Origin of the sequence: Bacillus pumilus, from assembly GCF_038738535.1 — a bacterium.
GTDB lineage: Bacteria > Bacillota > Bacilli > Bacillales > Bacillaceae > Bacillus.
Genome location: NZ_CP046128.1, coordinates 2234407 through 2349749 on the forward strand (window position 1 = coordinate 2234407; position 115343 = coordinate 2349749).

Below are 115343 nucleotides of genomic sequence, written 5' to 3' on the forward strand. Positions count from 1 at the left end.
TCACATCCACCTTTACGGCAGCTTAATTTGTTTATTTTCCTTCGATTCTTTATAAAGGACAATCACATTTCCGATCGTTTGAACAAGTTCAGCTTTTGCACCTTTTACAAGTGCTTTCGCAACTTCCGTTTTGTCCTCATCGCAGTTTTGTAATACGCTGACCTTTAACAGTTCTCTTACTTCAAGCGCCTCGGAAATTTGCTTGATCATATTGTCATTTACCCCGCCTTTTCCTACTTGAAAAATAGGTGATAAATGATGTGCTTTTGCACGTAAAAAACGTTTTTGTTTCCCTTTTAACATGGTGTTCCTCCTAATTTCTCTATTACAATTGACTTCATTTTTCTGGCGTCAGGCGTGATGCCTGTCCACAGTTCAAAGGCTCTTGCTGCTTGTCCAACAAACATGCCGACACCATCTACTGTTTTCAAACCTAACCCGGCTGCTTCTTTGAGCAGCTTTGTTTCTATTGGATTATACACAATATCACAAACGACCGCTGTTTTTTTTGCGTTTGCTAAAGAAATCGGGGTTTCTTCAACATTCGGGTACATACCGATTGAGGTCGTATGGATGATGACATCATATTCCCCAAGTCGTTCTTCTGCTGTCTTTAAAGTAATGGCACTAGATGTGATGTTCCCATCTGCACTTTCAATTAAAGCCTCAGCTTTTTCAATGGTGCGGTTGGTGATATCAAAGCTTTTCGGTGCATAGTCAGCGATTGTCGTATAAATCGCTCTTGCTGCTCCGCCAGCACCAATCATTAGAAATGACAGCTCTGTTAAAGGCTGATCCAAGGCTTCAAGCAATGAATGAAGAAAGCCCTCTCCATCTGTGTTGTACCCGACGAGCTGACCTCCTTCAAGCCGCACCGTATTGACTGCACGCAGGCGTTCAGCTGTCACATCAATTTTATCAAGGTACTGCATAATGTCTACCTTGTGCGGAACAGTGACGTTAAAGCCGCTTATTCCTAAGGCTTTCATACCGCGAATGGCATCTTTAAGGTCTTCGTCTTCTACTTGAAAGCCATGATAATGTCCATCAATCCCAGCATCCTTCAATGCTGCATTATGAATATCCGGAGACATTGAATGACCAACAGGGTTACCGATTAATCCGTATAAAGGTTTCAAGGTCTCTCCCCCTTTGAACATTTAAATTAACGAACGTCTCATAAACACATGAACGCCTTTTGGCGCATAGACTTTGATTTGCTTCCCTGCATCATTTGCCGTTACCCATCCTAAGCCTGAAAAGACGATGTCCATTTTCGGCTGATCAATCGTAAAGGTATGCGGAACGAGCGGAGGGAAATCTTCCATCCCCTCTTTTGATGGCGGTGATAGCAGTTCCCCGGCATGTTTTTCATATAAATCATCTGCGTTCTCTAACTTTGTTCTGTGTATGTTCAGCTCATTTGGCATATAGCAGACAAATGACGTTCTGCCGCCTTTTACATAATCAAATCGAGCAAGGCCGCCAAAATAAAGCGTTTGTGCTTCATTTAATTGGAACGTTCTCGGTTTCAATTCTTTTTTCGGCGTTAAGATCTTCAAGTCATTTTTGCTGACATAGTGCGCCATCTGATGACGGTTGATAATGCCTGGCGTATCAAATAGAGCAGATCCGTCATCAAGCGGGATCTCAATGGCATCAAGTGTTGTACCTGGATATTGGGATGTGGTGATCACGTTCTCTTCGCCAGATACTTCTTTGATGATTCGATTGATAAATGTTGATTTTCCAACATTCGTACAGCCGACGACATAGACATTTCTTCCCTCACGGTAATGATCGATCGCTTCCATCACCTCAGGTACGCCCTGACCTCTGCTTGCACTGATTAAGAAAACATCGATCGGGTTCAATCCGTTTTCTTTCGCTTCCCGTTTCATCCAATGAATCAGACGATCTTTTTTCACGGATTTCGGTAAAATATCTACTTTGTTGCCGACGAGTAAAATCGGATTACCACCGACAATACGACTCAGCCCATTGATCCAGCTTCCGTTAAAGTCAAAAATATCAACGACCTTTACAATCAGAGAATCTGTCTCTCCAATGCTGTGCAATATATTTAAAAAGTCGTCTTCTGTTAAAGAAACATCTTGTATTTCATTGTAGTTCTTTAACCTAAAACAGCGCTGACAAATCACATCTTCTTTCAATAGAGATGCTGCCGGCGCATATCCTAATTGATCTTTATCTTCCGTCTGAATGGCTACACCGCAGCCAATACAAACAACCTTTTCCATTATTACTCTTCCTCCCACTGAATGTGGCCCTTACGCTTTAAGGCTCCTAAAATTCTGCGTTCAATCTGCCTGTTAAACTTGGTGAAAAATCCGTCCGAGGCAGCGACAGGGACGACCAAAATCGTATGGAAGCCATGACGATTCCCGCCTAGTACATCGGTCATGAGCTGATCCCCAATGACCACCACATCTTCTTTTTTCAATTGCATATCAGAGACTGCCTTATTAAAGGCTCTTCCCATAGGCTTTTTCGCTTTATAAATAAACGGGATATGAACTGGTTCAGAAAAAAGCTTGACCCTTTTTTCATTATTGTTCGATACAATCGTCACTTGTATCCCGTGATCCTTCATTTCTTGAAACCATTCAATTAAGCGGGGCGTCGCACTTGGACGGTCCCATTCTACTAGTGTGTTATCTAAATCGGTAATAATTCCTTTTACATTTCGTTCTTTTAATTTTTGCGGTGAAATGTGGAAAATGCTTTTCACAAATTCATCCGGTAAGAAATACTTCTTTAGCACAATTTGCACCCTTTCTTCCCTTGGTTTTTCAGCGATGGTGTCGAATCAAATCACAATTTGTCTGTCTATCGAATACAATGAAAAAGTTTTCGACATATGACGAGGACCTTCAACAGGTGTGGATAATTTTACACACATTATCCACCTATATTTCATCACGCTTTCATTCAATTATAAACACTCTACCCACAAGTTATCCACTTCACCATGTGGATAACAGAACGATTGTTCTTGTTTCCCATTCATGGTAGATTAAAGGTACTTCAGAGACATTCGATCAACCTATGATGATATGTCTTTTCCTTAAGTTTTATGCCAACTTTTTCAGGGGAGGTGTTTTTCCCATCATATGGGTTTCTAGTATGAAAAAGCTGTCAGATGATTTACTTATAGAATCGTATTATAAAGCAAATGAAATGAACTTAAATCGCGACTTCATTGAATTAATTGAGACAGAAATGAAAAGACGTTCGCTCGGGCATATGCTCTCTGTTTCCTCTTAATTCCATTTCGCAGGAACCATGCCTCCCGAGCACTCTCCTTTTTTAAACTCAGGTGACTGATATTATATCACTTGCGCTATAGGCTTACTACTATTTTCCGTAAAAAACACCCCTTCTCATCAAAGAAGAGGTGTCTTATTTGCAAGGCTGTTCATTCCAAAACCATAACCCTCCGCCTACGACCAAAATGACCACAAGGAACACAACAAGAAAAGCGTAACCGATTCCTGCTCCTTGAGCTGGATAAGGTGAACACGCAGGGTAAGGATAAGGGCATCCCCACATATCAGTTACCTCCTTCTAGGAAGATATACTGTTAGACTATGCTGGATGGATGGTCTTGTTTAGGCAGATGGCCATCATTTAAAAATGTTTGATGACATCACGCTCTTTGATTTCGTTATAAATAATTCTTGCCCCTTTTGGCGTCATATGATTGCCAGAAGGGTCGATCAAACCTGATTGAATCAGCGCATTGTCACTATCTTCACCAGCTTCTCGGATGAACGCTTTCCAATTGTCGACAAGCGGTACTTGCTGATCCTTGGCTATTTCTCTCGTAATGTCATTATAGGAATTTTGCCAAGCTCTTGCCCCGCCTCTCTCAGCAAAATAAGATGACTTATACCTAGAGTAGTAATACAAGCCCTTTTTTCCGCCTTCTACAACAGGTACACAGGTCATGAGAATCGGGGTAATGCCTTCTTTTCTACTTTCAGAAATGAAGTAGGATACATTTTCTTTAAATCGTTTTTTCGTCACGCGGGGATGTTTCCCATCTAAAATCGCCGCATCATTCGTACCGAACATGATGAGGACGTAAGTTGGTTTCTGCTTTAAAATATCCTGCTCAAAGCGAAGCTTCGCGTCTTCAGTTGTCTGCCCGCCAATGCCTGCATTCTTCACTTGAATTTGGCCGCGCTCGACGTTTTTCATGAGATTCACCCATTTTTCAGATGTTGGATAATCTCGAAAGTCCCAGTTTGATCCCCTTGTATTGCTGTCGCCAAATGCAATGACACTTTCTTGTTCTGGCTTTGAGCACCCAGCAGCGACACAAAGCAGGATAAAAAGGACAACACATTTCTTCACAACATTCACCTCCAAAAGCCCTCTTCATATAGTAAACGACAAGACTTTTGGTTTCAATGAATGACTGTTTTTGACGAATGCTTCCTATTGCAGTTGAACAGGTACATACGCTTTGTCATGATGCAGCAGTTCGCTCACTTTGACAAATTCATAGCCTCGATCCTTTAATTCAGGAATCACTTGTTTCAGTGCTTCTACCGTCTGCTTCCGATTGCCCCCGCCATCATGCAAAAGAATGATATCGCCGCCTTGAATATGATCAATAATCCGGCTCGCAATTTTGCGTGAGCCTGGTCTTGACCAGTCCTTCGGATCTTGCGTAAAGGACCACATGACCACATCATATCCTTGCTTTGACAAAATGCGGAATGATGTCATCGTCAAGCGGCCGCCAGGGGGGCGAAATAATAAGGGTCCGCCAGGCTGAAGTGAAGCGATATGAGCCGCTGATTCTTTTAATTCCTGCTTGATCTCCTTTGATGATAACAGGTCAAAATACGTATGATTCATCGTGTGATTGCCAAGCTCATTTCCTTCGTCCACAATCCGTTCTGCGATCTTTGGATATGCGTGAATCCGGCTTCCTACGACAAAAAAGCTGGCATTTACTTGATGCTGCTTCAGCACATCCAATATTTGATTCGTGTAAACTGGATGAGGTCCATCATCAAAGGTGATCGCAATCTTTTTCCGTTCCGCTCTCATGTCCCAAAAGGCATGTCCCGTTTTTTCAAGATCGACTCGTTTTAATGTATATGCCTCTACTTCATTAGGAACAAAAGCACATAGCAGCAATATACACATCAAGACATGCAACCCTCTCATTTGACCGCCTCCACAGAACATTCTTACAGATTAAATTGCCCGCTTTTTGATGAATCATTCAGCATTCATAGTCACGGTCCGCATCTCTGACTTCTTTTTTGACATAAAAAAAAGCCGGCCCATCAGGCCCGCTTTTTGTTTCACGTTTGGTTTCTCTCTTCAACTGTCGAACGTTGCTTAGAATTCATACAGACACTCTCCTTCTTGGATTTGATTTTGAGCCCATAATAATTTCTGATAATACTGGTTGGACTTCTGGTATTGTTGAGAGGCTTCTAAGGCTGTCGCAATTTCTAGTGAGATATCCTCTATATAAGAGTATAGGCTAAGTTTTTCCAAATAATCAATGGTTTTTTGCAGTTGTTCTTCATTCATTCCTTGAACATATAAAGCATCCAGATACTCAAACATATGACAAAACAGCTGGTCTTCATGCTTCTTTGCAGCTAATTTTCCATCTTCTAATATGCGGCGTGCTTCCACTTGTTCATTTTGTCTAAAAAGCAGTTTTGCCAGCGTATAGAGCGTATGCGGAAGCGTGGGAAGCTGCTCTTTACAGGCAATATCAGCCGATTCCGTTAAATAGCGTTCTGCTTCCTCTCTATAGCCCAGCTCCCCATAACATTTTCCTAAATTATAAAGCGCTGAACTGTATATCCGCGGGTGATCAATCTGTGATGCGAGCTGTTTTGCTTTTTTTAAATGAGGCAGTGCCCGGTCTTTTCGTTTTAGATCTTGATAGTTTCCTGAGATAACAAAAAGGCACTGAATGATGCGAATAGAGTAGGCATCATGCTGATCGTATATTTCCAGCGCCTTTAAAATATGATGCATCGAGACATGCGTTTGCTTCATTATATAGTAGGCTTCTGCTACTTTAAAATGAAACTCAGCCTGCTCAATATCATCAAATACCATGGACAGCTGTTTTTCTGCCACTCGATAATATTTGACGGCTTCTAAATATTCTTTTTGACTAAACTCATGCATGCCACGAAAAAATGCATGGTAATAATGCAGCATATCAGATAACTCATGATTGGAATTTTCGATTTTATCGACAAGATTAGATACTGAGAAAGGTTGATATTTTGAAGGGTGTATATAGTCAAGCATGATTTGGTGCCGAAAACACATGAGCTGATAATAAATCAGTAAATGCTGGTCCTCTTCCATCCGTTCAATTTCCGCTTCTACTTCTGCTTTCAGGATTTCCGCATCTGGAACACTGAACTGCCGTATCATTCGATACCATTCATTAATTTTCATACCTACATGTGAAGAAAGAACCTTCCCCATGTTCCGAAAAAACCCCTTCCTTTTCGGTCTAATATTACATATTTTAGCACGCTTCTTGACCGCCAAGCACCGCAAAGAAACCGCAAACATATGAGAAGGGCAGCAAAAACAGACGAACAGAAGCCCGTTTTTTTCGAAAAAGATGATTTTTTCATCGTACAGACACAGACAATCCCCCCTTCACATACATTTGAGGATATAGGCAGTGGCCTAAACATGGTGGAGGTGAAAATCGTGGCAGGAGTATTTACAGCGATGGGATTGATGGTCAAAGAATTGGTGTTCTTAGTGTCCTATGTCAAAAACAATGCCTTTCCACAGCCCCTTTCAGGAGATGATGAAAAAAAATACTTAGCCCTTATGGCACAGGGCGATGAACACGCGAGAAATATGCTGATTGAACATAACCTTCGGCTCGTCGCCCATATTGTCAAGAAATTTGAAAATACCGGGGAAGACGCTGAAGACCTCATCTCCATCGGGACGATCGGACTCATTAAAGCCATCGAAAGCTATTCCTCTGGAAAAGGAACAAAGCTGGCAACGTATGCGGCGCGGTGTATTGAAAACGAAATTCTGATGCATTTACGCGCACTCAAAAAAACTAAAAAGGATGTCTCCTTACATGACCCCATCGGTCAGGATAAAGAAGGCAACGAAATTTCTTTAATTGATGTCTTAAAATCAGAAAGTGAAGATGTGATCGATACCATTCAGCTCAACATGGAGCTTGAAAAAGTAAAGGAGTATATCGACATTCTCGACGGCCGAGAAAAAGAAGTCATCGTCGGCCGATTCGGTCTTGATTTAAAGAAAGAAAAAACGCAGCGGGAAATAGCAAAGGAGCTCGGGATTTCGCGGAGCTATGTATCCCGTATTGAGAAGCGGGCGCTGATGAAGATGTTTCATGAATTTTACCGGGCGGAGAAGGAGAAACGGAAGCGGGAGAAGGGGAAATAATATCAAAGAAGCCGGTCTAAATTCCGGCTTCTTTTCATTCCACTAAGCACTCAACATAATAAAACCATATCATTGGTTATGGAGCTTAATTCCATTACACTCCTTATATTCATTTGCCATCGTTTCTATACGTTTATGTGAATTATGGTTAAAATGGTAAGTCAAAACAGGATCGTTCTTTACTTTTTCATCTTATTGATTAAGAATTTTAATCTCTAGTCTAAATATAGTGTTTTTTATAAACAGACAGTAATTACCATGTCGTGGCATGTCTGTTAAAGTAACCACCTGTCTTAAATCCAACTTTTTTATAGGAAAAATTGGATGGCTAGTTCTCCATGTTTTATAATTACTGATACAGAACTCCGGCTTGCTGAAGTTTTTCTATCCTTTCAAAATCCTTTACATAAATGATCTCAATTTTTTGACTGCTTTCTTCATATTCCCCTTAAAAATTAATAATCACTTTCCCTTTTGGTCGTCCATTTGCGACTAGTTCTAGCGCTTCATTTACGTTGTCTATAGTAAATAGTATTGGATGAATTGCTGGAACAATGTTGTTTTCTTCAATGATTTTGGTAATCTCTTTAAGTTGTGCGCCGTCAGAACGAACAAAAATAAAATGATATTCCACGTTTTGTTTCTTAGCTTTGCGGTCATAATTTGCGCCAGCAAGGGAAAATAATATTCGTTTCCACAATGGGGAATTTAGGTATTTCCCGAAACGTTTATTTGGTCCTGTACGGAGAGAGAGCAATCTTCCGCCCGGTTTGATGATACTCAATTCACTGTCAAATTCTTTAGGTCCCAGTGTATCAATCACGTAATCCACATTCGACAACAAGTCAACATAGTTTTCTATTGCATAATCCAAATATTGGTCTGCACCCATTTCCAAAGTGCGTTCGCGCGCTTCTGAGTTGCCACTAACAATGACATTTAGGCCCATTTCCTTTGCTATTGGTACAGCCATTTGACCAAAGCTGCCTGATCCACCTGGAATGAAGACAGATTTACCTGACTGTGCCTCAAGTTCTTCATGTAGACCTTGATACGCTGTGAGTCCAGCCAGTGGTACAGCAGCGGCTTCCACGTAAGACAAATTTTTTGGCATGGGTGCAATTGCGGCAGCATCAATTGCGGCATATTCCGCAAAAGCACCAATTTTTTTAAGGGGAAGACGTGTATAGATGGCATCTCCTACGTGAAATTCTGTCACATTTTTTCCGATTTTTTCGATAACTCCTGTCAATTCATTACCAAGCGTTAATGGGAATTCATAATCTTGAATCAGTTTCACGCTGCCTGTAATAATTAACATTTCGAGTGGATTGACTGCCGCAGCTTTGACCTTTACCAAGACTTCGTTTTCATCGATTTCTGGAATTGGAATGTCATTGACTTTGGCATGGATATTTTTTGAATACTTGGTGATCTGAGCTGCTTTCATGAGTGTTTTCATTTTTTCATTAGCATCCTTCCTTGAGATTATTACAGCTGGTGTTCCCACACTCAATCAGTAGAACAGATGTTAGAGTTCATCAGCCCATAGCGTTCGAATGCAGTACACGTCAGCCAGTGTAGCGCAATTCATGCGTCAAGCATTTTTCAGTTGTATGCCTTTTTTAAGCATTACTGTCCATTTTGCAGGTTCAATTTAAAAACTACTTTTCATTCCCTTTTTTTTGTTACAAAAATAGAGAGTCACTTCCCAGTCCCAAACTGTTTGTGGAACCTTGATATTTGCCATAAGTTATACTTATCTCTTGCGCTTTGCTACGTGTCATTGGTGCCATCGCTAAACGATTATGTTACCATATATATAAAAATTAGATTTAAAGGCTTTCTAGTATTGGAAAGATCGGCTTTCTCAACTTAAATTCATAGTTTTCATCTACAACCCCAACCACTTCATCTTTGTCATAAACCTCCATCATAAAACCTGCCATTTGCTTAGCTGTGTGGTACATAGGGAGATTTGCTTTGTAATCAAACTCTTTTATATCATTTGCATGTTTTGCGAATTCTGTTTCCGTCATTGCTGGTGCTAAAACTTTTGCCTTCATTTTCGCACCTTTCAGTTCAAGTTCTTTTGCAAGCCCTTCGGTGAAGGCACTAACATAATATTTAGAAGCAGAGTAAGCAACACTGCCAACAGCAATTACATATCCAAGTGCTGAGGATACGTTAATTAATTGAGTTCCCTCTACATCAGCATATTCTCTTACAAATAGTGTAGAAAGGATTGTCAAGGATTCTATGTTCACGCGTAACATGGTTTCTACTTTATCTAAATTCTGATCTATGACAGAAGAGGTTTCACCAAGACCAGCATTATTAATCCAAGTCTCAATTTGATACTCCTTTAAACTGTTATACAGTGTATATGCCTGATCTTTGACAGATAGGTCACTTGTCCGAATAATAACATCTAAACTAGGATTTAGATTCTGAATGGTTGATTTAAGTTCTTCTAATTTATCTAATCTTCTAGCTGCAATAATTAAGTTTTTGCCACGAGCAGCAAATGCTAATGCTGTCTCATATCCGATACCTGAGCTTGCTCCTGTAATAACTGTGTACTTCATATTATTCTCTCCTTAAAAATATTTCTCCTTGTTCTTGACCATGTTTCAGTAGATCAAATAAGAAGGTTTCCGTCTTTATAAAAATCTCTGTAACTTTTTTAGTGAACGATTTATTCCAATACGAGATCTTGGCTAGATGGCAGATCATAATCAACTGCCACTCCCACCTGGTCACCCTCAATTAGGTCAATGCCCTGTTCTTTGCTGTGTGGATCTGACCATACGGGTCACCATTTTGCGCGGCATCAGTCGTGGAAGGAATGCCATGAACCGGTTTCGAGCCCCTGGCATTATGAACGTCTTGCCGCGTAAGAAGCCTCGGTACCCTTCCTCAGCCACCTGCCCGGCCTCCATGATAGCACCACTCTGGAACAACTTCGATTCCCCAATACCCGAACGTTCAACAAAGCCGGTTGACGTCAGTCCCGGACATAGTGCCGTCACAGTCACCCCTGTACCGCTCAGTTCGTTCTCCAAAGCCTCAGTGAACGACAGCACGTACGCCTTCGTTGCGTAGTAAACCGACATCATAGGTCCCGGGAAGAAAGCCACCAACGAAGCCACATTCATCACGCCTCCTTGGCCTCGTTTGACCATATCCGGCAAGAACAGTTTCGTCATAACAGTCAGAGCCTTGATATTGACGTCAATCATATTCGTCTCTTGTTCTAACTGCGTCTCCAAGAACGTCCCGTACAAACCGAAGCCGGCATTATTGACAAGATAGTCGACGACGATCCCCTTCTCCTTGAGCTCCGCAAAAATCTCTTTCGGCACACCGGGTGAAGCCACATCCTTTGCGATGACCGTCGCTTGACTGCCATATCTTTTCCTATATTCCTTTGCGAGCTCCAAAAGCTTACCCTCGCTACGCGCCACCAGCACCAAATTATATCCTCCCTTGGCGAAACGATCCGCCAACTCTTTGCCAATTCCACCCGATACCCCGGTGATAAGAACAGTTTTTTTCATTTTACAGCACACCTCCATTTTTAGTTTAATTAAACCTTTAAAACGTTTTACAGCGTTTCTTACTGCGAGTTGTTACTATGGATGTAGGTTATCGATAATTGTAATTTTTGTATAAGAGGATTTATACTTGCCGCATATATCTCAACTGAGACCTCGCCATTATTTATTTTGGGCTTAGGGAAGTCTAAAAAAATTTGGTTTTTCACCGTAGTTTTCAATCGCTAAAACTTTCATGACAATCCTTCACATTTTTACTTAACGCACATGTATCTATTTATAAAGAATCTAAGAAAAAAAGATATGAATATCCCTAGATGGGATATTCATAATTAATTAAATTATTTTAAGAAAGGATAATCTGTATAGCCTTCTTTTCCTCCTGTATAGAGCGTGTTTTTATCAGGTTCGTTTAGAGGAGCACCTGAATGAATCCGTTCTACAAAGTCTGGATTAGCTAGTACCCAAGTGCCTACTGTGACAACATCTGCAATATTATTATCTACATCAGACGAAAGTTGATCTAGAGGACGACCTGGACGGTTAACAAGAAGTGCTTGGTCCCAAAGTTGACGCACATCTTTTAGGAATTGCTCGTTTCCAAAGTGCATTAAATGCAGATAAGCAAGGTTAAGCTTATTTAATTCACTTATTAAATAGCGATACATCTCAAGGCTATTCTCCCCCTCATCAATGCCTTGCAGTGTTCCTTGAGGAGAAAAACGGATGCCTGTTCTTTCTGCTCCTATTTCATCAACAACTGCTTTAGCTACTTCAATTGCGAATCGAGAACGCCCCTCAATCGTACCACCGTATGCATCTTGACGATGATTGGAGTTTTCACTAAGGAATTGTTGGATCAGATAACCATTCGCTCCGTGAATTTCAACTCCGTCTGCACCAGCTTCAATTGCTGAACGTGCTGCTAAACGAAACTCATTGATAACATCTTTTATCTCAAGCTCACTCAGTTCTCTTGGTGTTGGAATTTCTTTCATTCCTTCTGCCGTGAAAATTTCTACACCAGGTGCAATAGCTGACGGTGCAACTGCTTGGCGGTGGTGAGGTGTGTTATCAGGGTGTGATACACGTCCTACATGCATAAGCTGAATAAAAATATGACCGCCTTCACTATGAACTTTAGAAGTTACTTTTTTCCACCCTCTAATATGATTTTCTGTATAAATACCAGGTGTATTCGTGTAACCTTGCCCATCATCTGAAGGTTGGGTTCCTTCGCTTATAATTAAACCGACTGAAGCACGCTGACCATAGTACTCAGCTACTAAATCGCTCGGCGTACCATCTGGTAAAGCTCTATTTCTAGTCATCGGAGCCATACCTATACGATTTTTTAATTCAATGTTTCCAATACGAACTTTTTCAAATAATTTGCTCATATGAATACTCTCCTTTTTAATAAGAATTAGAATCAAGAAATAAATTTACGTGTTCTGCAAATAGTTCTGGATATTGAAACAGATGCCCGTGACCAGAATCAGGATATATAATCAGCTGTGCTTTGGGTAATTTCTCTGCTAAGATATAACTGTTTTTAGTCGGTACCATCACATCATTAACACCATTAGTAACAAGTACAGGGTGTTTGATGTTTTGTAACCATTCATAATCATGATTAGATTTTTGTTTAGCCCATTTTGCAAGAGCTTGTAATTGTGCCTCTTTTACTTGCTCTGAACTGTTTACTTTTTTCTGATTAAAAATTCTTTGTAGTGAAGCCATTCCTGCAGATTTACTTGTTTCAGTTTGTTCGTAGAAAAAGAACATAAAATCATTTATTCCATCTTCTTTCGTTCCGCCGTGACGATTCATTCTTTCAAAAATCTCTGGATTTGGATTAATACCAGCTTCAGGCGAAGTACCTGCCAAAATCATTTTTCTTACTAAATCTCCTTCTTGTAAAGCTAGCTCTTGTGCAACCATGCCACCAATGGAAAAACCAAGAATGTCGACTTGTTCTAATCCAAGTGCTTTTATAAATGTTGCTGTATCTTTTGCCATATCAGCAATTGTAGTAGGCGTTAGTCCATCGGTCTCACCAACCCCTTTATTGTCAAATAAGATTACTGGGCGTTTATTTGCAATAGGTTCAAGCATGTCTGGATCCCAGTTTTCCAACGTTCCTCTAAAGTGAACAAGAAATACTACTGGTATACCATCTTTTGTACCAAATCTCCTATATGCGTAACGAGTTCCTTCTGCTTCAATAAATTCTGATTCTGTTGGTATTTTAAAATTTCTCATTTTTGTGTTCCTCCTTAGAAATTAAAAAACGATTTATAACTATGCATTATGCTGGTTTGTTTCATGCTTATTTTAGAATGAACATTCTAAAAAGGGTAAAAAAAGAAAGCTAGTCCAACACTGAAAGTGCTAGAGAAATGATGCCTTCTAATTCTTTTTTACTGTAATCAGTTTTTATTAGTACTCTTATACCTACCAAATTGTTGTGTAAGAAACGAGATATGTTATCAGAATCGATTTCTTTTGATAGCTCTCCATTAGTTTGACCCTGTTTTATAAGGGAATTAAACATATCTTCAGTACGATTAAACATTTTTGTAACGATGCGCCCAATTTCTTTGTCCAACAAAGATAATTCAATGGCTGCATTTACTGATAGACATCCTTTTGGGTATTGTTTAATGGAATTCAGTACGAAAATAAAAACATCACGTATCGTCTGTTTAATGGATGAAGTGCTGCTGATTATGCTTTCCATCTCATTAACGATGAGCTCTTCATAATGATGAAGGGAAGCTAAAAACAATGAACGCTTGTCGCCAAATGTGTCATATATACTCCTACGGTGTATCCCCATATGATCCACCAAATCTTGCATGGATGTTTTTTCATAGCCCTGTTCCCAAAATAACTCCATTGCTTTTCTTAATACTTCTTTTTCGTCAAACTCTTTACTTCTAGCCATTTTAATTCTCCTTAAAAAAATCCATGAACCAATACTAACAAAAACAAAAGTCATCATCCATTATAGAATGAACATTCTAAAATAAACACATGAATTACAAACCATGATTACATAATACCCTTTTTAGAACGATAAGTAAAGAATTATACTTCTGCGATGAACACCCATATGTCACCAAGTCTTGCATGAATGTTTTTTCATAACCCTGTTCCCAGAAAAGCCCCATTGTTTTCTTAATGCTCTTTTTTATCAAATTTATTTCTAGACATAATCCCACCTTAGAACGTATTACCTCTTAATTCTGAGAAAGGACTAAGAATCATTGATGCATTCATCCCTCCCTCATTCTAAAATAATAAAGAATGATCACTCTCGTTTGAGTAGCAAAACAGTTAGATCTAACGTGTTTCAAGCATAGCAAATTCAAGAACGATCGGTAAAGAATTTAGAATTCATCATATGTTTTATATGGTTAGCTTTCAATTAAACGTTTTAACTTAAGCTCAGTTTCAGTATTCTCAACTGGAGTATAGACGCTGCATCTTAAATCAGTATCTCCATGCACTTGTAACGAAGTAAGATTAAACAACATTTTACCTACCTTAGCATGACGAAACTCAATTAATACTTCAGGAGCAGAGCTTATCTCATTTTCATTCCAAATTTTATGAAACTCAGGATATGCCTGTTCCATTTCTTGTATAAATTGCTCATACCAGTCATCAGCCACATACTGTCCATAATACGTTCTAAATATTGCGATATATCCTCTAACAAAATGCTCCCAATTCACTGCTAAACTTTTAAATTCCTTTCTTGCGAATAGTAAGCGTATTATATTCCTTTCTGCTGGGGTGATTTGTTCAAAATCCAAAAATACATTAGCTGCTGCTTGATTCCACCCAACAATCTGACTTCTTCTATCTGATATAATTGTTGGACAATAACGAAGTTCCTGCAAAATTTTCACTAAAGCCGGACTGATTTCCTTCTCCTTCTCATTTATAAAGGGTTGTTTCACTCCTTCCTCTAACGCTAGAGCATACAAATATCTCCTTTCATCGTTATTTAATTGTAATGCTCGAGAAATAGCATCTAATACCGAAGTAGACACTTTTATATCTCTACCTTGTTCTAACCATGTATACCATGTAAGACTTACACCGGCTAGTTGAGCCACTTCCTCTCTTCTTAGTCCTGGTGTTCTTCTGCGGGTTCCTACAGGTAAACCAACCATTTGAGGAGTAATTTTCGAACGTTGATTCTTTAGAAATTCTGATAAAGCTTGAAGTCTTGTTTCAGGTTTCATTAAAATCTCCTTTTTAAATAGTGCTAATTATACTAGGATAAACAACAACTTGTAATAGGATAACACAAAAGTTAAAGTTAATAAAAAATAAGGAGGGAAATATTATGAAAAGAGTTGTCATTACTGGAATGGGAATTATTTCGCCTCTAGGAAATGATGTAAATAGCTTTTGGAATCAACTAGTTAAAGGTCAATCGGGAATATCTCTAATTGATTCTTTTGATACTATTGATTATAAAACAAAGATAGCTGGAATGGTTCGTGATTTCGATGTAGATGGAATATTTGGGAGGAAAGAAGCCAAACGATTAGATCGATTTAGTCAGTTTGCTTTAGCAGCAGCCGAACAAGCATTAGAAAAATCACAATTACAGTTAGATAAGGTTGATCTTGAACGTTTAGGGGTATACGTTGGTTCAGGGATCGGAGGTATACAATCACTTGTTGATAATGTGAATGTATTAAATAAACGAGGTCCCGCAAGAGTAAGCCCTAGCCTTGTACCAATGATGATTTCAAATGCAGCTGCGGCTCAAATAAGTATTAGATTAGGGGCACAAGGCCCGTCATTATCACCAGTAACGGCCTGTTCAATCGGGAACACCTCTATTGGTGAAGCTTTCAATGCTATCCGAAATGATGAGGCAGATATTATATTTGCCGGTGGAGCAGAAGCTGCAATCACACAGTTATCTTTGGCTAGTTTTGGAAACGCCCATGCACTATCTACAAAAAACCAAGATCCAAGTCGAGCCAGCCGTCCGTTCGATACAGATAGAGATGGCTTTGTTATGAGTGAAGGCGCAGGTATTTTAGTATTAGAATCATTAGAAAACGCTATTCTTAGAGATGCGCCGATATTATGTGAAGTAGTGGGATACGGAGCTAGTTCAGATGCTCATCATATGGTAGCATCACACCCAGAAGGTAAGGGTGCCTACTTAGCAATGAAAAAAGCATTGAGAAGTGCAAATATATCAACAGGTGAAATTGATGTTATTAGTGCTCATGCAACAAGTACACAAATAGGTGATCGTTCAGAAATTCTAGCTATTAAGAAATTGTTTGGTGAACATTCCCGCAAAATTCCAACAACTGCAAACAAATCAATGACTGGTCACATGCTTGGTGCTGCTGGTGGAGTAGAAGCAATTGCTTTAGTGGAAAGTTTGAGACAAGGAATTATTCCTCCAACTATTAATGTAGAGAATTTAGATCCAGATTGCGACTTAGATGTTGTCTCAAAAACGCGAAATCTTCCAATGAAATATGGACTATCAAATTCTTTTGGCTTTGGCGGACATAATTCAGCAATCGTGTTAAAGAATTATGATTGAAGATCCACCTTTATAATTCAGAGGTGAAATAAATACATCTACCAAGGGTTGATCACCCTTGGTTTCAAATTTAGAATATCATGATCCGGATCTAGAATGTTCATCTGCCCGCCGATGATTTCCGCAAAGAAGGTCACGATGAGTGCATGATGCATTTTATCGTGAAAGAATACTTATCGAACCGAATGAAGTTCATTTACTTTGCAAACATACCCTGTCTCTTCTTTCACCTCACGGACCACGGCCTGCTGCAGGTGTTCACCTTTTTCTACAGTACCGCCTGGAAGTTCCCAATAACCCTTTACATTTTTGACCATTAACATATTTTCTTCCTCATCATAAATAATAGCTGATACTACGTCTACTCGTTTCAAAGAAATCTCCCCAATCATTCTCTGTTTACATCAATTGTCGAATAAATAGCACGAACTGTTCATTTCAATACATTCATTATAATGTATCCTTGATATAAGATAATGGATAAGGGGCAAAACAGCATTCGTGGGCAGATTGGAGGCCACAGCATGTGGATCATCATCATTTTACTTATTGTCCTCATTGGATTTACAGGGAATATCGTTTCTTTATTAAGACAAATGAAAGAGTCGAACGAGAAAATCATACAACTGTTAGAACAGCAAAAACCGAAAAAATAAAAACCTCACCCTTTTAGAGAGAGGTTTTTAGAGTAAGCAATTATTCTTATCGTTTCTCATGAAGCAACATATATCTGATTCGACGAATATAATGCAGTGCAATATGAACGAGACATAAAATGAGCCCGATCATCGCAAGAATATAGATGGGCAGCATCAAACCAGGTACATAGTTGACGATAAAACCCAAACAAAACGCTGTCAGCATATATAGACTGATCAACCTCATCAATACCATCCGAAGCCCTCCCTTTCTACATTCACTTTAACATATTTTCCCTTTATTTTCATGATTGGCTTTTAAAAAAAGATGCGAATCCACTAAGATTCGCATGATCATTACGTATTCGATTCACCTTTCTTCGCGCGCGCTTCCTTCCACTGCTCAAGCTCTGAAACTGTTAATAATTGATATCCTTGTTTGGTCAATTCCTTGATAATCGTGACAGCTGCGTTTGCCGAGGTGTCATAGATGTCGTGCATTAAGACAGTTTCTCCGCTAGACGCATGTGTGAGAATGTAGTTGGCGACGTATTGGCTGTTGCGATATTTCCAGTCCTCAGGATCTACGTCCCAAAGCGTGACTTTCATGTTGACAGCTTCGTTGATCTGCCCATTTGTTCCACCATATGGCGGTCTAAAGTGAGTCGGTGTGAATCCGCCTGCTTTTTCAATAATTTGCTGCGTATCTTCTACTTGTTTGATAGCTTGTTTTAACGGCAGTCTTGTGAGTAAAGGATGGCTATAGGAATGATTTCCGATTTCATTCCCACCCTTTCTGATCTCACCCAGCATATCGGGGTAATATTGAACCCTGCTGCCTAATACAAAAAATGTCGCATGTCCTTTGTTTTCTTTTAAGGCTTTTAAAATTTTTGAGGTCGTGGATGGATTTGGTCCATCGTCAAATGTCAGGGCAATGGCTTTTTGATTTGGGTTGAATGTTGCCTGTTTTGGCAGTTTTACGAGCTTTCTTTTTGGGATCGGTTCTTTTTTCTCATTTTTGTTCTTTTCTTTATGAATATATTCAGGCTTTAACATTCCTTTAAGCACTGTTTTTTTAATCGCCAGCACTTGAGGGCCTTTTTTGTCTGGTGCGATTTGCCCTGCTGGAAAGTAAAATTCAATAAAACGATCCTTGATGGCAAAATACTGATAATGCTCTGCCGAAGGAGACGTTCCTTGCTTGAGCAAATGCTCATTTTCAGCAAGAGAGCGATCTTTTTTTAATTCATCAAATGTCATATGAGACAGTTTTTGCAGATCTTCTTTCTTTGATAAAAATAAATCATCTATTGATAAAAAATGCTGTTTCTTGAAATCAAAATTGAACAACTTCGTTTGATGTGCGCCTTTTACTCCGCCTTTCAATTCATATGTATTGAATTTGATCGCAGCGGTTTGTTTGGCATAATGAGTAATCTCGTAATCTATGTTTAATTCGTATCGATGATCTTCATCGACATCGCTTGCTTCACTAAATGATGTTTTGAATTTGTCGAGCGCTGTTTCTGCAAATCTTTTCATCTCTTGATCTAGCTTTTTTTGATGAAACACTGGATAGTTCACAGCATATCTCAAGTATCTCCCGTCATTCACGAGAGTGACAATTTCAACTTCTTTATAGCTCGCATCTGGTTCTACCTTCTTCTTCTCTGTCCCGCTTGCCTGCTGATTATGATAAAACGCAGCGATTCCGATGATGATTGCAAGTCCGCATAGGACGAGACTGATTTTCCATTTCATTGACACAATGATTCCCCTCTCGTGATGGCGTCATGTCTTGATGACGTGTGTTTGTAGGATAGACTTTGCGCCAACCCGATTTAGTTTTCAAAAAACACATTTGTCACATTTTCGTCACAATTAAGAGAGGTTGAAAAAAAGGGCTTGATCTCTCAGCCCTTTGATTATTTTTGCATATATAGTTGAAATAATTTCGTTTCTTCATCAATAGAACTCGCTCGATCAAAAGCCGCTCTAACCGTCTTCGTATTGTTCATGAGCTCATACAGCATTGTCAGGACAAAGATAAATGCCGCATCTCCATCAATGTAATCATCAGGCGCTGTATAGGACAAAGCACCTGCTTCTAAAAAGGCTTCTGCAAGTTTTTTCTCACCTAGTGTGCAGCCGGTTGATATGACGTGAACCCCTTTTAACGAAGCATACCGCTTGATTTCATCCGCTCCAAAAGTTACACCTCTAGGCTCCCCATCTTCGTATACATCTTCCCCTAACTCCGGCATGAGAAACGCTCCTTCTTCCCCATGAAAAGATAAAAGAAAGTAGTCCGTCTCCCTTCTATTTCTCCCAGATAACACATCAATCAGATCATTGGGTCTGCCTATCCAATGCATATCGACTTTTGCACCAAAGTTCTCAAATGCTGCACGCAGGGCAAAAGATTCTAGCTCACTATTTGGTCCTGTTGCTAATGTAATGCGCATGGTCTGTTGTTCCACTTGTATCTCCTCCAAACGATGATAAAAATAAACCCATTTTTTCTTCATCTGCATATGTATCCGTCCATTTTAGTGCACTGATCAATACATTTGCTCGATGTCCTGTCGTTCTCGTGCGAAGGAAAGAGCTTCCGTCATCAAGACTTGCCTACTCCCTTTCCGTGGGCACCAGCCGTTACATACATCACTGCTACATTCGCTCGGTGCTTTAATTTCTGTAAGGTTTCTTGGATGAGCGTGACCGTCCCCACAAGCTGCCCTTGATAAAAGGTGCCAAAGGTCCACATAGATTGTGCCGAAGTAAAACGAGCCGCATATTTGTCTTTTGTATCTATTTGTTCTTCTTCATAGCTCATCGCAAAGCCCTCTGGATGTAATCGCAGTGCTTCTAGTCTTAATGCTGTAAATTCTTCAGCATCACCTGCGTTAACAATTGAATATTCAGACAACCACCTCCAACAGAATGATTGATACTTCCAATTTTATCTTGAAAGGAGGTTTTGATCAAAGGATATTGATCCCTTAGCACCAATCTCTTTTCCTACATGCAATTAGACATGCTTATCCATCTGCGAAAACAAGGTATTTCCGATCATGTTTACTCGTTTTATCCTAGCAAAAACGATTCTTTTCTCACTTATCTTTTCACCTTTTTTATATTAATCTATAACTAATTCATGAAAAAAAAGAAAAAAAAGGATTGCTATGAATGAAAAGATATCATAAGATAGAATAGTAATAAAAAGTCAAAAAAGGGAGGAATTTGATATGACAGAAACAAGAAACGAAATCAAACTACATGTTCTTTTTGGTGCTTTAGCAGTAGGTTTCCTTATGCTAGCTCTTTTTTCCTTCTCGCTACAGATGCTGCCAGTTGCTGATCTAGCAAAAGAATTTGGTATTCCAGGCAGTGTTGCAGCTGTTGTTTTGAACGTTGTTGAAGCGGGCGGAGCTGTTACAACAATCGTCTCCATTTTAACTGCTGTAGGATCAGGTGGTCTTTCTCTTATTGCAGCGGCTGGTAAAGAGACCATTCGTCAGTACCTTAAAGCCCAAATTAAGAAAAAAGGCCGTAAAGCCGTTATTGCTTGGTAATTCATTTTTATGACTCAATAGAAGGAGACTTTGTTCTCCTTCTATTTAAATTTTGATGCAGGTGAGAAGATGTTATATCCATTATTATCACTACTTCTATCAATTAGAATTCAACAACAATATTCAAATCTAGCTCAGTTTATAATACGTAAGGTTCCATTTTTCACATCGTTTTCTTCTAAACAGTACATATTATTTTCTTGTATCCTTGATACTTTATTCGGATGTATGATTGTATTCGTTATTTCTTCGTTTCTTTACTCTCCGATCTATCAAATAGAATGGGAAAGTGCTTTTGTGATATTTTTGTTTCTTTTCTCTATCGTCAAAGGGATTGAATCTTATAGAAGAACTCATATTCTTCCTTTTGAAGAATTGATACAGCTTGCACCTGTTTCCTCAAGACACCTTTTCCAAACGCTTTTGTTTTCAGAACTGATCTGGTTGATGTTGACCAGTTTGAGTACTTATTTAATCTATTTTCTGTTTCAATATTCCATTGCACAAACACATGACTGGATATTCTGGTTAAAGCATCTCAATGTCATGTTGACAGGTTTCTTCCTTTTTATCGTCAGCAATAAGATATTTGGTGCTTACATCTATAATATTGTCGTGAAAAAAATCGGGATCATTCGTGTTCTTTTTTTCGCAAGCATCTCTTTACTTTTTTTCTTATTTGGAAGAGTCCTGATATTGAACATTATTTTCCCTTTTTATCACACCTTCCAACAACTTTTTCAGTCGATTTCATCGCTTGCAGAGGATTCGTTTTGGATTACACTTTCCAACAATTTGGTGGCTTTATATCAAAATGATCTTCAGCATATCCATCATGCTTTATTCTCAAAGGATTCTGTATTTCTACAATTTCAAGCGCTTTTCACTTCACCTGTCACATTTTTCGTGGTGATATTAGCAGCTATACTCGTCATGAAGAGTCCTGTACGCTGGATTCCAACTGGGAAAGATCATGATCAAAACTCAACACATTTTCGAGATTTATTTTATTGGTACTTTCAAGTACTTAATAAAATTCAAGGCTCGCTGTTTCAAAAGAATATGTTGATCCAAAAAGACCTCAAGGTGTTAAAAGAAAAAAGATGGCTGCTGTCTAAAGAGTTTTTTAATTATATGTTTATGTCATATGAAGCCTTCTTTTATATCGGGGTTATGACTAGTTTGATCTCCATTATTGATCATCCGGCTTTGCAGATTCAGCTGCTTTTTACATTAAATGTGATGATTTTAGCAAATCAAACGTATGAGATGAGAATGCTGACCCCTTCTATTTTTTCTTTAAGTGCTGAAAAAAAGAATATTTGGCTTTTTGAGCTTTCTCAAACATCTCTTATTCAGTTTTTCTTATCAAAAATCCAGTTATTTTATTGTTTATTTTCCATACCAGCTCTCTTTCTGCTATTCATTAATCTATCAATCATGGGTGTATATCAGCTTTTTGATATTCAGATGCTCATTCAATTTGTGGCATTAGGGATTGGTTTTTTCATTTTCCCTTTGATTCAGCTTTACTTGTTTCCATTTACAACGAAATTCAATTTTATTCATGAGCATGAAATAGGGACAACCAATGAGGAAATAGAAGTTATCGATAAAGGGCAGGCTTTTGCAAGAAACTTTCTTGTATTACCTTTTATGTACTACATGATCTTGACCTCTTTTCTACCTATTTTGCAGCAATCCTCAGGTCTCATAAACTTTCTGTTTGCTTTATATTTTGTGATCGTTTCATTGATCTGCTGGGTGTTATGCCGCAAGACCATCTATAAAGGGATTGAGTATGTTGAAAAAAATAAGATATTTTCTATCGGAGAATAGACTGATTTTACGACTCGGCTACATTTATGCTGCTATCTTTATTGCAGCAGTGCTGATTGGTAGCCTTCTTCCTTATGATCAGATTCCTTATTTAAAAAAGGATGAAGAGATGTTTTTTCTATCTATTTTCTTAAACAATTTGCAAGTTGGGATGGCGATATTAGGGATCGGAGCTTTTACAGGCGGCATCATGGCTGCTGGCATTCTTTTTTACAACGGATACATTATTGGCAAACTAGTTCAGTATTTGATTGTCAATCAAGAAGTGCAGCAGATATTCACAGGATTACTGCCTCATGCTTTCGTAGAGATTCTTGGTTTCATCCTGTTTTCAATTGTCAGCTCTTTTCCTTTTATTTATCTTTATCGATTTATAAAAGGAGAAACAATTGATTTAAAAAAGCTGACTGTGACTGTGCTTCAATTGATTTTTGCAGCAATTGTTCTCTTATTCGCAGCATCTCTTTTAGAGGAATACGTTAGCCATGTACATCTACCATAGAAGAAAGGGGAATGTGGTTCCATGGAGCTACTTCTACGACCTAAGGAATTTTTCAATCAGAATCAATCGATTAAAACCATTGTAGGCCTTGTCTTACTATCATTATTTGTTTCGACTGTCTTTTTAACATTTTTTATTATTGATTTGTTAGTAGATGAACCGTTATCAGCTGGAAAACAAGTAGCCAGCATTGTTTTTATTTTTTTGCTGACGATCCCGCTGTATTTCATTTTAAATTTTCTCAGTACCGTTCTCACTTCTATTTATATGTATTTTTTTCATAAAGCTTTTATTTTACGCAAAATGTATCTTGTCATTTTGGTTTATAATGCATTTCTTTTATTAGTGAATAGTGCAGCGATCTATTGTGTGATGGTGTTACAATTAGATCACTATTTTATCTTGATACAAGCAATTTCCTTCTTCATCAACTTATATCTTTTGCGCATCCTTTATGATGGCATCATTTACTATGCAGAAGGGTCGAAAAAAGCTGCCCTTGCGACAGTGATCTTGTATATGCTGGTGACCACTGTGTTTGTTATTGGAGGATTCATCAATGGCTAGTCTTCAAGTGTCTCAGCTATCTTTTCGCTATGAAACAACAGAAGAAAGCTCTCTCCTCCTCGATCAAGTTTCGTTTGATCTGAAAGGAAGCGATCGAGCTTGTATCATTGGAAAGAACGGCAGTGGTAAATCGACTCTTTTAAAGATCATCGCTGGTCTGCTTCCTTCAGTATCAGAAACGATTTTACTCAACAAACAGCTTCACCCCGGGACCACTCAATATAAAAGTCTGGTGGCGTACATCCCTGATAAGCCTTTAGTCTATGATGCGCTCACTGGTCTTGAGCACATGGAGCTTGTCCAGTCTTTATGGAAAATGAACAAGTCAGAAAAAGAATTATACAAAGAGACTTTCCTATCGCTTTGTGATGCATTTGATTTAACGCATGCCCTAAAGATGCCAGTCAAACAGTATTCATTGGGCATGAGATATAAACTTTTCTTTAATTGTATGGTGGCAAGATCTCCAGAGCTGATCATTCTTGATGAGCCTTTTACCTCTCTTGATGAGGCCTCACAGATACAATCGATTTCTTTATTAAAAAAAGAATTCTCACATCGATGTGTTTTATTTACCAGCCATCAGCGCTACCTTTATTCAGAATTAGGAAATCGTTTCTTCCAGCTGGATCAAGGACAATTAAACGAAGTGGAACATTAGACATACAAAAGGCATCCCATAAAAGGATGCCTCTCTTCTTTTTCTCGATCACATTACCACTTACAGCGTTTCACTGGACGGCAGCAAGGGTTTTTGATATCCCTGCCGCAATCGTATTCTTCCACAATGTACTCGTTATGAGTAGATTGAGTGACAGGGTAGTAGTTTTCAATTCTTTTGATGTTTTTATTGACGTTTGTGATATGCGTTGGATGAATTTTTCTGATGGTTTGTTCATTCGTTGTCGTGTTGACAATTTGACGTGTGGGGAAAACAACCGTTTCATCTCCTCCTTGGTTTCCTCTGCGAGGACCAAAGAAAAAGTCATCTAATCGATTCCGGCTCATCTCAACACCCCTTCAAGTTGTCTTTCACTTACACTCTATCGTATGTAAGAAGCGCCTTTCGTGACTAGATGCTTGTCTATTTTTAAAAAAATCCACTATTTATCTCGTTTTCTCTTCCTTTACAAAAGGACAATTTTAACATATTATACAAATGATATATTGTGGTAGAAGAAATTGTGGCCCATAACCTTCCCACTTATCAAATACGAGGTGAACGATATGATCAATACGACACAACCAATCGAACGAAACAAGCTAGACATTGCACTTGAACTGACTCAATTGCATTTGAATCAATATGAAACGAGTCATCCTGATCAGTTGAGTGAGGTTTATGCGAAATATTATGCGCTGCTTGAAGTGCTGGATTTATCTTCTTATGATCAATTGATTGATTTATTGCCCGCTGAGCTAAAACAGACGCTTGAGTAAAAAAACCCTCTATCCACATGGGATAGAGGGTTTTCTTTATACACGTGCTGCCATATCGGTTTCGATTTGCTCTAAGCTTCTTCCTTTTGTTTCGACTAAAACAAAGCGGGTGAACAATAGTCCGATTAAGCAGATAACCCCAAATGAGGAGAAAATGACCCCAAAGCTGAACTTATCAGCTAAGATAGGGAAAACGAGTCCAACAGCTAACGATCCCGTCCAGTTAAAGGCAGATGAAATGCCTGCTCCAATGCCCCTGACAGAGAGTGGGAAGATTTCGCCGATGATGATCCACGTGATCGGTGCCCATGAGAAGGCATAGCACAAGATAAAGCAGCAAAGGGAAATCAATGTCACCCAGTTTAAAATCCCTTCACTAACGCCAAGTGCACCTAATGCCGCTGGTGCAAAGAAGGAAAGTGCCATACCTGTGCCTCCTACGGTGAGAATCGTTCGGCGGTCGAACCGGTCGACAAATTGTAAAAAGATAACGGTTGTCACGACAAAAATGACACCGACAATGACTGTAAAGCCTGCTGCGACCTGCGGCGCAAGGCCTACATTCCGAGCAATACTCGTTGCATAATACACAATGGAGTTCGCGCCTTGAATTTGCTGAAGGGTCGCCATCCCAACCCCGATGAAAAGAGCCATTCTGAATTTCTTTTGGAACAATTCACGAATACCAGAGCGTTCTTCTTTCGCGACTTCTAAAATTTCCTGCATTTCTGCTTCGATTTCTTCACGGGAAGAACGCAGTGATCCTAATACCTCCCGTGCTTTATGAGCCATTCCGTGTTTAATTAAATATCTCGGAGATTCAGGGAGCCTCAGCATACCAATATAAAGCACGATAGCAAATAAAGCGGCACTTCCCAGCATCCAGCGCCAGCTGTCTGGAATAGGTTCAAACACAAACGCGACAATATAGCTCAGCAATAGTCCGCTCACAATCATAAGCTGATTGAGCCCAGACAATTTCCCGCGGATTTTAGCAGGAGCGATTTCAGACATGTAAGCCGGCACCAAAGATGAGGCTGTTCCTACTGCTGTCCCTAAAAAGATACGAGCAATGGTTAATGAAATCTCTTCTGGTGCGATGGCTGACCCTATAGCTCCGACAAAAAAGATGATCGATGAGACCAAAATGAGCTTTCTGCGGCCAAACTTATCCCCCATGAGGCCGCTTAAAATCGAACCAATGATTGCTCCGCCCATTAATGAAGAGACGACAATTCCAAGCCATAATGGGCTGAGCTGAAATTCTTCCTGAATATGTCCTTCTGCCCCTGCAATAATTCCAATATCATATCCGAATAAGATGCCTGCAAAGGACCCGAAAAAGAAGATAAATTTGCTTGACACTTTTTTCTCCAAGTGGATGACCCCCTCACTTAATTAACCGCTTTCATTTCTCCCGGTGCTTCTACTGTAAACAGTAGAAGACGTTTCACCCTTCTATAAAACCACATATTCTGCATGAACAAGCTTTGTAAAATGAACAATTTGATCAACCGTTAAATTAAGGGATACGACTGTATGATGACCCCCGCCTTGCTTAATCCATGCTTTGACTCCGTCCTGAAAATTCGGCTTGATTTTCCAGAGCACACGTGCAACCGGTAAATGAGGTGCTGCTTCCTCCGGCTCAAAGGCTTCGACTTCTTGTATGAGCCATTTGAAATGGGTTCCAAAGTCAGCAATGGAAACAACAACACCTTCGCCTGCTTTTCCATCAAACACAAGACGCGCTGGATCTTCCCTGTTTCCGATACCAAGTGGAGATACGACAATCACTGGTTTCGTATGGGCGAGCGCTGGATCTACTTCTAACATATGAGATTGCAGCACCGCTTCCTGTCCAGAGGTCATTTCATACGTGTAGTCCTCCATAAAACCAGTGGATTGATGATGACTCATCACCTTTAATAATCGGTCCAGTGCAGCAGTTTTCCAATCGCCTTCCCCAGCAAAGCCATATCCCTTTGCCATCAGCCGCTGTACCGCAAGTCCTGGCAGCTGTTTCATTCCATGTAAATCTTCAAAGTTTGTCGTAAAGGCATTGTAGCCGCCTTCATCTAAGAAGCGTTTGATGGCAATTTCATAACGCGCTTGCACCTTGACACTTTTTTCCCATTCTTCAACTGAATACGTTCCATAATCCACATCATATTGCGTTAAATACTCCGCAAATAATGCATCTACCTCTGCTTCTTCTACTGCATTGACATATTCAACGAGATCGCCTATTCCAAAGTAATCAACAGTCCACCCTAATTGAATCTGGGCTTCAATTTTATCGCCTTCTGTTACAGCCACGTGGCGCATGTTGTCACCAAACCTAGCTACTTTAATCTGAAAGCTCTCATGATAAGCAGCCGCCACGTCCATCCAATCAGCGATTTGCTGCTGCACATCCGGCTTAGACCAATGACCGGCGACAATTTGATTTTGTTTATTTAAGCGCGCATTGATATAGCCATATTCTCTATCTCCATGTGCAGATTGATGAAGATTCATATAGTCCATGTTGATCGTGTCCCACGGAATCTTCTCATAATACTGTGTGACAAGATGCAAAAGAGGCTTCTGCAAGAGATCGGTTCCGCGTATCCACATTTTTGCCGGTGAAAATGTATGCATCCACGTCATCACGCCGACAACCTCATCGCGATAATTGACTTCTTTCATGAGCTTTGTGATTTGATCCGCGCTGACAGCCAGCTCCTGCAAGATCACTGGGTAAGGAAGTAAACCACTCTCATTTAAGGCATCCGTCATCTTTTGAGCATCTGCTTTTACTTTCTGCAGTGCTTCATCTCCATATAAATGCTGCGATCCAACAATAAACCAGCATTCTTTATGTTGACTTGTTAACATAGAAATCCCTCTTTTCTTTATCTTGAAGGTTTTTGTCCGTAATACGCATGTTCTCCGTGTTTTCTTAAGTAATGTTTATCTAAAATTCGTTGCGGGAGAGGCTCCGCGTATTCGTTTAATTGCTTTGCGAACAGATTCATTTTGGCGACTTCATCTAAAATCACACTGTTTGTGACCGCACTTTTTGCATCTTTTCCCCACGTGAATGGGCCGTGACCTTGAAGCAATACACCCGGCACCGCCATCACATCTAGGTTTCTTTCCTCAAACGTTTCGATGATCAGCCGGCCCGTTTCTACCTCATAACCGCGGTTGACTTCTTCTTCTGTCAGAAATCGAGCACACGGAACAGCGCCGTAAAATGTATCGGCATGTGTTGTGCCCATTGCCTGTAAATCAAGACCTGCCTGCGCCCAAACGGTTGCCCACATGGAATGGCTATGCGATATACCGCCAATTTCCTCAAAGTGTTTGTAAAGAACAGCATGTGTTGCTGTATCTGATGAAGGACTGAATTCCCCTTCCACTACTTCACCGTCAAAGTCGACCACAACCATGTCTTTTGCTGATAATTGGTCATACGCTATACCGCTCGGCTTAATAACAAATAGACCGCTGTCACGATCACACGCACTGACATTGCCCCATGTGAATTTCACAAGTCCGTATTTCGGCAAATCTAAATTTGCTTCAAATACTTCTTCTTTTAAGCGCTCTAGCATACGGTTGTCACTCCTTTCTTTGGCATCAGATGTGCTACTGCCGCTTCTTCAATCGCAAGGCCCTCTTGATAGCGCTTTAAAAATTCGTCAAAGCCTTTGACATCAAGCGGGTCGGGTTCTATGAGCTCTTCTGATGTATGGGCAAACACTTGATGCGTGAGAAATTCAGCCAATGTTTGCTTTTGATGATGGACCATATAGGAAGCAAGGACAGCCATCCCAAACGCACCGCCTTCTCCCGCAGTGGAAACGACTGATACAGGTGTATCAAGCGCTGCGGCCACCATTTTTTGACCAACGAGCGGGGTTTTAAATAACCCCCCATGCCCTAGTAACCGATCAATCACAACCTGTTCATGTTCTTTTAAACGATCCATCCCTATTTTCATTGCACCAAAAGCAGAAAAAAGATGGGTACGCATGAAATTAGCCAGATTAAAGCGGCTTTCAGCTGATCTGACAAAAAGAGGCCTTCCTTCTGGCAATCTTGTAATATTTTCACCAGAATAATAGCCATAGCTTAAGAGTCCGCCGCCATCTCGATCTGCTTCTAACGCCTGCTGCAATAAGGCTTCGTATACCTTTTCTGACGCCACTTGCATACCCAATGCTTCAAATGCCTCTCTGAATATATTCATCCAAGCATTTAAGTCACTTGTACAGTTGTTCGCATGAACCATTGCGACTGGCAGTCCGTCTGGCGTTGTGACCATATCCACTTCTGGATACACACCCTTTAGCTCCTGCTCTAGCACAATCATGGCAAAAACAGATGTCCCAACTGAAATGTTCCCTGTCCGTTTTTCTACACTGTTTGTTGCCACCATTCCCGTTCCGGCGTCACCTTCCGGGGGACAAAATGGAATGCCTGGCTTCAAGTGTTTGCCTTGATCTAAAATGGCTGCTCCTGCTGCCGTTAACACGCCAGCCTCCTCGCCTGCTAAATAAACACGCGGCAGAAGGTGACGCAGCTTCCACGGGTAGCCTTTTTCTACGATCAAGTCTTCAAATTGATGGAGCATTACTTCATTGTAGTCCTTCGTTTGTTCATCAATTGGAAACATGCCTGACGCATCCCCAATGCCAATGGCCTGCTTTCCGGTTAACAGCCAGTGAATGTAACCTGATAGGGTGGTCATATATTCTAAACGGGAAAGATGTTTTTCCTCCTCTAATATCGCTTGATACAAATGGGCAATGCTCCATCTTTCTGGAATATGAAATTGGAAGACATCCGTCAGTTTTTGACTCGCCTCAATGGTTGTTGCATTCCGCCATGTGCGGAACGGAACGAGGACCTCTCCTGTATGGTCACATGCCACATAGCCATGCATCATGGCTGATACTCCAATTGAGCCAATGGTTTGAATGGTCACGCCATACCTTTGCTCGACTTGCTCTTTCATCTCCCGGTACGCCACTTGAAGACCTGTAATGATATCAATTAAGTTGTACGTCCAAATTCCTTCCTGGAGAGAACTTTCCCATTCAAATGTACCTTGAGCAATTGGCTGAAACACTTCATCTATTAAAATGGCTTTAATTCGTGTTGAACCAAATTCAATCCCTAAAGATGTCCGTCCTTCTTTTAAGGCTTTGGTCGTCTCTTCATGATCCATTCTGCGTTCACCTCCATAATTGATAGCGGTTTCAATTTTAATTTTCTAGATTCATTGATTCTCTGTGCACATTCACAATATAATATTTGTACGTACATATGTCAATATTAAATGTAGTTGTACATACACAATGTGACAAAAACCTTCACTTTTCTAAAGCTGAGACGACAGAAAGGGAAAGCGCCTGTTTTTGATTCGACAACCATGTTAAAATATGTCCATACAATTTCTTCTCAATCCGAGTAGATGATCAACTGAGAAAGAAGTGAAACGATGAAAAAGAAGTACCAGATCATTATCGATGATATAAAAAGCAAAATACTCACAGGGGATTACCGGATCGGGGAACGTATTCCAACCGAATCAAGCCTGCAGGAGATGTATCAAGTGAGCAGGCATACGGTTCGAAAGGCCATCTTAGAATTGTCGAGCGAAGGGTTTTTACGAAGTGAAAAAGGTTCAGGCACATTTGTGACCAATCAATATCAAACAAAGCCTGCTGGACATACGCATATGAAAACGATTGGCGTCATGACGACATACATATCCGATTACATTTTCCCTTCCATCATTCGAGGCATTGAAAGCCGATTAAACGAAGAGAACTATTCTTTGTTACTGGCAAGTACGAATAATGATGTGGAACAGGAGAAAAAAGCGCTAGAAATGATGCTGTCCTTTGGTGTGGACGGACTCATTGTCGAGCCGACGAAAAGCAATTTATATAATCCGAACATCTCGTACTACCTATCTTTTAAAGAACAGGATGTACCGCTCATTATGATCAATGCCTATTATGAACAGTTAGAGGTTCCTTTTCTCTGTTTAGATGATGTGAAATCCAGTTATTTAGCCACAAAAGAGCTGATCACCTCTGGACATCAGCAAATCGGCCTGATCTCAAAAACAGATGACTTACAGGGAAAGTACCGAATGAAGGGATATATTCAAGCGCTCGGTGAAGCCAAGCTTAACTTTCTGCCTGAGCACGTCCTCTTTTTCGATACAGAATCGAAGCAGCATTTGGGAGATGATATCAAAACTTTCTTATTAGAGCATCAGAATGAGCTGACTGCCCTTGTTTGCTATAACGACGAGGTTGGATTAGAAGTTGCCAATGTATGCAGTGACATCGGGCTGTCCATTCCAGAGGATCTCTCCATTATTGGACAGGATAATTCGTATATTGCCCAGAAAAATGCCCATGTGAAGCTGACAACATTGACCCACCCTCAGGAGCAAATGGGCCGGGATGCGGCAGACTGGATGATTAAAAAAGTTCAAGGAAAAAAGAATCTCCCTCATCAAACCTTTTACGAACCTGAATTGGTTCCAGGTGAAACGATCAAACATATGAATGCAAGAAAAAAATGAGCCCTTTTTGGAGGAGGCTCATTTTTTATATGATTAGATCTCTTCTTTAGGGGCAGGCACTGCGCATACGCCGTCTGCACATGCTGCTTCAAATGAATTGGCAGCCGCTTTCTCAGCTTGAGCTGCTTCTTCTGTCCAAGCCGTTTCAAGTGCACGAAGGAAGGTATCGGGTGGCTGTGCACCTGCCACTGAATATTTGCCATTCAATAAGAAGAAAGGAACAGCAGAAATACCAAGCTGTCTCGCCTCTTTTTCGTCCTCTCGTACATGATCTGCAAACTCTTCGCCGCCTAGAACTTGCTGCACTTCCTTCAAATCAAGACCTGCTTTTTCTGCAATATCTAAAAGGGTTTGACGATCACCAACATGCTTTCCATCTGTAAAATATGCTTGAAACAGCTCTCCCATGACGAAATCGCCTTTGCCCATTTGACCAGCATATTGCGCCAATCGATGGGCATCAAAGGTGTTTGTCAACACGAGTGGATCAAATTGAAAATCGATTCCCTTCTCTTTGCCGGCCTGCTTCACCTGCTCATTCATCGCCATGGCCTGGCTGCGGCTCATCCCATATTTTTTGACGAGCATATCATGGACATCATAATCGACATCAACGGGTGCATGTGGATCAAGCTCAAAGCTTTTAAACTCGATTTCTACCTGTTCCTTTTGAGGGAATTGTTCAAGCGCTGTTTCTAGTTGTTTTTTTCCTATATAACAAAAAGGACAGGCGATATCTGACCAGATTTGTACTTTCATCTTCATCTTCCTTCCGAGCTTACGCTTTTTCTTTAACGATGTAACAATTATAGTTACATCCAATCGATGATGTCAAGATTCTGCTCTTGATTTAGATAAAAAAAGCCTCTCCTTCTAAGAAAGGAAAGGCTTTGAAAATATCTATTCTAAATTTGCATGGTGACCGTACATTGTATGTGTGTCGAGCTCTTTTATTTCCATTAAACGCAAAATGACCGCATCGTATGTCAGAAGAAGCGATTGCTCAAATAGCGAGCCCATTGGCTGAATGGTATGATGGCTTCCTTCCTTTTGATCCTTCGGCGCACCTGACAGTAAAATGACTTCATCCGATAGATCAGCTAGAGGTGAGTCAACTGAAAGCGTGAATGCTGCCACTTTTCCGCCAATTGCTTTTGCCTTTTTTGCAAGGATTAGCAATGTCTCTGTTCGACCAGAGCCGCTCCCAACAATCAAGAGATCTTCTTCTGTAAAGGAAGGAGTATTGGTCTCACCGATTACATAAGCCTTGACGCCAATATGTGTGAGTCTCATGGCAAATGATTTTCCCATCAAACCAGATCTGCCAGCCCCTGCCACAAAGACCTTTCTTGCAGCTAAAATACTTGAGACAAGCCGCTCCGCTTGTTCGTCTTGAATAGCGGGGGAATGCTCAGAAAGCTCATTCAAAATGGCTTTCACATAGTCACTGGTCTTCATGATTGTGCGATCAGCTGCTTCATTTGTGCAGCCACTTCTGCTTTATTGTCCTGGCTTGCGATACCGCCGCCGACAATGATCAAATCAGGATTTAACTTCACGACTTCAGGTAACGTATCAAGCTTAATTCCGCCTGCAATGGCTGTTTTCGCTTGTTTGACGACTTGTTTAATGGTCATAAGGTCAGCAAATGAGTTTTGACCAACCGCTTGCAGGTCATAGCCTGTGTGCACACAAATATAATCGACTCCAAGCTCATCCAGCTCTTTTGCCCGGCCAGCGATATCTTTGATACCAATCATATCAACTAAAATTTGTTTCCCTCTTGCTTTCGCTTCTTTCACCGCTCCTTGAATGGACATATCTTCTGCCGCTGCAAGAATGGTGACGATATCCGCTCCAGCTTCAGATGCCTGCTGCACTTCATAACCGGCCGCATCCATAATTTTCAGATCAGCGAGTACACGTAAATTCGGAAATGCCTGTTTGACTTCTTTTACAGCACGCAAGCCTTCATTGATCACAACAGGTGTCCCAATTTCAACCACATCAATAAATGCTTCTACTTCTTTGATCAGCTCAATCGCTTCTGGTATATTCACTAAATCTAATGCTAATTGTAATTTCATTCACTTTCACTCCCGTTTTTTCATCTCATCTTCAAGAGCTTCGCGGATGGTGCTTCTTGAACGATGAAATGAGTATAACAACAGGATGGCAGCAATCCAAGTACGCACTTTTTTTTTACATACTATACTTTTTCGCATATGGTCACAAAAAAGATACTGTCTTTCGACCAGTATCTTTTGCACTTTCTATTTATCATCCTTTAAAAAATTGCTGTCGAGATATTGTTTTCCCCAATCATACATCGCCTCTAAAATCGGCATTAAGCTTTCTCCTAGTTCTGTGAGGGAATATTCAACTTTTGGCGGAACGACAGGATAAACCTCCCGATGCACAATGTGATCTTCCTCTAATTCTCTTAGCTGATTGACAAGCATTCTTTGCGTAATCCCAGGCATTAACGACTTTAGCTCACCAAATCGTTTTGTCCCTTCTCTGCCAAGGTGCCATAAAATCAGCATTTTCCACTTACCGCCGATAATATTCAGCGTCAGCTCTTTTTCGCAATTGAACACTTTATTTTCCATACGTGATGACAACGACATACACTCCTTTGGTACAAACCATTTACGCTTTATCATATACTGCGGCAAATTAGATTGTCGAGCATACGGTCTTCGTTATTGATTCTGTTTATTCACAAAAGACATGACAGCCTTTGTCATTTCTTGCGCTTCTTTTGGCGCCCTGTCTGATCCAAACCATTTATTCAAGTTACTGTGGCTCAGCGAATGAACCCGAAAAACAAACCGCGAGCCTTTATCATGATTCAGTTTTTCTGCAAATCGGTACACCTCTGGATTTTCCCAGCCCGTGACCAAATAAACAGGCGGTACATTCGCTTGATTCATATAAGTGACAGGTGATGCCTTTGTCCAGTTCTTCTCCTGTTTGCCAAACACCTTTTTGTACGATGGTATGGCTTGTATAAATTGATTGATGTTTAACGGTCCATCTAAAATCACGATGGAATTGATCGTTTTTGGCGACAATCCAACACGTTTTAAATAAGTTGAATCTGTGGCCACCAATGCCGTTAAATGACCGCCTGCCGAATGTCCCATCATGTTGATTTTTGATGAATCGATTTGATATTCATCCGCATGATCCTTGACCCATTTAATGGCGTTTGCCGTATCATCTGCCATCTGCTCATAGTTGGCATCAGGGTGAAGCCTGTAATTCATCGAAACAAACACATACCCTTGATCCGTAAAATAATCAGCCTTTGAAGCGACTCTATTCTTATCGCCGCCTGTCCAGCCGCCGCCATGGAGATAGATCATGACTGGATGCTTCTTCTTATTGTCTTCATCTTTTCCCTTTGGCATATACATATCGAGTGTTTGCTGTTTGTTTTGTGTGTCTGCATAATGGATGTTCGTCGTCGGCTTAGGCTGGTTTAAACGGAACACAAAGAATGCGCATACCAATAAGCCCGCGATGACAGCCGCAAATAAGAGCCATTTCGTGATTCGTTTCAATGTCATTGCACCTTTCTATGTTGGGATGAAGAAGCATGATTAGCACATATGTAGATAGACTAGCACGATTCATTTGATACGACTTGTATGACTTGAACTGTTTGACAATAAAATGAAAAATAATCTTCTTCATAGTCTTCTACAAAGTAATTCAAATTTTCCCAGCCTCTATCCAAAAGCTGAATGTCCAAAAAAAGATAGGAATCGTTTGTTAACTCCAAATCTTTGATTTGAACAGAAGAGACATTGGTGAATTTCAGATGAATGTCTGCTTGTAGATTCGAGGATTCATATGGGATGTGCAGAACAATACAGTTGATCAAGTCGTAATGTTCATTATACTCTTTAAAGTAGTGAAATTCATTGATTTGCTTTAGATGGTTGATATCGAAATCAGGGATTTGTTTCTGGATTTTTTCATCTAAAAACCATGTCATCGTTTGTCCAAGAGGTTATTGTATAAGTGCAATGATTCGTTTTCTTGTTTCTTCATGGTATTGAATACATAGCGTTGTTCTTCTTCCCAAAAACACATTAAAAACATACACTCCTTTGTAAGTTGCGTTCTTGATTTCCACAAGTGTTATGCTATTCTCATTTTGCTTTATCACGATAACCGTACACTTGTATAAACAGGTTTATTTGTATGTTTGAATAATGCTACTTCATGATCAGTTAGCCATTTAATCTCTCGCATATGATAAGAAACCTCTTCTAAATAGGTATCGGTTTCAGCAATTAATTTTTTTGATAAAATCTTTCCTTTATTATCTTCTATAACAAGATAGAGAGTAAACTGCTTTAGATCCAATTCGATCAGAGGATATGCTTTCTTTTTTTTATCGGGACTTAATTTTGTTTGTTTTCCTTTCATCTCCGCTTTATATTCCTTTTCTTTCATTTTTTGAAATGTCGCTTTGACTAGCTGACTGTCCCAGTTTTTTAATTCACACAGATAGAGCATCGCTTTTTCCAAAGTATCAGCTAAGATCTTTTTCTTATTTGTTGCATTTTCAAATTCACTGTAACTAAAGGGTAATTCTAGCTCGTACGTATTTTTTAAAAATAAGATGTCAGGTTCTTTTTTAGAAGTACTCAGTAATTTGTAATCTTTAAAAGAGCCACATATAAAAATAATAGCCTCACAATCTTTCGTTTGAATTCTTTTCCCTAATTCCCATAAAAACATTTCTGTCACACAAAGGGATTGGCTGGCTAAGTTCCCACGGTCATCATCTGACATTAATTGGATGTATTTCAAGTACACTCCTTATACCTCCTTTCTAGAATCACCATCTCCCCATTAGGGTAAAGGCACGCCACATTCATAAATCGTATTTCATGTTGAGTTTGAGCTATTTTTTTACTTTTCATATCTTGACTAAAACACCTTCCATATTCAACTGATAGACCATAATTTTTATTTATATGAAATTATTCTTTTTAGGGATTTTTCTAATAAATCAATTGGTATATGGTCTTGACTAATATAGTGGAATATTGCTACACCATTTTCCAGTGAAAGAATTGCCCATGCCATTTCTTCAGAAGAAAGGGCACATGTAAGGTTCTCTTTTTTCATCAAATTCTCAAGGGATTGCGATATTTGTTTTACCGATTGTAGGATCATATTTGACCACTGACACCTTACTTCTTCATTTCTCATTGAATACAGAAGAAATTCCATGTTTAGCAGACTCCACGTCCGATTTTCTTCACGACTTTGAATAGACTGTTGATTCATTTTTTCTGAAAAGTGTAAAAGAGAAGGTTGTTCTGCTATTAAAGCATTGATTTTTTCTACATGTAATTGCATTTGTTGTTTCAATAGTGCCAAAAAGATCTCTTCCTTTGAATGAAAATGCGCATAAAAGGCCCCTTTGCTAAATCCCGCATGTTCTGTCAATTTATCAATGGAGACCCCATGAAAACCATACTTGGCGAAATTCTCAACTGCAGAATTTAAGAGTAATTTTCTTGTTTCTTCTTTCCTTTCATTTTGCGTCTTTCTTTGTCTAATCATTCCTTTACCTCCTTTTCTTGACAATCATACCATATAGAATTAATATACCAATTAGTATATAAATTCAAAAGAGTATATAATGTGAAAAGGAGAAAAACAATGCGACAGATGGGGAAAAAAATTCACAAAACGAAAATGGAAATAATCGCTCAAACAGTTAAATCAGGGATTATTAAATCAAATTTGATCCCAATGTGTGCTGGCTTAACCTTGGCATTATACACATATCAAATTGACATCCTTCATAAATCTATTGAGATACTATTGGCTTTTGCAGGTTCAATTTTATTAATTGGTGCTGCTGGAGCTTTAAACAATTTGTATGATAGGGACATAGATTCAGTGATGAATAGAACAAAAAACAGACCTACTGTAACAGGAGAAGTCAATCCTAAAAAAGTTCTATGGCTTAGTATTTTAATGTCTGTTTTAGGACTAGGCTTTTTAGCATTTACAACCTATCTAGCAGCTATTATAGGATTGATTGGTTTATTTTTTTATATTTTTCCTTATACAATATGGAGTAAAAGAAAAACCGTATACAACACAGAAATTGGTAGTATTTCTGGAGCAATGCCTCCTCTCATTGGTTGGGCAGCTATTTCACCAGATATATCACACCCAGCTATTATGGGGTTGTTTTTCATTACAATTATTTGGCAGATGCCGCATTTTTATTCGATAGCTATTAGAAAACAAAATGAATACAAGGCAGCAAACATTCCCATGTTACCGGTTGTAAAAGGAATGAAAAGAACATACTTACAAACGAATCTTTATATCTTAGCAATTACCTTAAGCAGTTTTCTTTTCCATTCTTTAAGCATAGGGCTTGTGCTTGTATCCTTTTTTTTAGGCCTTATATGGATTTGCTTAAGTATTTTGGGTTACAAGCGAATGCATTCCGAGAAGTGGGCATCAATTATGTTTGTCTATTCACTAATTTATATGACAACTCTTTATTCAACGGTCATTATCTATTCTCTTACTCGTCAAATTTTTTGATTAATAAAACATTAGTTTTGTAGATAACCATAATAAGTTCATATAAAAAAGCACCCTAAACGGATGCTTCAATCAAATGATATTTTTTCAAAATGCGATAGGTGATTTCTTTTGCTTCTATTCCGGTGCCTTCGATATTTGTGGCGAAGATGTAGGTTTTGTTTTCATGTTTGATGAAGCCTACGTACCAGCCGATGCCTGAGCCGGAGCCTGTTTTTCCGTATAGGGTGGTGTGTTTCTCTTCTTCTTGAATCATCATTCGTTTGACCGTTCTCATGGCGTTTAGGTCAAATGGGAGAGTCTCTTCATATAGCTGTTTGAGGAAACGAACTTGTTCAACTGGAGAAATACGCAACGTACTGCTTAACCAAAATTGATCGATTCCGCCAGATATGTCTTCGTTCCCATAATGAATGGCTTTCACCCACTGACTCATGCGTTCTTCACCGATGTCACGGGCCATGGCTTGATAGTACCAGACGACTGAATCTCTCATGCCAGATCCTAGTGTATGATCCCTATTCCAGTGGTCAATCTCTCTTTTCACTCCGTCCCAATATTTGATGTCATATTCATCTCTCACTGCGCCTGTTTGGAGTCCGATTAAGGCATTTGCTACCTTAAATGTCGATTGAGGTGCAAAGCGCTCTTTCGCTCTTTTTTTGTTATACACCCAGGGCGACTTTTCTTTTACTTCTTGAATCACAAATGTGCCTTCTCGGTCTTTCAAGAATTCATCTACTGACCATGCTGGTGATGCTCCTTCAGTTGATGAAGGCTGGCTTATACAAAGTGCCATCAGCATCATGCCAGTAAACAGCCATTTTATATACTTTTTCTTCAAAACAATCGCTCCTTTTCCCATGATTCCATTGATTGTAGCATGTTGAGCGATGAGATATAAGGTACGCTTGTCCTCTTTTCTTTCAAACAAAAAAAGCCGGTTCATTCGGCTTTTTGCTGTATATTAGCTTTCTTTTTTCTCTTCAATAGCTTGCTTCGCGATTTTTGAAATCGTCATATCGTCCATTGGCGGGTTATGGAGCCCGGCACGAATATCTCGATAGTAACGCTGCAGTGGACAGTCAAGGCTTAAGCTTTTTGCACCGACTAAACGCATGGCTTTATCAACAACTTGCAGACTGTGATTGACCACTGTATGTTTCACAGCGCCGAATTCATTGATTAACAGCTCTCTTTTCTCCGGCTTTTCATACAATGTGGTCGTTGAGTAGATGACGTGGCGTGCTTGCTTTAATAGTAAGTCAATTTCACCAATAAGTGTTTGGACATTTGGCAGATCACTAATCGTTCCGCTGATACTGTTCGGTGAATAGGTGATGGCATACTGAACAGCATAGTCTCTTGCCGCTTGCGCAATCCCTAAATAGCAGGAAGGAATGTGTGCAATCCAAGGATTTAGCGTACCACCCCGCGGCCCTTTTTGCACCTCAACAAGCATGTCATCTGAGACCTTAACCTGATCTAAGATTAAATCATGGCTTTCTGTTCCTCTCATGCCCACAACATTCCACGTTTCTTCTATTGAAACACCTTCTGTCTCACGATGAATTAAGAAGAAACCCATCGCCTCTTTTTCTTCGATCCATACGCCGACTAAAAAGTATGTAAGCGCTGGTGACATCGTTGTGAAAATTTTACGTCCATTGATGATCCACTCATCATCTGATCTGGTGGCTGTTGTTCCAGGCTTCCCACCTCTTGTTGGACTGCCTGTCTGCGCCTCGCTTACGGCACGGTTGACAAGGGCGCCCTTCTTCACTTCTTCCGCAAAGAATTGCAGCTGCTTTTCACTCCATTGTTTCTTTTCGTAGATTTCGCCTACAACCCCTTGGTGCCAGCCGATTGATAAGGCAGTTGCTCCGTCCATGCTGCCGAGCGTCTCTTGAAACAGAACCATATCCTTCACAGATTGACCTCCGCCTCCGTATTCAGCAGGAAGAGACAACGTCGTATAGCCCATCTCTACTAATGATTCAATATTTTTTTCAGGAAAATAAGCGCCTTCATCATGTTCTTTTGCCGTTTGTTCGATCGTTTCACGAAGAGATTCTAGTTGATTGAGCCATGTTTTTTGAAAATCGGTATCGACAAATAATGCTTTAGACAAAACGTATCCAACTCCTCTGTTTCTCACAATCTATCATATCTGATTTTTCCAATCGGAATAAATAAAACACACTTTACTTATAGGATTTAATGTGTTAAATTTTATCAATATTAAGTACATATGTCAAAGGAACGTGATGCTTTTATGATCTCAGCTACTAATCTACATAAATCTTATGGGCAGACCCATGTGTTAAAAGGCATTGATTTCACCGTAACGGAAGGTGAAGTGGTCGCAATTATTGGACCGAGCGGATCAGGAAAAACAACACTTCTTCGCAGTTTAAACAGCCTCGACATTCCAGATAAAGGAGAGCTGACGGTTGGTGAAGCCACGATTCAATTTGAACGATATCAAAAAAAAGATCTTCTAAAACTCAGGCAGCAATCTTCCATGGTGTTTCAGCATTATCACTTGTTTCAAAATAAACGAGCACTTGAAAATATTACAGAAGGATTGATTGTGTCTCAAAACATGTCTAAGAAAGAAGCAGAAAAGGTCGGAGAGCAATTTTTAACGCGGATTGGACTGCTTCATAAAAAAGATGCATTTCCGAGTGAATTATCTGGCGGTCAGCAGCAGCGAATTGGCATAGCCCGCGCTCTTGCGATGAACCCTTCGGTGCTTTTGTTTGATGAACCTACGTCGGCACTGGACCCAGAGATGGTAGGAGAAATTCTTGAAATGATCAAAGATATTGCGAGCCAAGGAATGACGATGGTCATTGTGACACATGAAATTTCTTTTGCAAAGGACGTGGCGGATACGGTGATCTTTATGGCAGATGGCGAAATTGTTGAAAAAGGCTCACCAGAAGACGTCCTGTTGAAACCACAGCATGAACGAACGAAACAATTTTTATCAAGGATTCATCGCGGAATGTGGCAAGGATCGGAGAAAGACAAATGAAGCAAAAGACAGCATTCATGATGTCCGGTGTCCTTCTGTTTCTCCTTTCTCTGATTGGCTGCAGCAGTGTGAAAACCACGACAGATGACGGCAGACAAATTGTGAAAGTCGCACTGAGTGCAGAGGTCAATCCACCCTTTTTAGCAACAAATGACCGAAACGAACCGATTGGCTATAACATTGATTATTTAAATGAAGTGGAAAAGAGGCTTCCCCACGTACATTTTGATTACATTTTTGGCGAGGAAGAATCCAATTTAATCGGTGTAGGCGCAGGGAAGTTTGAAATGGCGGCTAATTGGTTTTTTAGTAACCCTGAACGTGAAAAGCGGTTCCTTTACCCTAAGGTCCCGTATGGCTATTCGATGACAGGTTTAATTGTTGATGAATCAGACAAGGAGATTCGATCGCTTGATGATATGACATCTAAAAAACTGGCTCCTGTCAGTCCTAGCGGAGGCTTGCGTTCGATATTAAATCAATATAATAAAGAGCATAATCCGGATATTCCACTGACGACCATTGAAAGTCCTTCAAATGAACTCAACTTAAAACGTGTTGAAAGCGGACGGTCCGATGCAGCATTTATGAACATTTCAACCTTTGATACCATTCAAAAGCATTTGAACCTAAAGGTCAAAGTTGGCGGCATTGTGTCAAAGGAGCCTATCTATCTTGTCTTACAGCCAAGCGAGAAGCAGCTTGCAGCAGATTTGGACCGGATCACACAAGAAATGATTGATGATGGAACACTGCCTAAGCTTGCGAAAAAGTGGTTTGGTGTTGATTTCTTTCAAAATATTGATGACATCTCAGAGCAAGGGGATCAAAATGAAGAAAGGAAGGAAGCGTCATGACGTTTACAGCTGGAGATTGGCTGCGCATCTTTTTACAGGTGCTTGAACGCCTGCCACTCACTTTTCTCATTATTACGGTGTCATTGTTTTTTGCTATCATCATCGGGTTGCTATTTGCTTTCATTCGTATCAAGCAAATCCCAGTGCTGAAGCAATTGGCTGTTATCTATTTATCTTTTACACGAAGTACGCCTTTAATTGTTCAGTTGTTTTTGATTTATTTTGGACTGCCTCAGCTTTTACTTGTGGCAGGGATTCAAATCAATCATTGGGATCGTGTGTTATTTGTGATGATGACGTTTTCTTTACATACTGGCGCTTATTTATCTGAAGTCTTTCGCAGTGCGTATTCATCTGTTGGGAAGGACCAGCTGGAGGCCGCCTACATTGTTGGGATGACAGATACACAGGCCTTGATCAGGATTATTATCCCGCAGGCCTTTCTCATTGCACTGCCAAACCTCGGAAATTACACCATTGATCTCGTGAAAGACACAGCGATTGCCTTTACAATCGGACTTATTGATATCATGGGACAGGTGAAGATCATTTTAGGAAATAACTACGGGATCGGCATGTTTGAAGTGTACGCGATCATTGCGATTGTGTATTGGCTCATTTGCATGAGCATTGAACTGATCACCATGCTGCTTGAAAGGAAATTTGTAAAAGGCCGCACCAGCCTGTCACGTTAAGGAGGCGATTTGATGCAAACCATTGATATTCAATTTGCGATTGACCAAGTACCTCATATTCTAAAAGGCGTTCCTTTTACTTTATTGATTGCACTCGTTTCCATGGCTGTGAGCCTTTTGATCGGATCTGTTTTTGCTTTCATTCGTCTCTTTCGCATTCCTGTACTCAGGCAGCTTGTGACACTCTATGTCTCCTTTTTTAGAGGAACGCCTCTTATTGTTCAGCTGTTCGCTTTCTTTTATGGACTCCCTTTTGTTCTAACCAAAGTGAGCGGTACATTCGGGCTGACCTTTCATCCAGATATGGTCTCCCCATTAGCTGTTGCCCTCATTACCTTCAGCCTCCATTCAGCCGCCCATTTAACAGAGGTGGTTCGGAGTGCACTCCTTGCGGTAGACAAAGGGCAGCTTGAAGCGGCAAAAATTGTGGGTATGACGACGCGCCAGGCGATGATGCGCATTATTTTGCCGCAGGCCTTTGTGGTCGCCTTACCGAATCTAGGCAATCAGCTCATTCAGCTATTAAAAGCCACCTCTCTTTCGTTTACGATTGGAGTACTTGAAATCATGGGGATTTCCCGGATCATTGCGAATGACGGCTATCAGTTTTTAGAAACGTACCTCGTCTCTGCTTTGATCTATTGGCTGCTGAGCATTTTCTTTGAACTCGCTTTTGCCTTGTTAGAGAAACGTGTCAGCGTGTACGGAAGATCTCTTGGACGTTAAAAAAGCCGATCAGGCTCAAATACCTGACCGGCTTTTTTTATTCGCCTTTTTTCGGTGTGTTAAACAGTTCCTTTGGTGCGGGTTTTAGTTTTGGTGCGGAACCGAACACGACTGGTGCAGAAATATATCTGAATTCCCCTTTTCCATCCATGCTTCGGCCATATGCCCATCTGCCTTCCTTGCTTGCTTCTCCTCTTGAGAAGTTAAACAGATCATAGGATACTTGCTGTTTTTCTAGTGAGCGCGGGAAGGTGGTTGGTACGACGACGTCCCCTTCTCGTTCTTCTAATTCTTTAATGGCCGCAAGCCACATATTTTGATGATATGTATCACGGGCAATAAGAAAAGAAAGCATATCCTTCACGCCGCGATCATCGGTCATTTCGTAGAGCCTTGTGACCTGAAGCCTCCCTTGTGATTCTGCATTTAAGTTGGCCCTAAAATCAGCCATTAAATTTCCGCTTGCAATGATATACTTGGCATTCCACGGATACCCTTGACTATCCGCTGCCATTGCTCCTAAACCGGCAACAATTGCATGCTGAGGATTCATTCCGCCCATAACAGCTGCTAGTGCGGGGTCACTTTGATACGCCTCTTCTTGTTCCTTAACTGGTGCTTTATCTAGTAAACGCGCGATCATCGTCGCCAGCATTTCGACATGACCAATTTCCTCTGTCCCTATGTCAAACAATAAATCTCTGTATTTTTGATCTGCCCGGCAATTAAAGCCTTGAAATAAATATTGCATCATGACACTAATTTCTCCATACTGTCCGCCTAATACTTCTTGCAGCTTTTTCGCGTAAAGCGGATCAGGCTTTGAGGGCTTTGCTTCATATTGCAGTTCTTTGATGTGATAAAACATGATGTCATCTCCCTTATCAAAACATCTTTTCACTTATCACTATTCAACCGCATGCCTCTTTATGAAAATGAGCAGAATATGTGCACAAAAAAAGAGAATGGCCTCTGCCATTCCCTTTGTCATCCTACTTATTCAGCACTAACTAAAATTTTCACTTGATCTTTTTCATTGATTAATGCATGGAAACCATCCTCGATCACATCGTCCAGCTTGATTTTTTTCGTGACGAGCGTATCTGCAGAGAAATAGCCTTTTCTCATTAAGTTTAATACAGATGGGAATACGTCTCTGTAGCCGATAATTCCTTTGACTGTACGTTCTTTAATGACAATGTCATTTGGCAGAATTTCTGCGCCTTTTTCCCAAATGCTCACAATGACTGTTTCACCTGAAATTCTTGTTGATTGGATGGCTTGCTTCAATACAACAGGTACACCTGTCACTTCAAAAGAAACATCGACGCCACCGTTTGTACGGCTTGCGATTTCTTGAACAACATCTTCATATTGAGAAGGATCAACAATGATCGCTCCAAGCTCTTTAGCTTTTTCTTGGCGTTCTTTAGATAATTCTACTGCGTAAATATCAGTAGCACCAGCTGCTTTTAATGCTTCAATGACAAGTAAGCCAATTGGTCCGCAGCCAAACACAGCCGCTGTATCCCCAGCTTGTACTTTACTAGAACGAACCGCATATAAAGCAACTGCAGAAGGCTCTACAAGCGCACCTTGCTCATATGAGATTTCGTCTGGTAATAAATGAAGTAATTCTTCATCGACAGATACATATTCAGAGAATCCACCGCCGCCTCCGGCAAGTCCTAAAAAGCCCATGTTTTCATCTAAGTTGTAAGCACCTTGGTGTCCGTGAGTCGCAAAAATAGGCTCAACAACCACTCGGTCGCCTACTTTGTAATTGCTCACGCCTTCTCCTACTTCAACAACCTCACCAGAGAACTCGTGTCCCAGCGTAACGGGTGCTTTTTCTTTTGTAAGTGGATGAGGTTCATTCACTGGAATGAAAATCGGTCCTCCTAAATATTCATGTAAATCACTACCACAAATGCCGCACCATTTTACTTTTAGTTTCACTTTTCCTGGAGCAACTGTTGGTTCGTCAATTTCCTCTAGTCGAATGTCCTTTTGATCGTGCCAGCGTAGTGCTTTCATGTGTAAGACTCCTTTTCTCATCAATTTGATTAACTTACTTAAATAATCATAACATAATTTTTTTAATTTTCTAAGTAGGATGCACTATTTTTTTGACATTCAATGGACGAAAGATGACAAAACATAGCAATAAACAGACAAGAAGCATACATACACACCCGATGACAACGGAGGTTCGGATTGATAAAACATGTGCAAGTCCACCAGAGACCCCTGTCATCATCATCGTCAGAATGGCTTCAACCAAAGCATAAAAACTGGCTACCCTCCCCATGACCTCTACCGGGATATTCGTTTGATAGAAAGTCATAAAACCTGTGTTCGCAAATGCTAAAAAGAATGCTAGTATAAAAAAACCAACAGCGGCTACAAACAATGTGCTGGAAAAAGCATAAATGAGATAGCCACATGCAACAAACAAACTGCCAATCCCAAGCATGATCGAAACAGGCAGCCTCTCCACAATCACCGAATTGAGACCTGCGCCTGTGATGATGCCTGCCCCAGCTATACTGACAAGAAGACCATATTCTGTATCAGTCAGCAGCAGCACTTCTTTTGCAAAGGCTGTTTCAAGAGAGTCAATGGCAGTAGGAAGCACCGTGATGGCGGCACTAAACAATAAATACACCGTCATAATCTGGCGTGATGTCAAACTAAACCGAAGAACAAGCTTCGCATCCTCTTTTAACATTGAAAGGGAAAAGCCATTTTGGCCAGCATCTTGTTTTAGCAAATTCGGTAAACACATCGTTAACAGAGCAGATATCAACAAACAGATCGCATTTATATAAATTGAAAAAACAGGTGTACCGATTAAAAAAAGCAGACCTGCTGCTGCGGGTCCAAGTAAAAATCCACCCGATTGTAATAATGAGCGAATGGCATTAAACCGTTTTCGATTATCCGCCGGGATCAATCCTGTCATATATACCATCGAAGCTGGATGAAACATCGCTTGTGCCATTTGAATGAGAAACACCATCACATACAGGATCAGCAGATGTCCTGAAAATAACGCAAAGGGTACACATGCGATCAGGATAGCCCGGGTGATATCTAAGCTGATCATCACATTCCGCTGATTCAGCCTGTCAACCAAACTGCCAGACCAGCTGTTTGTCAAAAAAGCTGCAGCCGGTCTCAGCATATAGACGGCTGTTACAGCCAGCACAGAGCCCGTTTCTTGAAAAATGAGCAGATGGAGAGCAATCATATAAATCCATTCTCCTATGTTCGCAATTCCGATGGCTCCAAGCAGCAAACTCATATCCCGCCAATGTTTTTTCATAGCTGTTCCCCCTATTTGTCATAAAAAAATCCCGCCCCCAAGACATTTCTGTCTTGAGGACGGGATTTACTCCGCGTTGCCACCTCAGTTTATTCATCTGTTGCCAGATGAACCTTAGCAGGTCATCATGAACCCATCTCTGTAACGGGAGAATTTCGCTGCACCACCATCCGAAGGAATCCGGTGCAGAGCTAAGAGGCTTGGTTCCATCATGCTTCCCAGCTCCTTCTCAGCTTAACGGAGTTCTCTGTGCGGGACAGCTATGATGTACTCTTCTCTATTTGCGCTGTGTCTTTATTTCATCACGATCTTCAGCTGAATTGTTACATATTGTACTGCGCCTCGATCAAAGCGTCAATGTTTTTTTCAAGTTAATCAGCATAGATCATCTTTCTGGTCATGCCACCATCAACGACTAAATCTGTACCCGTCACAAATTGATTGTCTTCATCTGTTAAATAAAAGCAAGCCTTCACAATATCCTTTGGCGCCCCGACTCGATTGGAAAGATGCTGCTTGTGGTCGACCTCTCGAAGATTCTCCTCATCCTTCGTTTCAATCCATCCAGGGGAAATGCTATTCACCGTGATGTGATCCGGGCTAAAAGAAGCAGCCAAGGCATGAGTCAGTGCTGATATTCCGCCTTTTGATGCAGCATATGCTTCCGTATGAGGCTCTGACATTGTCGCGCGGGTGGATGAAATGTTCACAATAGAACCGCCTTTTGGATTCTCTTTTATATAACGTGCTGCTTCTCTTGCACATAGAAAAGTCCCTCTTAGGTTCGTATGTAACACACGATCCCACTCATCGACCGTTAATTCATAAGGCGATACTGTGCACATGACACCGGCATTATTGATGAGGATATCAATCGTTTTGCAGCGCTCCGCTGCAAACGACATTAAGCGCTGGATATTCTTCTCTTGTTTCATATCTGTTTTGATGAAATAAACTTCATAGGACTCTTTTCTCAGCTGCTCCTCCAAACGCTTCCCCTTCTCTTCATCTATATCCGCAAGCACCACACACGCCCCTTCTTTTGCATAGCCGCAGGCGATCGCTTTACCAATTCCATTGGCTGCGCCTGTGATGATAACGGTTTTTCCTTTAAAATTCAGCATATGATTGATTCCTTTCTAACTGGTATGAATGAAATACTTTTATCCTTTCCTGAAAAGAGCGATCCAGTCATCCACCTCTATTGATTCTATTTTTTCCTCTGTCATTTTTAATCTATAATATTGCTTTATTTTCTCGTTAGCATCTAACAAGTATTCTGTAACAATCTCTTCTTCCTTTAAAGTTTTCGTTGTGCGCTTGACCCATTCTTGAAAAGGATAACGTTTTTTTCGTTCCATTGATCTTACTTCTTTTATTCCCTCTTCTAAAAACAATTTCCTCCATTGTTCTGTAGATAGACAGGACACATGACTTGGGTCTCTCAATCGTTCTAGCTGATTGATAAATAGTGCAAGCTCTTCATCATTTGGCGAAACATTATCAATAAAGAAAAACAGACCATTTGACTTTAATACGCGAGACGCCTCTTTGGCGAACTGTTCAGGGTGCGGGAAATGGTGTGCTGCAATTCGGCATGTGACCATATCAAATGTTCCATCTAAAAAAGGAAGGCTTTCTGCATCCGCTACTACATAAAAAATTTGTGGATACGCTTTTAAATGAAGTGATGTATTAGAAAGCATCTCTTTCGTTAAATCTGTCGCAAACACTTGATTCACATATGGAGCCAGTGCTTTTGCGGTATGCCCGCCACCTGTTGCTATATCGAGTACGATCCAGCTTTTTTCTGGAGCTGCCCATTCAACAATTAGATCTAGGTCTGCTCCCTTTGCATGAGTTTGACTCGTCACATACTTTTCTGCATTTCTCCCAAATTGTTCTACAACTCTTCTTTTAGCCTGATCTGAATTCATCTGATTCCTCCCCTTTGAAATGGATTTGTATATTCTATGTGATTTTCCACAATAAAGAGCCGTCCCATTTTATTGAGCGGCCCCTTCCATGTTAAAAATTATCGAGAAAGCATTCCGTGCGGGTCAATGACAAATTTCTTCGCCACACCCGAATCAAAGTCGCTGTATCCTTGAGGAGCTTGATCAAGGTTAATGACGGTCGCATTCACCGCTTTGGCGATTTGTGCTCTTCCGCTTAAAATGGATTTCATTAGACTGCGGTGATATTGCATGACAGGGGTTTGACCTGTCACAAAGGTATGGGCTTTTGCCCAGCCAAGTCCAATTCGCACTTTCAGAGATCCAACTTTTGCATCGGCATCCACTGCACCTGGGTCTTCTGTGACGTAGAGCCCTGGGATTCCGAGCTTACCGCCAACTTTGGTAATATCCATAATTGTATTTAAAACGGTTGCAGGTGCTTCTCCTTGATCTCCATGACCTGACGCTTCAAAGCCGACACAATCGACGGCACAGTCAACTTCTGGCTCTCCTAAGATATTCGTGATTTGTTCACCGATTCGATCATGTTTTCTTAAATTGATCGTCTCACAGCCAAAGCTTCTGGCCTGCTCCAGCCTTTGTTCATTCAAATCACCGACAATTACAGCAGAGGCGCCAAGGAGCTGAGCGGAATGTGCTGCGGCAAGACCTACTGGCCCGGCACCAGCAATATATACAGTCGAACCAGGCTTTACTCCAGCCGTATAAGCACCGTGAAAACCTGTCGGGAAAATATCGGAAAGCATCGTCAGATCAAGTATTTTCTCCATCGCTTGATCTTTGTCTGGAAATTTGAGCAGCTGAAAATCTGCATATGGGACCATGACGTACTCGGATTGACCGCCAACCCATCCGCCCATATCGACGTATCCATAGGCAGAGCCTGGACGGTCCGGGTTTACATTTAAGCACACATGAGTTTTTTGTTCCTTGCACATGACGCAGCGTCCACAAGCAATATTAAATGGAACGGACACGAAGTCTCCTTTTTGAATAAACTCCACATCTCGTCCAACCTCAACGACTTCACCTGTAATTTCATGACCAAGGACTAGTCCTGCAGGCGCAGTGGTACGCCCTCTCACCATGTGCTGGTCACTTCCGCAAATATTCGTCGTCACTACTTTTAAAATGACGCCATGCTCACATTTGCGCCCCACATTGGCTTTCGGTACACCCGGGCCATCTCTTAAAATCAAATCAGGGTATCCAATATCCTCAACTGCTACATTTCCTGCTCCTTTATAAACGACACCTTTGTTTCCCGACATGTTTTCATTCCTCCCTTTTTGTTTAAAAATGAAGTCTCTACAATTTTCTCTATTTATGAAGCAATTCCCTGCTTCAAATGGCACAATAGATAAAAAAAGCGAAAAATGTCTATCAGGGAGAGAAAAATGTATCTTCCAGTCAAATAAAAAAGAAAATATTGAAAAAAAAGCTAAACTTTTGAAGAACGGTGTCGATATAAGAAATAAGCCAGACAGGTATCCTTAATCGACAAACAAATTCCTTATATATACTATCATTCCTTACACACCTGGCTGGCGCCTACATAACATTGAAAAGACTCTTCTGATGAAGAGTCTTTTTTAACTTTGCGTCCCATCAATCACGGGTACAATTGTAAGCAAAGAGGCTCCTCTGACGAAGAGCCTCTTTTTGAATGCTTGTTCATTACCTGGGAAATATTTTCATCATTTTAACGCTTTGATACAGATGTATGTATCATAGTGATAAACCGAAACTTCTCTAAAGTGATACGCTGAAAATAGGCGGCTGATCTCTTGTTCACTATACGATGAAAAAGATTGTGACCGTTTTTGTTCCTTCATCAGTTCCTGCTGTTGGAAAGATAAGAATACTTCTCCATCCACTTGAAGGACGCGGTACACTTCCTTCATGACCTGTTCAATATCCTTCAAGTAATAGATGGTCTGTACCGTAAATAATTTATTGAATGATCTGTCTTCAAAAGGTAAATGCTCAGCTTTACCAAGAGTCACGACGGCTTTATCCTGTTCTACAAGCTTCTTATGTTTTCTTTTTGCATATTTGATCATATGACGAGAGGCATCCACTCCATATACTTTACCGCGATCAAGTTTTTCTGCTACCTTCGATAATGTCATGCCTCTTCCAGTTCCGATTTCTAAAATTCGGTCGTTTTCTTGTATATTTAAGAGTTGAATCGTCCATTCATTGATATTATGATGATTTTTTTCCATATAGCGGGCAACCCATTTTGAGAACAAGCCTTTTGGTTCCCTCATTTGTTTTCCAATCCAGCTTTGAATCAATGTTAACACCTGCTTTGCACCAGTAAATAAAACTATTTACGAATTTTCTTACTTTTCATATCGGCTCTCGCCTAACAAAGTTTAAGACCTAGTCCTAATTAGTTGTCATTGATTAGACGGCACCTTTTCAGAAAATGTTTCGCAGAACTTTAAAAAATTTTGATCTGAATAGGCGTTTTCATTAATTGTGCTCAGATTGATTTCGTTTTCTGCATGAGCTGCATATTTTATGAATGTATCTTGATTAGATAAAGGTGGTGCTAGATTATGGGCTTTGGTGGCGGTTATTCTGGAGACTGCGGTGGTTACGGTGGCGGTTTTGCAGGCGGATTCGCATTGCTTGTTGTACTGTTCATTTTGTTGATCATCATCGGTGCAAGCTGGATTTACTAATGTAAAAGGAGCAGGAAACAATACGTTTCCTGCTCCTTTTCTTTAATACCAATAAGTTGGATAATTGTAATTGTACATATAGCGTCTAAGCATTTCTTGTTGCTCTCTTTGCATCCGGTATGGATTGCCGTATCCGTGCTTTAAGGAATGCGGAATGGACGTATACCCGTGCCCCACTGACGGAAACCTCATATATGGTGACATCGACATTCATTGATCACCTCACAATCTCCTTTTACGGATATCATATGTGCAGGTGATCAATGTGGAGCGTGTCTAAACCTGGTCCTTCTCCCTAGTATAACAATCAAGCATTGCAAGCATCATAAACATGTCAATCTCCTCCTTTTCCAATTTTTCTTTTCCTGTTTTAGTTCATATACTTTAGTTGTTTCTGCTTCATTTCTTCATAAAATGTTTCGACTTGTTGTTCATAAAGAACGGTCTCAATGTCTTTGTATTTACGCTGAATCGTCAATGTAATAAAGAATAAATGGATTGTCATATACGCTCACCTCCCTTCAGTTCGCAGCATGCGAAATAGCCCGCAGATCTTCTTTATCAGTTGACCTGCGGGCACACAAAAATGCAGATCAAAAGACAATGTCTTCCAACCCGCAATGGATGATGCGTGAAATCCTCGTTTACTTAAACAGTTTTGAAGCGTGCACCGTATAAGGTAAAGGAAGGACACGAGCTCTTCCACAGGCTGATGACATGATGAAATTGTTGGTTGAATTGATCACAAGTAGATACGAATAACATATTCTTCAGCCTCCTTTACGTTTTTAATTACTTTGTAAGTATATCCAGCAAGCACCATTTTGTAAACCTGTTTTTAGTAATATAGATGATTTTTGTGTTTTTGACTAAATTTCTACAGTTATTCTTGTCCGTTTGTCCAATACAATCAAAAAAGCCCCCTCACGTATATGAGGAGACTTTTCGAATTAATCTTCATCTAGTTCTTGCAGTTTCTTTTGAAAAAAGATCGCGCGTCTGACACAAAGAAAAGCTGCTAATAAGAAAACACAATCAATTCCCATCATCAGCATTTTTGGAGATGCTTCGATGTGCTGGTTCGGTATGATCGTACCAATATATAAAAAGGTGCTGACAGCAAGCAAAATAAAAGCGTACTGCTTGTAATCTGTCACTAAACCACTCCACTTTTTCTTCACTTGAATCACCTTCCTGTTTAACATGTCTATTGATAGCTTAACATAGTAAAAGAAAGGTAGTGGCATGTAAATCTATCCATTCACTAGTGCGTTTAGTCCTTGCTTCATATCATTCAGTAAATCATCCACATCTTCAATCCCAACGGATATACGAATTAAACCATCAGTGATGCCAAGCTCCTCCCGGCGATCTTTCGGAATGGACGCATGAGTCATTCGAGCAGGAACAGAGATTAAGCTTTCAACCGCTCCAAGGCTTTCTGCGATTGTAAACAGCTTAAGCTGGCTTAAAAACACATCGACATGTTCTTCTTTTCCAATATCAAAAGAGATCATTCCGCCGAAGCCGGATGCTTGCGTTTTCGCAAGTTCATGTCCAGGGTGAGCACCAAGACCTGGGTAATAAACACGTGTGACCGCTGGATGTTGTTCTAGAAACTCAGCGATTTTCTGCGCATTTTGTTGATGTGCTTCCATTCTTAGTCCAAGCGTTTTGATCCCTCTCATGAGAAGCCATGAATCCTGCGGTCCAAGAATTCCACCTGTAGAATTTTGAACAAAATGAAGTTCTTCTCCAAGCTCTTTCGTCGCTGTTACAACAAGCCCGCCTACGACATCACTGTGGCCGCCTAAATATTTAGTGGCACTATGGAGGACAATGTCCGCCCCATATTCAATCGGTTTTTGGAAATAAGGTGTAAAAAATGTATTATCAACAATCATTAAGATGTTGGCTTCTTTTGTCAATTGGCCGATCGCTTTGAGATCAGTCATTTTCAGTAAAGGATTGGTTGGTGATTCAATGTAAACCGCTTTTGTTTCGGGTAAAATTGCTTTTTTCACCGCTTCAGGATCACTTGTGTCCACGAAGGTCGCATGAATGCCAATACGGTTTAGTACCTTTGTAATGACGCGGTAAGTTCCGCCGTACACGTCATCTGTCAGGACAATATGATCTCCGCTGTTAAACAGCATCATGACTGCCGTAATGGCAGCCATCCCTGAACCGAATGCGTAGCCGTTTGCTCCCCCTTCAAGATCACGAATGACGGTTTCAAGTGCCGTTCTTGTTGGATTCGCTGTTCTAGAATATTCATATCCTGTATGTTCGCCTGCTTTCGGCTGCTTATATGTGCTCACTTGATATATAGGCACAGACACAGCTCCCGTTTTTTCATCACCAGTTGTTCCGCTGTGTATCATCATTGTTTTTGGTTTCATTCTATTTTCCTCCCTCATAAATTCCTTTACTTAAATAGCGTTCACTGCTGTCAGGAAAAATGGTGACAATGACTGTCCCAGGTGCTGCCTTCTTTGCTTCCTCTAAAGCGGCATATAATGCGGCACCTGAAGAGCTTCCAATGAGAACGCCTTCTTTTTCAGCAGCTTCTTTCACCATTTGGAAAGCATCATCATCACTGACCGTATAAATCTCATCGAATAAAGCAGATTCCATATAATCTGGGATAAATTCAAGGCCGATTCCTTCCGTTCTATGCGGGCCCGGATCTCCTCCATTTAAAATCGATCCTTCAGGTTCGACAACAATTGTTTTTAACGCCGGATGCTGCTCTTTTAAATAGGCAGCACACCCTTGAAAAGTTCCTCCAGATCCCGCTCCTGCTACGAATACATCAATGTTTCCTTGTAGGTCGGACCATAACTCTGGGCCAAGCGTTTTATAGTAAGTCAATGGATTTACTTGGTTTTTAAATTGTAAAACGCAATAGGCATTGTCAAGGCTTGCCTCTAGTTCAAGGGCTCGATCAATCGCACCTTTCATGCCCTCTTTTCTTGGTGTATGAATAATCTCTGCACCGAGCGCCTTCATTAGCTGTTGTTTTTCTTGACTAAAATGTTCTGGTACGCAAAAAATGGTCCGCAATTGATGCTTTCTTGCACTGAGGGCAAGCCCAATTCCTGTGTTTCCAGCAGTTGCTTCAATGATGGTTCCGCCTGGACGCAATTTGCCAGATGCCAATGCTTCTCTTATGAGCATATCACCTAAACGATCTTTAATACTTCCACCCGGATTCATCATTTCAAGCTTTGCATACACCTCTACACCATCTGGGATGCCAATCCCTGACAGCTTTAAAAGCGGTGTGCGGCCAATTAATTCTGTAATATCCTTTATGACAGCCATATGATTTCCCTTCCTTTGTATGGAAAAGAAGGGGGAACCCCTTCTTTTATTGAGTTTGCTTTATCATACGCAAGACAAGGTCGGTTGAGTGAATCGCTGCTTGCTCAAGAAATTGATCAAAGGAGACATTGGATTCTTTCCCTGCAATATCAGATAACGCTCGAACGACAACAAATGGCGTTCCAAAGAGCTGGCAAACTTGTGCAACAGCTGCGGCTTCCATTTCCACCGCATATAGTTCTGGAAACTTCTCTCTCACAAACGCTACACGATCCGGATCATTCATAAACGAATCTCCTGTTGCAATTGTTCCTTTTGCCACTTGAATATGATCGATCTCTAAAGCCGATTCCTCTGCCAGCTTCACAAGCTTTTCGTCTGCAGCGAAAGCAGCTGGCAACCCTGGTACTTGTCCGTATTCGTAATCAAAGATTGTCACATCCACATCATGATGTCGAACATCAGTAGAAATGACAATATCCCCTACATTTAATGTGTGATGGAAACCGCCAGCAGATCCTGTATTGATCACATAATCCGGCTGAAAGCGGTCAAGCAGAAGTGTTGTGCTGACCGCTGCATTTACTTTTCCAATCCCTGATTTTAATAAAATCACTTCTTTATCTTCATAAACACCTGTTGTGAATTCACACCCAGCGATGTTTTCTTGTGTAGCATTCTTTAGTTGATCTCTTAATATTGTCACTTCTTCTTCCATTGCACCTATGACTGCGATTTTCAAATCAAAAACATCCTTTCATTCCCTTTTCTTCGCTTCTACGATCCAAACAAAATCATTCATTTGATGAAAGGACGTGCTAAAACCTTCTTCTTCAAAGATTTGTTTTAGCACATCAATGGATGGATAATATTCCGTTTCTAAATCCTCAGCAAGCTGATCGAATCCTGCGGCTTTCGCTTTGTCGATTTCCGCTTGATGTGCAGCTTGATTTTGAAACATTGTATCAGCAAAGACTATTTTACCATCTGAGTGAAGGATGTTGCTATAGGTGTGAATGGCTTGTTTTTTTTCTTCGTCCGTTAAATGGTGGAAAGCATATGAACTGACAATCGTATCCGGCTCAAATGGCAGTGCTGGAAATGATAAAAAATCCCCATCATGAAACACATCGGGTACTCCCTTTTGAAGAGCCGCTTTCTTCATGGCGTCTGATGGTTCAACACCAAACACGTTCTTATCAGCTGCAAGCAGTGCCACTGTTAGATTCCCCGTGCCGCTTCCAAACTCAAGGACATATTGACCTGAACGTTCTACAATCTCTTTTAAAATGGCCGGATACCGGCGAAACACTTCTTCATACTGCTCGTCATGACCACTTACCGTGTCGTCATAAGACTCAGCCCAATGATCAAATAAAGAAAGAAACTCACGTCCCATTTTCTTTCCCTCCACTTTATCTATTTATTCCTATGCGTATAGTATGCTTTAATTCGTCGAACAGTTCTTATCCTACCACATCTTCTGTTTCTTTCCTACTAAAAAATACTGGGAGGGGTAGAAAAATATTTGCCCTTTTAGAGGAGAGAGATTAAGATGAATGGAGAGTATGGAGGGGTGAATCAAATGGATTTTCAGTTGGATTTTCTAAAGGATAAAATTGAATTCTTTGAAGCATCGTCTTTAAAAGAACTTGAACAAAAGATCCAAAAACAAATTGAACATAATCAGGCAATCTTGCTGACTGTTCATTCTGTCAGTCATCAAACGACTGTGATTGATGACCGGATTTTGTATACAGCGGTTGTTCATTTTAAGGCGAATATCTAAATAAAAAAGATAGCATATCTGCTATCTTTTTTTCATGTTTATTTTAATTTTTCAACCTTTACAGGTTTCCAGCCTTTTTCATCTACCCATGTGATTTCCACGCGGTAGCGTTCACCTGATGATTTGTCACGGATGGTTCCCTTTGCATCTTGAGGACCTCCGTTATTTCCTAACCAAAGAACCGTCATTTGATCTTCTGAAATCCCCGACGCATAGGACATGGCTTTGATCATTTCTTTCCAGTCTTTTGAGTTAGAATCATAGGTTGCTGTATGTGAACCGGATTGCTCTGTTCCTACAGGCTCCCAGTCATCGCTTTCATATGTTTTGTCTACGTCACTCGTTTTGCCGCCGTCTGTTTCTTTGGCGTCTTTTAACGCATCTTTATTAGGCTCTTCTTCATCATCTGTCTTCTTCGTATCGTCGTCTTGATCAGATGAGTCCTCTTTTTTTGCATCTGAATCATCGGATGTGTCTTTCTTTTGATCTTTCACATCTTCTTCTGAGTTTTGTTTATTTTCACTTGTTGCAGGCGCCGTTTTTGATGGTTCTTTCGCTACATCTGTATCTTTCGGTTTATTAAAAATTAACAAACTCGATGCGACAACCAAAATAAGCACCACAACGATACCAATTAATATGTTAAGCACCATATTCGCCTTTCTGCGCTTATCACGATGTTCAAATCGAGAATTTCTACTCAAAATCTCTGCACTCCTTTGCCTCGTTCCCTAAGTCGTTACTATTCTAACATGACATGAAGGGATGTTCTATGTCTGTTTCTTTTCAATTTCATTGACCTTTTTTACAATATCATAAAACGCATCATTTGTCTTAGCCCGGCCACTTGCCTCATCAAGGTGAACAACGACAAGAGCATATTTTGGTTTTTCCACCGGAAAGTACCCAGCAAACCACTTATGATAAAGCGGATTCCCCTTTTTATCTTTACTGCCGGTTTGGGCAGTGCCTGATTTCCCCGCTACATCAAATGGAAGATCTTGAAACCTTCTTCCTGTTCCTTTGTCAGACGTCACCACCTGCCTTAAGTACTTTTGCAGCTTTTGAGCTGTATAGCGGTCAATACTGTCTCCTTCCGGTCGTTTGTTTTGAAAGGTTAGCATCGTTGTTCCGTTTTGATACAGCACTTTTTCAGCGATTTTCACTTCTTTTCGTTCTCCGCCTCTCGCAATCGATGCCATCATATTGGCGATTTGCAAAGGAGTCGTTTTGACATTTTTTTGTCCTATTGCGGTTTGGGCAATGGCTTTTTTGACATGCTTGTCTCTTTTATCTCCCCACACACTGCCGGTTTCTTCACGATCAAACTGTTTGAAATGCTGCTTATGATAGACATCCCCTTCCCAGCCAGCTCGATCAATGAGTCCAAGCTTTGCAGCCGTCTTTTCGATGATTTGATCATCTGTTTGGATAAGCTTGCCAGCAAGTGTCGCAAAGGTATAATTACAGCTCTGCGAAAAGCTCTCAGACAGATTCAGCACTTCCTGCGTTCCTTCTGGCTCTCCATATAAATTCTTTCGACAGTCATACATCGTTTGTGGCTGGTCGAGGTTTTTTTCGATTGCTGCGGCAAGTACAGCGGTTTTAAAGACAGAGCCTGGTGCCATGGCAGTCAGCATATAATTTCTTGCCTCATGCCGGTTTTTGCTTGTGACATTTGGCGTACTCGCCATCGCCAGCACGCTGCTGCTTTCAATGTCGAGCAGAACGGCCCCGCCTTTTTCGACGCCTTGTTCTTTCAGAACTTTCTCCATTTCAGCTTGCATGTTTTCATCAATTGTTGTTTGAACCTGAAGAGGATAAAATGAATGAGCCTCTGCTGTATATTTGACGTCCATTCCAAACAAAGGGTTTCCCCTTCCGTCCACATGATATAACAATTTTGTGTCTTGCTCGGGTAATAGAAATTCGTCAAAGGTACTTTCCAGCCCAAAAGTACCGATTTCTGTACGGATGGAAAGCTCTTTTTTGTCAGGATAACGCTTTCTGAGCAATTCTGGATTTTCACTCGTGAAGCCTAATGTGTGAAGGGCAAGTCTTTTTTTGTCCTTCTCTTTCATATATACGCCGTAAACACCTGAATATTTCATATCATTGATGTCTTTCAGCTTTTTTTTCGTGATGTCATCTTTGAGAATCAGAGGTTTTTTGGTTTCTGTCAGCTGTTTTTTGAGTTCATCTTCTTCCATCTCGAGAATAGAGGCGGTTTGTTTTAAATGAGGAAGATCATATTGCAGAAAAGGAAATAAGATAACCGCGGGCTGTTCTTTTGTGAGAAGCGCTTCGCCGTTTCGATCTAAAAATTCACCGCGGCCATCTGAAATGACCACTTCTTCTGTACGCTGTTTGACACTTTCTTGTATTAAATTGATATCAAGCTTTGAAAAAGATTCTGTGAAAAACAGTTGAATTTCTGCCAGTCTCATGAGAAGACCGAGCAGCAGCATAAAAATAATAGCACCTGTCCATTGAATTCTACGTTTTTTGCGCATAAAAACACCTCGTCCCTATTGTGGACGAGGTGTTTATCGTATAAACGTGATTATGAAATTTTTACAATTTGGACGAACATTTCTCCGCCAGGTGTTTGAACGGTTACTTTGTCGTCTACTTGTTTGCCTAACAGACTTTTTGCGATTGGTGAATCGTTTGAAATTTTTCCTTCGAACGGATCAGCTTCTGCACTTCCAACGATTGTGTAAGACTCTTCTTCTCCGTCTGGTAATTCAACGAATGTGACTGTTTTACCAAGTGAGACAATATTTGAGTTTCCTTCATCTTCGATAATTTTGGCATTGCGAATCATATTATCAAGCGTTGTGATACGGCCTTCTACAAACGCTTGCTCTTCTTTAGCAGAATCATATTCCGAGTTCTCAGAGAGGTCTCCAAAGCTTCTAGCAATTTTAATACGCTCTACAACCTCTTTACGTTTAACCGTTTTCAAATATTCAAGCTCTTCTTCTAATTTACGTTTTCCTTCTTCTGTCATTGGAAATACTTTCTCTTGTGCCATGAATCATTCACTCCTTCTATTAATCCTCATCATACAAACTTTCTGCACGTGAGTGACGACTGAAATATACAAGAATGAGGACTTCTTCAGGCCCTCATTCCTTCTGTCCCATATTTGTAAAAGTCCATCTTACATGGCGTCCCTTTTAGATGCAACTATTATGCCTTTTTTCAGACAGAACCACTCTCAGTGGTCTAAAGATGATCTATCTTCATCGCACAAACTGTGGAAAGGCACAGGAAGCTCCTGTACCTCGTTCGCCATTTCGATCATATGTAGAAGAATAGCTTATCCATTCTCCATCTTCCAATACATAATATGGTCAGTGTACGATATGTCTATGCTATATTATTACAAAATTGCTTTTTGATCAAGAATTGTTTGAAAATTTGTGATGATTTGTTTGTCGTTTTTTTAATATACTATTACAAAATCGAAACAACTTCAATATCAGCTTGAAAACGGCATTTTTCTACATCTATTTCACATCATTGTTTTCCTATCATACCAAATCTTTCATTCAAGGTGTTCCTTCTAAAAATATTTAAGCAGCTTCTACTTATAGAAACAAGTGAAATATTGGTATTTATTCTCTTTATCATGATGTTGAAAAGACCTTTACAATGTAAAGGTCTTTTTCTTCTCCACCATTTACTCTGCTCGGTTTTGAAGAATCGTTTGAATTTTTGTCACCATTAAGTCAATCGCGACATGGTTTTGGCCGCCTTCTGGGATGATGATATCGGCGTATCGCTTTGTCGGTTCAATGAATTGATTATGCATTGGTCTGACAACAGATACATACTGTTCAATCACAGAATCGATTGAACGGCCTCTTTCTTTTGTATCGCGTAAAATGCGGCGAATGATGCGAAGGTCTGCATCTGTATCGACATACAGTTTAATATCTATTAAGTCTCTTAGACGTTCATCTTCTAGTGCAAAGATGCCTTCAACGATGATGACATCCTTTGGTTCAACATGGACAGTCTCTTCTGAACGTGTGTTTAGCTTGAAATCATATATTGGTTTTTCAATGGATTCGTACCTTAGGAGCTGTTCCAAATGCTCAAACATCAGGTCATTGTCGAATGCAAGCGGATGATCATAATTCGTAAGCAAGCGCTCTTCAAATGGCATATGACTTTGATTTTTGTAATATAAATCTTGCTGAAGCATGAGGATGGAATGTCCTTTAAATTTTTCATAGATCGAATTGGTGACGCTCGTTTTACCTGAACCCGAGCCGCCAGCAATTCCAATGACAACTGGTTTACTCCTCATGTGCCTGTTATTTCCCCTTTCTCATCATGTTGCTAGGGTATACTTTTTGATCGAGCTTGAATTTTACGATTTGCAGCGGATGACGAGCGGCATCTAGTTCATTTCCTTTTTCATCCCAAATCGTCTCAATTTTGCATGTGAAATTCTCAATTTCTGGTCCGAAAAATTCGACTTCATCGCCAGCTTTAAAGAAGTTGCGCTGCTGCAATGTGACGATTTGTTCTTTTTCATCATAATGAAGAACGAGACCTGCGAAATCAAATGTCGTTTTCTTTCCATGAATGCCAAACATTTGTTCATCCGTTCCTGGTACACCTTCGAAAAAGGCTGGCGCTGTGTCACGGTTTGCGCATTTATCTAGTTCATCTAACCATTCCTGCTGAATGACAAAATTGTCCGGGTCAGCACAATAGGCGTCAATGACTTTGCGATATACACTCACGACAGTTGCCACATAATGAATTGATTTCATTCGCCCTTCGATTTTCAAGCTGTCAATTCCCATTTCGATCATTTGAGGAATGGATTCGACAAGCTTTAAGTCTTTTGGACTCATCGCAAATGGTGCGTCTTCCTCTCCAAACAATGGCGCTTCCTCAGAACCTTCTAGTTTATAAAGATCATAATCCCAGCGGCAGGACTGGCAGCAGCCTCCGCGGTTAGAATCTCTTGCCGTCATGTGGTTACTGAGCACGCAGCGGCCAGAGTAAGCAATACACATTGCACCGTGAATGAACGTTTCAATTTCAATATCGACCTTTTCTTTCATTTCTCTAATTTCCAGCGCACTTGTCTCGCGAGCAAGCACCACACGCTCAAGACCTTCTTCCTTCCAAAACTGAACAGCTTTCCAATTCGAAAGAGATTGCTGTGTGCTTAAATGGACTTCAAGCTTCGGTGCGACACGTTTACACGTTTCAATGATCAGCGGGTCAGCCACAATAATGCCCGCTACTCCAGCGCCTTCAATCCCTTGAAGGTATTCCTCAAGTCCGTCCATGTTTTCGTTGTGGGCAAAGATATTCGTTGTCACATAAATTCGTGCACCGTATTTGTTTGCAAATGCGACGCCTTCAGCCATTTCTTCAATTGAAAAGTTATCGGCATTTGAGCGAAGTCCAAATTCTTTCCCGCCAATAAAGACAGCGTCTGCTCCGTAATGTACAGCAATTTTCAGCTTTTCCAAGTTTCCTGCTGGTGCAAGCAGTTCTGGTTTTTTTGTAATGACACGTTTCCCGTCAATCATTTCAGAAATACCATCTTTCAATAGTGCCATTTCCTCTGCCTCCTCTTATATTAATAAACCGTTTCTTTAAAGAAGAACCCTGTATCAATTGAACGATTCACTGGCTGAATCTCTTCAATCCGCTTCACCCAGTCCTCTTTCTGATCTTCATAGGCGTCTTTGTCAGCCACTAATAAATCAATTGCTTTTCTATATAGTGACGTCACCTCTGTCATATAAGAAAGTGACTTTAAAATTCCGTCAATTTTAAAAGAGTCAATGCCTGCGTCAACAAATTCTTCTAATTCGTCAATCATACACACATCATTAGGACTCATAATATGTGTGCCGTTTGCATCCTCGAAAATAGGATATTTGTTTTGACGTTCCTGGTCATGAAGGAATAGTCCTTCCTCCATATTTCTGCCTTCAACGTCCATTTGTTTGCCTTGGTATTCAAAGTAGTTGCCAATGAGCGTACGTTTCGATTGAAACATACATGTCATGCCATGAACTTGAATTTCGATTTCTATCTCAGCATTTTCTTTAATGTCGATTACACTGTCCATGTTCAGCTCTTTGGCAAGAACAGCACGCGTTGCGCCTTTTCTGCCCCAGTAGTTACAAGTGTAATAGTTTGTCCCAGTCGTTTCTGTACTCCAGTGGAGATTCAGGCTCACCCCAGTTTCCTTTGCGGCCATGATCACTGCTGGGTCTCCAAAGACGACGCCATCTACGTTTAATGCATCGAGAAAGGTTAAATAATCTCCAAGCAGCTGCACACGGTCATTATGAAAAATCGCGTTCATCGCCACATACACTTTTTTGTGATGCGCATGTGCCAGCTCAACCGTCTGTTTCACATCTTCTCTTGAAAACTCGCCTGCAAGACGAATACCGTATGTTTGTTCGCCTATTAAGAATGCATCAGCTCCCGCCTCAATTAATGGCAGTACATCTGACACCTTGCTTGGCGTCACAAGCAATTCTGGTTTTTTCATGATTGGTCACCTCTTTTAGTACTAATGGCGATCCCGTCTCCAACTGGAATAATACACGTTTGGAAATCGGGGTTTGACATAAGCCATTGATTGTATCGATCAATTTTTCCAATTAATTGTTTTTTTCTTTTATCTTCTATTTCTTCTTCATAGTTCGTTGCCACTAAGCCTTTGAATAATACGTTGTCTGTAATAATCATTCCGTCATGAGCAAGCATCGGTTCAAACAGCTCAAAAAAACGTTTGTACTGCCCTTTTGCGGCATCAATAAAGATCACATCATAGGGCGCCATCGTTTGGACTGTTTTAGCCGATTCCATGGCATCACCAAAGAACACGTGTATTCTTTCTTTTAACTTTAATTCCTCAATGTTCCGTGTCGCCTCTTCATAGCGTTTTGCATTTCGCTCAATCGTATAAATCTCAGCATCTGGCAGAGCTGTCGCCATTCGAATGGCGGAGTAGCCAATCGCTGTCCCAACCTCAAGAATTTTCTTCGGCTTTTTCATCGACAGCAACTGCAGTAAAAGTTCGATGCTCACCTTTTCCATAATTGGCACATGGTGCTCTTTTGCGTATACCTCTAATTGAGCGATTGCATCAGGACTTGGGTGAATTAAATGTTCAATATAATCATTGATTTGATCATCTTCGATAGTCATTATTTGTCTAGCTCCTTCATGACCTGAAAAAGAAGAGTCCTGCCTATTGCAGCTCTCTTTCTCGTCAATCTTTCGTTCATCTAAGTAAAAACAACCCGATATATTTTACCACAAAGAAGTGGTAATTGCGAACCTATAAAATGGATATTCCAACGAAAAAAACTGCAGGCAATCTTGTATTGTCTACAGTCTTTTTCGATTCACATGTACATTAATTGCTGCCTGTGATGTATTTTGCTTTCGCTTTGTTGTGCTCATTTAACGTTTTCGTAAAGACGACTTCTCCATTTTTCTTCGCAAGGAAGTACACATAATCCGTTTTCTCTGGATGCAGTGCGGCTTTCCAGGAAGATTCACCAGCATTTGCAATAGGTCCAGGCGGCAGCCCCTTGTTATTATACGTATTATAAGGAGATTTCACCTTAAGGTCTTTGTAATAAACGCGGGATTTATGCTCTCCCAGTGCATAAAGAACGGTTGGGTCGGTTTGAAGCGGCATGTCCTTTTTCAACCGGTTATAAAATACACTAGAGATTTTTGCTCGATCCGTCTTTTCCGTCGCTTCCATTTCAATCAGTGATGCCATCGTTAACACATCATGTATGGACATGTTTGTCTTTTTCATGTCTTTTTCATACGTTTTCACGTATTGATCTGTTTGTTTAATCATTGTTTCAATGATCGTTTCGAGTGATTCATCCTCACGATAAAATGGATACGTCGCAGGGAATAAATAACCTTCTAACGGATGTTTCACCTGTTTTCCATTTACCTGTGATGTCACCGTTTTCGGATATTTTTTCATTAACGTTTGAATAAACGCAGGATCATCCAGCTTTGCTTCCACTTCCTTGGCTGAAAAATGCGTCTGGTTTGCAATAACCGCCGCAATATCAGACAGCTGTTTTCCTTCTGGAATCACAAGCTGAAAGGCGTAGTCTGTCCCTCCAGATGTCAGCTTTTGAATCAGCGTGTCTGCGTCCATCGTTTGTTTCAAATGAAAGTATCCTGCTTTAAAGCCGGACGCATTTTTGTATTTTGCATAATAAGTGAAAATCGTGTCATTCGAAATGAGCCCATTTTCTTTTAAAATGCCCGCAATCTCACGGACAGATGTCCCATTAGGAATATGAATATTAATCGTTTGTTTGCTTTTTTGATCGACCGGTCCAAGTGCTGATTTAACATATAAAAAGCCTGATAATGCTGCAATGATGATGACAGCAAGAACAGATAACAGGACGATCCCCATTTTTCTTTTAAAAAATGGTCGTTTCTTTTGTTCTGAAAACATGCATGGCCCTCCTCACATCTAGCTTTTATAGTACATGATTCGACGGAGTTCGGCAATTACTTGCACATGCATGTCATGACAGAACTTGACATAATACGGCTAAACCAATGCCGCCACCGCTCCCAATAGCAGCCATGACATAGCTTCCATTCGGTAAGGTGCGCGCTTCATAAAATAGTCTCACCATCATCGCAGCGCCCGATGCGCTATATGGATGCCCAAGACAAAGTGCACCGCCTCTTTTATTGATTCGGTCATAAGGAATATCCAGCGTACGAGCAATCAGCGCTATTTTCAGAGCAAAAGCTTCATTGATTTCAAACAGTGCAACATCCTCTGCCTTGATTTTCTCTTGATCTAGAAGTTTCTTCATCGCATCAATCGGCGCAGCAGCTGGAAAATTGGGATGCATTGCCGCAACAGCACTTCCGGCATATCGCAGCATTGGCTGAAACCCATTTGCCTCCGCTAGCGCTCTTTCCATCACAACGACCGCTGCTGCCCCGTCTGCTTCTTTGCAGCTATTGGCGGCAGTCACAGATCCTTTTCCCGGTGAAAATACAGGCTTTGCCCGCTGGATCAGCTTCTTCATCGGTCTTATTTTAGCGGCCGCTTCATCAATGCTCAGTCCGCTAATCGAAACAATTTCCTCTGAATATGTACCACGTTTGATTGCGTCTATACTTCTTTCCCAGCTTAATTGCGCATAATCATCTTGTTCTTTTCTTGTAACAGAAAATCTCGAGGCGGTCAGCTCTGCTGCTTCGCCCATAGCCGGATCTCCTATCCATTCAGGTGAAAAGCGGGCTCTTTCTTTCATTGGTGATCTGGAAATGCTCTCAGTCCCGCCAGCGATATACATTGAGCCTTCCCCTGATTGAACCATGACGCAAGCTGTTCGGATTGCTTCAAGACCAGAGGCACACTGCCTATCAATCGTCATACCAGGAACGTGCAAAGAAAGCCCTGCTTCTAATGAGGACAGACGGGCCATATTTCCGCCGCCTCCTACAACATTGCCTAATATGACGTCGTCAGGCGTCATCCCTTGAGACAAATGCTGAATAAGGGGCGCGGCTAATTGCTCTGGACGATAATCCTTCAGCATCCCGTTTTTATCACCGAAGGGTGTCCGTTTTGCTTGTACGATTACTGCTTGCATGACAACTGCTCCTCCGCCCACTTTTTCATGCTGGCACGTGCTATTTTTCCCCCAGATGTTTCAATCATTTGATCAATGACAAGCCATTTTTTAGGCATCTTGTAGGCAGCCAATTTTTCTTTGACAGCTTGCCGAACCGTCTTTGTCTGCTGTCCTTCTTCAATAATGGCAACAGGAATTTCACCCCAATATGGGTCAGGAATGCCAACCACAATCGACCGCTTCACCTCGGGCTGTTCATTTAGCACGCGTTCAATTTCCTCCGGAAAAATATTCAGCCCCCCATAGACGATCATGCCATTCTCACGGCCGCTCATATACAAATAGCCGTCTTCATCCATCCAGCCCATATCATAAACTGTCAGCCACTCCTCCGGCGGTTTTACCTCATGTAAGTAGCCTGAAAAAGACATTGGGCTCTTCACATAAATTCTTCCTGTCTCATTTGGCTGGCAGACAGATTGATCGGCCCGCCTCACTTCGACTTGAATGGAAGAAAAGGGTCGTCCGACAGAAGAAGGTTTTTGCAGAAAGTCATTTGAAGATAAGTAGGAAACAAAGCTTAACTCTGATGTGCCGTAAAAATCAAAAAAAGTGACATGCGGATAGTTGGTGACGAGTTGTTTTTTTGAAGAGATGCCCCAATCTGCTCCGGATGATATGACAAGAAACGGATTGTCTCCCTCAAAAGCATTAATTTGCAGTAACGATTCTGTCATTGTCGGGACAGTATACATAACAGTGATGTCTCCTGTCTCTAAAGCTTTCTTTGCTTTCACTGGCGTGAATTTTTCTAAAAGCGTCACTGTGCCGCCAAAGTATAGGGTACTAATGGCACCATATAAAAAGTGAGAGGATAAGAGTGTGCCTGCTATAAGAACATGATCTTGATGAGTGATTCCAAATGTATCCGCTGTCGTTCGAAAGCTTTCGATCCATGACTGCTGACGCCTGATAAAGGCTTTAGGTGAACCCGTTGATCCTGACGTAAATCCCATATAAAAGACAGGGGCGTTCTCGCTGTCGCTTTTGTTATATGGACCTTGTGTGATCAGGCTCATTCTTTCCTTCCATTCAGATAAAGAAAAAACCGGCATGTCTACGCTGTGTTTTTCAAATCTTTTCATATATCGATCCTCTATAATGACGAGAGCTGCCTCACTTAACAAGAGCTTTTCTACACATTCCTCATGGCCCCATCTCGGATCAAGCGGGATAGCTGTCCACCCTGCACAAGCAGCGCCAGCAAATATTTGCAAGAAAGAAGCACCATTTGATAATAAAAAAGCGACTCTTTTTTGCTCATGAGCCGTTCGTTGCAGCCATTGTGCCGATATCTGGACACGATCATACCAATCTTGATAAGTGATCCTTTCTTTTCCATCAATGATAGCGATATGATCTGGGTTCATTTCTGCAAGTAATGCATAGCTATCCGTTATTCTGTTCAAACCGCACGCTCCCTTTATGCACATCCCTTTTTCGATATGACATGGCCTCAATGATTTTCACCGTGAGAACGGCACACATGCCCGCTTTGATGAGATCACCTGGAATATAAATCAGACTAAGAAGAGCTGCCTGAGTGACCTTTATATCCATCATCATGGCTTGAAAAGGAATACCGCATAGATATAAAATCCCGATACTGCATACCGCATAGATCATAAAAAGACGCAGAGCGGTTACTTTTTTCAGACGGTTCAGCCACAAACTGATCATAAGGGCAGCCACTGGATAAGCTAGTAAAAAACCACCGCTTGGTCCAAAAAAGACCCCTATTCCGCCTCTCCCACCAGACAAAAGAGGTGCGCCTGCTGCCACAACCAAGAGGAACAGAAGTAAACTGATCAGTGCCTGTTTTGGCTTTAACAGCCCCCCAGCAAGCAAAAGACCTGCCGTTTGCAATGTGATTGGTACAGGTGTAAACGTAAGTAAAATCGGCGGGATCAACCCTAACATTCCGATAACCGCTGTCATTAACGCCATTTGCATCATGTCTTGAATTTTCAATATTCATACCCCTCACTCAATTCATTGTTAAAAATAGAGTAAAAGGTACAGTTTATTATGTCAACATAAAATAAAATAAAGTTAACATATTGATCGTAAAAAAAGACCTGTGAAGAAAGATCACCAAGATCCGTTCACAGGCCTTTTATTCGTTCTATTCTTCGTCTTCTTCTTGATCTAAGAACGTATTTAACGTTTCTTCAATCATGTCCCACTCTTCATCCGTTTCAATAGGCTCTAGCTCGCCATCTTCACCGTTTTCGTTCGGCGTGAAGCTTGATGCATGAATTTCAATTTCTTCATTGTCTTGCTCAGAAATTGGGTAGTAAAGAACATATGATTTGTTAAAATGGTCGCTTTCAAAAGTAAATAGTACTTCGCAAAGCTGTTCATTTCCATTATCATCAACGATTGTAATTTGCTTTTCTCCGTGTTCCATTTGATTCACCTCATTTTAATTTAAGCTGTCTAAATACCCTTGCAGGATCATAACAGCCGCCATTTTATCAATGACTTTTTTACGCTTTTGTCTGCTCACATCTGCAGAGATGAGCATTTTTTCCGCTGCCATTGTCGACAGACGCTCGTCCCAAAGCACAACAGGAACATTGTACGTGTTTTCTAACACTTTCGCAAATAATTGGCTGGCTTCGCCTCTAGGACCGACCGTACCGTTCATATTTTTTGGAAAGCCAAGTACGATTTTATCCGTTCCGTATTGCGCGACGATCTCAGACAGGCGGCTGAGACCGAAGTCTCCGCCTGCTTCATCAATTTTAATTGTTTCTATCCCTTGCGCTGTCCATCCCATTTCATCACTGATCGCAACACCAAGGGTTTTCGTGCCTAAATCCAAGCCTAAAATTCTCATGTTTTACGCCTCTTTATGTGTCTCTAAGTACGATTTAACCAATTCCTCAATTAATTCGTCTCGTTCTAGTTTACGAATTAGGTTGCGTGCATCCTGATGTCTTGGAATATAAGCAGGGTCGCCTGACAGCAAGTATCCGACAATTTGATTGATCGGGTTGTATCCTTTTTCTTGGAGTGCGTCATATACTGTAATGAGCACTTCATTCACATTGGTTTCAGCTGAATCATCAGAGAAGTTAAACTTCATTGTCTTATCAAATGAACTCACTGCTTCTTGCACCTCTCTTCCAACATTCTACTAGCAAGCTTTTTTCTAACCGCTCATCTAATACCATTATTCTACACTACATCGCCTGATTATAAAACGGATTTGACAGATTCTTCGACAGTTGCCAGTGCTTCTTCTAGCTTTTCCGGTTGTTTACCGCCTGCTTGTGCCATGTCTGGACGTCCGCCTCCGCCTCCGCCGCAGATTTCAGCTGCCTGCTTCACAAGTTTCCCTGCATGCAGACCTTTTTCGATGACGTCTTTTGTTACTCCTGCTGAAATGTTTACTTTTCCGTTTTGAACGGCTCCGAGCACAATGACAGCTGATCCTAATTTGGCTTTTAAGTCATCAACCATTGTTCTTAAATGGTTCATGTCTTTCGCGTTTACTTTTTCAGTTAACACTTTCACTCCGCCGATTTCTGTCACTTTCTCTAAAATAGAGCCTGCTTCAGCCTGGCTTAATTTTGCAAGAAGAGATTCGTTTTCTCTTTGAGCCTCTTTTAAATCTGCCTGCAATGCGGCGATACGTTTTGGTACGTCTTTCGTATTTGACTTCAGGTCACTCGCTGCCTGTTCTAAAATGGCCAGCTGGTCATTTAATTCTTCGTATGCACCTTTACCAGTCACAGCCTCAATCCGGCGTGTTCCAGCACCAATACCCGATTCAGACGCAATTTTAAACAACCCGATTTCCGCCGTGTTTTGCACGTGACAGCCGCCGCATAGCTCGATGCTGTAATCGCCTACCTGGACCACGCGGACAATATCGCCATACTTCTCGCCAAAGAGCGCCATTGCACCCATTTCTTTTGCTTCAGCAATCGGCTTCAGGTCAATCGCAACAGAGATGCCTTCCCAGATTTTTTCGTTCACGATTTTTTCAATCTGAGACAATTCTTCTTTTGTCACTTGTCCAAAGTGAGAGAAGTCAAAGCGAAGTCTGTTTTCATTCACCAATGATCCCGCTTGGTTCACGTGGCTGCCCAATACATCTTTTAGCGCCTGATGCAAAAGATGTGTCGCTGTATGGTTTTTCACAATGCCTTTTCGAAGAGCTGATTCCACTTCTGCAGTGACTTCAAGTCCTTTTTTGGCTGTACCGCTTACAACCACTCCCTCATGGACATGCTGACCGTTTGGCGCCTTTTTCACATCTTTAATGTCGATGATGACTTCAGCGCTTTTTAATGTCCCTTTATCAGCCACTTGTCCGCCGCTTTCCGCATAGAAAGGTGTTTCATCTAACAAGATTTGTACCGTGTCGCCTTCATGTGCTTCTGTGACAATTTCACCATTTTGAAGCAATTCGACAATATGGGCATCTGCCGTTAGATATTCGTAGCCAACGAATGTGCTTTCTACTTTAATATCTCCTAGAGCGCCGCCTTGAACCTGCATACTGCCGACATCTTGTCTCGCATTTCTTGCACGTTCACGCTGCTTCTCCATCTCAGCCTGGAAGCCTTCTCGATCCACTGTCATGTTCTCATCTTCTGCGTATTCTTCTGTCAGCTCGACAGGGAATCCATACGTGTCATACAGTTTAAAGACATCTTCACCTGAAATCTGCGTGTTGCCTTTGTCTCTTTCTTTTTTGATGACTTCTGACAAGATGGCTAACCCTTCGTTCAGTGTTTCATGGAAACGTTCTTCTTCATTTTTGATGACTTTCGCAATAAATTCTTCTTTTGCTTGTACATCTGGGTAGAAATCCTTCATGATTTCCGCAACCACTGGGACTAGGTCATACATAAACGGGCGGTGAATGTGAATGGTTTTTGCATAACGCACTGCACGGCGAAGTAAACGTCTTAACACATACCCGCGGCCTTCATTGGAAGGAAGCGCTCCATCACTTACAGCAAAGGCAACCGTCCGGATATGGTCAGCAATTACTTTAAATGCTGTATCCTTTTCCTTTGTCTCGCCATAGCTTTCTCCAGAGATGGTTTCAACTGCACGAATAATTGGCATGAATAGATCTGTATCAAAGTTCGTTGGCACGTTTTGAATGACAGATACCATTCGTTCAAGACCCATCCCTGTATCAATGTTTTTCTTCGGCAGCGGCGTGTATGAACCATCTGGATTATGGTTAAATTCAGAGAACACTAGGTTCCACACTTCTAGATAACGCTCATTTTCTCCGCCAGGATATAATTCTGGATCGTTCATGTCGTCACCGTATGATTCGCCGCGGTCATAGAAAATTTCCGTATTCGGTCCACTTGGGCCCTCGCCAATATCCCAGAAGTTTCCTTCAAGACGAATAATACGTTCTTCAGGAACACCGATTTTATCTCTCCATAGAACATACGCCTCATCGTCCTCTGGATGGACAGTTACAGATAACAAATTCGGATCAAAGCCAATCCACTCGTCACTTGTGAGGAATTCCCACGCCCATTCAATCGCTTCTTCTTTAAAATAATCACCAATAGAGAAGTTGCCGAGCATTTCAAAGAACGTATGATGGCGTGCTGTCTTTCCTACATTTTCAATATCATTTGTACGAATTGATTTTTGCGCGTTGCAAATACGCGGATTGTCAGGTACGACGCGGCCATCAAAGTATTTCTTTAATGTTGCCACGCCGCTGTTGATCCACAAAAGTGTCGGATCATCATGCGGTACGAGTGACGCACTCGGTTCTACAGCATGTCCTTTTTCTTTAAAAAAGTCTAAAAACATTTGGCGTACTTGAGCTGAAGTTAAAGTTTTCATTCAAAAATCCTCCCTTATCATTCATCAATCTCCACACAAACGAAAAAACATCCCGCCCTATGCAAGCACAAAACGACTTACACAGGGACGAGATGCTCTCGCGGTACCACCCTGATTATAGACCTATTCGTCTATCACCTTCACATCCGATAACGCCGGAAGAGAGCGGCAGTGTTTATCTGCACTCGGGACTAGCTTCCGTTAAAGGTCTGATAAGGCTTTTCTCAGCAAAATAAAGCCTCTCTCTGCAACAGCTTTTTAACGTACTCGGGTCCGTCATTGAATTCAGTATGTATGAATCGAAATTATTATAGACAACTCGGCTCCTCTTGTCAATGAACGCTTCGTCTCATGAGGATATATTGCACAATGATCACCCTAATTATAGCAGCTGTAGGTACCGCTAAAATCATCCCAATTAAGCCAAATAACTCTCCTCCTGCTAGCAAGACAAGCATAATGACGACCGGATGCATATGAAGGCTTCTCCCTACGATGATCGGGCTGAGGACGTTGCTTTCTAAAAATTGCAGCACTGCTACTGTAATCAGCACAATAATAACCGATTTGATCGAGATGGTAAACGCGATAAAGACAGCGGGAATCGCGCCAATAATCGGTCCAAAATACGGAATGACATTCGTTGCGCCAATCAGCATACCAAGGACAAGCGGATACGGGATATGAAACAGCCAGAGCACAATGGCTGCTGCACCGCCGATTAAGGAACAGACAAGCAGCTGCCCTCTAATATAATTACCAAGCGATTCATCAACTGCTTTCACAAACGCATGTCCCCTCTTCCGAAATGAGGGCGGCGTTAAATACCATGCAGCCCGCTTCATCGTATTCATGTCCTTCACCATATAAAAAACAAGAAAAGGAATGAGCGCTGCAACTAATGCGTAATCAAGTAATACTTTACAGCTAAGAATCATCCGCTCAGCTCCGTTAGCTGCATATGTCTCCGATTGGACAATCAAACGGTCCAGCCTGTCGTGAAGTCCGTCGGGCCAATGGCTAGTATGACGATGAATATGAGATAAGGCGCCATTATACGTTTCAGCAAGCACAGGAATTTGTTCTGACAGCTCATTTAACTGCTTAATCATGACAGGTGCCCCTTTATAAACCGCAAGCCCAATCCCGCCAAAAAACAGTACATAAATCAATAAGAGACTAACAGTCCTTGGTAAGCCCCCCGCGTGCAATCTTTCCACTATCGGATAAAGCAGATAAGAAATAAAAATAGCAATGAGAAGCGGAATCAGAACCGCCTTTAACAACAAAAAAATAGGCATCCATAACTCGTCGAGCTGCAGTAAAATGAGCAAGGATGCAAGGACAAGCAGGACCCCTGCAGCATATATCAGAAATTGGATCGGACGTTTCTTCACCTTTTTCACCTCTTTTCTTATTGTTTAACCTTCTTCTGCAATTATCCATGTAAATAAAATTTGTCCTAACTTTGTTAAAAATGAATACACATGAAACATACAGCTCCATCAAAAGTCACTAAAATATCTCCACTGAATATTCCATCATGTACAAGAGGAGGTTTTTTATGATCACATTCGAAGAAGTCAACAAGCATTATGGCCAGTTCCATGTACTTAAGGACATTAACCTACATATTCAAAAAGGTGAGGTGGTCGTGATCATCGGTCCTTCAGGATCAGGTAAAAGCACGATGCTCAGATGCATCAATCGTCTTGAAAGCATTGATGAGGGAAAGGTACTCGTCAACCAAGTGCCTGTTCAGCATCCGAAGACCAACATTAATCTTGTCAGGCAAAATATCGGGATGGTGTTTCAGCATTTTCATCTCTATCCTCATAAAACGGTGCTTGAAAACATTATGCTTGCGCCAATGAAGGTGAAAAAGGTGAGCAAGGAAGAAGCGAGGGAAACAGCCGAATTTTATTTAAATAAAGTCGGCATTCCTGATAAGGCTGACGCCTACCCTTCAAGACTCTCAGGCGGACAGCAGCAGCGTGTTGCCATTGCAAGAGGGCTTGCGATGAAGCCAGAGGTCATGCTGTTCGACGAACCGACATCGGCACTCGACCCAGAGATGATTGGAGAGGTACTAGATGTGATGAAGCAGCTCGCCCGAGAAGGAATGACCATGGTTGTCGTCACACATGAGATGGGCTTTGCCAGGGAAGTGGCCGACCGCATTGTCTTTATTGATGAAGGCAGAGTTCTTGAAGAGTCAACACCGGCTGCATTTTATGAGAAACCGCGTGAGAAACGCGCTCAGCTCTTTTTAAGCCGAATTTTAAATCACTAGGGGGAAAGATTTGATGAAAAAAATGAAACGCTTTGGCCTACTACTCTTTATGACTTGCTGTATTGCCGCTTTAGCTGCTTGCGGCTCTGCTGAAAAAGGCTCGACGAATGCAAAGCAAGAAAGCTCTTTAGAAGCCATTCAGAAAGACAAAAAAATCATATTCGGGGTCAAGAATGATACACGTCTCTTCGGTCTAAAAAATCCTAGCAGCGGAGATATCGAAGGATTTGATATCGATATAGCAAAAGCCATCGCAAAGGAAATGCTCGGTGATGAAGGAAAAGCAGAATTCAAAGAAGTGACATCGAAAACGAGAATTCCTTTACTGCAAAAAGGAGATATTCATGCGATCGTCGCAACCATGACGATTACCGAAGAGCGTAAAAAAGAAGTCAATTTCTCAGATGTTTACTTTGAAGCAGGACAATCACTGCTTGTGAAAAAAGGAAGCGACATTCAATCGATTGATGATCTTAAAAAAGGGACGAAAGTGCTTGCAGTGAAAGGATCTACTTCTTCTCAAAATATCCGCGAAAAAGCACCTGAAGCGTCTGTATTAGAATTTGAGAACTATCAGGAAGCTTTTACAGCTTTAAAATCAAACCAAGGGCAAGTGCTGACAACTGATAATGCGATCTTATTTGGTATGGCAGATGAGGATTCAAATTACGAAGTCGTCGGCGGCACCTTTACAGATGAGCCTTATGGCATTGCTGTAAAGAAAGGGGATCAGGAATTAACAACTGCGATCAATAAAGCCCTAAAAACCTTAAAAGACAATGGAGAGTATGACAAGATTCATCAAAAATGGATCAAAGAATAACCGTTTGACTTGTTAAGACCTATTATCTTAGGGTGAGCCGCTCATTGGCTCCCCTGTTGATCAGGAAGGAAGTGAACTGATTGCTGCGGTTTTCCATTCTCACTGAAAACTTCAATCTTTATGTAGAAGGCTTTAAATATACCATTGGTGCAAGTGTCATTGCTTTGATTGGAAGCTTTTTGATCGGTACACTCATTGCCATTATGAGAATTGCGCCACTCAGGCCGCTCAACTGGATAGGAACGGCTTATGTGGAATTTATTCGGAATATTCCGTTATTATTGATTACATTCGTTTTCTTCTTTGGTTTACCCGTGCTAGGTATTGTAGCAGATGGCTTCACCGCTGGCACAATTGCCCTTGCCATTTATACCTCTGCCTTTATTGCTGAAGCCATTCGCGCAGGGATACAAGCTGTACCGCTTGGACAAATGGAAGCCGCCCGCGCTTCAGGTCTGTCCTATGGCGGGACGATGCGGTATATCATTCTGCCGCAGGCGATTAAAATTGTCATTCCCCCTCTTGGGAATCAATTTATTAACCTTGTCAAAAACTCCTCTATTTTAGGTGTCATTGCAGGGTTTGATCTCATGTATCAAGGAGACCTCATCGCTTCTAGAACATTTGTGACATTTGATGTCTACATCTTTGTTGCCATGTTCTATCTGCTATTAACGATTCCGCTCAGTATAGGCGTTGGTTATTTAGAAAAAAGATTAGCAAGAAGCCACTAGAAAGGAGGAAACACCATGGATTTTATAGGTGCCTACCAGCCTGATCATCTCGCCTTTTTACTTGAAGGATTTGCTGTCACCTTAAAAGTGGCTTTTATCTCCATCATTTTGAGCTTTCTCATTGGATTACTCATTGGCACATTGCGGTTCGCTCAAATTCCGGTTTTATCAAAGATACTTGCAGTCGTCGTAGAAACCATTCGAAACCTGCCGCTCTTATTGATCATCTTTTTTACGTATTTTGCACTGCCAGAAATCGGCATTAAGCTGAGCATTACAGCCTCGGCTATTGCAGCTTTAACCGTATTTGAATCAGCGATGCTGTCAGAAATTATTCGAAGCGGTTTAAAATCAATTGATAAGGGGCAGATCGAAGCAGCCAGGTCTTCTGGTTTAACCTATATTCAAACGTTAAAAATGATTATTATGCCGCAGGCTTTACGCCGAATGGTGCCGCCAATTGTCAGTCAATTCATCTCTCTTTTAAAAGATACGTCGCTTGCTGTTGTCATTGCACTTCCAGAACTATTGCATCACGCTCAAATATTAAACGGTCAGAGCCAATCTTACTTACTGCCCATCTTCCTATTAGCGGCGATGATGTATTTTGTCGTCAATTTCAGCTTATCACTACTTGCACGCCGATTAGAATACAGGCAGGCATAAAAAAGGACATCCGCTCTTGGCGGATGCCTTTTTGTTTACATCATTCTCATAACACGTTTTCTTAGCTTTTTCATATCCCGCTTTGATGGCATATCATATCGACTTGCAAAGTGATATGCGAGTGCACCTGCACCAAGCGTTAATAGTGAAGAAGTCATTTTGCCCATTCGAAATTCCCCCTTAACACTTATAGTTGAATTGAACGTTCATCATCACTAAACAGATCATCTAAGCTGCTTAGTGTCCCGTCTTCTTCCACTTGGTGTGTAGATATTTTGCCTTTTGACAGCGTCAATTCAATAAAACAGCCCCAGCAATAATATTGATTGACCCCAATTTTTCCGATGTCTTTACATTTGCAATTTGGGCAAATGAGCATAATCAGCACCTCTTTACGTTCGGTTTAGAACAAGTGCTTCCTTTTGAACGTTGATCAAGGTTCCGGCAGCCTGCAGCTGTTTTCGAATCCCTGATAGCTCTGTAAAGAAGCCGTCCGAGAGTTCATATGCTACGATTGTGCCCGAATTTGTGCAAAAGTATACATCTTCCAAAATGCCTAAATTTTCACCCTCAGGTGACTGCATCATTTTCTTTTTCAATTTCGAAAATAAGAAGGATGGGGCAGAGGAATCCATGCCTACTCCCTCCTGGCAGCTCACATATAAGCCTTTGTCTGTCAGCTGATCACCAGCAGAGAATGGAATGAGTGCACAGTCTTTCTTTTTCCCATCTAACACATATCCTCCGCAGCTGCCTCCGGCTAATAAGCAAATATCTTTAATGGAACCAAGTGAATGAGACAGCTCACCTGTATAGATTGACATTCCTTCAAGCTCTCGACATGTTCTCAAAATGTGCTCAACCACCTTTTGCGGAACAGTCTTATCGTGTGCGTTTGCTTCGATACTCATACGAAGAAATGGCTTCCATGAACGGAATATGAGGATTTCTTTTCACGCTAAAAAGGCTCCCATCTGGAAGCCTTTTATTCATGCATAAAATCAAATGGAGTGATTCCCTCCATGCCAATATTTGCGTCATGTACGCTAAACGGAAGCTCTTTTTGGAGCGCTGCAAGCTCCGCATCCATAACTTCATCAGTTTGCATCAGCCGCATCGTTAAGGACGTTTGTCTGAGCGAATCCTCATTGTTTTTCACGCCCCACTCCAGCGCTGATTCCTCGCCGCACAGGATTAAAAACTTTTTACTTCGTGTAATGGCTGTGTACAGCAGATTTCGCCTTAGCATTCTGTAGTAGCTTCTCACGACTGGCAGCACAACGATTGGGAATTCACTGCCTTGTGATTTGTGGATGGAGCAGCAATAGGCATGTGTAAATTGATGAAAATCCTTTTTTGTAAAGGTGATTTCATTCCCATCAAAGGAGATCACAGCCATGTCTTCTTTTTCCGTGTTTTCTTTCGCATAAAAAATCGAGACAATTTCGCCGATATCACCGTTAAAAATATTATTTTCCGGCTGATTCACAAGCTGAAGCACTTTATCACCGGTCCGGTACACCACATCACCAAACGGGATTTCTCTGCCCTTTGGTTTTTTAGGATTCAAAATGTGCTGCAGCATTTTATTGAGCTCATTAATGCCTGCTTTCCCTTTATACATTGGCGCAAGCACTTGAATGTCTTTTGCTGAATAGCCTTTTTGAGCAGCATTGCTGACGACTTTCTCAATCACTTCTTTCATTTGATCAGCTGAGCATTTTATGAAGGATCGGTCCTTTGAACGTGCGGTAATATCTTTTGGCAGTACGCCATTTTTCATATCATGTGCAAGTTCAACAATGCTGGAGCCGTCTGCCTGCCGGTAAATATCTGTCAGTGTAACAGCTGGTACGGCTTGTGAGGCAAGTAAATCCCTTAACACTTGGCCTGGTCCGACAGATGGAAGCTGATGTTCATCTCCTACCATGATCACTTGGATATGATCAGGAATCGCTTTAAACAAGTGATTCGCAAGCCAAATATCCAGCATACTTGATTCATCAATGATGACAAGCTTTCCTTCAATCGGCTGTTCCTCATCATGCGAAAAGCCCTCTGATCCGTTCCAGCCGAGCAAACGGTGAATGGTTACAGCTGGAAGCCCTGTTGATTCTGTCATCCGTTTAGCTGCTCGTCCAGTTGGCGCCGCAAGCACAAATGGAAAGGATTCATCTTTTTTGTAATCACTCGGATCAAGAGATACACCGTGAAGATCGCTGTAAAGCTCAACAATCCCTTTAATGACCGTTGTCTTCCCAGTCCCAGGTCCGCCTGTTAAAAGCAGCATTGGGGACATGAGTGCCTTTTGAATCGCTTCCTTTTGTGTCGGCGCATACTGGACGCCCAGCCGTTCCTCGAGCTCGCCAAGTGCGAGCAGGAATTCCGATTCAGGGAATTGATCTGCATATTCCGTTTGGGAGACGATTTTTTGTATCCGTTTGGCGACACTTTGCTCCGCATAAAATAAGGACGGGTGATAGCAGCGCTCATCTTCAATGATCATCTCTTTCCCTTCGCCAAGTGCAATGATCTGATTGGCGACATCCATTTCCGTCACTTTGTACTCATTGCCTGTCTGATTGAGCAGCTTGCGGGTTTCAACGATCAAATCTTTCGTTTGTATGTACGTATGACCGTCCTGAAGACTTGCTGTTTCGACTGTATAAAGCAGGGCTGCACGGATTCGCTCTGGGTCATTTCCTGAGATGCCGGTTCTAGCGCCAAGCTCATCCGCCTTAATAAATCCGATCCCTTCGACATCCTTGACGAGCTGATACGGGTTTTCCTCAATCTTTTGCAGCGTTTCACTCTCGTACACTTGGTATATCTTCATGCTGAGCTGAGGACCAAAGCCATATTGATTCAGGCTGATCATGATTTGTTCCAATCCTTGATGTTCCTGGAGCGCTGCGGCCAGCTTATCTGCCTTCTTTTTTGATAAGCGCGGAACATCATACAAAACAGCTGGGTCACGCATAATTTTATGAAGCGTCTGATTGCCAAGCTGCCCCACAATTTCTTCCGCCGTCTTTTTCCCTATTCCCTCAAATAAATCACTTGAGAGATAATGAATGATTCCTTGCTTCGTTGTCGGTACTTCCTTTTGAAAATGAGTGGCCTGAAACTGTTCACCAAATTTCGGATGGCTTGTGACTTTGCCATAGAAGGTGTAAGTTTCTTCCTCATGAAGTGCTGGGAAGTAGCCTGTGACAGATGCTGTTTTTTCCTCTAAGTTTTCCGATGTTTCAATGACTTTCACCTTTAACACCGAGTATAAATTACTTTCATTATGGAAAATAACGGCTTGAACTGTCCCCTTTAAAAACGGTTCGTCCTCAAGCTTCATTTGATCTGGATGTTCCTGCACAGGTCTTCCCTCCTTCCGTCTATTCTGCCTCTTGAATCAGCTTTTGCGCATGTAGTGCCAGCATATGGTCAGGCTGCACGTCAATGGCTTTTCCTAGCATCTCAAGTGCTTCGTCTTTTTTCTCTAAGTATGCATACGCAACCCCTAAATTATAAAAGGCATCTGCATGCTGCGGATCACGCGCGACCACCTCGGTAAAGGTTGTCACCGCTTCTTCCAGCAATTGTTCATTTGCTAAGCACATGCCAAATTGGAATCTTGCTTCATTATCTTCTTCATTCAGTTCGATGGCACGCTGAAGATAGGGCATCGCAAGCTTCGGCTGCTCTAATTTGATGAGCGTCTGCCCCAGCATATAAAATAAATCACTATTTTCCATGCCAGCTTGTAGTGCTTGTTCAAAATAGTCTTTTGCTTTCATAAAGTCTTCTTTTAATGTGTATACATTTCCTGCCCCGTAATAGGCTGCAGCTGCGGCGTGATCAAGTTCAATGGCTTTTTGAAAGAAGTTTAACGCACGTTCAAATTCATTGATGCTTGAAAGCAAGTTCGCAAAGTTAATATATGGAACCGGGTCTTTTGGGCTTTCTTCAATGGCTTTCGTAAAAGCTTCAGCTGCTTTTTCGATGTTGCCTTGATTTAAGGCTTCTATGCCAATTTCGTTATGATTCATTCGCTCTCTCATCCTTTCATTAAAAAACCTCAACAGCGACGTTGAGGTTTTGAAAACATGTTACACATACGACAGCTTTTGGCCGTCCTTAAAGACATCGTCAATTGTTCCGCCGCCAAGACATTCGTCGCCATCATAAAAGACAACCGCTTGTCCTGGTGTGACAGCACGAACGGGTTCATCAAAGATGACCATCGCTTCTTGCTCACCTGTCATTTTGACCTTCACATGGTGATCTTCTTGACGGTATCTGAATTTGGCTGTGCATGTTAATTCACCATTTTCGCCGACAATATGAGGACGAGTCCAGCTGATATTGACGGCTGAAATGCTTTCAGAATATAAAAGTGGATTGTGGAAACCTTGTTCAACAAACAAGATATTTTGTTTCAAGTCTTTTCCAACGACAAACCAAGGATCACCGCTGCCGCCAATGCCAAGACCTTGGCGTTGACCGATCGTGTAATACATCAGTCCATCATGTTCACCTTTGACTTCTCCGTCCATTGTCTGCATCACGCCAGGCTGCGCAGGCAAATATTGACTGAGGAACGTTTTAAAGTTTCTTTCCCCAATAAAGCAAATACCGGTTGAATCTTTTTTCGTTGCTGTTGCGAGCTCTGCTTCTTTTGCCAATTCACGAACCTTTTTCTTCTCTAGATCACCGATTGGGAACATGACTTTATCAAGCTGTTCCTGAGTCAGCTGATTTAAGAAATACGTTTGGTCTTTGTTGGCATCAAGACCTCTTAGCATTTTGACTTCATCGCCAGTTCTGTCGACGCGCGCATAGTGGCCTGTTGCTAAATAATCCGCACCGAGTGACAATGCATGCTCGAGGAACGCTTTGAACTTAATTTCTTTGTTACACATGACATCTGGATTTGGCGTTCTGCCCGCTTTATATTCATCAAGGAAATATTGAAACACTTTGTCCCAATATTGCTTCTCGAAATTCACCGCATAATAAGGGATTCCAATTTGGTTACACACGCGGATGACATCCTCATAGTCCTCCGTTGCTGTACATACACCATTTTCATCTGTGTCATCCCAGTTTTTCATAAATATGCCGATTACATCATAGCCTTGCTCCTTTAGCATAAGAGCCGCAACTGATGAATCGACTCCTCCGGACATACCGACCACAACTCTTGTGTCTTCTGGTCTTTTTGTCATCTTCATCAACTCCATTTTCAATGAAACAGCATGTGCGTTTCGTTCTTCAGGTGCTTGGCTGTTTCATTTTTCACACACGAACAAAAGAGGAGCATTTATTTGGCTAAGCGTTTGACAACAGCTGCTATCTTGCGCGCCGCCTGCTTCACATGATCCTCTTCATTCCCAAGACCGAAGCTTATTCTGACTGAGGACGTCAGCTTGTCTGCTTCTTCGCCATACATGGCGCTTAACACGTGCGAAGGAAGGACGGATCCAGCCGTACATGCAGATCCACTTGAAACAGCAATTCCTTCCATATCTAAATTCACAAGTAACGATTCGATGGAAACGCCCGGGAAATGAACATTTAAAATGTGAGGCAATGTCTCTTTCGGGTGCCCATTGACAGAGAAATTGAGTGATTCCTCTTCGAATACTTGCAGCATGATTTCTTTGAGCTTACCATAATGCATGGCTTTTTCTCTTCTATTTTGCTTCGTTAATTGAACTGCTTCTGCAAGTCCAACGATCCCTGCCACATTTTCAGTGCCAGCACGGCGTTTTCTTTCTTGTTCTCCTCCGAATATTTGCGGAGAAAGTTTCACGCCTTCGTTTACATATAAAAAGCCTGTTCCCATTGGACCATTTAGCTTATGGCCAGAAGCAGATAAGAGATCAATATGAAGGTCTGCTACATCAATAGGCATTGTTCCAAACGCCTGCACGGCGTCTGTATGAAAATGAGCAGTGTGATTGTGTAAAAGCTCGCCAATGTCTTTGATTGGCTGAATCACACCTGTTTCATTATTGCCGTACATGATGGTCACAAGAATCGTATCATCTCTCAGTGCTTGTTTTAGTTGTTCAAGATGAATCAATCCAGTTTCATCCACATCTAAATATGTCACGTCAAATCCTAGCTTCTCTAGGCGTTCACATGTGTGCAGCACCGCATGATGCTCTGTTTTTGCTGTGATGATATGTTTTCCTTTATGCTGTCTTGCCATGGCCACACCTGTAATCGCCAGGTTGTCCGCCTCTGTTCCTCCGCTTGTGAGGATGATCTCCTGTGGTTTACAGTGTAATTCTCCTGCAATCACTTCTCTTGCTTCATCGAGCCACTTTCTTGCCTCGCGCCCATATGAATGAATACTAGAGGGATTGCCAAATATCTCTGTAAAGTAAGGCATCATCTTGTCCACAATACGCTGATCCATTGGCGTTGTGGCCGCATGATCTAAATAGATTCGTTCCATTTCCGGTACACCTCTGATCTAAATATAGAACATATACGCGTCTTGATTTCCGTCATCTGTGTAGCTTGCCAAGTCTTCAAGAGTTGTATTGTCTAGTACGTCTTTTACTGCATCACGAATCCGAATCCAAAGTTCACGCTTTGCTGGTTCTTCGTTTTCGATGACTTCGACAGGACTAATCGGTCCTTCTAAAACACGAATAATATCACCGGCTGTGATCTCGTTTGGTTCATGTGCAAGAACATAGCCGCCATATGCACCGCGAATACTTTTCACAAGACGGGCATTCCGAAGTGGTGAGACAAGCTGCTCTAAATAATGCTCAGACAAATTATTGTTTTGAGCGATTGATTTTAATGATGTGGGGCCTTCGCCATGTTTTTTGGCTAATTCGATCATGATCGTCAGACCATATCTGCCTTTAGTTGAAATTTTCAAGTTAAACACCTCTGCGTTTTCTATTCTATGTCATCAATTATTTTTCTGATTTCATATACGCTGATATATAGACCAAAAGCAATTATATCATACTTTCAGCCAACTTTCATTTGCCGGTTCTGAGCGCTTTAGGAGGACGCATCCCTTTTCTATTTGAAGAAATTTCGGTACTCTATACAAACAAGACATTGCTTTAGGAGAGATAATCATGAAACCTTTAGCGTACCGGATGCGCCCAAGTCATATTGAAGACATCATTGGGCAGGAGCATCTCGTTGGAGAAGGTCAAATTATTAGACGAATGGTCGAGGCAAAACATTTATCCTCGATGATTTTATACGGACCGCCGGGCATCGGCAAAACATCGATTGCGACCGCGATCGCTGGCAGTACAAGCATTGCGTTTCGGACGTTGAATGCAGTCATTCATAACAAAAAGGATATGGAAGCTGTCGCCGCTGAAGCGAAAATGAGCGGCCAGGTCATCCTTATTTTAGACGAGGTTCACAGGCTTGATAAAGGAAAGCAGGATTTCCTTCTTCCTTATTTAGAAAATGGCATGATCATTTTAATTGGCGCAACGACCGCTAACCCCTATCATGCGATCAACCCTGCCATCCGAAGCCGGACACAAATATTTGAGCTAAAACCGCTTGAAACAGAGCAAATCAAAGCTGCGTTAACAAGAGCGTTACAGGATGAACATCGCGGGCTTGGCGGTTATGAGGTGACAGTGAACGATGAAGCGATGAATCATTTTGCCAATGGATGCGGTGGAGACGTACGCTCTGCTTTAAATGCGTTAGAATTAGCTGTCTTATCGACAAAAGCAGATGAGGCTGGGCATATTATGATCACTCTTGCCGCAGCAGAAGAATGTTTACAAAAAAAGAGCTTCTCACATGATAAGAATGGTGATGCTCATTATGATGTCCTCTCGGCTTTTCAAAAATCCATTAGAGGATCTGACGCAGATGCGGCGCTGCATTACCTTGCCAGACTGATTGAAGCAGGAGACCTTGAAAGCATTTCAAGGAGATTACTCGTGATGGCTTACGAAGATATTGGTTTAGCTAGTCCGCAGGCAGGTCCTCGTGTGTTAAGCGCTGTTCAAACAGCAGAAAGAGTCGGCTTCCCGGAAGCACGAATTCCGCTGGCTAACGCAGTCATTGAACTGTGTCTTTCTCCTAAATCCAACTCGGCATATAAGGCGGTTGATGCGGCGCTGGGTGACATTCGCTCAGGGAAAATTGGTGAAATCCCTGTTCATTTAAAGGATGCTCACTACAAAGGAGCTACAGCACTCGGCAGAGGTGTCGATTACTTATACCCACACGATTATGAAAACGGCTGGGTGAAGCAGCAATACTTACCTGATCCGCTGAAAAACAAGCAATACTATGAACCGAAGCAAACAGGCAAATTTGAAGGCGCACTGAAACAGGTATATGAGAATTTAAAACGCCAAAAATAAAAAAAGCCCCCTGCATGTTAGCAGGCGGGCTGTTTATTTATCCTTCACACGTGTAATTGGAATATCTTTTAAAAGCTTCATAATGACATGACCACCCATGATCAGCCCTGCAACAGACGGGACGAACGCATTGGATGATGGCGGCATTTGTGCCTTGCGAATCTTCGCTTCATCATTTCCAACTTCTTTTCTGACATCTTCGCGAATCACAATCGGACTTTCATCAGAGAAAATGACTTCAATTCCTTTACGAATCCCTTCTTTGCGCAGACGCGTTCTCACGACTTTTGCAATTGGATCGGTATGTGTTTTTGAAATGTCATCAATTTTGAAGCGGGTCGGATCTGTTTTGTTTGCAGCACCCATACTCGAAATAATGTTCACATTGCGTTTCAGGCACTCTTTCATTAAATGAATTTTATAGTGAATCGTATCTGACGCATCGATGACATAATCAAGCGGATACTCAAAAAATTGCTCATATGTTTCCTCTGTATAAAACATCTTAAGCGCAACAACTTCACATTCTGGATTAATATCAGCGATTCTCGCCTGCATTAAGTCAACCTTTGGCTGACCAACTGTTGAAAGCAATGCTGGCAGCTGACGGTTCACATTTGTAATATCAATATCATCTTTATCAACAAGAACAATACGGCCAACGCCTGAACGAGCGAGTGCCTCAACTGCAAATGAGCCAACGCCGCCCACACCAAGCACTGCAACTGTACTGTTTTTTAATATATCTAAGCCTTCCTTGCCTATAGCAAGCTCGTTTCTTGAAAACTGATGTAACAAGTGCCTCACTCCACCTTTATTTAAAATGAATCGAAAGAATCATATCATATTCAAACTTCTTCGTCATCCTTCTGAAAAAGAAAAAAACACAAAAAAGTCCCGACAACGCCGCCAGCTTTTCCTTCGTTTTGAACCCCGCACCATGCAGGTGGGTGCTTTCTTCCTGACTTTATAAGTCCTCTAAAGAGGCATTTATGCAGAAAGGAAAGGCAAGCTCCCGTATAAAAAAATGTTCGGTCAAAACTAGGTAACCACCGTACGTATCAGGACTTTATTTATTGATTGAAGAAAGCATATCATAGGCATGCCGCTTTTTCAAGCGTTTACATGCCCATATCCATGCGTCTATTTTACTGTTTTACTTTTGTTTTAATGGCTAAACTTAGCTCATCAAGCTGCGCTTCGCTTACAGTGCCAGGAGCATCTGTAAGCACACAGCTCGCACTTGCCGTTTTCGGGAACGCAATGGTATCTCTTAAGTTAGAGCGGCCGGCAAGCAGCATCACTAAGCGGTCAAGACCAAGCGCGATTCCGCCATGCGGAGGAACTCCATGCTCAAAAGCATCTAGAAGGAAGCCGAATTGTTCATATGCCTCTTCTTTTGAAAACCCAAGTAAGCTAAACATTTTTTCTTGAATATCCTTTTCGAAAATACGAATCGAACCTCCGCCAAGCTCATAGCCATTCAGTACAAGATCGTAAGCCTGTGCCTTCATGTCTTCTGGGATTGTCTCAATTAATTCAAGATCGTCGCGTACTGGCATTGTGAAAGGATGATGGGCAGCATAGAAGCGGCCTTCTTCTTCATCTTTTTCAAGCAGCGGCCAATCAACAACCCATAAGAAGTTGAATAGAGACTCATCAATGAGTTCAAGCTCTTTGCCGAGTTTTAGGCGAAGGGCACCAAGTGCATCATGGACAACAGACGTCTTATCTGCAACAAAAAGTAACAGGTCACCTTCTTCGACTTGCAGCTGCTCCTTTAATTCTGCCTGCTTTGCTTCATCAAAGAATTTAGCAATCGGTCCTTTTAATTCTGCCCCTTCTGCTTTTAGCCAAGCTAGACCTTTTGCACCGTAGTTCGCTGCAAATGCACCAAGGGCATCAATGTCTTTTCTTGAGTAGTTGGCTGCAGCACCTTTGACATTGATGGCTTTCACAGCTCCACCATTTTTCACAGCTCCGCTAAAGACTTTGAAATCGGAATCTTTTACCGTATCTGAAATGTTGACAAGCTTCATCTCAAAACGTGTATCTGGCTTATCAGATCCATAAGAATTCATCGCTTCATCATATGTCATACGGGGTAATGGCAATGTCAGGTCTACGCCTTTGACATCTTTCATCACCTTTGCCATCATCTCTTCGGCAAGCGTCATAATGTCCTCTTGACTCATAAAGGACATTTCAATATCGACTTGTGTGAATTCCGGCTGACGGTCAGCACGCAAGTCTTCATCTCTAAAGCAGCGGGCAATTTGATAGTAACGATCCATCCCTGAGACCATCAGCAATTGTTTAAATAATTGCGGAGACTGAGGCAAGGCATAGAATTCTCCCTCATGTACACGGCTTGGAACAAGATAGTCACGTGCTCCCTCTGGCGTACTTTTTGTTAAAATCGGTGTTTCAATATCTAGAAAGCCGTTGTCATCTAAGAAATGGCGGAATGCTTTTGTGACTTCATGTCGCATTTTCATCGTTTCAAACATAGCAGGACGGCGAAGGTCTAAGTAACGGTATTTTAAGCGCACATCTTCTGATACCTCGTCTGCTTGATCTGAAATCACAAAAGGAGGGGTCTTCGCTTCATTTAACACGCTGACCGTTTCGACTTGAATTTCAATTTTCCCTGTTTTTAAATTTGGGTTGATCGTTGCGTCTTCTCTTGCGACAACCGTTCCTTTAATATCAAGGACATATTCATTACGAATCGATTCTGCTGTCTCAAGTGCCTCTTTTGATAGGTCTGGATTGAAGACAGCTTGTACAATCCCTGTACGGTCGCGCAGATCAATAAAGATTAATCCGCCAAGGTCACGTCTTTTTTGAACCCATCCTTTTAATACAACGGTTTGACCGATTTGGTCTTCTGTTACTTCTCCACAATAAAAAGTTCTACCAAACACAAACATTCCACTCCTTCTTTACGCCTTCTTGTGGGCCTTCATCATTTGAATCAGCTCATCAAGCTTCACTTCAATTTGTTCACCCGTTGTCGTATCTTTTACATTCACAATGCGCTGCGCCAGCTCATCTTCACCAAGGACTGCAATAAACTTGGCTTTTAATCGATCAGCCGCTTTAAATTGCCCTTTTAATTTCTTCCCTGTATAGTCCATTTCACTTGAAATGCCTTCTTTTCTCAGACGGTTTAATAATGAAACAGAGTAATCCTTCGCTTCATCACCGAGTGCAGCAATGTATAGATCAATGCCATCTTGCAGTGGAAGATCAATCCCTTCAGCATCGATTGCTGCTAGGAAACGCTCAATACTCATAGCAAAACCGATTCCTGGTGATTCAGGACCGCCAATTCCTTCAACAAGTCCATCATAACGGCCTCCGCCGGCTAATGTGGTAATCGCGCCAAAGCCTTCAGCATTACTCATGATCTCAAATGCCGTGTGATTGTAGTAATCAAGACCGCGCACTAAGTTCGGATCGACGACATATTCAATGCCTATATCTGTTAAGTATTGTTTGACCTTTTCAAAATAAGTCCGTGATTCTTCATTTAAGTAATCTTGAATGGATGGAGCCGTTGCCATCAATTCGTGGTCACGATCCTTTTTACAATCAAGAATTCGCAGCGGATTTTGATGTAAACGGGTTTGACAGTCATGACAGAATTCATCAATTCTTGGTTCAAAGTGCTCGACAAGTGCTTTGCGGTAGTCTGCACGGCTCTCTTTGTCACCAAGGCTGTTAATGACGAGCTTTAAGTTAGAAAGGCCTGCTTTCTCATAAACACTCATCGCAAGTGAAATGACTTCTGCATCAATGGCAGGATCCTTTGAACCGATCGCTTCAATCCCAAATTGATAAAATTGACGATATCTCCCTGTTTGCGGACGTTCATAACGGAACATCGGTCCAATGTAATACAGCTTTGTTGGCTGCGCGGGCTGTGCAAATAATTTATTTTCAACATAAGAACGTACAGTTGAAGCCGTTCCCTCTGGACGAAGGGTGATGCTGCGTCCCTTTTTATCTTCAAATGTATACATCTCTTTTTGAACGATATCGGTTGATTCGCCTACTCCCCGTGCAAACAGCTCTGTATGCTCAAAAATCGGTGTACGGATTTCTTTGTATTGAAAGGCTGCACATGTATCTCTTGCAATTTGTTCAACATACTGCCAGCGTTCTGACTCTCCAGGTAAAATATCCTGTGTACCTCTTGGAATATTAAAACTCATTTTTCGTCCTCCTACGACCATCATTCATTTTTTATGTGGACATATAAAAAACCCCCGCCTCTACTATGTGTATAGTAGGGACGAGAGTTATACCCGTGGTGCCACCCTAGTTGGAACATGATCCAGCCATGTTCCCGCTCAAATCCTTAACGCAGATTCACGTTCTCCGCCTATTGACTCATTTTTAGAGCGTTCAGCAGGAAACCTACAGAGTGTTCTTTCGTGATAAATGCCATGCGGATTCGCTTTCAGCCTAAGGCGATTCCTCTCTGCTCACGCAATTTACCCTACTATTCTCTATCATCAGTTCCACATTTTAAATTTTCAAGTGTGTTGATTTATATTATAATAAGGTCGGTGCTGCCACTCTGTCAACCCTTGCCGTGTCTCTTTTTCTTTTCCAGCTCTTCTTTTGACGTACATCCGTATTCAGATGCGGTTTCTTCAAGGAAGCCTGGTTGATCCATTTCGTCGTGCTGCCAGCGATCGATATCACGGTGTCCATTATATTGCACTCGTCCTAATTTTCTGCTTAATCTCATGTTTGTACATCCTTTTATCACGTTTTTATTTAGTATAAACAGATTGATTCATTTTTATTAGGGAAACTGCAAGGAATTAGTCCATTACATAACGAATTTACATTCATCGGTTTTACAAGGGAGGGGAAAACACCGTTTTGAATCTAAAAAAACACAATCAAATGATGATGCTTCTTACCTGTTTTGTTCTCATCGCAAGTACTTTGCCTATGACACATGCTACAGCACAAACAGATCAAGCTGTGGTCGCAACAGATGAAATCAATGTGAGAACGGGCCCTGGTTTAAGCTATGGAATCGCAGCTAGTGTGAAGCGCGGAGAAAGCTATCCCATTCTCACTAAACAAGGAGAATGGGTGCAGATCCAATTGTCGAACGGTCAAAAAGGCTGGGTCGTCTCATGGCTGATTACCACATCATCTGGCAGCCAAAAGTCTGCTAAGCCAAACGCGCAAAATCAGAGCGCATCAGGCAGCAGTTCCATTACATCGACAGCCTCGGATCTTCGCATACGGACAGGCCCTGGAACTTCCTATCAAGTCATCGGAACTTTCCCGCAAGGCGCTTCCGCTAAAAAGCTGAAAACAAGCGGCGAATGGACAAAAATTTCGTATAAACAAGCAGTAGGCTGGGTTCACTCTGATTATGTTTCAGGCGGCAAAAAAGCTTCTCAATCAAGCTCTGGCGAGTCCTCTCGCTCTAAACAGACAGGCACAGTTGGCGTATCGAGCTTGAATGTAAGGCAATCGGCGGCACCGAATGCACAAGTCGTCGCTTCACTTGCCCGCAACACACAGATCACCATTTTGCGCGAGCAGAACGGCTGGTATGAAATTGAGGCAAAAGGCGTAAAAGGATGGGCTGCAAGCTATTACATCGTCACAAGCAATGGAGCGAGTTCGGCGGGTGAACAGAATTCATCTTCTTCGTCTTCCCAAAAGAAAGCGTACATTGTCTACGATGGCACCAACATCCGAAAAAGCGCTTCTACCTCTGCTGGGATTGCAGAAAGAGCCACAAAAGGCGCTGCCTATCAAATTGTTCGCACGCAAGGTGACTGGTACGAGGTGACACTATCAAACGGCGGAACTGGTTATGTGGCAAGCTGGGTCGTTCAAACGAATAAAAATAGCAGCGAAGCACCAAGACCACAGCAGGATTCATCGTCTGGAACTGGGTCTTTAAAAGGAAAAACGATTGTTCTTGATCCTGGTCATGGCGGAAAAGACAGCGGCACGATTGGCGCAGATGGTGCATTTGAAAAGAACATTACCATCAAAACCGCCAATTTACTTGCAGGCAAATTAAGGGCTTCTGGTGCAAGTGTCTATTTAACAAGAAGTGATGATACTTTTATCAGCCTTCAATCGAGGGTCGCGACATCTCATTACAGAAATGCAGATGCATTTATTAGTCTTCATTATGATAGTTTTATGGACCCAAGTATCAGAGGAAGTACAGCGTATTATTATCAAGCAGCAAAAGACCAGCAATTAGCGACAAACGTCCATACAGAAGTCGCTAAACGCTCTCAAATCCCTGATAAGGGTGTCAAATTCGGAGATTATTTTGTTTTAAGAGAGAACAAACGCCCTTCTCTTTTATATGAACTCGGCTATTTAAGCAATCCTCAGGAGGAAGCGATCATTTATAGCGCTTCTTACCAAGAACGAGTCACAGAAGGAATGACGGAAGGATTAAAACAATATTTCCGTTAAAAAGAAAGAGGCCTCTGCGCCTCTTTTTTGTTTGATCGCAAAAGAAAAAGACTCTAAACAAACTCCTGCATGAGTTTATCTACAGTCTAAAGCGAATCTATTCTTTGCTATCCATCCAGATGGTGACGGGCCCTGAATTGGTCAATGACACATCCATCATCGCGCCAAAGCGGCCAGTTTCTACATGAATGCCTTTTTCTCTAAGAGCTTTATTGAAACATTCGTAAAGGGAGTTCGCGGCATCTGGCTTGGCTGCTTTCATAAAATTCGGTCGTCTGCCCTTTCTCGTATCACCATAAAGGGTAAATTGAGACACAGACAGGACGCTTCCTTTTACATCCAATAACGAATGATTCATTTTCCCGTTTTCATCTTCAAAAATACGTAAATGTGCAAGCTTTTCTGCTAAATAAAGCACATCTTCTTCTGTATCTTCATGTGTGACACCAACGAGCACCATATACCCTTCATTGATGGCACCTGTGATCTCTTCTTCTACCTTCACAGATGCACTTGTCACACGCTGCACTACAAGCCTCATAGACGATATACTTCCTTTCTAATTCATGAATCGGCGAACAGAGTAAATGTCTTTGATTTGTTTAATGCGCTCTACTACTTTGTGCAAATGGTTAATGTTTTGGATAAAGATCGCCATATGGATCGTCGCCACTTTGTTACGGTCAGACTTCCCAGAAACTGAAGAGATGTTCGTTTTGGTTTCATTGACTGCTTGAAGCACCTCATTGAGTAAGCCGCGTCTATCATATCCTAATATTTCAATTTCCACATTGTATTCTTTACGGTTTCGAGCAGGCTGTTCATGCTCCCACTCTACCGGGATTAACCGTTCCTGCGCTTCTCCTGTCTTCACGTTCGGACAGTCATCACGGTGAACAGATACGCCCCTGCCTTTCGTAATAAAACCAACAATGCTATCACCTGGAACAGGATTACAGCACTTAGATAAGCGGACAAGCAGGTTATCTATCCCTTTGACTCTTACGCCTGCTTCTCGTTTTTTCCCATGATACGTCTTTGACTCTACTGTCACTTCTTGAACAGTTTTCTCTTGTTCTTCTTGATCTCTTTGTTTTCTTTCTTTTTCTGTTAAACGATTGGCGACTTGGAGTGCAGTAATTCCGTTATAACCAACCGCTGCATACATGTCCTCTTCGTTTGAAAAATTAAATTTGTCAGCCACTTTTTGCAGGTTTTCAGCTGTCAGAATGTCTTTGACATCAAACTCAAGGTTTTTGATTTCTTTCTCCACGAGTTCTCGGCCTTTTTCGACATTTTCTTCACGGCGCTGTTTTTTGAAAAACTGTCTGATCTTGTGCTTCGCTTGGGAGGTTTGGGCAAGTTTGACCCAATCCTGACTTGGTCCATAGCTGTGCTTAGATGTCAGAATTTCAATAATGTCACCTGTTTTCAATTTATGATCGAGCGTGACCATCTTTCCGTTGACTTTAGCACCAATCGTTTTATTCCCAATTTCCGAGTGAATCCGGTAAGAGAAGTCAATCGGAACGGAACCCGACGGCAGTTCAATGACATCTCCTTTTGGAGTAAACACAAACACCATATCAGAGAAGAGATCGATCTTTAATGATTCCATAAATTCTTCTGCATCTGTCGATTCATTTTGGAATTCAAGGATTTCTCTAAACCAAGAGAGCTTCTTCTGGAAGACAGCTTCCTCCGTTGATTCTGCTGACTCTTTTCCTTCTTTGTATGCCCAGTGCGCTGCAATTCCGTACTCTGCAATTTCGTGCATTTCCACTGTACGGATCTGAACTTCAAGCGGGTCACCTTTTGGCCCAATCACTGTTGTATGAAGGGATTGGTACATGTTCGGCTTTGGCATCGCAATATAATCCTTAAACCTGCCTGGCATCGGCTTCCAGCATGTATGGATAATCCCGAGCACGGCATAGCAGTCTTTAATGCTGTCAACCAAAATACGAACGGCCAGCAGATCATAAATTTCATTAAACTGCTTATTTTGCAGGACCATTTTGCGATAAATACTATAAATATGCTTTGGTCTGCCGGAAAATTCAGCCTTGATGTTCACCTCTGACACACGGTCTTTCACTTCATTAACAACCTCGTCCAAGTATTCCTCACGTTCCGCTCGTTTGCGCTTCATGAGATTCACGATCCGGTAATATTGTTGCGGATTTAAGTAACGGAGCGCTGTATCTTCAAGCTCCCACTTAATCTTTGAAATCCCTAATCTGTGCGCAAGCGGTGCAAAGATTTCAAGTGTTTCATTTGAAATTCTTCGCTGCTTCTCCTGAGGAAGGTGTTTGAGCGTTCTCATATTGTGCAGACGGTCTGCCAGTTTAATTAAGATGACGCGTATATCCTGCGCCATTGCCACAAACATTTTTCGATGGTTTTCGGCCTGCTGTTCTTCTTGTGATTTATATTTAATCTTCCCGAGCTTTGTCACACCATCAACAAGCATCGCAACTTCTTCGTTAAAATGCTCTTTTAAATCCTGTAATGTCACATCCGTATCCTCGACAACATCGTGCAGGAAACCGCCTGCAATGGTCGATGGGTCCATTTCAAGGTCAACAAGAATCCCCGCCACTTGAATTGGATGGATAATATAAGGCTCACCAGATTTCCGGTATTGCTCCTTGTGTGCATTTTCAGCATATTCATATGCTTGCTCTATAAATTGAATATGTTCAGCGGGCAGGTATTCTCTTGCCTTGTCAATGACCTGCTGCGCCGTTAAAACTTGTTCGTTCGCCATGGAATCACCTTTTTAAATGAAAACTGTATTGTAGTTTATTATCAAGAAAAATTCGATAGATGTAAAGAGAAGAAGTCCGCTAAAAGATTTTTGATAGGAAAAAAGCACCCTTCTTACCGAGTGCTTTTTGCGTAAAACTCCATTAGTATTGCATTAACGTCAAGATGTCGTAACCGTCAAGCTTCTTTCTGCCGTCCAGATACGTCAACTCAATCAAGAATGCAATTCCTGCCACAACGCCGCCTAATTCCTCTACAAGCTTGATGGATGCTTCAATTGTTCCACCAGTCGCAAGTAAGTCATCTGTAATCAGGACACGCTGACCAGGACGAATCGCATCTTTATGAATCGTTAATACATCTTTACCATATTCTAAGCCGTAATCGACTTTAACGACTTCACGAGGAAGCTTTCCTTCTTTACGAACTGGTGCAAAACCTACACCTAGTGCGTATGCTACAGGGCAGCCAATAATGAATCCACGCGCTTCAGGTCCAACAATGAGATCAATGTCTCTTTCCTTCGCGTATTCAACGATTTGATCCGTTGCATAACGGTACACTTCGCCTTTATCCATTAACGTTGTAATATCTTTAAATTGTACACCTTCCTTTGGGTAGTCAGGTACAACTGTCACATATTGTTTTAAATCCATCTTTTCCTTTTCCTCCTCGTACGTCAAAGCACAGGTGAGACTTCGCTCATCATGCTATTCAGCCATTCCTTCAGCTCTTTGGCTGAGGAATATGTTAGTGTTTGATCGAGTTCCATCAATCGTTGTTTTGCTGTATAGGATGCTGATGCCGTTAAATCTTTTTTAGGGGCATCACGTACTATTGACAGCACACCATTCTCTATTTTAACAAAACCGAGTTCAAAAAACACCTTTGTCATAAAAATGATTGTATCTTTTGTCCAGCCTCTATGTTTGGCAAGCTCCATTCCTTGTTCTTTGAGGGGGAAACTTCCTCGTTTTAACAAGAATCCATAAAACCATTTGAATTGATCACGGCTAGGGAAAGAAGACATAAAATGATCTTCTTTTCTTTGAAAAACCGTATAAACTCTAGCTGGCTTTTGGTTTTCTAAAAGCTGCCTTAGCAAATGCTCATCTGCAGGAACATCCGCAAAGACGATATACTTGCCCTCTACATCGAACGTTGAAACATTTTCTGCATGGACATGATAAATTGGGATATTGACTTCCTGTTTTGTTTCTTCGTCAAAACAGACCACCACATATTTTTCTGGATCAAGCGTGGAGATTGTCTTTTCCCAATCCTTTTTGCCGCGCAAATCAAACAGCTGCCATTCATCTACTCGGGCATCTTTTAGCATAAGCTGAGGTTTCTTCCGGTTATTCCATTCATTGATGGACATTTCACCAATTACGGAAATGCGGCTACCTGTGACAATTTCTTCTTTTAATTGACCTTGATGAAAACCGACACAGTCAAGCAGCTTGTCTTCGTCTTTCAGAGACATTTTAATATGATTCTGATTTGCCCCAATCGTTCGGATCTCTTCAAGCCTCGCATCTTCAATCATGATGAACGGCTTTGGATTCTGCATGCCAAATGGTGACAGCATCCCCACTTCTTCAATCGCTTCAACCGTCAATTCGTCTACCTTGCATACGGCATCGACCCGCTGAATCGGAATAAAATCTTCTTCTGTCAACGTTTCATTCGCATATTGATTTAATCTTTCTCTTAGTAAAGGAACATCATCCGCTCGAAGTGTCATACCCGCAGCCATCGGGTGCCCGCCGAAATGCGGCAGAATGTCGCGGCATTTGCTTAAATGGAAAAATAGATCGAAGCCAGGAATACTCCGCGCTGATCCTTTTGCCATTTGCGTCTCTTCATCTATTCCAAGCACAATCGCCGGACGTGAAAATCTATCCGTCAATTTAGAGGCAACAATTCCGACAACACCCGGATTCCAGCCAGCTTTCGCTACAACGATCGCAGACTGGTCATCACCTGTCTCTTCCACCATTTGAATGGCTTCTTCTGTGATCGTACTCACAATTTTTTGACGTTCTTTATTGAGTTCTTGTACAAAACGAGCGAGCTCTTCTGCTTCATCCTTATCCTCTGTCATGAGAAGATGAACAGCTGGATCTGCCTGCTCAATTCGCCCTACAGCATTCAGCCTTGGCGCAATTTGAAAGCCGACCGTTTCTTCATTTGCTTCTTCAAGAGTAGCTCCCGCTTCTTTCAATAACGCTTTCAGCCCCGGTCTATTCGACTGCCTAAGCTGCACAAGCCCTTTTTTGGTGAGCCATCTATTCTCATCATGAAGCGGCACAAGATCCGCTATTGTCCCAATTGCCGCAAGATCTAACAGCTGAGCTGGCAGCTTTCCAAGGAGTGCATGCGCCACTTTAAACGCTACGCCTACACCGGCAAGTTCTTTAAAGGGATACTCACAGCCCGGCTGCTTAGGATGGACAATCGCAAGTGCCTCAGGCAGCTCCTCACTTGGTTCATGGTGATCTGTAATGATCAGGTCTAACCCTATTTCTTTTGCAATACGTGCTTCATTTACAGCTGCAATGCCTGTATCGACCGTGATGACAAGCGATGCGCCTTGCTCTTTGATATATCGGAAAGCCTGTTCATTAGGCCCGTAGCCTTCTTTAAATCGATCTGGAATATAAAAGTCTACTTTCGCAGACCGCTCTTTTAATGTATGTAAAAGCACAGACGTACTTGTCACACCATCCGCATCATAGTCTCCGAAGATCACAATCGATTCCTGCTCTTCGATCGCTTTATTGATGCGCTCTACTGCTTCTTTCATTCCTTTTAATAGAAATGGATCATGAAATTCGGCTTTTTGATCAAATAAAAAAGACCTCGCTTCTTCTACTTCTTCGAGTCCTCTTTTTACAAGAAGCGATGCAGTCAGCGCTGAAATATTCAGATTTTCAGAGAGTGATTTCACTTTTTCTTCGCTTGGATGTTCATATTCCCAGCGCATTTTGGATAATAACATAAATTCACCCCTCAACCACACTATTATACTAGAGTGGCCTGAGGGGTTTCAATTTTTATTTTATGAAATTGTGCTGGAAGATTATTTTTCCTTCCGGTCAAATGATGCTGGCTGTTCTTTTAAAGGCGTCACATTCGGTTTCTTTTGAACGTCTTTGTCGATCTTTTTATTCGAAACAGCAGATGCAGGTGCGGCTGCACGCTCAGCTTTTAAAGCCTTTAGTTCACGTTTTAGTTTCACAATTTGGAAAATCCCTGCGAAAGCCACAATGAGTCCGCCCATGAGCACAGAACCAATAATGACAAGAATCAGCGGCCATTCAGCCGTTCCAAATAAGTAGTCAACTTGCACTGGCCGCACATTGATCACGGCAAATACTGAGACAATTAATACGAAAATAAATGCGAATATGATGGTCCATTGTTGTTTGTTCATCTACATATCCCCCAAGCTTTTTCTTTTATTCTTCCCTTTTCCTTGTCCTTTTTAAACACAGAAAGAAAAGAGCGGAAGAAAATCTATCAGCATGGGCATGATTAGCTGCTGAGTTTTTCTTTAATGAGGTTCTTTATTTCTTGTCTTTCTCCAGAAATAACAAGGGTATCCCCTTCTTCAATGACCGTATCAGGTCCTGGATTTAAAATCTTCTCATGTGATTTTCTCACGATAGCGATGACTGTTACTTGATCATTTTGGCGGACATTGAGGTCTCCGATTGTCTGCTGAACAGCTGGTGCATTCTTTTCAATCTTAAACCATTCAATCATCAGTTCATCAATGGCTACCTCTACAGTTTCAAGCGCTTTCGGCTTATATACCATGCCGCCTAAAATAGCTGCAATTTGTCTTGCTTCTTCATCGTTTAGCAAAATACCAGAAATAGATTCTTCATGGTCGTCCTCTTGAAAATGATACATTTCTCTTCTGCCGTCATCGTGTGTAATGATGGCAAGCTTCTCATTATTTCTTGTGATCATTTCGGCTTTGTGACCGATACCTGGCAGTTCAGTTTCCCGAACCTTCATAACAGCCCCTCCAATGAATAAAGCCAAATGCCTCAAACGGACACTTGCTTTCTATACTGATCTAAACGTATGTCATTATAGCAAAAGACCATTTCAAGATCAATGAAACCCGAAATGTTTTTTCGAATCGACTGCTGATCCGGAGAAACTACAGAAAAAGACTGCCAATTAGGCAGTCTCGCTACATTAAATATCTTGCTCAGTATCAATCTTCGCCGGTTTTTTCATCTCACGGCCTTTCCACATGAGCCAAATTTGCGCTGCGATATATAGAGATGAGTACACCCCTGTTAACAGACCGACAAGTAAGGCGATGGAGAAGTTTGTAATAGATGCTGATCCAAAGATAAGCAGTGCGATCACAACGACAAGTACGGTTAATACCGTGTTGACAGATCGCGTAAAGGTTTGCTGTAAACTCAAGTTCACAATGTACGAAAGATCTTCAATGGTTTTTGGTTTGCGTTTCTTCATTTGTTCACGAACCCTGTCAAAGGTGACGATCGTGTCGTTGATCGAATATCCGATGACTGTGAGAATCGCCGCAATGAAGGTGACGTCCACCTCTAAACGCGTAATACTAAAGAAGGCCACGATAAAGAACGCATCATATAGTAGTGAGATAATCGCTGCAATTGCCATTTTATATTCAAAACGAATGGATACATATAAAATGATCCCGATTGAAGCAATGATGACAGCATATAATGCATTTCGGGCAAGTTCTTTTCCAACAGTCGGAGACACTGTACTTACGTTCGGCTCCGTTCCGTATTTATCTTTGAAGTAATCTTTCACTTCAGCAATCTTTTCTTTGTTCGGCACACCGACAAATCTCGCTGCTGCCTGATTTTCTTTTTGACCCGATAACACGACACTGTCTGTCTCAAGGTCCAGTTTTTTAAAGTCTTGCTCGATTTGTTCAGTTGACAGCTTGTGATCACTTTGGATATCAATTCTAGTTCCACTTGTAAAGTCAATTCCGGCATTCAGCTTGAAGATGGAAAGAACGATGATTCCCGCAATGGTGATAGTAGCTGAGAAAATCATAAATCCTTTACGTTTGCTGACGAAATCCCACTTATCAAATGGCGTTTTCGGCTCGGTATTTTCTGTTGTTTCGTGAATGTTCATAATGTCTTTTTGACGAACACCAAACCAGCTTTTTCTCCGGTCAAGATAGCGGCTTTCAACAAGAAGACCAAGAAGGAATCTTGATAGGAAGACAGCTGTGATAAAGCTTGTTAAAATCGAGAGGATGAGCATCGTTGCAAATCCTTTTACAGAGCTTGTCCCGAAGAAGAACAGCACGCCGCCGGCAATGATACTTGTTAAGTTTGCATCAAAGATGGTCGCAAATGATCGGCGGTTCCCTGATCTAAAAGCAGAACGGACAGATTTGCCGAGCTTGAGTTCTTCTTTGATCCGCTCATAAGTAATAATGTTGGCATCAACAGCCATCCCTACCCCTAGAATCAGTGCCGCAATTCCAGGCAGAGTCATGACTGCACCCATCCAGTCAAACACTTGAAGCGTAATGTAAATATAAGCTGAAAGTGTGATGACAGCAATAAGACCAGGTAATCGGTAATAAAGCAGCATGAATAAGAAGATAAATGCGATTCCTACAATTCCTGCGAACACCGTTTCGTTCAGTGCTTGTTCACCAAACTGTGCACTCACAGATGTTGAATATTTTTCTGTTAATTTCACTGGCAATGCCCCAGCATTTAAAATACTTGCAAGGTCCTTTGCCTCTTGGACAGTAAATTTCCCTTCAATTTGCACGTCACTGCTATTAATTTCTTGGTTCACATTCGGCGCAGAGACATACTTGTGGTTTGATTTTGAGACTTCTTTTTTGAAGGAATCTCCTTTGTGGTAATCAAGCCAAATGACAAGCTGGTTATTCGGCGCCATCGCCGCTACTTTTCTTGTGACGTCACCAAATTTTTTCGCATCCTTTAGTTTAACCGTCACAATTGGCTCATTCGTTTGACTGAATGTTTGTTTTGCACTGTTTTCGACCAAGTCAGCCCCGTTTAGGAGTTCTTTATCATTCGTATCTCTGAAGGATAGCTGTGCTTCAGTCGAAAGAATCTCCCTAGCTCTGTTTTGATCTTTTACTCCCGCAAGTTGCACGCGGATACGATTGTTGCCTTCAATCGAGATGTTCGGTTCACTTACACCTAGCACATTGGCTCTTCGGTTTAAAGCCTCCACTGTACTGACGAGGACACTATTTGTAATCTTGTCCTCTTTTTTCACTGGATGTACATCATACAGGACTTCAAATCCACCCTGCAAATCCAGCCCTAGCGTCATATCTTTCGCAACAGGCTTTGTTAGTAAGCCTACGCCAGTTCCGATTAACAGAACCACTAAGAAAAACGCAAGAATGCGCCCTTTTTTCATTATGTATTTCCTCCTTAAACACCTGAATCCATTAAGATGGCTTATTTCAACAGTTCATCTAGCATATTCTTGCCATCTTCACTGTCCAAAAAAGCAGACGTTTTAAACGACTGAACGGTTGCATAGTTCATAAATTCGCCAATTTTCACAGATAAAATATCTGCAACCATTTCATGAATCGGATACTCTTGTTTTTTCTTCCACTTCTTATTCTCTAAGTATGACCATAATTCCTCTAAATCTACATCTTTATAGCCCAAAACGATGAATTCTTCAAGCTTACTGAACAGAAAAGGCTTTAAATGGTCTTTGTAAATTGCAGCCGGATGTTGTGTCAATGGGATGCTCCCCCTTTTCAGTTTTTATCGAGAGACTTGTCATGCTTGGACGATATACACGCATATCTTATTGTATATGATTCTATGTCGTTTGAGAAGGCAGGTGATCTTTGATTTGACGAAGCAAACGTTTTTAAAGGGCACGATTATTTTAATTTTAGCAGGTTTTATCACGAGAATATTGGGTTTTGTCAATCGGATTGTGATTGCAAGGTTCATTGGCGAAGAAGGAGTCGGGCTTTATATGATGGCTGCCCCTACCTTTTTTCTCGCTGTGACGCTGACACAATTTGGACTGCCTGTCGCTATTAGCAAGCTTGTCGCAGAAGCAGAAGCCCGGGGTGACAAACAGAAAACTAAACGTATTCTAGTCATGTCCCTTGCGATAACAGGGACACTCAGCCTGATATTCACGCCGCTCTTTTTATGGTTTGCACCCATCATGGCAGAAAATATGCTGACAGATCCTAGAACGGTCTATCCACTGCTTGCCATTACTCCCGTTGTCCCAGTCATCGCCATTTCCAGTGTGCTGAGAGGATATTTTCAAGGCAGACAGCAAATGAGCCCGCTTGCCATATCTCAAGTACTGGAACAGGTCGCAAGAATTTCTCTAGTGGCAGTATGTACAACAGCTTTCCTTCCTTATGGGATTGAATACGCGGCAGCTGGTGCGATGATTTCATCTGTCATTGGAGAGATGATTTCACTTGCATATTTACTGATTGCCTTTCGTTATAAAAAGACCATTCGTATTCGAAAACGATTTTTTAAGGCGATTCATGACGGTAAGGACACGTTTAAGCAGCTGATGAGTATTGCCCTGCCAACAACAGGCAGCCGTTTCATCGGGAATATTTCGTGGTTTTTAGAGCCGATAGTTGTCGCGCAAAGTCTTGCTATTGCTGGATATGCGGCTGTAGAAGCGACAAGGCAGTATGGGGAGTTGACTGGTCTTGCGCTGACCCTTTTGACACTGCCTAGCTTTATTACGTACTCTCTATCCACTGCATTGGTCCCGGCGATCAGTGAAGGAATGGAGCAGAACAAACGCAAAACGGTCGAATACCGCCTGAAGCAGGCGATGCGTCTTTGTCTACTCAGCGGAGGCATTTCCTGTATTATTCTTTTCGTTTATGCAGAAGATTTAACGCTCTTTATGTATGGTTCATCGCATGCGGCTATCTATGTGAAATTCATGGCCCCATTTTTTCTATTATATTATTTTCAAGGGCCGCTTCAAGCTGTCCTGCAAGCACTCAATTTAGCTGGTGCGGCGATGACGAATAGTCTGATAGGTGCTGTTGTGAAAACAGGGATGATTTTTGTCCTTGCTTCACAGCCGGGCTTTGGCATTATGGGGGCAGCACTCGCGATATTAATCGGCATCGTCCTCGTCACGCTGCTTCATGCGGCAACTGTCGGTAAAGTACTGCCTATCCATTTACCAATGAAGGAATATGGGATATGCGTTCTTGTGATCATCGGCACCGGGGCTGTCAGCCTTTGGCTGAAGTCTCAAGTAAACGGGCTCTTTTCTGCCCCTATTGAGCTTGTGATGCTGATCTTTGTTACGTGTATGCTATATGTCATTCTATTAATCTGTCTAGGGCTAGTGAAGCGTGAAGAGCTTCGCCGCATCCCATTCATTGGGAAACTGCTTTAGCTCATCTCTTCTTGATCACTTCATCTTTCAAATCAATATAAAATGTCTTTTGATTAAAGCTGCAGTAGGAAATCTGATCAATTTCATGATAGCCCCTTTTGGCAAGCTCATCTTTCAGCCACTGTTCATTTTGATTAATTTGCTTCAGATGATCGTGCTGTACAACACCATCTGCAATAAGTGGCAGCTCAAGCGCTCCGTGTGTGTGCTTGTTTTCTTTTTCAACGACCGCAAGCTTTCCGGATGGCTCTAAAATGGCGTAAGAGACGTCCTGAATGCTATCGATGTTGTTTTCTCTTAATTGAATAAGCAGGTCATCAAAATTGTATCGCTGTTTTCTCATCGCACCCTCGTCGATTTTCCCATTGATGATGAGCAGGGTCGGTTTGCCGTCTAGAAAGCGCCGGACACCTTGGAATTTCAATGAAAGGTAGGCGAGTGTGATTTGAATGAAGGTTAACAGCAGGATCGGCCATACCGTATGTAACATGTGATCTTCGACTTCTTCTATGGCGAGAACTGCAATTTCTGCGATCATCATAAAAATGACAAGATCTAAAATACTCAATTCGCCAATTTCTCTCTTGCCCATTAACCGAAAAATAAACCAAACAAGAAAATATAAAATGATTGTTCTCATGGAGATAATCAAGATGTCCTGCATGTGATGTAAACCCTCCTTCTCCACCATAGCTTGTGTCAAAACACTTTATTTATGTAGAAAAGAAAGCCTCTGTTTTTATCGTGAGAAACATGTCTATTTTTTCTTCACGGTGAATACATTTTAGTAAAAGACAAGCTTCGGTCAATTGGAGAGGAGACGAATCACATGCAGGAAACGAAACAAATCGGAAAAGGGATTTTATCCGGCTTAATGGCCATTTTTATCGTGATGATTGTCACAAGCTTACTTGTATCGCTCATGCTTACCTTCACAAGTATGCAGGAATCATCGTTTAAATGGATGATTATGATTTTGTCCTTTGTGGCACTTTTATTAGGAGGGATCATTTCTGGAGGAAAAGCAAAGGAGCGCGGCTGGCTCATTGGCGCGATCACTTCTATGATCTTTTCTCTCACTGTATTCTTATTTCAATATTTAGGGTTTGGAGAAACCTTTTCACCAGAGCAGTTTATCTATCATGGGGCATTTCTAGGGATTTGTATGCTGGGCGGAATGATTGGCGTCAATCTTCGAGGCAAATAAAAAAAGAGCGGATCATATCGCTCTTTTTTTATGGCTATGTATTGGAGGATTAACCTTTGTCAGCTAATTCTCTAATAGCACGTCGATCGAAAGTTAAACGGTTGTTCTCGCTAGTTTTGATGACCACTTTTGATTCATCAATGTAGTCGATTTCACCGTGTAAACCACCGATTGTGACGATTTTATCGCCTTTTGATAAAGATTGCTGCATCTGACGCACAGCTTTTTGTTGCTTTTGCTGTGGACGGATTAACAAGAAGTAAAGCACAGCAAACATGACAACAATCATAATGATTGAACCCATACCACCATCCATTCTATTTCACCCCTTTCTAAAGCATTATAAAGCCTTTCGTTTATGCGTTAAAAGTTTTTCGCATTCGGTTTGTTAAAGCCATAACGCTCAAAAAACTCTTCTTTAAAATCACCTAAACGATCCTCACGGATAGCTTCTCTCACTTGCTCCATTAATTTTAACAGAAAATGAAGATTATGATAAGTTGTTAATCGAATTCCGAACGTTTCATTTGTTCGGATTAAATGTCTAATATAGGCGCGTGTGTAGTTTTTACATGTGTAGCAGTCACAATTTTCATCGATTGGTCTGAAATCACGCTCATATTTTGCATTTTTCACAACAAGACGTCCTTCGCTTGTCATCAAGGTGCCGTTTCTTGCAATTCGCGTCGGCAATACGCAGTCAAACATATCTACACCGCGAATGGCACCGTCAATTAAGGAATCTGGTGAGCCGACACCCATTAAGTACCTTGGCTTGTCTGCCGGTAACAATGGCGTTGTGAACTCCAGTACACGGTTCATCACATCTTTTGGTTCACCAACAGATAAGCCTCCGATGGCGTAGCCTGGGAAATCAAGTGAAACCAGATCTTTTGCACTTTGTTTCCGAAGCTCTTCGTATTCTCCGCCTTGGACAATTCCAAACAGCCCTTGGTCCTCTGGACGCTGGTGCGCTTCTAGACAGCGCTCTGCCCATCTGCTTGTCCGCTCCACAGAACGTTTCATGTAGTCGTACTCTGCTGGATATGGCGGACATTCATCAAATGCCATCATAATATCAGAGCCAAGCGCATTTTGGATGTCCATGGCCTTTTCAGGAGAAAGGAACAGCTTGTCTCCGTTTAAGTGATTACGGAAGTGGACGCCTTCTTCTTCAATTTTTCTAAATTCACTCAAAGAGAATACTTGGAATCCGCCTGAATCGGTCAGAATCGCTCGATCCCAGTTCATAAATTTGTGCAGCCCGCCTGCTTCTTTCACAATGTCATGACCCGGACGGAGCCATAGGTGGTACGTATTGCTTAAGATGATGCCTGCATCCATTGCCTTTAGTTCTTCAGGTGCCATCGTTTTGACTGTAGCCAGTGTACCTACCGGCATAAATACAGGTGTTTCAAAGGAGCCGTGCGGTGTATGAACGCGTCCTAGTCGTGCACCTGTTTGTTTGCATGTTTTAATGAACTCATAACGTATCGGTAATTGCGACAAAAATGAGCCCTCCTGTCTTTGTTGTATGATGTTATTGAATCAGCATGGCATCGCCAAAGCTGAAGAATCGGTATTCCTCTTTTACAGCCTCATTGTACGCTTTTAGTACATGCTCTCGTCCAGCTAATGCGCTGACAAGCATGATTAACGAGGATTTTGGCAGATGGAAATTCGTGATCATGCCATCAATGGCCTTGAATGTATAGCCTGGGTAAATAAAGATTGACGTCCAGCCGCTTGACGCTTTGAATTCGCCGTCATGCGCACTTGCAATGGTTTCGAGCGTTCTCGTTGACGTTGTCCCAACTGAAATAATCCGTCCGCCTTCCTTGCGAACGCGATTGAGCTCTTCAGCTGTTTCTTCATTCATTTCGTAAAACTCTGCGTGCATTTCGTGTTCTTCAATACGTTCTGCACTGACCGGACGAAAAGTACCAAGCCCCACGTGCAGTGTAATGAAAGCTATATGCACACCTTTTGCTTTCAGCGCATCCAGCAGCTCGTTTGTAAAGTGAAGACCAGCAGTTGGAGCAGCAGCGGAGCCAACCTCTTTTGAATACACCGTTTGATAGCGTTCACGATCGTCAAGCTGCTCTTTAATATAAGGAGGCAGCGGCATCTCACCGAGGGATTCAAGTACTTCATAAAAAATGCCTGTATACTGAAACTTAACTTTTCTTCCGCCATGTTCCATCTCTTCTGTACATACCGCTTGAAGCCGTCCATCACCAAATGTGATAACCGTTCCTTTTTTCACCCGTTTGGCTGGTTTTACAAGTGTTTCCCAGTTGTCTCCCTCCTCTTGTTTTAATAGAAGAAGTTCAACTTTTGCACCTGTATCCTCTTTCATTCCAAACAAACGTGCAGGCAGAACGCGTGTATTGTTTAAAACGAGACAATCACCCGTTTGAAAATAATCGGTGATTTGTGAGAATGTATCATGTGTCATCGCACCCGTTTGTTTGTTTAAGACCATCAGTCTTGATGCATCTCGTTTTTCAAGCGGCACTTGTGCAATCAATCTTTCTGGTAAATCAAAATCAAATAGTTCTAGCTTCATTTCCTTCACCTATTCTGTAGTTAACTAGTTAACGTTATTTCATCCGTCCAAAGATATTAAGTAATATGGTTAGCACAATGCTAATGGCAATGCATGTTATCACAGGAAAAAAGAACGTCACATTTCCTTTTTTCACAAAAATATCACCTGGAAGCTTACCAACCAATTGAAATACTAATCCTGCGGCAAAAAGGACACCGCCTAAAATCATCAATATTTTAGGGAATTCAGTCACGAATCGGAACCTCCATTTGAAAATGTTCATACGCTTCTCTTGTGACGACCCGTCCTCTTGGTGTTCTTTGCAGGAAACCAATTTGCAGTAAATACGGTTCGTACACATCTTCAATCGTATGTGATTCTTCTCCAATTGTCGCTGAGATTGTATCAAGCCCAACAGGACCGCCTCTAAATTTTTCGATCATACTTAAAAGCAGCTTATGGTCTATATGATCCAGGCCAAGCCTGTCGACTTGAAGGCGCTCAAGGGCATCTTCCGCAATGTCCTTGGTAATCGCATGATTCCCAAGCACCTGCGCAAAATCTCTTACTCTTCTGAGCAGACGATTGGCAACCCTTGGCGTGCCCCGGGAACGTCTTGCGATCTCTTCGGCTGAGCGAAGATCGATCCCAATCTCAAACAGCTCGGCTGTTCTTGCCACAATGTGAGCCAAATCTCTTTGCTCATAGTATTCCAATCTTGCATGTACCCCAAACCTGTCACGAAGCGGTGCTGTTAAAAGCCCTACACGGGTCGTGGCACCTACAAGTGTAAATGGCGGTAAATCAAGCCGTACAGAGCGCGCTGTATCTCCTTTGCCAATGACGATATCTAAACAAAAATCCTCCATTGCCGGATAAAGCACTTCCTCAATTGAGCGCTGCAAGCGATGAATTTCATCTATAAACAACACATCACCTGGCTCAAGAGAAGTTAAGATTGCCGCCAAATCGCCAGGACGTTCAATCGCTGGTCCAGATGTTGTACGCAGCTGAACATTCATTTCATTGGCGATAATCGACGCAAGCGTTGTTTTCCCGAGTCCAGGCGGTCCATATAAAAGGACGTGATCGAGTGTTTCCTGCCTCATGCGGGCAGCTTCAATAAACACACTGAGGTTATCTTTTACTTTTTGCTGACCGATATATTGGCTAAGTGTCTGTGGCCGCAGACTTTGCTCAATGGCTGATTCATGGTTGTCTGCTTCAGTTGAGACGAGCCGTTCATCCATGAGACATCACCCTATTTCAACATTTTTTGTAAAGCTTTTTTCACATATTGATCGGTTGTGAGATTCTTTTCTTCTTTTAATAATGGAAGAACCTTTTTAATTTCACGATCACCGTATCCAAGAACATGTAAGGCTTCAAGCGCTTCGTCTAATGCCGTTTGCTGCGTTTCGACCTGAATATGGTCCTCGTGATTAAATAGGTTGCCAATCATTTCCGGTACGACATCGGCTAGCTTTCCTTTTAGATCGAGAATGATTTGGCGAGCTGTCTTTTTGCCAACACCAGGGAACTTAATCAGGAACGCTTCATCTTCACGTTCTATCGCTGAAATGACAGCGCCAGGATCACCGGAAGCAAGAATCGCTAGAGCCCCCTTCGGCCCAATCCCCGTGACATTTAACAGTTTTGTGAACAGCGCTTTTTCTTCTCGCGTTTGAAATCCATATAACGAAAAAGCGTCTTCCTTTATGTAATGATACGTATAAATCGTTTCTTGTTTGTTTACTTGATAGATAAACGGGTTTGGGGTATAGACTTGATATCCCACTCCGCCGTTTTCAATGACAACATATTGCGGGCACACATAATCAATGGTCCCTTTTACAAACTCTATCACCGTTTTCACCTCTTTGACTGTTCTTCATTGTAACATAAATCGAGAAGAAAACCGCAATAAAAGTTAACATACGTTCGCTCAATGCATTTTTACGATGAAACCACGAAAAACAGCTTGCGGCCTTCACACCAGCAAGCTGTTACACGCTTTAAAACGATATTTCATTTCGGTAAGGCTTCATGACTTCAAGCACATGCTCAAATTCATCCTTTGTTCGAAAAGGAATGCCTTGCTCAAGCTGCTCCTCCACATGACTTTCTAAACGGGACGTATCAATTTGAAAAAAGAGATGAATAGGCTCCGCCCAGCCGTCAGGCCTTCCATGAAACGTAGAAATCACACCGTCCTCTGATAACCCGATATATCCATTTGCTTTACTTAATGGAGAGATATCATCAATTTGCTTTCTAAAAAGCGCAAAATCCTCTCTCTGTTCTACTAGCGTCCAGCCTTTATACTGTGCCCAGAATGTGTCTTTGTCTTCTAATGATGCCCGGTGTCTTTCAATACTCACATCTCCGTCTAGATAGACTTTTTCAAGCTGCACGGTGATAGAGTTTGACTGCTTTTGCAAGTGTTCTTTTCCTTCCATATCCGCAGCGAAAAAAAGCACACTTGTCATGATAAGTCCTGTAACGAAACATTTCATCTTCACTTTCACTATTTACACCTCTTTAGAACATGAGATCGATGCATGACATATGTAGTTTGACCCATTTTTCTAAACATTAACCAAATCGATGAATGAATATATGGGAAGAGTCTTTCGTTGTATCCTTCATTCGTAAATGGTATGTTTTATACAATCCATTGCTTTATCGAATGACTCGTTTTTTTCATCATTCGTTTTTCAGCCGCATAAACTGAAACCAAAGAAGGTGAAGTCAATGTCAGATGTTAAAAGATTAGCCGAATCGATTCAGTATCATGAAGATAAACGTCTTCATAAGCTTGCCTTTAAACCGGCAGAGCTTGAACTGTGCGGCAAAGGAAGAAGTGCCTATGTCTTTTCATACAAAAAAGACGGCAAGAAAATGGCACTAAAAGTCTTTTTCCCTTCTTATCAACATATTGCCCGCAAAGAAGCCGCCATTTATGAAAAACTTTCTGGTTCGTCTTACTACCCTGAGATTTATGAATCTGGGGATCAGTATATTTTAATGGAATATATTAAAGGCTACACATTCTATGAATGCCTCACAAAGGGGATTCCTATTAAAAAACAAATGATTGAACAAGTCGATGATGCGCTAGAAGAAGCACGTGAGAAAGGATTGAATCCTTCTGATATCCATCTGCGGAATCTGATCTTAACAAAGGAAGGCCAGGTCAGGGTCATCGACGTAGCCCGTTTCACACAAACAAAAGCATGCCACCAATGGAATGATTTAAAAGCCGCTTACGCTTATTATCAAAAACCTTTTTTCCCTAAAAAAGCACCGCGTCTATGGCTTGAAGTGATTGCTTATTTGTATAAAAAGAACTGGCTGTCCCGCGGTCAGCTTAATAATCGAAATGATTTTTCTGCATAATGAAAGCCGCTCAGAGAGAGCGGCTTTCTGTTTTAATCTGTTTCTACGTGGATGCTATTCACATTTAATAAATTAATGATTTCATTATTCAGCTTAAACCAATGATTGGCTTCTTCAATTTTCTTATACACATCATAGGTAGCTGGGCGTTTTAGCTCGAAATCAAGCACTTCCCCATTGTTCATATGAAATGTTACCTTAAATACTTTCATCATAAGATCACCTTCCACTCTTTCTTGTTAGCTGGCCAAATAGATCGGCTCTTTTCATTCATTCTCTATTCAACTCGTTTCCCCTCCTTCTTTCCTTTCAAACACAAGAAGTTTAAATTTTGTTTAAATTCAAACAACATCTCTATCCCTCTGCTTTGCAAAGAAGTATATTATTTAAAAAGGAGGCTGTCTTCATGAAACGGAAAAAGAAACGAACTTCTCCCGAAAGACAAACCGTCTTTTTTCATTTAACAGATGCCCTCATTCCGAGTCTGGACATGATAGGGATTGCATTAAAGACATTTTTCCACATCTTAAGAAAAGCCTTTTCCGCGATCTGATAGAACCCCGCACAACATATGTGCGAGGTTCTTTTTTTAGGATGAATAAATTTGACTTCCTTGGCTGATAAACTCCTTCGCCTTCTTCTCCATCTCTCTTTTCACTTCTTCTGATTGATTGCGAATATCATGGGAAATTTTCATACTGCAAAACTTCGGTCCGCACATCGAGCAAAAATGGGCAGTCTTAGCGCCTTCCGCAGGCAATGTTTCATCATGGAACGCCATCGCTCTTTCTGGATCAAGTGACAGGTGGAATTGGTCACGCCACCTAAATTCAAACCTCGCTTTCGATAAAGCATCATCGCGCTTTTGAGCAGCAGGATGTCCTTTTGCTAGATCAGCGGCATGTGCGGCAATTTTATAGGCAATCACACCTTCTCTTGCATCTTCTTTGTTCGGCAGACCTAAATGCTCTTTTGGCGTCACATAACATAGCATCGCTGTTCCATACCAGCCGATCATGGCCGCACCGATGGCGGATGTAATGTGATCATATCCCGGGGCAATATCTGTTGTAAGAGGCCCTAACGTATAAAATGGTGCCTCTTTGCAAATCTCCATTTGCTTGTCCACATTCTCTTTGATTTTATCCATCGGAACATGTCCAGGCCCTTCAATCATCACCTGTACATCATGTTTCCAAGCGATCTCTGTCAATTCACCTAACGTTTCAAGCTCTGCAAACTGCGCCTCATCATTGGCATCAGCAATCGAGCCTGGTCTCAGACCGTCTCCAAGTGAAAAAGCAATATCATACGTTTTCATAATCTCACAAATGTCTTCGAAGTGGGTATAGAGGAAATTCTCTTGATGATGGGCAAGACACCACCTTGCCATAATGGCACCGCCTCTTGAAACAATTCCGGTCACCCGATCGACTGTCAGCGGAATATACCTTAACCTCACGCCCGCATGAATCGTGAAGTAGTCTACTCCTTGCTCTGCTTGTTCAATTAATGTGTCTCTGTACACGTCCCACGTCAAATCTTCTGCCACTCCATTTACTTTTTCAAGCGCCTGATAAATGGGAACGGTTCCTACTGGGACTGGGCAATTCCGTATGATCCATTCTCTCGTTGTATGAATGTCCTTTCCTGTAGACAGGTCCATCATGGTGTCTGCACCCCATCTGATCGCCCATGTCATCTTTTCTACCTCTTCATCAATGGATGATGTCACAGCTGAATTGCCAATATTCGCATTGATTTTGACGTGAAAATGCCTTCCAATAATCATCGGTTCACTTTCAGGATGGTTAATATTCGCTGGAATGACTGCTCTTCCGCTGGCTACTTCCTCTCTCACAAACTCAGGGCTTAGCTCTTCTCTTAACGCGATAAACTCCATTTCAGGCGTAACAATACCTTTTTTTGCATAATGCATTTGCGTCACACAGGCACCTTGTTTTGCGCGGAGCGGCTCATGATGAAAATCAGTATGAACATGATGAAAGGACTCTTTTTCCTTAGAACGATATCCGTTATCTTCTGGTTTCACATGGCGCCCTTCATAGCTTTCTGTATCCCCTCTTTCTTCGATCCATGCTGCCCTAAGGCGTTTTAATCCCTTAGTGACATCAATATGGGCTCTCTCATCAGTGTACGGTCCACTCGTATCGTACACACGAATCGGTTCATTTTGAATGTTCCCCGCCTGTGTCACAGTTTTTGAGAGAGCAATCTCCCTTTTTGGCACTAAAATGTCAGGTCTTGATCCTTTCTCATACACCTTTCGGCTGCCGTCAAAGCTTGATAATAAGGATTGAGTTGTTGGGGTATTTTTCTTTTCTTTCATTTGCTGTTCTCTCCTTCTCTTCTTGTCACCGGACAGGATGGAATCAGCACCAGCAAAAAACCAGGCTCTATGAACAGAACCTGGTTTCGTCGACAGAAATAAACATGAATGTCATCCATATGACCCATGTATCATCTTCAACTTCCCCACGCTGGTACGAGCCAGATCAGGTCCAAAGGGTTAAGAAGCATACACTTCTCTCTCAGCCCAACTGCGGGCACCCCTAGTCACATTATTTATTGATTTCCACAACAGTGTAGCATAGAGATGCCATGAAAAAAAGAAGTTTTAGGAAAATAGTTCCTTTCCACTACAAAAGAGATACAGCAAGCTTGATATGCACCTTTATATACATCATCTCTCCCAATCATTTCGATAAAATATGAAATAATCATTGATCCTTTTCTCCTAATATGTATAGTTAATCTAAACTGAGAATTTTTATACAAACTTTTCCAAAGGAAGTTCTAGTCGATTGCAAATATTTCTCGCATTTATCGTCGTAGGATTGTCAATTGCTCTGCCAGTTGGAGCGATCACGGTTGAAATGACAAAACAGGGATTAAAAAACGGATTCTTTGATGGATGCTGAATTTGCTCAGTTTTTATCACTGCCATTTGTCCAAATCCCGCTCTGGCTGATCGGAGCAGTATTCTTAATAATTCGGATCAAGACATCCATTTAGCTGGCGAAAAAGTCAATAAATCATTCGCAAAAACGTACAGAAACGGCTTGCTTGTCGCGGTATCCCCTGTACTGGCAGATGCATATCCAAAAACAGATTCATCTGAATTTATGCTGGCTTCAGGCGGTATTTTGGCAGGGATTCTCCTTCATGACATCTGTCTTCTCCCCCTTGTATCCTTAACAAGAAAGGTATTTTATTACTTGGATTTGGCTGGTATTTCTTTAACGAATTTTATACAGGCATCAAGGGTTATTTTTAAGAAAAGGCTAAAGTTCTTGAGGAACTTTAGCCTTTCTTATTCTCCAACCTATCGAGTCATGCCTGTTTGGCCTGTTTCAAATTGTGTTCTTCTCATATCTCTAAAGCGTGTGAAAGCACCCTCGTCTTTAATGACTTGGACAGCTCTTCCATCCGCATAACGAGTCGCTGCTTCTTCAACTTGTGATACGCCCTCTGACGTCAGACGTCCATCTGATTTAATGGCAATATACACATTTTCATCTGTCACCATCACCTGTGAGTCTGCAACGTGGTTCATTTTATTGACACGGTTGGCAATTTTTCTTGAACGCTGGACGTTCTCTTGTTTATCGTAGCCAGAGAACGACATTTGGTTATGATAGTTCATATCTCCATGACTGTAGCGTCCATCTCCACCTGCGAGAGGCATTCGATCATCGGCTTGAGGACGGGTGCGATAATCAACATTCGTTGTGTTCCCACCGTTCATCCCCTCCATGAGTTCAGAAACTGGCCCTTGATGATCTTGATTATTGTCAGCCGCACGGTTATTCGAATGATATCCGACTGGCTGACCTGATTGATTATGACGTGTATCTACACCTGCATTATCATTTGTACCACATGCCGTTAACCCAATAGGAAGAAGCACTAATGCGATCGTTTTTTGCCATTTTTGTCTCAAACGAAAAACCCCCTGTACAAATTCAATCTCATGAGCGCGAAACAGGCTCTGTTTTAGCATGTACAGTTTGGGAAAAAATCAAGCTGTCAGTTATAAACAAAAAAAGGAACGATTGAGATCGTTCCTTCCAGATTGTTAAAATGATCTTTATTTTAGCCCTTTGTCTCTTTTTCAGCGTGACTTGAAAACCTTTGCAGTCTAGGAAGGACGAGTACCGGAGCGGAGCGAATTTGACATTCGTGAGCACCGGAGCGCAGACCTGACACCGAATGCGAGGGTTTGTCTACACGCTGAAAGGAACGATTGAGATCGTTCCTTCTGTCATTACTCTTCTTCGTCTTCTTCTGGCCTTGCAAAAACAGATTGACCTGGATATGGCTGCATATAAGGCTGAGCTGGATACCCCCCCATTTGGCCATAAGGAACAGGATTCGGATAATGTCCTGGCCACGGCTGATGCTGCTTCATGCCATCATCACATCCGCAGTCTTCCTTGCCATAAGCTTCATTTGAAACGTTTGGATAAAAGCCTTGATTCACGTTCGCATTGTCATTTGGGTGCATATGGTGGTGCCAGTGATGCCCATCGTTTGCATGATGTGCATGATGTTCATAATGTTCCCCGTAATAAGCTGGCGCTTGATACGCAGGATAATACGGCTGAGCTGGGTATGGATATGGCATCATGTGATGGTGATAATATGGCTGGACAGGATAACAAAGACCTGAACCTGGTAAAATTGGCGATGCTGGCACCATTTGTTGCGGGTATGGATACATTGCCGGCATGTAATGTCCATGACCAAAACCATAATAAGGATCATATGAGTCATGATGCTGGTGATGGTGATGATGCTCTTTATTCTCAGCCATTCCTCCTACCGCTGCGCCTCCAACATTCGGCATTTGCGGGAAATTAGGAAGGTTTGGGTAATTGCTTTGCTCCATATCTTTTCCCTCCTCCTTTTGATGCGGAATATGAATAAACGGATCATACCCCTTTGCCACTTCATCTTTTAGATGGCCTTTATTTTCATCATAAAAATGGTCCTTGTTATTTTTATGGTCCTTATTTTCATGAAGAAAATGTTCCTTATTATCTTTATGGTCCTTATTTTCATCATAAAAATGTTCTTTGTTATCTTTATAGTCCTTATTTTCATGAAGAAAATGTTCCTTATTATCTTTATGGTCCTTATTTTCATCATAAAAATGTTCTTTGTTATCTTTATAGTCCTTATTTTCATGATGAACATGATCTTTGTGATCCTTTTTGTCATGAACA

The 115343-nt window shown here is 41.5% G+C and carries 124 protein-coding genes, 1 other RNA gene, 2 pseudogenes, 1 riboswitch and 2 other annotated features (1 of these 130 running past the window's edge); of the genes and pseudogenes, 29 read left to right on the plus strand and 98 right to left on the minus strand.

All coding sequences use genetic code 11. The features are described from left to right. Nucleotides 1-12 precede the first annotated feature (12 nt). Genes yhbY through GKC25_RS11320 form a run of 4 tightly spaced genes read right to left on the minus strand, consistent with a single transcriptional unit; the run spans nt 13 to nt 2785 of the window. Entirely contained in the window at nt 13-303 is a 291-nt protein-coding gene (gene yhbY / locus GKC25_RS11305) for a ribosome assembly RNA-binding protein YhbY (RefSeq protein WP_034661378.1), read from the minus strand. After that, nucleotides 297-1139, minus strand: a complete 843-nt coding sequence (aroE, locus tag GKC25_RS11310) for a shikimate dehydrogenase (RefSeq protein WP_034661380.1) — start codon at nt 1137-1139, stop codon at nt 297-299. The genes yhbY and aroE overlap by 7 nt, the downstream gene beginning before the upstream one ends. Before the next feature lie 21 nt (nt 1140-1160). Next, nucleotides 1161-2261: a ribosome biogenesis GTPase YqeH gene (yqeH, locus tag GKC25_RS11315; protein ID WP_034661381.1), complete on the minus strand. Its 1101-nt coding sequence runs from the start codon at nt 2259-2261 to the stop codon at nt 1161-1163. Nucleotides 2262-2263: 2 nt separating this feature from the next. Further along, nucleotides 2264-2785 carry a YqeG family HAD IIIA-type phosphatase gene (locus GKC25_RS11320; protein WP_034662006.1) on the minus strand — a complete coding sequence of 174 codons (522 nt, stop codon included), beginning with the start codon at nt 2783-2785 and terminating at the stop codon, nt 2264-2266. Nucleotides 2786-3147: 362 nt separating this feature from the next. Here GKC25_RS11320 and GKC25_RS11325 point away from each other — a divergent pair, with 362 nt between their 5' ends. Further along, nucleotides 3148-3288, plus strand: a complete 141-nt coding sequence (locus GKC25_RS11325; RefSeq protein ID WP_003217327.1) for a sporulation histidine kinase inhibitor Sda — start codon at nt 3148-3150, stop codon at nt 3286-3288. Between the two features lie 135 nt (nt 3289-3423). On the opposite strand, the gene GKC25_RS11330 is transcribed toward GKC25_RS11325, so the two are convergent. From GKC25_RS11330 to GKC25_RS11345, 4 genes are all read right to left on the minus strand, one after another. Further along, nucleotides 3424-3573, minus strand: coding sequence for a hypothetical protein (locus GKC25_RS11330; protein ID WP_003217499.1), 150 nt, complete (start codon nt 3571-3573; stop codon nt 3424-3426). Between the two features lie 78 nt (nt 3574-3651). Continuing rightward, on the minus strand, nt 3652-4380 hold the full coding sequence (locus GKC25_RS11335) for an SGNH/GDSL hydrolase family protein (protein ID WP_223249890.1): 729 nt from the start codon (nt 4378-4380) through the stop codon (nt 3652-3654). An 84-nt stretch (nt 4381-4464) separates the two neighbouring features. Next, nucleotides 4465-5205 carry a polysaccharide deacetylase family protein gene (locus GKC25_RS11340; protein WP_106038000.1) on the minus strand — a complete coding sequence of 247 codons (741 nt, stop codon included), beginning with the start codon at nt 5203-5205 and terminating at the stop codon, nt 4465-4467. 177 nt (nt 5206-5382) lie between these two features. After that, the gene (locus tag GKC25_RS11345; RefSeq protein ID WP_034661385.1) at nt 5383-6504 is read right to left on the minus strand and encodes a Rap family tetratricopeptide repeat protein; all 1122 of its coding nucleotides are present in this window, start codon (nt 6502-6504) and stop codon (nt 5383-5385) included. A 234-nt stretch (nt 6505-6738) separates the two neighbouring features. Between GKC25_RS11345 and sigK the strand changes: the two genes are divergently transcribed. After that, nucleotides 6739-7464, plus strand: coding sequence for an RNA polymerase sporulation sigma factor SigK (gene sigK / locus GKC25_RS11350; protein WP_034620857.1), 726 nt, complete (start codon nt 6739-6741; stop codon nt 7462-7464). 448 nt (nt 7465-7912) lie between these two features. Here sigK and GKC25_RS11355 read toward each other — a convergent pair whose 3' ends face one another. From GKC25_RS11355 to GKC25_RS11390, 7 genes are all read right to left on the minus strand, one after another. Further along, entirely contained in the window at nt 7913-8926 is a 1014-nt protein-coding gene (locus tag GKC25_RS11355) for an NADP-dependent oxidoreductase (protein WP_003217281.1), read from the minus strand. 373 nt (nt 8927-9299) lie between these two features. Further along, on the minus strand, nt 9300-10052 hold the full coding sequence (locus GKC25_RS11360; RefSeq protein ID WP_106031284.1) for an SDR family NAD(P)-dependent oxidoreductase: 753 nt from the start codon (nt 10050-10052) through the stop codon (nt 9300-9302). Nucleotides 10053-10238: 186 nt separating this feature from the next. Beyond that, nucleotides 10239-11024, minus strand: a complete 786-nt coding sequence (locus GKC25_RS11365; protein ID WP_003217300.1) for an SDR family NAD(P)-dependent oxidoreductase — start codon at nt 11022-11024, stop codon at nt 10239-10241. A 338-nt stretch (nt 11025-11362) separates the two neighbouring features. Continuing rightward, a complete protein-coding gene (locus GKC25_RS11370; RefSeq protein ID WP_342689795.1) occupies nt 11363-12421 on the minus strand; it encodes an alkene reductase in 1059 nt (352 codons plus the stop codon). A 16-nt stretch (nt 12422-12437) separates the two neighbouring features. Next, a complete protein-coding gene (locus tag GKC25_RS11375) occupies nt 12438-13286 on the minus strand; it encodes an alpha/beta fold hydrolase (protein WP_034661396.1) in 849 nt (282 codons plus the stop codon). A 109-nt stretch (nt 13287-13395) separates the two neighbouring features. Then, the gene (locus GKC25_RS11380; protein WP_003217451.1) at nt 13396-13971 is read right to left on the minus strand and encodes a TetR/AcrR family transcriptional regulator; all 576 of its coding nucleotides are present in this window, start codon (nt 13969-13971) and stop codon (nt 13396-13398) included. 472 nt (nt 13972-14443) lie between these two features. Beyond that, on the minus strand, nt 14444-15280 hold the full coding sequence (locus GKC25_RS11390; protein ID WP_034661397.1) for a helix-turn-helix transcriptional regulator: 837 nt from the start codon (nt 15278-15280) through the stop codon (nt 14444-14446). 104 nt (nt 15281-15384) lie between these two features. Here GKC25_RS11390 and fabF point away from each other — a divergent pair, with 104 nt between their 5' ends. Continuing rightward, on the plus strand, nt 15385-16617 hold the full coding sequence (gene fabF / locus GKC25_RS11395) for a beta-ketoacyl-ACP synthase II (protein WP_003217365.1): 1233 nt from the start codon (nt 15385-15387) through the stop codon (nt 16615-16617). 173 nt (nt 16618-16790) lie between these two features. On the opposite strand, the gene GKC25_RS11400 is transcribed toward fabF, so the two are convergent. After that, a complete protein-coding gene (locus GKC25_RS11400) occupies nt 16791-16991 on the minus strand; it encodes an NUDIX hydrolase (RefSeq protein ID WP_003217377.1) in 201 nt (66 codons plus the stop codon). Between the two features lie 150 nt (nt 16992-17141). On the opposite strand from GKC25_RS11400, the gene GKC25_RS11405 reads away from it, so the two are divergent. Further along, nucleotides 17142-17273 carry a hypothetical protein gene (locus tag GKC25_RS11405; RefSeq protein WP_260850340.1) on the plus strand — a complete coding sequence of 44 codons (132 nt, stop codon included), beginning with the start codon at nt 17142-17144 and terminating at the stop codon, nt 17271-17273. A gap of 46 nt (nt 17274-17319) precedes the next feature. On the opposite strand, the gene GKC25_RS11410 is transcribed toward GKC25_RS11405, so the two are convergent. From GKC25_RS11410 to GKC25_RS11425, 4 genes are all read right to left on the minus strand, one after another. After that, entirely contained in the window at nt 17320-17511 is a 192-nt protein-coding gene (locus tag GKC25_RS11410) for a hypothetical protein (protein WP_003217441.1), read from the minus strand. A gap of 101 nt (nt 17512-17612) precedes the next feature. Further along, nucleotides 17613-19025, minus strand: a complete 1413-nt coding sequence (locus tag GKC25_RS11415; protein WP_342689796.1) for a polysaccharide deacetylase family protein — start codon at nt 19023-19025, stop codon at nt 17613-17615. Between the two features lie 158 nt (nt 19026-19183). Further along, on the minus strand, nt 19184-19738 hold the full coding sequence (locus GKC25_RS11420; protein ID WP_034661402.1) for a hypothetical protein: 555 nt from the start codon (nt 19736-19738) through the stop codon (nt 19184-19186). 137 nt (nt 19739-19875) lie between these two features. Beyond that, complete coding sequence (locus GKC25_RS11425; RefSeq protein ID WP_252067788.1) at nt 19876-20187, minus strand: hypothetical protein; 312 nt, start codon at nt 20185-20187, stop codon at nt 19876-19878. A 319-nt stretch (nt 20188-20506) separates the two neighbouring features. On the opposite strand from GKC25_RS11425, the gene GKC25_RS11430 reads away from it, so the two are divergent. The 5 genes from GKC25_RS11430 to GKC25_RS11450 all read left to right on the plus strand — a co-directional run bounded on the left by GKC25_RS11430 (nt 20507) and on the right by GKC25_RS11450 (nt 24402). Continuing rightward, on the plus strand, nt 20507-20833 hold the full coding sequence (locus tag GKC25_RS11430) for an uberolysin/carnocyclin family circular bacteriocin (RefSeq protein WP_034661404.1): 327 nt from the start codon (nt 20507-20509) through the stop codon (nt 20831-20833). A 297-nt stretch (nt 20834-21130) separates the two neighbouring features. Then, a complete protein-coding gene (locus GKC25_RS11435; RefSeq protein ID WP_223251540.1) occupies nt 21131-22672 on the plus strand; it encodes a hypothetical protein in 1542 nt (513 codons plus the stop codon). Continuing rightward, nucleotides 22635-23174 carry a stage II sporulation protein M gene (locus tag GKC25_RS11440; RefSeq protein ID WP_223249893.1) on the plus strand — a complete coding sequence of 180 codons (540 nt, stop codon included), beginning with the start codon at nt 22635-22637 and terminating at the stop codon, nt 23172-23174. Before GKC25_RS11435 ends, GKC25_RS11440 begins: the two co-directional genes overlap by 38 nt. Nucleotides 23175-23195: 21 nt before the next feature. Then, complete coding sequence (locus tag GKC25_RS11445; protein ID WP_034661406.1) at nt 23196-23741, plus strand: hypothetical protein; 546 nt, start codon at nt 23196-23198, stop codon at nt 23739-23741. Next, entirely contained in the window at nt 23734-24402 is a 669-nt protein-coding gene (locus GKC25_RS11450; protein ID WP_095285475.1) for an ATP-binding cassette domain-containing protein, read from the plus strand. Before GKC25_RS11445 ends, GKC25_RS11450 begins: the two co-directional genes overlap by 8 nt. Nucleotides 24403-24455: 53 nt before the next feature. On the opposite strand, the gene GKC25_RS11455 is transcribed toward GKC25_RS11450, so the two are convergent. Continuing rightward, nucleotides 24456-24749, minus strand: a complete 294-nt coding sequence (locus GKC25_RS11455; protein ID WP_060596629.1) for a CotD family spore coat protein — start codon at nt 24747-24749, stop codon at nt 24456-24458. A 219-nt stretch (nt 24750-24968) separates the two neighbouring features. Between GKC25_RS11455 and GKC25_RS11460 the strand changes: the two genes are divergently transcribed. Beyond that, nucleotides 24969-25181, plus strand: a complete 213-nt coding sequence (locus tag GKC25_RS11460; RefSeq protein ID WP_095285476.1) for a hypothetical protein — start codon at nt 24969-24971, stop codon at nt 25179-25181. Nucleotides 25182-25217: 36 nt separating this feature from the next. Here the strand turns inward: GKC25_RS11460 and GKC25_RS11465 are convergent, their stop codons facing one another. From GKC25_RS11465 to GKC25_RS11480, 4 genes are all read right to left on the minus strand, one after another. Next, nucleotides 25218-26558, minus strand: a complete 1341-nt coding sequence (locus tag GKC25_RS11465; RefSeq protein ID WP_034661417.1) for a sugar porter family MFS transporter — start codon at nt 26556-26558, stop codon at nt 25218-25220. A gap of 81 nt (nt 26559-26639) precedes the next feature. Then, nucleotides 26640-28061: an L-arabinose isomerase gene (gene araA, locus GKC25_RS11470; protein WP_095285477.1), complete on the minus strand. Its 1422-nt coding sequence runs from the start codon at nt 28059-28061 to the stop codon at nt 26640-26642. 17 nt (nt 28062-28078) lie between these two features. Further along, a complete protein-coding gene (locus tag GKC25_RS11475; RefSeq protein WP_034661424.1) occupies nt 28079-28783 on the minus strand; it encodes an L-ribulose-5-phosphate 4-epimerase in 705 nt (234 codons plus the stop codon). Next, nucleotides 28777-30402 carry a xylulokinase gene (locus tag GKC25_RS11480; protein WP_095285478.1) on the minus strand — a complete coding sequence of 542 codons (1626 nt, stop codon included), beginning with the start codon at nt 30400-30402 and terminating at the stop codon, nt 28777-28779. The genes GKC25_RS11475 and GKC25_RS11480 overlap by 7 nt, the downstream gene beginning before the upstream one ends. 273 nt (nt 30403-30675) lie before the next feature. Between GKC25_RS11480 and GKC25_RS11485 the strand changes: the two genes are divergently transcribed. Beyond that, complete coding sequence (locus GKC25_RS11485; protein WP_095285479.1) at nt 30676-31776, plus strand: GntR family transcriptional regulator; 1101 nt, start codon at nt 30676-30678, stop codon at nt 31774-31776. Between the two features lie 33 nt (nt 31777-31809). On the opposite strand, the gene GKC25_RS11490 is transcribed toward GKC25_RS11485, so the two are convergent. From GKC25_RS11490 to GKC25_RS11525, 8 genes are all read right to left on the minus strand, one after another. Continuing rightward, nucleotides 31810-32535 (minus strand): DsbA family oxidoreductase, encoded by a 726-nt coding sequence (locus GKC25_RS11490; RefSeq protein ID WP_095285480.1) that lies wholly within the window; start codon nt 32533-32535, stop codon nt 31810-31812. Between the two features lie 141 nt (nt 32536-32676). Then, nucleotides 32677-33234: a 6-phospho-3-hexuloisomerase gene (gene hxlB / locus GKC25_RS11495; protein ID WP_095285481.1), complete on the minus strand. Its 558-nt coding sequence runs from the start codon at nt 33232-33234 to the stop codon at nt 32677-32679. Continuing rightward, nucleotides 33231-33863 (minus strand): 3-hexulose-6-phosphate synthase, encoded by a 633-nt coding sequence (gene hxlA, locus GKC25_RS11500; RefSeq protein WP_034661437.1) that lies wholly within the window; start codon nt 33861-33863, stop codon nt 33231-33233. Before hxlA ends, hxlB begins: the two co-directional genes overlap by 4 nt. Before the next feature lie 186 nt (nt 33864-34049). Beyond that, on the minus strand, nt 34050-34406 hold the full coding sequence (locus GKC25_RS11505; RefSeq protein ID WP_012010675.1) for a winged helix-turn-helix transcriptional regulator: 357 nt from the start codon (nt 34404-34406) through the stop codon (nt 34050-34052). A gap of 75 nt (nt 34407-34481) precedes the next feature. Continuing rightward, complete coding sequence (locus tag GKC25_RS11510) at nt 34482-35351, minus strand: alpha/beta hydrolase (protein WP_034661439.1); 870 nt, start codon at nt 35349-35351, stop codon at nt 34482-34484. Between the two features lie 53 nt (nt 35352-35404). Further along, nucleotides 35405-35782, minus strand: coding sequence for a hypothetical protein (locus tag GKC25_RS11515; protein WP_187703975.1), 378 nt, complete (start codon nt 35780-35782; stop codon nt 35405-35407). A gap of 170 nt (nt 35783-35952) precedes the next feature. Further along, nucleotides 35953-36612 (minus strand): hypothetical protein, encoded by a 660-nt coding sequence (locus tag GKC25_RS11520; protein WP_187703976.1) that lies wholly within the window; start codon nt 36610-36612, stop codon nt 35953-35955. Nucleotides 36613-36765: 153 nt separating this feature from the next. Continuing rightward, complete coding sequence (locus GKC25_RS11525) at nt 36766-37368, minus strand: TetR/AcrR family transcriptional regulator (RefSeq protein WP_034661446.1); 603 nt, start codon at nt 37366-37368, stop codon at nt 36766-36768. Nucleotides 37369-37476: 108 nt separating this feature from the next. On the opposite strand from GKC25_RS11525, the gene cyoE reads away from it, so the two are divergent. Further along, complete coding sequence (gene cyoE / locus GKC25_RS11530) at nt 37477-38373, plus strand: heme o synthase (RefSeq protein WP_370876314.1); 897 nt, start codon at nt 37477-37479, stop codon at nt 38371-38373. Between the two features lie 55 nt (nt 38374-38428). On the opposite strand, the gene blaBPU is transcribed toward cyoE, so the two are convergent. Both blaBPU and GKC25_RS11540 read right to left on the minus strand, forming a co-directional pair. Further along, complete coding sequence (gene blaBPU / locus GKC25_RS11535; protein WP_262417013.1) at nt 38429-39217, minus strand: BPU family class D beta-lactamase; 789 nt, start codon at nt 39215-39217, stop codon at nt 38429-38431. A 123-nt stretch (nt 39218-39340) separates the two neighbouring features. Further along, nucleotides 39341-40504 (minus strand): acyl-CoA dehydrogenase family protein, encoded by a 1164-nt coding sequence (locus tag GKC25_RS11540; protein ID WP_309415650.1) that lies wholly within the window; start codon nt 40502-40504, stop codon nt 39341-39343. 144 nt (nt 40505-40648) lie between these two features. Here GKC25_RS11540 and GKC25_RS11545 point away from each other — a divergent pair, with 144 nt between their 5' ends. Genes GKC25_RS11545 through GKC25_RS11560 form a run of 4 tightly spaced genes read left to right on the plus strand, consistent with a single transcriptional unit; the run spans nt 40649 to nt 43691 of the window. Next, nucleotides 40649-41413 carry an amino acid ABC transporter ATP-binding protein gene (locus GKC25_RS11545; protein WP_034662017.1) on the plus strand — a complete coding sequence of 255 codons (765 nt, stop codon included), beginning with the start codon at nt 40649-40651 and terminating at the stop codon, nt 41411-41413. Further along, complete coding sequence (locus tag GKC25_RS11550) at nt 41410-42270, plus strand: amino acid ABC transporter substrate-binding protein (protein WP_309415651.1); 861 nt, start codon at nt 41410-41412, stop codon at nt 42268-42270. The genes GKC25_RS11545 and GKC25_RS11550 overlap by 4 nt, the downstream gene beginning before the upstream one ends. Next, nucleotides 42267-42965, plus strand: coding sequence for an amino acid ABC transporter permease (locus GKC25_RS11555; RefSeq protein ID WP_095285488.1), 699 nt, complete (start codon nt 42267-42269; stop codon nt 42963-42965). Before GKC25_RS11550 ends, GKC25_RS11555 begins: the two co-directional genes overlap by 4 nt. A 12-nt stretch (nt 42966-42977) precedes the next feature. After that, nucleotides 42978-43691, plus strand: coding sequence for an amino acid ABC transporter permease (locus GKC25_RS11560; protein WP_187703979.1), 714 nt, complete (start codon nt 42978-42980; stop codon nt 43689-43691). 37 nt (nt 43692-43728) lie between these two features. On the opposite strand, the gene GKC25_RS11565 is transcribed toward GKC25_RS11560, so the two are convergent. The 7 genes from GKC25_RS11565 to GKC25_RS11595 all read right to left on the minus strand — a co-directional run bounded on the left by GKC25_RS11565 (nt 43729) and on the right by GKC25_RS11595 (nt 51298). Beyond that, on the minus strand, nt 43729-44559 hold the full coding sequence (locus tag GKC25_RS11565) for a manganese catalase family protein (RefSeq protein WP_034661459.1): 831 nt from the start codon (nt 44557-44559) through the stop codon (nt 43729-43731). Between the two features lie 128 nt (nt 44560-44687). Then, complete coding sequence (locus tag GKC25_RS11570) at nt 44688-45728, minus strand: 2,3-butanediol dehydrogenase (protein WP_034661461.1); 1041 nt, start codon at nt 45726-45728, stop codon at nt 44688-44690. Nucleotides 45729-45798: 70 nt separating this feature from the next. Then, complete coding sequence (locus GKC25_RS11575) at nt 45799-47019, minus strand: MFS transporter (protein ID WP_095285491.1); 1221 nt, start codon at nt 47017-47019, stop codon at nt 45799-45801. A 371-nt stretch (nt 47020-47390) separates the two neighbouring features. Further along, complete coding sequence (locus GKC25_RS11580; RefSeq protein ID WP_187704578.1) at nt 47391-48140, minus strand: SDR family oxidoreductase; 750 nt, start codon at nt 48138-48140, stop codon at nt 47391-47393. A gap of 42 nt (nt 48141-48182) precedes the next feature. Then, entirely contained in the window at nt 48183-48956 is a 774-nt protein-coding gene (locus tag GKC25_RS11585) for a class I SAM-dependent methyltransferase (protein WP_034661467.1), read from the minus strand. 98 nt (nt 48957-49054) lie between these two features. Continuing rightward, nucleotides 49055-50269: a formaldehyde dehydrogenase, glutathione-independent gene (fdhA, locus tag GKC25_RS11590; RefSeq protein ID WP_095285493.1), complete on the minus strand. Its 1215-nt coding sequence runs from the start codon at nt 50267-50269 to the stop codon at nt 49055-49057. A 426-nt stretch (nt 50270-50695) separates the two neighbouring features. Next, complete coding sequence (locus GKC25_RS11595; RefSeq protein ID WP_065098495.1) at nt 50696-51298, minus strand: class I SAM-dependent methyltransferase; 603 nt, start codon at nt 51296-51298, stop codon at nt 50696-50698. Between the two features lie 309 nt (nt 51299-51607). Between GKC25_RS11595 and GKC25_RS11600 the strand changes: the two are divergent. Beyond that, a pseudogene (locus tag GKC25_RS11600) lies at nt 51608-51691 on the plus strand (YjcZ family sporulation protein); the annotation flags it as partial. A 42-nt stretch (nt 51692-51733) separates the two neighbouring features. On the opposite strand, the gene GKC25_RS11605 reads toward GKC25_RS11600, so the two are convergent. The 7 genes from GKC25_RS11605 to GKC25_RS11635 all read right to left on the minus strand — a co-directional run bounded on the left by GKC25_RS11605 (nt 51734) and on the right by GKC25_RS11635 (nt 56417). Beyond that, entirely contained in the window at nt 51734-51895 is a 162-nt protein-coding gene (locus tag GKC25_RS11605; RefSeq protein WP_212040727.1) for a hypothetical protein, read from the minus strand. Nucleotides 51896-52061: 166 nt separating this feature from the next. Continuing rightward, on the minus strand, nt 52062-52196 hold the full coding sequence (locus tag GKC25_RS11610; RefSeq protein WP_008342648.1) for a YrzI family small protein: 135 nt from the start codon (nt 52194-52196) through the stop codon (nt 52062-52064). A 445-nt stretch (nt 52197-52641) separates the two neighbouring features. After that, entirely contained in the window at nt 52642-52872 is a 231-nt protein-coding gene (locus GKC25_RS11615; protein WP_041815772.1) for a YrhC family protein, read from the minus strand. Nucleotides 52873-52944: 72 nt separating this feature from the next. Beyond that, on the minus strand, nt 52945-54093 hold the full coding sequence (locus GKC25_RS11620; protein WP_034661473.1) for a bifunctional cystathionine gamma-lyase/homocysteine desulfhydrase: 1149 nt from the start codon (nt 54091-54093) through the stop codon (nt 52945-52947). Between the two features lies 1 nt (nt 54094). Continuing rightward, nucleotides 54095-55018: a PLP-dependent cysteine synthase family protein gene (locus tag GKC25_RS11625; RefSeq protein WP_060596846.1), complete on the minus strand. Its 924-nt coding sequence runs from the start codon at nt 55016-55018 to the stop codon at nt 54095-54097. Nucleotides 55019-55064: 46 nt separating this feature from the next. Further along, a complete protein-coding gene (mtnN, locus tag GKC25_RS11630; RefSeq protein WP_034661478.1) occupies nt 55065-55760 on the minus strand; it encodes a 5'-methylthioadenosine/S-adenosylhomocysteine nucleosidase in 696 nt (231 codons plus the stop codon). A 15-nt stretch (nt 55761-55775) separates the two neighbouring features. After that, nucleotides 55776-56417: a class I SAM-dependent DNA methyltransferase gene (locus GKC25_RS11635; protein ID WP_034661480.1), complete on the minus strand. Its 642-nt coding sequence runs from the start codon at nt 56415-56417 to the stop codon at nt 55776-55778. A 186-nt stretch (nt 56418-56603) separates the two neighbouring features. Between GKC25_RS11635 and GKC25_RS11640 the strand changes: the two genes are divergently transcribed. Then, the gene (locus GKC25_RS11640) at nt 56604-56807 is read left to right on the plus strand and encodes a YrzA family protein (protein ID WP_034620637.1); all 204 of its coding nucleotides are present in this window, start codon (nt 56604-56606) and stop codon (nt 56805-56807) included. Between the two features lie 38 nt (nt 56808-56845). Here the strand turns inward: GKC25_RS11640 and GKC25_RS11645 are convergent, their stop codons facing one another. From GKC25_RS11645 to GKC25_RS11720, 16 genes are all read right to left on the minus strand, one after another. After that, nucleotides 56846-57511, minus strand: a complete 666-nt coding sequence (locus tag GKC25_RS11645) for a YrrS family protein (RefSeq protein WP_187703980.1) — start codon at nt 57509-57511, stop codon at nt 56846-56848. A gap of 66 nt (nt 57512-57577) precedes the next feature. Continuing rightward, a complete protein-coding gene (locus GKC25_RS11650; protein WP_095285495.1) occupies nt 57578-59320 on the minus strand; it encodes a peptidoglycan D,D-transpeptidase FtsI family protein in 1743 nt (580 codons plus the stop codon). Between the two features lie 50 nt (nt 59321-59370). Beyond that, entirely contained in the window at nt 59371-59844 is a 474-nt protein-coding gene (greA, locus tag GKC25_RS11655) for a transcription elongation factor GreA (protein WP_007501433.1), read from the minus strand. A 651-nt stretch (nt 59845-60495) separates the two neighbouring features. Next, complete coding sequence (gene udk / locus GKC25_RS11660; protein ID WP_342689797.1) at nt 60496-61128, minus strand: uridine kinase; 633 nt, start codon at nt 61126-61128, stop codon at nt 60496-60498. Nucleotides 61129-61135: 7 nt separating this feature from the next. Continuing rightward, entirely contained in the window at nt 61136-62404 is a 1269-nt protein-coding gene (locus tag GKC25_RS11665) for a peptidase U32 family protein (RefSeq protein ID WP_034661487.1), read from the minus strand. A 20-nt stretch (nt 62405-62424) separates the two neighbouring features. Next, on the minus strand, nt 62425-63354 hold the full coding sequence (locus tag GKC25_RS11670; RefSeq protein ID WP_342689798.1) for a peptidase U32 family protein: 930 nt from the start codon (nt 63352-63354) through the stop codon (nt 62425-62427). Beyond that, nucleotides 63351-64016 (minus strand): O-methyltransferase, encoded by a 666-nt coding sequence (locus GKC25_RS11675; protein WP_034661491.1) that lies wholly within the window; start codon nt 64014-64016, stop codon nt 63351-63353. The genes GKC25_RS11670 and GKC25_RS11675 overlap by 4 nt, the downstream gene beginning before the upstream one ends. Nucleotides 64017-64227: 211 nt before the next feature. Then, nucleotides 64228-65310, minus strand: coding sequence for an endolytic transglycosylase MltG (mltG, locus tag GKC25_RS11680; protein ID WP_187703982.1), 1083 nt, complete (start codon nt 65308-65310; stop codon nt 64228-64230). Nucleotides 65311-65383: 73 nt separating this feature from the next. Then, entirely contained in the window at nt 65384-66472 is a 1089-nt protein-coding gene (locus tag GKC25_RS11685; protein ID WP_034661496.1) for an acetyl-CoA C-acyltransferase, read from the minus strand. Next, nucleotides 66460-67884, minus strand: a complete 1425-nt coding sequence (locus GKC25_RS11690) for an acyl-CoA synthetase (RefSeq protein ID WP_425389373.1) — start codon at nt 67882-67884, stop codon at nt 66460-66462. The genes GKC25_RS11685 and GKC25_RS11690 overlap by 13 nt, the downstream gene beginning before the upstream one ends. Before the next feature lie 19 nt (nt 67885-67903). Beyond that, nucleotides 67904-68485, minus strand: coding sequence for a biotin transporter BioY (locus GKC25_RS11695; protein WP_342689800.1), 582 nt, complete (start codon nt 68483-68485; stop codon nt 67904-67906). Between the two features lie 154 nt (nt 68486-68639). Further along, nucleotides 68640-68924 (minus strand): DUF1292 domain-containing protein, encoded by a 285-nt coding sequence (locus GKC25_RS11700; RefSeq protein WP_003216483.1) that lies wholly within the window; start codon nt 68922-68924, stop codon nt 68640-68642. A gap of 15 nt (nt 68925-68939) precedes the next feature. Next, entirely contained in the window at nt 68940-69356 is a 417-nt protein-coding gene (gene ruvX, locus GKC25_RS11705) for a Holliday junction resolvase RuvX (RefSeq protein ID WP_034661502.1), read from the minus strand. 3 nt (nt 69357-69359) lie between these two features. Further along, nucleotides 69360-69626, minus strand: coding sequence for an IreB family regulatory phosphoprotein (locus tag GKC25_RS11710; protein ID WP_024718370.1), 267 nt, complete (start codon nt 69624-69626; stop codon nt 69360-69362). 89 nt (nt 69627-69715) lie between these two features. Beyond that, nucleotides 69716-72352, minus strand: a complete 2637-nt coding sequence (gene alaS, locus GKC25_RS11715) for an alanine--tRNA ligase (protein ID WP_034661504.1) — start codon at nt 72350-72352, stop codon at nt 69716-69718. Nucleotides 72353-72432: 80 nt separating this feature from the next. After that, nucleotides 72433-72641, minus strand: a binding site (T-box leader). Nucleotides 72642-72684: 43 nt separating this feature from the next. Beyond that, nucleotides 72685-73749: an AI-2E family transporter gene (locus GKC25_RS11720; RefSeq protein ID WP_034661506.1), complete on the minus strand. Its 1065-nt coding sequence runs from the start codon at nt 73747-73749 to the stop codon at nt 72685-72687. 167 nt (nt 73750-73916) lie between these two features. Here GKC25_RS11720 and GKC25_RS11725 point away from each other — a divergent pair, with 167 nt between their 5' ends. From GKC25_RS11725 to GKC25_RS11740, 4 genes are all read left to right on the plus strand, one after another. Beyond that, nucleotides 73917-74645, plus strand: a complete 729-nt coding sequence (locus GKC25_RS11725; RefSeq protein ID WP_034661507.1) for an amino acid ABC transporter ATP-binding protein — start codon at nt 73917-73919, stop codon at nt 74643-74645. 13 nt (nt 74646-74658) lie between these two features. Then, nucleotides 74659-75468, plus strand: coding sequence for a transporter substrate-binding domain-containing protein (locus GKC25_RS11730; protein ID WP_034661509.1), 810 nt, complete (start codon nt 74659-74661; stop codon nt 75466-75468). Nucleotides 75469-75548: 80 nt separating this feature from the next. After that, entirely contained in the window at nt 75549-76202 is a 654-nt protein-coding gene (locus tag GKC25_RS11735; RefSeq protein WP_034661510.1) for an amino acid ABC transporter permease, read from the plus strand. Between the two features lie 15 nt (nt 76203-76217). Beyond that, nucleotides 76218-76868: an amino acid ABC transporter permease gene (locus GKC25_RS11740; protein WP_034661511.1), complete on the plus strand. Its 651-nt coding sequence runs from the start codon at nt 76218-76220 to the stop codon at nt 76866-76868. A 35-nt stretch (nt 76869-76903) separates the two neighbouring features. On the opposite strand, the gene GKC25_RS11745 is transcribed toward GKC25_RS11740, so the two are convergent. The 8 genes from GKC25_RS11745 to cymR form a co-directional block, all read right to left on the minus strand. Further along, on the minus strand, nt 76904-77035 hold the full coding sequence (locus tag GKC25_RS11745; protein WP_003216198.1) for a YrzQ family protein: 132 nt from the start codon (nt 77033-77035) through the stop codon (nt 76904-76906). 20 nt (nt 77036-77055) lie between these two features. Continuing rightward, nucleotides 77056-77247: a hypothetical protein gene (locus GKC25_RS11750; protein ID WP_003216308.1), complete on the minus strand. Its 192-nt coding sequence runs from the start codon at nt 77245-77247 to the stop codon at nt 77056-77058. Nucleotides 77248-77260: 13 nt separating this feature from the next. Next, nucleotides 77261-77719: a PRC-barrel domain-containing protein gene (locus tag GKC25_RS11755; RefSeq protein ID WP_034662034.1), complete on the minus strand. Its 459-nt coding sequence runs from the start codon at nt 77717-77719 to the stop codon at nt 77261-77263. A gap of 134 nt (nt 77720-77853) precedes the next feature. Beyond that, on the minus strand, nt 77854-80238 hold the full coding sequence (recD2, locus tag GKC25_RS11760) for an SF1B family DNA helicase RecD2 (protein ID WP_060596861.1): 2385 nt from the start codon (nt 80236-80238) through the stop codon (nt 77854-77856). 19 nt (nt 80239-80257) lie between these two features. Continuing rightward, nucleotides 80258-80911 carry a tetratricopeptide repeat protein gene (locus tag GKC25_RS11765; RefSeq protein WP_034661516.1) on the minus strand — a complete coding sequence of 218 codons (654 nt, stop codon included), beginning with the start codon at nt 80909-80911 and terminating at the stop codon, nt 80258-80260. 60 nt (nt 80912-80971) lie between these two features. Next, entirely contained in the window at nt 80972-82090 is a 1119-nt protein-coding gene (gene mnmA, locus GKC25_RS11770; RefSeq protein WP_095285501.1) for a tRNA 2-thiouridine(34) synthase MnmA, read from the minus strand. Between the two features lie 95 nt (nt 82091-82185). After that, nucleotides 82186-83328 (minus strand): cysteine desulfurase family protein, encoded by a 1143-nt coding sequence (locus GKC25_RS11775; RefSeq protein ID WP_095285502.1) that lies wholly within the window; start codon nt 83326-83328, stop codon nt 82186-82188. Nucleotides 83329-83346: 18 nt separating this feature from the next. After that, nucleotides 83347-83766: a cysteine metabolism transcriptional regulator CymR gene (cymR, locus tag GKC25_RS11780; protein WP_012010726.1), complete on the minus strand. Its 420-nt coding sequence runs from the start codon at nt 83764-83766 to the stop codon at nt 83347-83349. Between the two features lie 208 nt (nt 83767-83974). Between cymR and GKC25_RS11785 the strand changes: the two genes are divergently transcribed. Beyond that, entirely contained in the window at nt 83975-85240 is a 1266-nt protein-coding gene (locus GKC25_RS11785; RefSeq protein ID WP_034661526.1) for a replication-associated recombination protein A, read from the plus strand. A gap of 33 nt (nt 85241-85273) precedes the next feature. Here the strand turns inward: GKC25_RS11785 and GKC25_RS11790 are convergent, their stop codons facing one another. The 5 genes from GKC25_RS11790 to GKC25_RS11810 form a co-directional block, all read right to left on the minus strand. Continuing rightward, nucleotides 85274-86038, minus strand: a complete 765-nt coding sequence (locus GKC25_RS11790) for a tRNA threonylcarbamoyladenosine dehydratase (protein ID WP_034321354.1) — start codon at nt 86036-86038, stop codon at nt 85274-85276. 92 nt (nt 86039-86130) lie between these two features. Next, a non-coding RNA gene (gene ssrS, locus GKC25_RS11795) (6S RNA) lies at nt 86131-86311 on the minus strand. A gap of 77 nt (nt 86312-86388) precedes the next feature. Next, entirely contained in the window at nt 86389-88167 is a 1779-nt protein-coding gene (aspS, locus tag GKC25_RS11800) for an aspartate--tRNA ligase (protein WP_342689801.1), read from the minus strand. A gap of 18 nt (nt 88168-88185) precedes the next feature. Further along, nucleotides 88186-89460: a histidine--tRNA ligase gene (gene hisS / locus GKC25_RS11805; RefSeq protein WP_034661532.1), complete on the minus strand. Its 1275-nt coding sequence runs from the start codon at nt 89458-89460 to the stop codon at nt 88186-88188. 73 nt (nt 89461-89533) lie between these two features. Beyond that, nucleotides 89534-89773: a binding site (T-box leader), on the minus strand. Between the two features lie 58 nt (nt 89774-89831). Beyond that, nucleotides 89832-90002: a YrzK family protein gene (locus tag GKC25_RS11810; protein WP_003216250.1), complete on the minus strand. Its 171-nt coding sequence runs from the start codon at nt 90000-90002 to the stop codon at nt 89832-89834. 161 nt (nt 90003-90163) lie between these two features. Between GKC25_RS11810 and GKC25_RS11815 the strand changes: the two genes are divergently transcribed. After that, complete coding sequence (locus GKC25_RS11815) at nt 90164-91720, plus strand: SH3 domain-containing protein (RefSeq protein WP_425389182.1); 1557 nt, start codon at nt 90164-90166, stop codon at nt 91718-91720. A 97-nt stretch (nt 91721-91817) separates the two neighbouring features. On the opposite strand, the gene dtd is transcribed toward GKC25_RS11815, so the two are convergent. From dtd to GKC25_RS11855, 8 genes are all read right to left on the minus strand, one after another. Further along, the gene (gene dtd, locus GKC25_RS11820) at nt 91818-92261 is read right to left on the minus strand and encodes a D-aminoacyl-tRNA deacylase (RefSeq protein WP_060596866.1); all 444 of its coding nucleotides are present in this window, start codon (nt 92259-92261) and stop codon (nt 91818-91820) included. A gap of 18 nt (nt 92262-92279) precedes the next feature. Further along, nucleotides 92280-94490 (minus strand): RelA/SpoT family protein, encoded by a 2211-nt coding sequence (locus GKC25_RS11825; RefSeq protein WP_268495743.1) that lies wholly within the window; start codon nt 94488-94490, stop codon nt 92280-92282. A 142-nt stretch (nt 94491-94632) separates the two neighbouring features. Next, nucleotides 94633-95145 (minus strand): adenine phosphoribosyltransferase, encoded by a 513-nt coding sequence (locus tag GKC25_RS11830; protein WP_034661543.1) that lies wholly within the window; start codon nt 95143-95145, stop codon nt 94633-94635. Between the two features lie 23 nt (nt 95146-95168). Further along, the gene (gene recJ, locus GKC25_RS11835) at nt 95169-97493 is read right to left on the minus strand and encodes a single-stranded-DNA-specific exonuclease RecJ (RefSeq protein WP_342689802.1); all 2325 of its coding nucleotides are present in this window, start codon (nt 97491-97493) and stop codon (nt 95169-95171) included. A gap of 81 nt (nt 97494-97574) precedes the next feature. After that, nucleotides 97575-97928, minus strand: coding sequence for a LapA family protein (locus GKC25_RS11840; RefSeq protein WP_095285506.1), 354 nt, complete (start codon nt 97926-97928; stop codon nt 97575-97577). A gap of 101 nt (nt 97929-98029) precedes the next feature. Next, complete coding sequence (locus GKC25_RS11845) at nt 98030-98518, minus strand: cation:proton antiporter regulatory subunit (RefSeq protein ID WP_034661552.1); 489 nt, start codon at nt 98516-98518, stop codon at nt 98030-98032. Between the two features lie 186 nt (nt 98519-98704). After that, nucleotides 98705-100933 carry a protein translocase subunit SecDF gene (secDF, locus tag GKC25_RS11850; RefSeq protein ID WP_034661556.1) on the minus strand — a complete coding sequence of 743 codons (2229 nt, stop codon included), beginning with the start codon at nt 100931-100933 and terminating at the stop codon, nt 98705-98707. Nucleotides 100934-100974: 41 nt separating this feature from the next. Then, the gene (locus GKC25_RS11855; RefSeq protein ID WP_003216788.1) at nt 100975-101271 is read right to left on the minus strand and encodes a post-transcriptional regulator; all 297 of its coding nucleotides are present in this window, start codon (nt 101269-101271) and stop codon (nt 100975-100977) included. A gap of 115 nt (nt 101272-101386) precedes the next feature. Between GKC25_RS11855 and spoVB the strand changes: the two genes are divergently transcribed. After that, a complete protein-coding gene (gene spoVB, locus GKC25_RS11860) occupies nt 101387-102937 on the plus strand; it encodes a stage V sporulation protein B (RefSeq protein WP_034661559.1) in 1551 nt (516 codons plus the stop codon). A 1-nt stretch (nt 102938) separates the two neighbouring features. Here the strand turns inward: spoVB and GKC25_RS11865 are convergent, their stop codons facing one another. Then, the gene (locus GKC25_RS11865; RefSeq protein ID WP_034661562.1) at nt 102939-103601 is read right to left on the minus strand and encodes a DUF421 domain-containing protein; all 663 of its coding nucleotides are present in this window, start codon (nt 103599-103601) and stop codon (nt 102939-102941) included. Nucleotides 103602-103766: 165 nt separating this feature from the next. Here GKC25_RS11865 and GKC25_RS11870 point away from each other — a divergent pair, with 165 nt between their 5' ends. Next, nucleotides 103767-104144, plus strand: coding sequence for a TIGR04086 family membrane protein (locus GKC25_RS11870; RefSeq protein WP_034661565.1), 378 nt, complete (start codon nt 103767-103769; stop codon nt 104142-104144). A gap of 49 nt (nt 104145-104193) precedes the next feature. On the opposite strand, the gene yajC is transcribed toward GKC25_RS11870, so the two are convergent. The 7 genes from yajC to GKC25_RS11905 form a co-directional block, all read right to left on the minus strand. Then, complete coding sequence (gene yajC, locus GKC25_RS11875) at nt 104194-104460, minus strand: preprotein translocase subunit YajC (protein WP_003216659.1); 267 nt, start codon at nt 104458-104460, stop codon at nt 104194-104196. 47 nt (nt 104461-104507) lie between these two features. Continuing rightward, nucleotides 104508-105653: a tRNA guanosine(34) transglycosylase Tgt gene (gene tgt / locus GKC25_RS11880; protein WP_034661568.1), complete on the minus strand. Its 1146-nt coding sequence runs from the start codon at nt 105651-105653 to the stop codon at nt 104508-104510. Nucleotides 105654-105684: 31 nt separating this feature from the next. Then, nucleotides 105685-106713 (minus strand): tRNA preQ1(34) S-adenosylmethionine ribosyltransferase-isomerase QueA, encoded by a 1029-nt coding sequence (gene queA, locus GKC25_RS11885; protein WP_034661572.1) that lies wholly within the window; start codon nt 106711-106713, stop codon nt 105685-105687. A gap of 34 nt (nt 106714-106747) precedes the next feature. Then, complete coding sequence (locus GKC25_RS11890) at nt 106748-106948, minus strand: DUF2905 domain-containing protein (RefSeq protein ID WP_034661574.1); 201 nt, start codon at nt 106946-106948, stop codon at nt 106748-106750. After that, nucleotides 106941-107945, minus strand: a complete 1005-nt coding sequence (ruvB, locus tag GKC25_RS11895) for a Holliday junction branch migration DNA helicase RuvB (RefSeq protein ID WP_095285510.1) — start codon at nt 107943-107945, stop codon at nt 106941-106943. Before ruvB ends, GKC25_RS11890 begins: the two co-directional genes overlap by 8 nt. 11 nt (nt 107946-107956) lie before the next feature. Next, nucleotides 107957-108562 (minus strand): Holliday junction branch migration protein RuvA, encoded by a 606-nt coding sequence (gene ruvA / locus GKC25_RS11900; RefSeq protein WP_034661580.1) that lies wholly within the window; start codon nt 108560-108562, stop codon nt 107957-107959. 148 nt (nt 108563-108710) lie between these two features. Then, entirely contained in the window at nt 108711-109211 is a 501-nt protein-coding gene (locus tag GKC25_RS11905; protein WP_181185478.1) for an intercompartmental signaling factor BofC, read from the minus strand. A 238-nt stretch (nt 109212-109449) separates the two neighbouring features. Between GKC25_RS11905 and GKC25_RS11910 the strand changes: the two genes are divergently transcribed. Continuing rightward, a complete protein-coding gene (locus GKC25_RS11910) occupies nt 109450-110094 on the plus strand; it encodes a serine/threonine protein kinase (protein ID WP_034661587.1) in 645 nt (214 codons plus the stop codon). A 32-nt stretch (nt 110095-110126) separates the two neighbouring features. On the opposite strand, the gene GKC25_RS11915 is transcribed toward GKC25_RS11910, so the two are convergent. Then, nucleotides 110127-110309 (minus strand): hypothetical protein, encoded by a 183-nt coding sequence (locus GKC25_RS11915; protein ID WP_003216799.1) that lies wholly within the window; start codon nt 110307-110309, stop codon nt 110127-110129. A gap of 191 nt (nt 110310-110500) precedes the next feature. Here GKC25_RS11915 and GKC25_RS11920 point away from each other — a divergent pair, with 191 nt between their 5' ends. Continuing rightward, entirely contained in the window at nt 110501-110647 is a 147-nt protein-coding gene (locus tag GKC25_RS11920; protein ID WP_162839368.1) for a hypothetical protein, read from the plus strand. A 36-nt stretch (nt 110648-110683) separates the two neighbouring features. Here GKC25_RS11920 and thiC read toward each other — a convergent pair whose 3' ends face one another. Continuing rightward, on the minus strand, nt 110684-112444 hold the full coding sequence (thiC, locus tag GKC25_RS11925; protein ID WP_342689803.1) for a phosphomethylpyrimidine synthase ThiC: 1761 nt from the start codon (nt 112442-112444) through the stop codon (nt 110684-110686). 126 nt (nt 112445-112570) lie between these two features. Continuing rightward, a riboswitch (TPP riboswitch) is annotated at nt 112571-112679 on the minus strand. A 240-nt stretch (nt 112680-112919) separates the two neighbouring features. Here thiC and GKC25_RS11930 point away from each other — a divergent pair. Continuing rightward, nucleotides 112920-113392: pseudogene (locus GKC25_RS11930) on the plus strand (lysine transporter LysE). 48 nt (nt 113393-113440) lie between these two features. Here the strand turns inward: GKC25_RS11930 and GKC25_RS11935 are convergent. Then, a complete protein-coding gene (locus GKC25_RS11935; RefSeq protein WP_060596878.1) occupies nt 113441-114058 on the minus strand; it encodes a YhcN/YlaJ family sporulation lipoprotein in 618 nt (205 codons plus the stop codon). Nucleotides 114059-114382: 324 nt separating this feature from the next. Further along, nucleotides 114383-115343, minus strand: partial view of a SafA/ExsA family spore coat assembly protein gene (gene safA / locus GKC25_RS11940; RefSeq protein WP_187703990.1) — the 3' portion only. 440 nt of this gene lie beyond the right edge of the window; the window shows 961 of its 1401 coding nt (coding positions 441-1401); its start codon lies beyond the right edge, outside the window — the gene reads right to left on this strand; it ends in the stop codon at nt 114383-114385.

Excerpts from the sequence above, each read along its gene's own strand:
- yhbY (WP_034661378.1), bottom strand. The coding sequence starts at position 303 with ATGTTAAAAGGGAAACAAAAACGTTTTTTACGTGCAAAAGCACATCAT.
- yqeH (WP_034661381.1), bottom strand. The coding sequence starts at position 2,261 with ATGGAAAAGGTTGTTTGTATTGGCTGCGGTGTAGCCATTCAGACGGAA.
- GKC25_RS11325 (WP_003217327.1), top strand. The coding sequence starts at position 3,148 with ATGAAAAAGCTGTCAGATGATTTACTTATAGAATCGTATTATAAAGCA.
- GKC25_RS11330 (WP_003217499.1), bottom strand. The coding sequence starts at position 3,573 with ATGTGGGGATGCCCTTATCCTTACCCTGCGTGTTCACCTTATCCAGCT.
- GKC25_RS11340 (WP_106038000.1), bottom strand. The coding sequence starts at position 5,205 with ATGAGAGGGTTGCATGTCTTGATGTGTATATTGCTGCTATGTGCTTTT.
- GKC25_RS11345 (WP_034661385.1), bottom strand. The coding sequence starts at position 6,504 with ATGGGGAAGGTTCTTTCTTCACATGTAGGTATGAAAATTAATGAATGG.
- GKC25_RS11355 (WP_003217281.1), bottom strand. The coding sequence starts at position 8,926 with ATGAAAACACTCATGAAAGCAGCTCAGATCACCAAGTATTCAAAAAAT.
- GKC25_RS11360 (WP_106031284.1), bottom strand. The coding sequence starts at position 10,052 with ATGAAGTACACAGTTATTACAGGAGCAAGCTCAGGTATCGGATATGAG.
- GKC25_RS11365 (WP_003217300.1), bottom strand. The coding sequence starts at position 11,024 with ATGAAAAAAACTGTTCTTATCACCGGGGTATCGGGTGGAATTGGCAAA.
- GKC25_RS11370 (WP_342689795.1), bottom strand. The coding sequence starts at position 12,421 with ATGAGCAAATTATTTGAAAAAGTTCGTATTGGAAACATTGAATTAAAA.
- GKC25_RS11375 (WP_034661396.1), bottom strand. The coding sequence starts at position 13,286 with ATGAGAAATTTTAAAATACCAACAGAATCAGAATTTATTGAAGCAGAA.
- GKC25_RS11380 (WP_003217451.1), bottom strand. The coding sequence starts at position 13,971 with ATGGCTAGAAGTAAAGAGTTTGACGAAAAAGAAGTATTAAGAAAAGCA.
- GKC25_RS11390 (WP_034661397.1), bottom strand. The coding sequence starts at position 15,280 with ATGAAACCTGAAACAAGACTTCAAGCTTTATCAGAATTTCTAAAGAAT.
- fabF (WP_003217365.1), top strand. The coding sequence starts at position 15,385 with ATGAAAAGAGTTGTCATTACTGGAATGGGAATTATTTCGCCTCTAGGA.
- GKC25_RS11405 (WP_260850340.1), top strand. The coding sequence starts at position 17,142 with ATGTGGATCATCATCATTTTACTTATTGTCCTCATTGGATTTACAGGG.
- GKC25_RS11410 (WP_003217441.1), bottom strand. The coding sequence starts at position 17,511 with ATGGTATTGATGAGGTTGATCAGTCTATATATGCTGACAGCGTTTTGT.
- GKC25_RS11430 (WP_034661404.1), top strand. The coding sequence starts at position 20,507 with ATGACAGAAACAAGAAACGAAATCAAACTACATGTTCTTTTTGGTGCT.
- GKC25_RS11440 (WP_223249893.1), top strand. The coding sequence starts at position 22,635 with ATGTTGAAAAAAATAAGATATTTTCTATCGGAGAATAGACTGATTTTA.
- GKC25_RS11445 (WP_034661406.1), top strand. The coding sequence starts at position 23,196 with ATGGAGCTACTTCTACGACCTAAGGAATTTTTCAATCAGAATCAATCG.
- GKC25_RS11450 (WP_095285475.1), top strand. The coding sequence starts at position 23,734 with ATGGCTAGTCTTCAAGTGTCTCAGCTATCTTTTCGCTATGAAACAACA.
- GKC25_RS11455 (WP_060596629.1), bottom strand. The coding sequence starts at position 24,749 with ATGAGCCGGAATCGATTAGATGACTTTTTCTTTGGTCCTCGCAGAGGA.
- GKC25_RS11460 (WP_095285476.1), top strand. The coding sequence starts at position 24,969 with ATGATCAATACGACACAACCAATCGAACGAAACAAGCTAGACATTGCA.
- araA (WP_095285477.1), bottom strand. The coding sequence starts at position 28,061 with ATGTTAACAAGTCAACATAAAGAATGCTGGTTTATTGTTGGATCGCAG.
- GKC25_RS11475 (WP_034661424.1), bottom strand. The coding sequence starts at position 28,783 with ATGCTAGAGCGCTTAAAAGAAGAAGTATTTGAAGCAAATTTAGATTTG.
- GKC25_RS11480 (WP_095285478.1), bottom strand. The coding sequence starts at position 30,402 with ATGGATCATGAAGAGACGACCAAAGCCTTAAAAGAAGGACGGACATCT.
- GKC25_RS11485 (WP_095285479.1), top strand. The coding sequence starts at position 30,676 with ATGAAAAAGAAGTACCAGATCATTATCGATGATATAAAAAGCAAAATA.
- GKC25_RS11490 (WP_095285480.1), bottom strand. The coding sequence starts at position 32,535 with ATGAAAGTACAAATCTGGTCAGATATCGCCTGTCCTTTTTGTTATATA.
- hxlB (WP_095285481.1), bottom strand. The coding sequence starts at position 33,234 with ATGAAGACCAGTGACTATGTGAAAGCCATTTTGAATGAGCTTTCTGAG.
- hxlA (WP_034661437.1), bottom strand. The coding sequence starts at position 33,863 with ATGAAATTACAATTAGCATTAGATTTAGTGAATATACCAGAAGCGATT.
- GKC25_RS11505 (WP_012010675.1), bottom strand. The coding sequence starts at position 34,406 with ATGTCGTTGTCATCACGTATGGAAAATAAAGTGTTCAATTGCGAAAAA.
- GKC25_RS11510 (WP_034661439.1), bottom strand. The coding sequence starts at position 35,351 with ATGACATTGAAACGAATCACGAAATGGCTCTTATTTGCGGCTGTCATC.
- GKC25_RS11515 (WP_187703975.1), bottom strand. The coding sequence starts at position 35,782 with ATGACATGGTTTTTAGATGAAAAAATCCAGAAACAAATCCCTGATTTC.
- GKC25_RS11525 (WP_034661446.1), bottom strand. The coding sequence starts at position 37,368 with ATGATTAGACAAAGAAAGACGCAAAATGAAAGGAAAGAAGAAACAAGA.
- cyoE (WP_370876314.1), top strand. The coding sequence starts at position 37,477 with ATGGGGAAAAAAATTCACAAAACGAAAATGGAAATAATCGCTCAAACA.
- GKC25_RS11545 (WP_034662017.1), top strand. The coding sequence starts at position 40,649 with ATGATCTCAGCTACTAATCTACATAAATCTTATGGGCAGACCCATGTG.
- GKC25_RS11550 (WP_309415651.1), top strand. The coding sequence starts at position 41,410 with ATGAAGCAAAAGACAGCATTCATGATGTCCGGTGTCCTTCTGTTTCTC.
- GKC25_RS11555 (WP_095285488.1), top strand. The coding sequence starts at position 42,267 with ATGACGTTTACAGCTGGAGATTGGCTGCGCATCTTTTTACAGGTGCTT.
- GKC25_RS11560 (WP_187703979.1), top strand. The coding sequence starts at position 42,978 with ATGCAAACCATTGATATTCAATTTGCGATTGACCAAGTACCTCATATT.
- GKC25_RS11565 (WP_034661459.1), bottom strand. The coding sequence starts at position 44,559 with ATGTTTTATCACATCAAAGAACTGCAATATGAAGCAAAGCCCTCAAAG.
- GKC25_RS11570 (WP_034661461.1), bottom strand. The coding sequence starts at position 45,728 with ATGAAAGCACTACGCTGGCACGATCAAAAGGACATTCGACTAGAGGAA.
- GKC25_RS11575 (WP_095285491.1), bottom strand. The coding sequence starts at position 47,019 with ATGAAAAAACATTGGCGGGATATGAGTTTGCTGCTTGGAGCCATCGGA.
- GKC25_RS11585 (WP_034661467.1), bottom strand. The coding sequence starts at position 48,956 with ATGAATTCAGATCAGGCTAAAAGAAGAGTTGTAGAACAATTTGGGAGA.
- fdhA (WP_095285493.1), bottom strand. The coding sequence starts at position 50,269 with ATGTCGGGAAACAAAGGTGTCGTTTATAAAGGAGCAGGAAATGTAGCA.
- GKC25_RS11605 (WP_212040727.1), bottom strand. The coding sequence starts at position 51,895 with ATGTCACCATATATGAGGTTTCCGTCAGTGGGGCACGGGTATACGTCC.
- GKC25_RS11610 (WP_008342648.1), bottom strand. The coding sequence starts at position 52,196 with ATGACAATCCATTTATTCTTTATTACATTGACGATTCAGCGTAAATAC.
- GKC25_RS11620 (WP_034661473.1), bottom strand. The coding sequence starts at position 54,093 with ATGAAACCAAAAACAATGATGATACACAGCGGAACAACTGGTGATGAA.
- GKC25_RS11625 (WP_060596846.1), bottom strand. The coding sequence starts at position 55,018 with ATGGCTGTCATAAAGGATATTACAGAATTAATTGGCCGCACACCGCTT.
- GKC25_RS11635 (WP_034661480.1), bottom strand. The coding sequence starts at position 56,417 with ATGGGACGTGAGTTTCTTTCTTTATTTGATCATTGGGCTGAGTCTTAT.
- GKC25_RS11640 (WP_034620637.1), top strand. The coding sequence starts at position 56,604 with ATGGATTTTCAGTTGGATTTTCTAAAGGATAAAATTGAATTCTTTGAA.
- GKC25_RS11650 (WP_095285495.1), bottom strand. The coding sequence starts at position 59,320 with ATGCGCAAAAAACGTAGAATTCAATGGACAGGTGCTATTATTTTTATG.
- greA (WP_007501433.1), bottom strand. The coding sequence starts at position 59,844 with ATGGCACAAGAGAAAGTATTTCCAATGACAGAAGAAGGAAAACGTAAA.
- udk (WP_342689797.1), bottom strand. The coding sequence starts at position 61,128 with ATGAGGAGTAAACCAGTTGTCATTGGAATTGCTGGCGGCTCGGGTTCA.
- GKC25_RS11665 (WP_034661487.1), bottom strand. The coding sequence starts at position 62,404 with ATGGCACTATTGAAAGATGGTATTTCTGAAATGATTGACGGGAAACGT.
- GKC25_RS11670 (WP_342689798.1), bottom strand. The coding sequence starts at position 63,354 with ATGAAAAAACCAGAATTGCTTGTGACGCCAAGCAAGGTGTCAGATGTA.
- GKC25_RS11675 (WP_034661491.1), bottom strand. The coding sequence starts at position 64,016 with ATGACTATCGAAGATGATCAAATCAATGATTATATTGAACATTTAATT.
- mltG (WP_187703982.1), bottom strand. The coding sequence starts at position 65,310 with ATGTTTTCAGAACAAAAGAAACGACCATTTTTTAAAAGAAAAATGGGG.
- GKC25_RS11685 (WP_034661496.1), bottom strand. The coding sequence starts at position 66,472 with ATGCAAGCAGTAATCGTACAAGCAAAACGGACACCCTTCGGTGATAAA.
- GKC25_RS11690 (WP_425389373.1), bottom strand. The coding sequence starts at position 67,884 with ATGAACCCAGATCATATCGCTATCATTGATGGAAAAGAAAGGATCACT.
- GKC25_RS11700 (WP_003216483.1), bottom strand. The coding sequence starts at position 68,924 with ATGGAACACGGAGAAAAGCAAATTACAATCGTTGATGATAATGGAAAT.
- ruvX (WP_034661502.1), bottom strand. The coding sequence starts at position 69,356 with ATGAGAATTTTAGGCTTGGATTTAGGCACGAAAACCCTTGGTGTTGCG.
- alaS (WP_034661504.1), bottom strand. The coding sequence starts at position 72,352 with ATGAAAACTTTAACTTCAGCTCAAGTACGCCAAATGTTTTTAGACTTT.
- GKC25_RS11725 (WP_034661507.1), top strand. The coding sequence starts at position 73,917 with ATGATCACATTCGAAGAAGTCAACAAGCATTATGGCCAGTTCCATGTA.
- GKC25_RS11730 (WP_034661509.1), top strand. The coding sequence starts at position 74,659 with ATGAAAAAAATGAAACGCTTTGGCCTACTACTCTTTATGACTTGCTGT.
- GKC25_RS11740 (WP_034661511.1), top strand. The coding sequence starts at position 76,218 with ATGGATTTTATAGGTGCCTACCAGCCTGATCATCTCGCCTTTTTACTT.
- GKC25_RS11745 (WP_003216198.1), bottom strand. The coding sequence starts at position 77,035 with ATGGGCAAAATGACTTCTTCACTATTAACGCTTGGTGCAGGTGCACTC.
- GKC25_RS11750 (WP_003216308.1), bottom strand. The coding sequence starts at position 77,247 with ATGCTCATTTGCCCAAATTGCAAATGTAAAGACATCGGAAAAATTGGG.
- GKC25_RS11765 (WP_034661516.1), bottom strand. The coding sequence starts at position 80,911 with ATGAATCATAACGAAATTGGCATAGAAGCCTTAAATCAAGGCAACATC.
- mnmA (WP_095285501.1), bottom strand. The coding sequence starts at position 82,090 with ATGACAAAAAGACCAGAAGACACAAGAGTTGTGGTCGGTATGTCCGGA.
- GKC25_RS11775 (WP_095285502.1), bottom strand. The coding sequence starts at position 83,328 with ATGGAACGAATCTATTTAGATCATGCGGCCACAACGCCAATGGATCAG.
- GKC25_RS11785 (WP_034661526.1), top strand. The coding sequence starts at position 83,975 with ATGAAACCTTTAGCGTACCGGATGCGCCCAAGTCATATTGAAGACATC.
- hisS (WP_034661532.1), bottom strand. The coding sequence starts at position 89,460 with ATGAGTTTTAATATTCCAAGAGGTACACAGGATATTTTACCTGGAGAG.
- GKC25_RS11810 (WP_003216250.1), bottom strand. The coding sequence starts at position 90,002 with ATGAGATTAAGCAGAAAATTAGGACGAGTGCAATATAATGGACACCGT.
- GKC25_RS11815 (WP_425389182.1), top strand. The coding sequence starts at position 90,164 with ATGATGATGCTTCTTACCTGTTTTGTTCTCATCGCAAGTACTTTGCCT.
- dtd (WP_060596866.1), bottom strand. The coding sequence starts at position 92,261 with ATGAGGCTTGTAGTGCAGCGTGTGACAAGTGCATCTGTGAAGGTAGAA.
- GKC25_RS11825 (WP_268495743.1), bottom strand. The coding sequence starts at position 94,490 with ATGGCGAACGAACAAGTTTTAACGGCGCAGCAGGTCATTGACAAGGCA.
- GKC25_RS11830 (WP_034661543.1), bottom strand. The coding sequence starts at position 95,145 with ATGGATTTAAAACAATATGTGACAGTTGTACCTGACTACCCAAAGGAA.
- recJ (WP_342689802.1), bottom strand. The coding sequence starts at position 97,493 with ATGTTATTATCCAAAATGCGCTGGGAATATGAACATCCAAGCGAAGAA.
- GKC25_RS11840 (WP_095285506.1), bottom strand. The coding sequence starts at position 97,928 with ATGAACAAACAACAATGGACCATCATATTCGCATTTATTTTCGTATTA.
- GKC25_RS11845 (WP_034661552.1), bottom strand. The coding sequence starts at position 98,518 with ATGAAGGTTCGGGAAACTGAACTGCCAGGTATCGGTCACAAAGCCGAA.
- secDF (WP_034661556.1), bottom strand. The coding sequence starts at position 100,933 with ATGAAAAAAGGGCGCATTCTTGCGTTTTTCTTAGTGGTTCTGTTAATC.
- GKC25_RS11865 (WP_034661562.1), bottom strand. The coding sequence starts at position 103,601 with ATGCAGGACATCTTGATTATCTCCATGAGAACAATCATTTTATATTTT.
- GKC25_RS11870 (WP_034661565.1), top strand. The coding sequence starts at position 103,767 with ATGCAGGAAACGAAACAAATCGGAAAAGGGATTTTATCCGGCTTAATG.
- yajC (WP_003216659.1), bottom strand. The coding sequence starts at position 104,460 with ATGGATGGTGGTATGGGTTCAATCATTATGATTGTTGTCATGTTTGCT.
- queA (WP_034661572.1), bottom strand. The coding sequence starts at position 106,713 with ATGAAGCTAGAACTATTTGATTTTGATTTACCAGAAAGATTGATTGCA.
- ruvB (WP_095285510.1), bottom strand. The coding sequence starts at position 107,945 with ATGGATGAACGGCTCGTCTCAACTGAAGCAGACAACCATGAATCAGCC.
- GKC25_RS11905 (WP_181185478.1), bottom strand. The coding sequence starts at position 109,211 with ATGAAATGTTTCGTTACAGGACTTATCATGACAAGTGTGCTTTTTTTC.
- GKC25_RS11910 (WP_034661587.1), top strand. The coding sequence starts at position 109,450 with ATGTCAGATGTTAAAAGATTAGCCGAATCGATTCAGTATCATGAAGAT.
- GKC25_RS11915 (WP_003216799.1), bottom strand. The coding sequence starts at position 110,309 with ATGATGAAAGTATTTAAGGTAACATTTCATATGAACAATGGGGAAGTG.
- GKC25_RS11920 (WP_162839368.1), top strand. The coding sequence starts at position 110,501 with ATGAAACGGAAAAAGAAACGAACTTCTCCCGAAAGACAAACCGTCTTT.
- thiC (WP_342689803.1), bottom strand. The coding sequence starts at position 112,444 with ATGAAAGAAAAGAAAAATACCCCAACAACTCAATCCTTATTATCAAGC.